Annotated in this window: 104 protein-coding genes, 1 tRNA gene, 1 pseudogene and 1 riboswitch (2 of these 107 running past the window's edge); of the genes and pseudogenes, 31 read left to right on the top strand and 75 right to left on the bottom strand. The window is 59.5% G+C overall.

The window, feature by feature from the left end; translation table 11 throughout:
• Both BLR72_RS15535 and BLR72_RS15530 read right to left on the bottom strand, forming a co-directional pair.
• A protein-coding gene (locus BLR72_RS15535) for an ABC transporter substrate-binding protein (RefSeq protein WP_091950050.1) crosses the window boundary here: on the bottom strand, positions 1-789 show its beginning. The gene continues 825 nt to the left of window position 1, outside the view; the window shows 789 of its 1614 coding nt (coding positions 1-789); it begins with the start codon at positions 787-789; its stop codon lies off the left edge, out of view.
• Between the two features lie 16 nt (positions 790-805).
• On the bottom strand, positions 806-1927 hold the full coding sequence (locus BLR72_RS15530; RefSeq protein WP_244506719.1) for a pyridoxamine--pyruvate transaminase: 1122 nt from the start codon (positions 1925-1927) through the stop codon (positions 806-808).
• A 222-nt stretch (positions 1928-2149) separates the two neighbouring features.
• Between BLR72_RS15530 and BLR72_RS15525 the strand changes: the two genes are divergently transcribed.
• Positions 2150-2782 (top strand): glutathione S-transferase family protein, encoded by a 633-nt coding sequence (locus tag BLR72_RS15525; RefSeq protein WP_091950049.1) that lies wholly within the window; start codon positions 2150-2152, stop codon positions 2780-2782.
• A gap of 12 nt (positions 2783-2794) precedes the next feature.
• Here BLR72_RS15525 and xth read toward each other — a convergent pair whose 3' ends face one another.
• A complete protein-coding gene (gene xth, locus BLR72_RS15520) occupies positions 2795-3568 on the bottom strand; it encodes an exodeoxyribonuclease III (protein WP_091950047.1) in 774 nt (257 codons plus the stop codon).
• 147 nt (positions 3569-3715) lie between these two features.
• Between xth and BLR72_RS15515 the strand changes: the two genes are divergently transcribed.
• The 3 genes from BLR72_RS15515 (at position 3716) to BLR72_RS15505 (ending at position 7162) form a co-directional block, all read left to right on the top strand.
• Positions 3716-4051, top strand: a complete 336-nt coding sequence (locus BLR72_RS15515) for a DUF427 domain-containing protein (protein ID WP_027230018.1) — start codon at positions 3716-3718, stop codon at positions 4049-4051.
• Positions 4052-4120: 69 nt separating this feature from the next.
• Positions 4121-6217, top strand: coding sequence for a catalase (locus tag BLR72_RS15510; RefSeq protein WP_091950045.1), 2097 nt, complete (start codon positions 4121-4123; stop codon positions 6215-6217).
• A gap of 237 nt (positions 6218-6454) precedes the next feature.
• On the top strand, positions 6455-7162 hold the full coding sequence (locus tag BLR72_RS15505; RefSeq protein WP_091950043.1) for an MgtC/SapB family protein: 708 nt from the start codon (positions 6455-6457) through the stop codon (positions 7160-7162).
• A gap of 3 nt (positions 7163-7165) precedes the next feature.
• On the opposite strand, the gene BLR72_RS15500 is transcribed toward BLR72_RS15505, so the two are convergent.
• The 3 genes from BLR72_RS15500 to BLR72_RS15490 form a co-directional block, all read right to left on the bottom strand.
• Entirely contained in the window at positions 7166-8047 is an 882-nt protein-coding gene (locus BLR72_RS15500) for a transglutaminase family protein (protein WP_091950041.1), read from the bottom strand.
• A gap of 8 nt (positions 8048-8055) precedes the next feature.
• Complete coding sequence (locus tag BLR72_RS15495) at positions 8056-10452, bottom strand: circularly permuted type 2 ATP-grasp protein (protein ID WP_091950039.1); 2397 nt, start codon at positions 10450-10452, stop codon at positions 8056-8058.
• Between the two features lie 91 nt (positions 10453-10543).
• Positions 10544-13882: a transglutaminase family protein gene (locus tag BLR72_RS15490; protein WP_091950038.1), complete on the bottom strand. Its 3339-nt coding sequence runs from the start codon at positions 13880-13882 to the stop codon at positions 10544-10546.
• 154 nt (positions 13883-14036) lie between these two features.
• Positions 14037-14251: riboswitch (cobalamin riboswitch) on the top strand.
• Between the two features lie 285 nt (positions 14252-14536).
• On the opposite strand from BLR72_RS15490, the gene BLR72_RS15485 reads away from it, so the two are divergent.
• The 3 genes from BLR72_RS15485 (at position 14537) to BLR72_RS15470 (ending at position 17572) form a co-directional block, all read left to right on the top strand.
• Positions 14537-15340: an ABC transporter ATP-binding protein gene (locus tag BLR72_RS15485; RefSeq protein WP_091950036.1), complete on the top strand. Its 804-nt coding sequence runs from the start codon at positions 14537-14539 to the stop codon at positions 15338-15340.
• The gene (locus BLR72_RS15480; RefSeq protein ID WP_091950034.1) at positions 15337-16284 is read left to right on the top strand and encodes an ABC transporter substrate-binding protein; all 948 of its coding nucleotides are present in this window, start codon (positions 15337-15339) and stop codon (positions 16282-16284) included. The genes BLR72_RS15485 and BLR72_RS15480 overlap by 4 nt, the downstream gene beginning before the upstream one ends.
• A 268-nt stretch (positions 16285-16552) precedes the next feature.
• A complete protein-coding gene (locus tag BLR72_RS15470) occupies positions 16553-17572 on the top strand; it encodes a FecCD family ABC transporter permease (protein ID WP_244506718.1) in 1020 nt (339 codons plus the stop codon).
• Here the strand turns inward: BLR72_RS15470 and cysQ are convergent.
• The 3 genes from cysQ to cysD all read right to left on the bottom strand — a co-directional run bounded on the left by cysQ (position 17569) and on the right by cysD (position 21392).
• Positions 17569-18363 carry a 3'(2'),5'-bisphosphate nucleotidase CysQ gene (gene cysQ, locus BLR72_RS15465; RefSeq protein WP_091950031.1) on the bottom strand — a complete coding sequence of 265 codons (795 nt, stop codon included), beginning with the start codon at positions 18361-18363 and terminating at the stop codon, positions 17569-17571. The two genes, BLR72_RS15470 and cysQ, sit on opposite strands and share 4 nt — an antisense overlap.
• 174 nt (positions 18364-18537) lie before the next feature.
• Positions 18538-20487 carry a bifunctional sulfate adenylyltransferase/adenylyl-sulfate kinase NodQ gene (cysN, locus tag BLR72_RS15455; RefSeq protein ID WP_091950027.1) on the bottom strand — a complete coding sequence of 650 codons (1950 nt, stop codon included), beginning with the start codon at positions 20485-20487 and terminating at the stop codon, positions 18538-18540.
• Entirely contained in the window at positions 20487-21392 is a 906-nt protein-coding gene (cysD, locus tag BLR72_RS15450) for a sulfate adenylyltransferase subunit CysD (RefSeq protein ID WP_091950025.1), read from the bottom strand. The genes cysN and cysD overlap by 1 nt, the downstream gene beginning before the upstream one ends.
• Between cysD and BLR72_RS22290 the strand changes: the two genes are divergently transcribed.
• A complete protein-coding gene (locus BLR72_RS22290; protein ID WP_139202537.1) occupies positions 21372-21623 on the top strand; it encodes a hypothetical protein in 252 nt (83 codons plus the stop codon). The two genes, cysD and BLR72_RS22290, sit on opposite strands and share 21 nt — an antisense overlap.
• A 21-nt stretch (positions 21624-21644) precedes the next feature.
• Here BLR72_RS22290 and rbsK read toward each other — a convergent pair whose 3' ends face one another.
• The 6 genes from rbsK to BLR72_RS15420 all read right to left on the bottom strand — a co-directional run bounded on the left by rbsK (position 21645) and on the right by BLR72_RS15420 (position 27688).
• Complete coding sequence (gene rbsK / locus BLR72_RS15445; RefSeq protein WP_091950023.1) at positions 21645-22586, bottom strand: ribokinase; 942 nt, start codon at positions 22584-22586, stop codon at positions 21645-21647.
• A gap of 73 nt (positions 22587-22659) precedes the next feature.
• Entirely contained in the window at positions 22660-23655 is a 996-nt protein-coding gene (locus tag BLR72_RS15440; protein ID WP_091950021.1) for an ABC transporter permease, read from the bottom strand.
• 8 nt (positions 23656-23663) lie between these two features.
• Positions 23664-24641, bottom strand: a complete 978-nt coding sequence (locus tag BLR72_RS15435) for an ABC transporter permease (RefSeq protein ID WP_027230032.1) — start codon at positions 24639-24641, stop codon at positions 23664-23666.
• Positions 24638-26137: a sugar ABC transporter ATP-binding protein gene (locus BLR72_RS15430; protein ID WP_091950019.1), complete on the bottom strand. Its 1500-nt coding sequence runs from the start codon at positions 26135-26137 to the stop codon at positions 24638-24640. The genes BLR72_RS15435 and BLR72_RS15430 overlap by 4 nt, the downstream gene beginning before the upstream one ends.
• 65 nt (positions 26138-26202) lie before the next feature.
• On the bottom strand, positions 26203-27246 hold the full coding sequence (locus tag BLR72_RS15425) for an autoinducer 2 ABC transporter substrate-binding protein (protein ID WP_027230034.1): 1044 nt from the start codon (positions 27244-27246) through the stop codon (positions 26203-26205).
• Positions 27247-27613: 367 nt separating this feature from the next.
• Positions 27614-27688, bottom strand: a tRNA-Gln gene (locus BLR72_RS15420).
• 170 nt (positions 27689-27858) lie between these two features.
• On the opposite strand from BLR72_RS15420, the gene BLR72_RS15415 reads away from it, so the two are divergent.
• Positions 27859-28869, top strand: a complete 1011-nt coding sequence (locus BLR72_RS15415; protein ID WP_175492373.1) for an MraY family glycosyltransferase — start codon at positions 27859-27861, stop codon at positions 28867-28869.
• On the opposite strand, the gene BLR72_RS15410 is transcribed toward BLR72_RS15415, so the two are convergent.
• Entirely contained in the window at positions 28866-30734 is a 1869-nt protein-coding gene (locus BLR72_RS15410) for a polysaccharide biosynthesis protein (RefSeq protein ID WP_027230036.1), read from the bottom strand. The genes BLR72_RS15415 and BLR72_RS15410 overlap by 4 nt on opposite strands.
• 256 nt (positions 30735-30990) lie before the next feature.
• Here BLR72_RS15410 and BLR72_RS15405 point away from each other — a divergent pair, with 256 nt between their 5' ends.
• Complete coding sequence (locus BLR72_RS15405) at positions 30991-32193, top strand: DUF2793 domain-containing protein (RefSeq protein WP_175492372.1); 1203 nt, start codon at positions 30991-30993, stop codon at positions 32191-32193.
• Here the strand turns inward: BLR72_RS15405 and uraH are convergent, their stop codons facing one another.
• The 7 genes from uraH to BLR72_RS15370 form a co-directional block, all read right to left on the bottom strand.
• Positions 32194-32547 (bottom strand): hydroxyisourate hydrolase, encoded by a 354-nt coding sequence (gene uraH, locus BLR72_RS15400; protein ID WP_091950013.1) that lies wholly within the window; start codon positions 32545-32547, stop codon positions 32194-32196.
• Positions 32548-32556: 9 nt separating this feature from the next.
• Positions 32557-33060 carry a 2-oxo-4-hydroxy-4-carboxy-5-ureidoimidazoline decarboxylase gene (gene uraD, locus BLR72_RS15395; protein ID WP_027230038.1) on the bottom strand — a complete coding sequence of 168 codons (504 nt, stop codon included), beginning with the start codon at positions 33058-33060 and terminating at the stop codon, positions 32557-32559.
• Between the two features lie 12 nt (positions 33061-33072).
• Positions 33073-35391 (bottom strand): xanthine dehydrogenase molybdopterin binding subunit, encoded by a 2319-nt coding sequence (gene xdhB, locus BLR72_RS15390; protein ID WP_091950011.1) that lies wholly within the window; start codon positions 35389-35391, stop codon positions 33073-33075.
• On the bottom strand, positions 35388-36815 hold the full coding sequence (gene xdhA, locus BLR72_RS15385; RefSeq protein ID WP_091950009.1) for a xanthine dehydrogenase small subunit: 1428 nt from the start codon (positions 36813-36815) through the stop codon (positions 35388-35390). The genes xdhB and xdhA overlap by 4 nt, the downstream gene beginning before the upstream one ends.
• 67 nt (positions 36816-36882) lie before the next feature.
• On the bottom strand, positions 36883-37383 hold the full coding sequence (locus BLR72_RS15380; RefSeq protein WP_091950007.1) for an ureidoglycolate lyase: 501 nt from the start codon (positions 37381-37383) through the stop codon (positions 36883-36885).
• A 1-nt stretch (position 37384) separates the two neighbouring features.
• Positions 37385-38302, bottom strand: coding sequence for an allantoinase PuuE (puuE, locus tag BLR72_RS15375; RefSeq protein ID WP_091950005.1), 918 nt, complete (start codon positions 38300-38302; stop codon positions 37385-37387).
• A gap of 126 nt (positions 38303-38428) precedes the next feature.
• Positions 38429-39016 carry a biotin transporter BioY gene (locus BLR72_RS15370; RefSeq protein WP_091950003.1) on the bottom strand — a complete coding sequence of 196 codons (588 nt, stop codon included), beginning with the start codon at positions 39014-39016 and terminating at the stop codon, positions 38429-38431.
• Between the two features lie 122 nt (positions 39017-39138).
• Between BLR72_RS15370 and BLR72_RS15365 the strand changes: the two genes are divergently transcribed.
• The gene (locus BLR72_RS15365; protein ID WP_091950285.1) at positions 39139-40038 is read left to right on the top strand and encodes an MBL fold metallo-hydrolase; all 900 of its coding nucleotides are present in this window, start codon (positions 39139-39141) and stop codon (positions 40036-40038) included.
• A gap of 7 nt (positions 40039-40045) precedes the next feature.
• On the opposite strand, the gene BLR72_RS15360 is transcribed toward BLR72_RS15365, so the two are convergent.
• The 4 genes from BLR72_RS15360 to BLR72_RS15345 form a co-directional block, all read right to left on the bottom strand.
• Positions 40046-40846, bottom strand: a complete 801-nt coding sequence (locus tag BLR72_RS15360) for a DUF1499 domain-containing protein (RefSeq protein ID WP_091950001.1) — start codon at positions 40844-40846, stop codon at positions 40046-40048.
• A 189-nt stretch (positions 40847-41035) separates the two neighbouring features.
• Positions 41036-43306 carry a phosphocholine-specific phospholipase C gene (locus BLR72_RS15355; RefSeq protein WP_091949999.1) on the bottom strand — a complete coding sequence of 757 codons (2271 nt, stop codon included), beginning with the start codon at positions 43304-43306 and terminating at the stop codon, positions 41036-41038.
• 95 nt (positions 43307-43401) lie between these two features.
• On the bottom strand, positions 43402-45741 hold the full coding sequence (locus BLR72_RS15350; protein ID WP_091949997.1) for an alkaline phosphatase family protein: 2340 nt from the start codon (positions 45739-45741) through the stop codon (positions 43402-43404).
• Positions 45742-45798: 57 nt separating this feature from the next.
• The gene (locus BLR72_RS15345; protein WP_091949995.1) at positions 45799-47046 is read right to left on the bottom strand and encodes a coiled-coil domain-containing protein; all 1248 of its coding nucleotides are present in this window, start codon (positions 47044-47046) and stop codon (positions 45799-45801) included.
• A 365-nt stretch (positions 47047-47411) separates the two neighbouring features.
• On the opposite strand from BLR72_RS15345, the gene BLR72_RS15340 reads away from it, so the two are divergent.
• Both BLR72_RS15340 and BLR72_RS15335 read left to right on the top strand, forming a co-directional pair.
• The gene (locus BLR72_RS15340) at positions 47412-47753 is read left to right on the top strand and encodes a hypothetical protein (RefSeq protein WP_091949992.1); all 342 of its coding nucleotides are present in this window, start codon (positions 47412-47414) and stop codon (positions 47751-47753) included.
• Positions 47754-47834: 81 nt separating this feature from the next.
• Positions 47835-49232: an aminotransferase gene (locus BLR72_RS15335; protein ID WP_091949990.1), complete on the top strand. Its 1398-nt coding sequence runs from the start codon at positions 47835-47837 to the stop codon at positions 49230-49232.
• 48 nt (positions 49233-49280) lie between these two features.
• Here the strand turns inward: BLR72_RS15335 and BLR72_RS15330 are convergent.
• The 9 genes and pseudogenes from BLR72_RS15330 to BLR72_RS15290 form a co-directional block, all read right to left on the bottom strand.
• Positions 49281-49571: pseudogene (locus tag BLR72_RS15330) on the bottom strand (type II toxin-antitoxin system RelE/ParE family toxin).
• 9 nt (positions 49572-49580) lie between these two features.
• Positions 49581-49811 (bottom strand): CopG family ribbon-helix-helix protein, encoded by a 231-nt coding sequence (locus BLR72_RS15325; protein WP_091949988.1) that lies wholly within the window; start codon positions 49809-49811, stop codon positions 49581-49583.
• A gap of 61 nt (positions 49812-49872) precedes the next feature.
• Positions 49873-50574, bottom strand: coding sequence for a polysaccharide deacetylase family protein (locus BLR72_RS15320; protein ID WP_091950283.1), 702 nt, complete (start codon positions 50572-50574; stop codon positions 49873-49875).
• Positions 50575-50696: 122 nt separating this feature from the next.
• Positions 50697-53363, bottom strand: a complete 2667-nt coding sequence (gene ppdK / locus BLR72_RS15315) for a pyruvate, phosphate dikinase (RefSeq protein ID WP_091949986.1) — start codon at positions 53361-53363, stop codon at positions 50697-50699.
• Between the two features lie 146 nt (positions 53364-53509).
• Positions 53510-56968, bottom strand: coding sequence for a chromosome segregation SMC family protein (locus BLR72_RS15310; RefSeq protein ID WP_091949984.1), 3459 nt, complete (start codon positions 56966-56968; stop codon positions 53510-53512).
• 81 nt (positions 56969-57049) lie between these two features.
• Complete coding sequence (locus tag BLR72_RS15305) at positions 57050-57745, bottom strand: DsbA family protein (RefSeq protein ID WP_091949982.1); 696 nt, start codon at positions 57743-57745, stop codon at positions 57050-57052.
• Between the two features lie 128 nt (positions 57746-57873).
• The gene (locus tag BLR72_RS15300) at positions 57874-58374 is read right to left on the bottom strand and encodes a DUF721 domain-containing protein (protein ID WP_091949980.1); all 501 of its coding nucleotides are present in this window, start codon (positions 58372-58374) and stop codon (positions 57874-57876) included.
• 18 nt (positions 58375-58392) lie between these two features.
• The gene (locus tag BLR72_RS15295; RefSeq protein ID WP_091949978.1) at positions 58393-59367 is read right to left on the bottom strand and encodes an SDR family NAD(P)-dependent oxidoreductase; all 975 of its coding nucleotides are present in this window, start codon (positions 59365-59367) and stop codon (positions 58393-58395) included.
• A gap of 34 nt (positions 59368-59401) precedes the next feature.
• Positions 59402-60718: an O-antigen ligase family protein gene (locus BLR72_RS15290; RefSeq protein WP_091949976.1), complete on the bottom strand. Its 1317-nt coding sequence runs from the start codon at positions 60716-60718 to the stop codon at positions 59402-59404.
• Between the two features lie 82 nt (positions 60719-60800).
• Between BLR72_RS15290 and mutY the strand changes: the two genes are divergently transcribed.
• Entirely contained in the window at positions 60801-61880 is a 1080-nt protein-coding gene (mutY, locus tag BLR72_RS15285; protein ID WP_091949974.1) for an A/G-specific adenine glycosylase, read from the top strand.
• On the top strand, positions 61877-62488 hold the full coding sequence (locus tag BLR72_RS15280) for an HAD family hydrolase (protein ID WP_091949972.1): 612 nt from the start codon (positions 61877-61879) through the stop codon (positions 62486-62488). Before mutY ends, BLR72_RS15280 begins: the two co-directional genes overlap by 4 nt.
• 82 nt (positions 62489-62570) lie before the next feature.
• Here BLR72_RS15280 and BLR72_RS15275 read toward each other — a convergent pair whose 3' ends face one another.
• Positions 62571-63704: a site-specific DNA-methyltransferase gene (locus BLR72_RS15275; RefSeq protein ID WP_091949970.1), complete on the bottom strand. Its 1134-nt coding sequence runs from the start codon at positions 63702-63704 to the stop codon at positions 62571-62573.
• A gap of 280 nt (positions 63705-63984) precedes the next feature.
• On the opposite strand from BLR72_RS15275, the gene BLR72_RS15270 reads away from it, so the two are divergent.
• Positions 63985-64671, top strand: a complete 687-nt coding sequence (locus tag BLR72_RS15270) for an HAD family hydrolase (RefSeq protein ID WP_027230058.1) — start codon at positions 63985-63987, stop codon at positions 64669-64671.
• 59 nt (positions 64672-64730) lie between these two features.
• Here the strand turns inward: BLR72_RS15270 and BLR72_RS15265 are convergent, their stop codons facing one another.
• Entirely contained in the window at positions 64731-65237 is a 507-nt protein-coding gene (locus BLR72_RS15265; RefSeq protein ID WP_051614805.1) for a hypothetical protein, read from the bottom strand.
• Positions 65238-65480: 243 nt separating this feature from the next.
• Here BLR72_RS15265 and thrC point away from each other — a divergent pair, with 243 nt between their 5' ends.
• The 4 genes from thrC (at position 65481) to BLR72_RS15245 (ending at position 71704) form a co-directional block, all read left to right on the top strand.
• Entirely contained in the window at positions 65481-66878 is a 1398-nt protein-coding gene (gene thrC / locus BLR72_RS15260; RefSeq protein WP_091949966.1) for a threonine synthase, read from the top strand.
• A 10-nt stretch (positions 66879-66888) separates the two neighbouring features.
• Entirely contained in the window at positions 66889-68184 is a 1296-nt protein-coding gene (locus tag BLR72_RS15255; protein WP_027230061.1) for a M16 family metallopeptidase, read from the top strand.
• 18 nt (positions 68185-68202) lie between these two features.
• The gene (locus BLR72_RS15250; RefSeq protein ID WP_027230062.1) at positions 68203-68790 is read left to right on the top strand and encodes a GNAT family N-acetyltransferase; all 588 of its coding nucleotides are present in this window, start codon (positions 68203-68205) and stop codon (positions 68788-68790) included.
• 70 nt (positions 68791-68860) lie between these two features.
• Positions 68861-71704 (top strand): EAL domain-containing protein, encoded by a 2844-nt coding sequence (locus tag BLR72_RS15245; protein ID WP_244506730.1) that lies wholly within the window; start codon positions 68861-68863, stop codon positions 71702-71704.
• Between the two features lie 383 nt (positions 71705-72087).
• On the opposite strand, the gene BLR72_RS15240 is transcribed toward BLR72_RS15245, so the two are convergent.
• Positions 72088-72690 (bottom strand): YqgE/AlgH family protein, encoded by a 603-nt coding sequence (locus BLR72_RS15240; RefSeq protein ID WP_027230064.1) that lies wholly within the window; start codon positions 72688-72690, stop codon positions 72088-72090.
• Between the two features lie 175 nt (positions 72691-72865).
• Here BLR72_RS15240 and BLR72_RS15235 point away from each other — a divergent pair, with 175 nt between their 5' ends.
• Positions 72866-73663 carry a protein-disulfide reductase DsbD domain-containing protein gene (locus BLR72_RS15235; RefSeq protein ID WP_091949962.1) on the top strand — a complete coding sequence of 266 codons (798 nt, stop codon included), beginning with the start codon at positions 72866-72868 and terminating at the stop codon, positions 73661-73663.
• A 66-nt stretch (positions 73664-73729) separates the two neighbouring features.
• Positions 73730-74215: a peroxiredoxin gene (locus BLR72_RS15230; protein WP_027230066.1), complete on the top strand. Its 486-nt coding sequence runs from the start codon at positions 73730-73732 to the stop codon at positions 74213-74215.
• A gap of 19 nt (positions 74216-74234) precedes the next feature.
• Here BLR72_RS15230 and rnhA read toward each other — a convergent pair whose 3' ends face one another.
• The 11 genes from rnhA to coxB form a co-directional block, all read right to left on the bottom strand.
• Positions 74235-74702, bottom strand: a complete 468-nt coding sequence (rnhA, locus tag BLR72_RS15225; RefSeq protein ID WP_091949960.1) for a ribonuclease HI — start codon at positions 74700-74702, stop codon at positions 74235-74237.
• Positions 74699-75679 (bottom strand): homoserine kinase, encoded by a 981-nt coding sequence (locus BLR72_RS15220; protein ID WP_091949958.1) that lies wholly within the window; start codon positions 75677-75679, stop codon positions 74699-74701. Before BLR72_RS15220 ends, rnhA begins: the two co-directional genes overlap by 4 nt.
• Before the next feature lie 2 nt (positions 75680-75681).
• Positions 75682-76683 carry a 4-hydroxy-3-methylbut-2-enyl diphosphate reductase gene (gene ispH / locus BLR72_RS15215; protein ID WP_091949956.1) on the bottom strand — a complete coding sequence of 334 codons (1002 nt, stop codon included), beginning with the start codon at positions 76681-76683 and terminating at the stop codon, positions 75682-75684.
• A gap of 51 nt (positions 76684-76734) precedes the next feature.
• Positions 76735-77535 carry an SURF1 family protein gene (locus tag BLR72_RS15210; protein WP_091949954.1) on the bottom strand — a complete coding sequence of 267 codons (801 nt, stop codon included), beginning with the start codon at positions 77533-77535 and terminating at the stop codon, positions 76735-76737.
• Positions 77528-77923 carry a DUF983 domain-containing protein gene (locus tag BLR72_RS15205; RefSeq protein ID WP_091949952.1) on the bottom strand — a complete coding sequence of 132 codons (396 nt, stop codon included), beginning with the start codon at positions 77921-77923 and terminating at the stop codon, positions 77528-77530. Before BLR72_RS15205 ends, BLR72_RS15210 begins: the two co-directional genes overlap by 8 nt.
• 183 nt (positions 77924-78106) lie before the next feature.
• Positions 78107-78985, bottom strand: coding sequence for a cytochrome c oxidase subunit 3 (locus BLR72_RS15200; RefSeq protein WP_091949950.1), 879 nt, complete (start codon positions 78983-78985; stop codon positions 78107-78109).
• 56 nt (positions 78986-79041) lie between these two features.
• Positions 79042-79671 (bottom strand): cytochrome c oxidase assembly protein, encoded by a 630-nt coding sequence (locus BLR72_RS15195; protein WP_027230072.1) that lies wholly within the window; start codon positions 79669-79671, stop codon positions 79042-79044.
• An 11-nt stretch (positions 79672-79682) separates the two neighbouring features.
• The gene (locus tag BLR72_RS22510; RefSeq protein ID WP_027230073.1) at positions 79683-79838 is read right to left on the bottom strand and encodes a hypothetical protein; all 156 of its coding nucleotides are present in this window, start codon (positions 79836-79838) and stop codon (positions 79683-79685) included.
• A gap of 1 nt (position 79839) precedes the next feature.
• A complete protein-coding gene (cyoE, locus tag BLR72_RS15185) occupies positions 79840-80784 on the bottom strand; it encodes a heme o synthase (RefSeq protein WP_091949947.1) in 945 nt (314 codons plus the stop codon).
• An 82-nt stretch (positions 80785-80866) separates the two neighbouring features.
• On the bottom strand, positions 80867-82519 hold the full coding sequence (gene ctaD / locus BLR72_RS15180) for a cytochrome c oxidase subunit I (protein ID WP_027230075.1): 1653 nt from the start codon (positions 82517-82519) through the stop codon (positions 80867-80869).
• A 38-nt stretch (positions 82520-82557) separates the two neighbouring features.
• Complete coding sequence (coxB, locus tag BLR72_RS15175) at positions 82558-83406, bottom strand: cytochrome c oxidase subunit II (RefSeq protein WP_036813808.1); 849 nt, start codon at positions 83404-83406, stop codon at positions 82558-82560.
• Between the two features lie 382 nt (positions 83407-83788).
• Between coxB and BLR72_RS15170 the strand changes: the two genes are divergently transcribed.
• On the top strand, positions 83789-84307 hold the full coding sequence (locus BLR72_RS15170) for an invasion associated locus B family protein (protein WP_027230076.1): 519 nt from the start codon (positions 83789-83791) through the stop codon (positions 84305-84307).
• A gap of 95 nt (positions 84308-84402) precedes the next feature.
• Positions 84403-85815: a metalloprotease TldD gene (gene tldD / locus BLR72_RS15165; RefSeq protein ID WP_091949945.1), complete on the top strand. Its 1413-nt coding sequence runs from the start codon at positions 84403-84405 to the stop codon at positions 85813-85815.
• A gap of 82 nt (positions 85816-85897) precedes the next feature.
• On the opposite strand, the gene BLR72_RS15160 is transcribed toward tldD, so the two are convergent.
• The 6 genes from BLR72_RS15160 to BLR72_RS15135 all read right to left on the bottom strand — a co-directional run bounded on the left by BLR72_RS15160 (position 85898) and on the right by BLR72_RS15135 (position 92053).
• Positions 85898-87127: a class I SAM-dependent RNA methyltransferase gene (locus BLR72_RS15160; protein WP_091949943.1), complete on the bottom strand. Its 1230-nt coding sequence runs from the start codon at positions 87125-87127 to the stop codon at positions 85898-85900.
• Positions 87127-87864 carry a TlyA family RNA methyltransferase gene (locus tag BLR72_RS15155; protein WP_091949941.1) on the bottom strand — a complete coding sequence of 246 codons (738 nt, stop codon included), beginning with the start codon at positions 87862-87864 and terminating at the stop codon, positions 87127-87129. The genes BLR72_RS15160 and BLR72_RS15155 overlap by 1 nt, the downstream gene beginning before the upstream one ends.
• A gap of 2 nt (positions 87865-87866) precedes the next feature.
• Entirely contained in the window at positions 87867-89786 is a 1920-nt protein-coding gene (gene dxs / locus BLR72_RS15150; protein WP_091949939.1) for a 1-deoxy-D-xylulose-5-phosphate synthase, read from the bottom strand.
• Between the two features lie 77 nt (positions 89787-89863).
• Complete coding sequence (locus BLR72_RS15145) at positions 89864-90787, bottom strand: pirin family protein (RefSeq protein ID WP_091949937.1); 924 nt, start codon at positions 90785-90787, stop codon at positions 89864-89866.
• An 82-nt stretch (positions 90788-90869) separates the two neighbouring features.
• Positions 90870-91124, bottom strand: a complete 255-nt coding sequence (locus BLR72_RS15140; RefSeq protein ID WP_027230082.1) for an exodeoxyribonuclease VII small subunit — start codon at positions 91122-91124, stop codon at positions 90870-90872.
• A 2-nt stretch (positions 91125-91126) separates the two neighbouring features.
• Positions 91127-92053: a histone deacetylase family protein gene (locus BLR72_RS15135; RefSeq protein ID WP_091949935.1), complete on the bottom strand. Its 927-nt coding sequence runs from the start codon at positions 92051-92053 to the stop codon at positions 91127-91129.
• A gap of 177 nt (positions 92054-92230) precedes the next feature.
• On the opposite strand from BLR72_RS15135, the gene BLR72_RS15130 reads away from it, so the two are divergent.
• A complete protein-coding gene (locus BLR72_RS15130) occupies positions 92231-92878 on the top strand; it encodes a hypothetical protein (RefSeq protein ID WP_091949933.1) in 648 nt (215 codons plus the stop codon).
• On the opposite strand, the gene BLR72_RS15125 is transcribed toward BLR72_RS15130, so the two are convergent.
• Entirely contained in the window at positions 92875-93057 is a 183-nt protein-coding gene (locus BLR72_RS15125; protein ID WP_280140134.1) for a PLP-dependent transferase, read from the bottom strand. The two genes, BLR72_RS15130 and BLR72_RS15125, sit on opposite strands and share 4 nt — an antisense overlap.
• 116 nt (positions 93058-93173) lie before the next feature.
• On the opposite strand from BLR72_RS15125, the gene BLR72_RS15120 reads away from it, so the two are divergent.
• On the top strand, positions 93174-94130 hold the full coding sequence (locus tag BLR72_RS15120) for a hypothetical protein (RefSeq protein ID WP_091949931.1): 957 nt from the start codon (positions 93174-93176) through the stop codon (positions 94128-94130).
• 69 nt (positions 94131-94199) lie between these two features.
• The gene (locus BLR72_RS15115; RefSeq protein ID WP_091949929.1) at positions 94200-94847 is read left to right on the top strand and encodes a hypothetical protein; all 648 of its coding nucleotides are present in this window, start codon (positions 94200-94202) and stop codon (positions 94845-94847) included.
• Here BLR72_RS15115 and BLR72_RS15110 read toward each other — a convergent pair.
• The 8 genes from BLR72_RS15110 to BLR72_RS15075 all read right to left on the bottom strand — a co-directional run bounded on the left by BLR72_RS15110 (position 94844) and on the right by BLR72_RS15075 (position 101632).
• Positions 94844-96127 (bottom strand): cystathionine gamma-synthase family protein, encoded by a 1284-nt coding sequence (locus tag BLR72_RS15110; RefSeq protein WP_091949927.1) that lies wholly within the window; start codon positions 96125-96127, stop codon positions 94844-94846. The genes BLR72_RS15115 and BLR72_RS15110 overlap by 4 nt on opposite strands.
• Positions 96128-96223: 96 nt before the next feature.
• Entirely contained in the window at positions 96224-97327 is a 1104-nt protein-coding gene (ribB, locus tag BLR72_RS15105; RefSeq protein ID WP_027230086.1) for a 3,4-dihydroxy-2-butanone-4-phosphate synthase, read from the bottom strand.
• 13 nt (positions 97328-97340) lie between these two features.
• Complete coding sequence (gene aroC / locus BLR72_RS15100) at positions 97341-98435, bottom strand: chorismate synthase (RefSeq protein ID WP_091949925.1); 1095 nt, start codon at positions 98433-98435, stop codon at positions 97341-97343.
• 156 nt (positions 98436-98591) lie between these two features.
• Positions 98592-99566 (bottom strand): Bug family tripartite tricarboxylate transporter substrate binding protein, encoded by a 975-nt coding sequence (locus tag BLR72_RS15095; RefSeq protein ID WP_162737262.1) that lies wholly within the window; start codon positions 99564-99566, stop codon positions 98592-98594.
• A gap of 259 nt (positions 99567-99825) precedes the next feature.
• Positions 99826-100353, bottom strand: a complete 528-nt coding sequence (locus tag BLR72_RS15090; protein WP_091949921.1) for a DUF4142 domain-containing protein — start codon at positions 100351-100353, stop codon at positions 99826-99828.
• A gap of 220 nt (positions 100354-100573) precedes the next feature.
• Positions 100574-100804, bottom strand: a complete 231-nt coding sequence (locus tag BLR72_RS15085) for a hypothetical protein (protein WP_091949919.1) — start codon at positions 100802-100804, stop codon at positions 100574-100576.
• Positions 100805-101078: 274 nt separating this feature from the next.
• A complete protein-coding gene (locus BLR72_RS15080; RefSeq protein ID WP_091949917.1) occupies positions 101079-101387 on the bottom strand; it encodes a BrnA antitoxin family protein in 309 nt (102 codons plus the stop codon).
• Positions 101387-101632, bottom strand: coding sequence for a BrnT family toxin (locus tag BLR72_RS15075; protein WP_091949916.1), 246 nt, complete (start codon positions 101630-101632; stop codon positions 101387-101389). The genes BLR72_RS15080 and BLR72_RS15075 overlap by 1 nt, the downstream gene beginning before the upstream one ends.
• A gap of 381 nt (positions 101633-102013) precedes the next feature.
• Between BLR72_RS15075 and BLR72_RS15070 the strand changes: the two genes are divergently transcribed.
• Positions 102014-102268 carry a DUF1344 domain-containing protein gene (locus BLR72_RS15070; protein WP_027230091.1) on the top strand — a complete coding sequence of 85 codons (255 nt, stop codon included), beginning with the start codon at positions 102014-102016 and terminating at the stop codon, positions 102266-102268.
• Positions 102269-102274: 6 nt separating this feature from the next.
• Here BLR72_RS15070 and BLR72_RS15065 read toward each other — a convergent pair whose 3' ends face one another.
• From BLR72_RS15065 to BLR72_RS15045, 5 genes are all read right to left on the bottom strand, one after another.
• Complete coding sequence (locus tag BLR72_RS15065; RefSeq protein ID WP_244506729.1) at positions 102275-102877, bottom strand: histidine phosphatase family protein; 603 nt, start codon at positions 102875-102877, stop codon at positions 102275-102277.
• 2 nt (positions 102878-102879) lie between these two features.
• On the bottom strand, positions 102880-103698 hold the full coding sequence (gene fabI, locus BLR72_RS15060; protein WP_027230093.1) for an enoyl-ACP reductase FabI: 819 nt from the start codon (positions 103696-103698) through the stop codon (positions 102880-102882).
• A 91-nt stretch (positions 103699-103789) separates the two neighbouring features.
• Entirely contained in the window at positions 103790-104725 is a 936-nt protein-coding gene (locus BLR72_RS15055; RefSeq protein ID WP_027230094.1) for a DnaJ C-terminal domain-containing protein, read from the bottom strand.
• Positions 104726-104849: 124 nt separating this feature from the next.
• On the bottom strand, positions 104850-105320 hold the full coding sequence (locus tag BLR72_RS15050; RefSeq protein ID WP_348271826.1) for an RT0821/Lpp0805 family surface protein: 471 nt from the start codon (positions 105318-105320) through the stop codon (positions 104850-104852).
• Between the two features lie 260 nt (positions 105321-105580).
• Complete coding sequence (locus tag BLR72_RS15045) at positions 105581-106654, bottom strand: glycosyltransferase family 2 protein (protein WP_139202536.1); 1074 nt, start codon at positions 106652-106654, stop codon at positions 105581-105583.
• Between the two features lie 326 nt (positions 106655-106980).
• Between BLR72_RS15045 and pdxH the strand changes: the two genes are divergently transcribed.
• On the top strand, positions 106981-107589 hold the full coding sequence (gene pdxH / locus BLR72_RS15040) for a pyridoxamine 5'-phosphate oxidase (protein ID WP_091949912.1): 609 nt from the start codon (positions 106981-106983) through the stop codon (positions 107587-107589).
• A 20-nt stretch (positions 107590-107609) separates the two neighbouring features.
• On the opposite strand, the gene BLR72_RS15035 is transcribed toward pdxH, so the two are convergent.
• Positions 107610-108362 (bottom strand): crotonase/enoyl-CoA hydratase family protein, encoded by a 753-nt coding sequence (locus BLR72_RS15035; protein WP_091949910.1) that lies wholly within the window; start codon positions 108360-108362, stop codon positions 107610-107612.
• 11 nt (positions 108363-108373) lie between these two features.
• On the bottom strand, positions 108374-110146 hold the full coding sequence (locus BLR72_RS15030) for an acyl-CoA dehydrogenase (protein WP_091949908.1): 1773 nt from the start codon (positions 110144-110146) through the stop codon (positions 108374-108376).
• 221 nt (positions 110147-110367) lie between these two features.
• Here BLR72_RS15030 and BLR72_RS15025 point away from each other — a divergent pair, with 221 nt between their 5' ends.
• Positions 110368-111639: a glycoside hydrolase family 25 protein gene (locus BLR72_RS15025; RefSeq protein ID WP_244506717.1), complete on the top strand. Its 1272-nt coding sequence runs from the start codon at positions 110368-110370 to the stop codon at positions 111637-111639.
• Here the strand turns inward: BLR72_RS15025 and purD are convergent.
• Complete coding sequence (gene purD / locus BLR72_RS15020) at positions 111634-112920, bottom strand: phosphoribosylamine--glycine ligase (RefSeq protein WP_091950281.1); 1287 nt, start codon at positions 112918-112920, stop codon at positions 111634-111636. The two genes, BLR72_RS15025 and purD, sit on opposite strands and share 6 nt — an antisense overlap.
• A 138-nt stretch (positions 112921-113058) precedes the next feature.
• Here purD and ubiA point away from each other — a divergent pair, with 138 nt between their 5' ends.
• Positions 113059-114054 carry a 4-hydroxybenzoate octaprenyltransferase gene (gene ubiA, locus BLR72_RS15015; RefSeq protein ID WP_091949906.1) on the top strand — a complete coding sequence of 332 codons (996 nt, stop codon included), beginning with the start codon at positions 113059-113061 and terminating at the stop codon, positions 114052-114054.
• 16 nt (positions 114055-114070) lie between these two features.
• Here the strand turns inward: ubiA and BLR72_RS15010 are convergent, their stop codons facing one another.
• Both BLR72_RS15010 and BLR72_RS15005 read right to left on the bottom strand, forming a co-directional pair.
• Positions 114071-114643 carry a DUF6101 family protein gene (locus BLR72_RS15010; RefSeq protein ID WP_027230101.1) on the bottom strand — a complete coding sequence of 191 codons (573 nt, stop codon included), beginning with the start codon at positions 114641-114643 and terminating at the stop codon, positions 114071-114073.
• Positions 114644-114992: 349 nt separating this feature from the next.
• Positions 114993-115343, bottom strand: partial view of an FAD-binding oxidoreductase gene (locus BLR72_RS15005; RefSeq protein ID WP_091949904.1) — the 3' end only. It continues 1065 nt past the right edge of the window; the window shows 351 of its 1416 coding nt (coding positions 1066-1416); its start codon lies off the right edge, out of view — the gene reads right to left on this strand; the stop codon is at positions 114993-114995.

Here is a 115343-nt window from a genome sequence, read left to right as displayed (position 1 = left end):
AAGCGGAACCGCGGAAAAAGCTGCAAGCTGAATCTGTTCGGCCTCGAGCGCATTGCCGGCAGCAGCGCGATCGGGAAGGAATTGATAGACGATTTCGTCGAGCAGCGGCTCGTCCTTCTGCCAATAGGCGTCGTTGCGCTTGAGGAGATAATACTCGCCCGGCTTGTACTCGCCGAACTTGAACGGTCCCGTGCCGACCAATTGCTGATTGGCGGGATTCTTGGCGATGTCAGTGCCTTCATAAATGTGCTTCGGCACCACGGAGGTCACGACCGGCAGGGCATTGCGAATGAGCTGGAACGGTGTCGGCTGCGAAAACTTCAATATCGCCGTGTGGTCATCAGGCGTATCGACGCTGTCGAGGTTCTTGAACACCACGCGGCCGAGATTCTGCAATTTCTTCCAGACTTCGAGCGCGGAGAATGCGACATCGGCGGAGGTAAACGGCTTGCCATCATGCCAGGTCACTCCCTCGCGCAGTTTGAATGTCGCCGACAATCCGTCGGGTGACCCCTCCCAGGACGTCGCAAGGCGCGGCGAAAGCCCGTCTTTGCCCTCGTAGGATTGCTCGGCGAGCGGCTCGATGACCTTGCTGGCCACGAAGAACACGCCGTTCGATGCAACTATAGCCGGGTTGAGATTGGCCGGTTCGCTATCACCGGCGACGATCAGACGGCCGCCCTTGACCGGCTGCTCCGCCGCCCAGCCCCTGCCGCCAAGAGCGGCGATTGCACCGGCACTGGCGGTCGCAGCAAGAAATGCGCGTCGATTGAGGATGATACGGGACATTGGTAACCTCTCGGGCTCAAGTGGAAGTTCGATTGGACAGGATTTCTTCGAGGGCCTTGACGGCGGCGCGGGCAAAAGAAGGTTCGGCGGAGGCACCCATATGGCCGACGCGCAGCACCTTGCCGGCGGTTTCGCCGCGGCCGAGCGAAACTAGAATACCGTGATCATCGAGCAGCCGGTCGCGCAGGGCGGCATCGCTCCAGCCCTCGGGCACGCAAAATGCGGTCGTCGTCGGCGCGCACCATTCCTCGCGCTTCGGCCAAAGCTGGACACCGATTTGCCTTAAGCCATCGCGCATAATCGCCGCCGTTTGTGCGTGGCGGGCCCAGACATTTTCGGCGCCTTCACTGAAATAGCGATCGAGCGCGGCGTCGAGCCCATATATCTCCGAGATCGACGGCGTTACGGGGAAGCTTCGTCCAGGCTCCGAGGCGTCCTTCCATCCAAGGAGACTGAGGAACGAGCCGCGCGGCGCGTCCCCGTTCGCTTCGATCTTTTGCCAGGCACGCTCGCTTACTGAAATGAGACTGAGGCCCGGCGAAGCGCCAAGACACTTCGACGGCGAGGTGATGAAAATATCCGCATGTACGGCGTCGGGATGGATATCAAGGCCGGCAAAGGAAGAAACGGCATCGACGATGAGGTAAGCCCCGTGTTCAGCGACGACCTTGCCGATCTCGGCCAAGGGATTGAGCGTACCGGATGGCGTATCGTGGTGACAGACCGAAACGACCGCAATCTCCGGCCGGCGCCGCAGGAGCTGGCGAACCGCCTCGACATCGATCACTTCGTCAAATGGAACGGTAAGCTCGACGACCTCCTTGCCATAACGCCCCGCCCAGGCGGCAAAGCCTTTGCCGTAGACGCCGGATACGAGGTTGAGGACGATGTCGCTCTTTCCGATCAGCGCCGCGGCGGCCGCCTCGATACCGAGGATCGCCTCGCCCTGCATGATGACTGGCGCGAGCCGGGACCGCATGGCCCTGCGCAGTTTATCGATGACATCCGCATAGTAGGTCTGGAATGCGGGGTGATAATCGTAAATTACCGGCCGACCCATTGCCTGGAGCACCTCGGGGTAAACCGGGACAGGCCCGGTCGTCAGCATCATTGGCGGAATGGGAAGCCTGGATTGCACTGCCGAACTTGTCCCGTCCTCATCGATGCTCTGTCGCCGACGCAGACCATATTCTGCCGAATGCCGGAAACCAAGGAAAACTCTTTCAAACCTTGGCCGTTCGGCAATGCGAATATTTCGAAGCTTCGAACCCGGGCCTCGGCTCTCAAGGAACTTTCTGGCGCAGGCTTCATTTGTTCGCCATAGTAAATCCCTGGCCCAGGCAAGAAACAGGACGGCATCATGAGCAAATATGTCTTGATCGGTTCGGAAGGATGTGGATCGGTGATCGTCGAACTCGCCATGCGCGAAGCCCAGGCAGAGTTCGAACTCGAAGAAATCCCCTACCTCGAACCCGGACCGGACCGGGACCGTCTGCTCGAACTCAACCCGCTTGGTCAGGTTCCGACGCTTATCATGCCAGATGGCAGCGTGATGACCGAGAGCGCGGCGATCATCCTCCACCTCGCGGATGCCTTCCCCGACCAGCGCTTCGTGCCCTCATCCAGCGATCCCCAGCGTCCGGCGTTCCTCCGCTGGCTGCTTTATATCAACAGCGAGATTTATCCGACGACAACGTTCGCCGACGATCCCGACCGCTGGAAAATATCCGAGACAAAAAGCCAGCCATACAAGGATGCCATCGATCAATACCGGATGGAGTTGTGGGCAAATGTCGAGCAGGTCGCCGACGACCCCTATTTCCTCGGCGAAAGGCTTTCGGCGATCGACTTCTACATTGCGGTGATGCGCCATTGGCGGCCGGGCAAGATAGCCTTCGCCAAGGCGTTGCCCAAGCTCAACACCATTGCCGACAATGTCTCCCGCCTTCCCCAGTTCGAATCGATCCTGAAGCGGAATTTCCCTGATTCGTGACAAGGAAAAGCTTCAATCCTCGAATTCGGCCCAGGTAGGCGCGTGGTCGCTTGCATTGGCCAAGCTCCGCGCGTCGCGGTTGACGCCCGCATCCGTCACCCGTTCATAGGCCGCGGGTGATGCCATCAGCATATCCAGCCGCAGACCCGCATCGCGATCCCATGCATTGCGCATATAGTGCCAGAATGAATACATTGGCTCGTCCGGATAAAGCGTGCGCACGACGTCGACCCACCCTTGCGCCGACAGCTTGGCGAATGCCTCCCTGCTCTCCGGTTGCAGCAAGGCATTGTCCATCCACGAGCGCGTATTATAGATATCGAAATCGGTCGGTACCACGTTGAAGTCACCCGCGAGGATGACGGGTATATCCATTTCGAGAAGTTCCGCCGCGTATTGATGCAGCCGCTTGAACCAGGCGAGCTTGTACTGAAATTTCGGTCCGGGTTGCGGGTTGCCGTTCGGCAAATAGATCGACGCGATCAGGACGCCGTTCACCGCTGCCTCGATGTAGCGGCTTTGCACATCCTCGGGGTCACCCGGCAGCCGGTCACGCGTGAGGATCGGCTTGGCGCCGCGCGCAAGGATCGCAACGCCGTTCCATGATTTCTGGCCTTTCCAGACCGCTTCATATCCGGCATCGCGCAGCGCCTCTGCCGGAAAGCTCGCGTCCTCGCACTTCAACTCCTGCAGGCAGACGACATCCGGCGCGGACGTTTCCAACCAACGCAGAAGATTCGACAGTCGCTTTTTGATATTGTTGATATTGTATGTGGCGATCTTCACTGGCGATCCTGGTTGCCCGCTCCCATATGATTTCTACATCATTTCGGAGCGCCGCCAAGCGTTCTTGCCAAGCGTATGCGGAACCTTCGGCGCAGCTTTTTGCTTTTGCATTGAAAGACGTGGTCGAAATCAACCGAGGAGCAGGATATGAATCGCGGCATCACCATCAATCCGCATCCGGAGCCCGTAACGGTCCGGTTCCACGATGTCGTGATCGCGTCGAGCGATCGCGCAGTCGAACTGCACGAGCCCGGACATGAGCCGGTCCTCTATTTCCCCTTCGACGACATCTATTTCGTCCATCTCGAAAAGACCGAAACGCACACGGAGTGCCCATGGAAAGGCACCGCTTCCTATTGGCGTGTGCTGGGTCAGGGCGAGGCCTCGGACGATGCTATGTGGTCCTATGAGGAGCCGAAGCCGGAGGTCGCGGCCATCCGCGGTTATGGCGCGTTCGACCAGAGGAAAGTCAGGTTCGAATAGGACGCCGTTTGGAACCTTGGCGCCTACCCTTCGTTAGGAAGTATTCCCACTGAAAACGAGGATGGTACCATGGCCACGGAAAACAATTTCGTCACCGACCGGGGTAATGGCGGTGAAACCCATCAGCACGTGCCCGAAAAAGGCCCGCATCGAGCCGAGGGGCACCTCACCACCAACCAGGGCATTCACGTCAGCGACAACCAGAACAGCTTGCGATCCGGGGAACGCGGACCGACGCTGCTTGAAGACTTCGTCCTACGCGAGAAGATTTTCCACTTCGACCACGAGCGCATCCCCGAGCGCATCGTACACGCGCGCGGATCAGCGGCCCATGGCTATTTCGAGCTCTACGAATCCCTTGCCGACATCACCAAGGCCGACCTCTTTCAGCGCAAGGGCGAGAAGACGCCGGTTTTTACCCGTTTCTCCACCGTGGCTGGAGGTGCGGGATCAGTCGATACACCGCGTGACGTGCGCGGGTTCGCGGTCAAGTTCTATACCAAGGAAGGCAACTGGGACCTCGTTGGCAACAACATCCCGATCTTCTTCATCCAGGACGCGATCAAGTTTCCGGACCTCGTTCACGCGGTGAAGATGGAAGCCGATCGCGCGTTCCCGCAAGCGGGCAGCGCCCATGATACGTTCTGGGACTGGGCCTCGCTCATGCCCGAAACGACGCACATGCTGATGTGGGCCATGTCTGACCGGACAATTCCCCGGTCCTTCCGCACCATCGAAGGCTTCGGCATCCACACCTTCCGTCTCGTCAATGCCAAGGGCGAATCCACCTTTGTCAAATTCCATTGGAAGCCCAAGCTCGGTCTGCAATCGACCGTCTGGGACGAGGCACTTAAGCTGCAAGCGGCGGACAATGATTATCACCGGCGCGATCTGTGGGAAGCAATCGAATCCGGAAATTTCCCCGAATGGGAGCTTGGCCTCCAGCTTTTCGATGAGAAGTTTGCCGATGCCCAGCCCTACGATGTGCTTGACCCCACCAAGATCATTCCTGAAGAGGTCATTCCGGTGCGCAGGGTCGGACGGCTCGTCCTCGATCGCAACCCTGACAACTTCTTCGCCGAGACCGAACAGGTCGCCTATTGCCCGGCGAATATTGTCCCGGGTGTCGATTTTACCAACGATCCGCTGCTTCAGGGCAGGCTCTTCAGCTATCTCGACACGCAGAAATCACGGCTTGGCACAGCCAACTTCCATCAGCTTCCGATCAATGCGCCGAAATGCCCGGTGATGAATTTCCAGCGCGACGGCCAGATGCAGATGAATGTTCCGAAAGGACGCGCCAACTACGAACCCAACAGCCTTGCCGCGCATGGCGAGGACGGCGGGCCGCGCGAATGTCCGGTCACCGGGTTCACGACTACTGAAGGCCGGACCGATCAAGCGGAAACCGGCGGCAAATTGCGGATACGTGCTGAACTGTTCGCCGATCACTACAGCCAGGCAAGATTGTTCTGGCGCTCGCAGCAGCCTTCCGAACAGGCCCACATTGCCTCGTCCTTCGTGTTCGAGCTCTCGAAAGTCACCCTTGCGCAGGTGCCTCCCCGCATGGTCGCAAACTTGCGCAACGTTGACGAGGATCTCGCCAAGCGCGTGGCAAACGGGCTTGGCATCGAATTGCCGGAAAAGTCGGAGGCCGCGCGCGCGCCGCTCGACATGGAGCCCTCGCCTGCTCTCAGCATCCACGGAAACATGAAACCCACGCTTGATGGACGTTCGGTCGGTATCCTGATCGATGACGGCACCGATGCCGCGGCGCTCGGCGCGCTAACCAATGCAGTCAAGCAGGCAGGCGCCAAACCTGTCATCGTCGCGCCAAAAATCGGCGGCGCCAAACTGGCCAATGGCGATACAATGAAAGCCGATGGTCAATTACTCGGTACGCCGTCGCAATTGTTCGACGCCGTCGCCGTCATCGTCTCCGCCGATGCTGCCGGCAGGCTGGCGAATGAGGGAGCGGCAAAACAGTGGGTGATGGACGCCTTCGGCCATCTCAAGGCGATCGGTTATGCGGCCTCGTCCAGGGCTTTGCTCGACGCCGCCGGTATCAAGGACGATGCAGGCGTCATGCCGGTTGAAAAAGGCTTCACCGATGCCGCGACCAAGCGTTATTGGGACCGGGAGCCGAAACTGAGGATGCTCGCCTAGGCGAAAGCCAGTGGAGACGGAAGCGCATTGACAATTTGTTTCCCCTCTGCACGATCCGCTCCACCGTCATGCTCGGGCTAGGTCCCGGATAGATTACCCGTGCACGCTCATTGGTTGTGCATGCCACACCTGCCTGTGGGTCAATCGGGACACAGGCCGAGAATGACGGTGGGTGGATAGGGCCATGGCGCTGATGTCCCCCTATCCGTGGCGAGGAACAAGCCTGAAAGTGCAACGGTGGACCTTTATCTAACTTGGGAAGACATCGCCATTCGCCTCGGCCTGACCGTCGTGGCGGGTGCGATCATCGGGTTCAACCGGGAGGCGAGCGGCCACGCTGCCGGCCTGCGGACCACGCTCCTTGTCGGCCTTGCCGCCTGCATGGCGATGATCCAGGCCAACCTGCTTCTGACAACAGTCGGCAAACCGCCTGATTCCTTTGTCAATATCGACGTGATGCGCTTGCCGCTCGGGATACTCACCGGCGTCGGCTTCATCGGCGGCGGCGCGATCTTCAAGCGCGGCGACCTCGTCAGCGGGGTGACGACGGCGGCGACGTTGTGGATCATGACGGCGATCGGGCTCGCTTTCGGCAGCGGTCTCATCGAACTGGCATGCGTTGCGACTGCCCTCGTCTATTTGATCCTTTGGGCGATGAAACTTATCGATATCCGGATTTCCCGTGAGCGAAAGGCGTTTCTTACGATCGTGCGCGAGGACAGCGAAACGTCGCGCGCATTCGAGCAGGAACTCGCATCCATCGGCTATCGGACGCGCTTCATGAAACAATATCGCCGGCCTGACAGTAACCACGTGACGGTTACCTATGAGGTGCGCTGGCATAGGCCGGAGATAGCCGGGCCGCCGCTCGATCTGATCGAGTTCGTCGAGAAAAAGTACACGATCGAACTGTTCGACACGATCCTCGACTCCGATCGCGGCTGAGCGCTAGGGCTCAAGCGGGATGACATCGACGGACTGCTTGCCTTCCTGCGAACCGCTTGTCTTCAAGATGCCAACGATCGGCGACACATCGGCGTAGTCGCGACCATAGCCGATGGTGATGTGGTCATTGCCGGCAACCATGTTGTTGGTCGGGTCGAACTCCTGCCAGCCGGCTTCGCGGCCGCACCAGGCCCGTACCCAAGCGTGCATCGCGTCGGCGCCCTCGAGCCGCTCCTCGCCCGGTGCCGGTATCGTGCGCAAGAAACCGCTGACATAGCCGGCCGGGATGCCGAGTCCGCGCAATCCGGCGATCATCACATGGCTGAAATCCTGGCAGACCCCAGCCTTGAGATCGAATGCCTGCCGCGCCGACGTGCGCACGTCTGTCGCCTCGCCGTCATAGGTGAAGTCCTTGTAAATGCGGTGGTTGAGGCTGTTCACGACCTCCATGACCGTGCGCGCCTCGGCAAGGCTCTCCGCCGCATAGGCGGTGATCTGCGGATCGATTGCGGCATAATCGGTGGAGTTCAGAAAGTGATGCGGTGCGTCCGCTGCTATCGACCGAACACTGCGTATTTCCTTCTGAAGGCCAGCCATGTCCGGCGATACATCGAGCATTGTCGGCGGACGCGTGACATTTACCCGCGCCGTCATCGTCACATCGAGCGTCTCGTGCGGATTGCGGTAAGCTATCGATGTTACGGTGTTGGCGAAGAAATCGGTAAACTCGGATCGCTCGGCTGCAGACGGGTCGAAGGACAGGCTTGAGGCGATCACCCGCTGGATGCCCGGCATCGTCTGCGGCATGACGCGAATATGATGACGTCCACCGGCGGCGGAGCGCTCATAATCATAGTGGAGATGCAGGCGGATATTGTAGAGCATCGGTCGCCTCAGGCGAAATAGGTGTCGGAGATCGTATCGGAGAGCACTCCGATTTCATAGGCAAGTCCATGGAGCTTGTCCGGCGTGAGCTCCGACGCTTCCATAATGGCAAGGTCGGTGTGGAGCCGAAGCACCTTCTTCATAAGTACCGGCATCTCGGTGCTCGAATCGCGCGCCGGCAGAAGCCCGAACTCCGTCTTCAGGGCCTCCAGCTGGAAAAGAATGGAGCGCGGGTTGAGCGGATCGAGCGCCAGAAGATCGAGCACGCTGAGGCGCCCGGAATAAACGCTGTATTGGCGCCGGTGGGTCATGACGCTGTCGCCGATCTCCAGCAGCATTTCGAGCGCCCCATCTGCTGCGTCTGGACGCGATAGCGTTGCAAGGATGCGCGCCATTCCGATGCTGCGCTCGATGCGGCGTCCGATTTCAAGGAAGCGCCAGCCAGTGAACCGGTACATGTTTTCGTGCACGAGGCCGGAAAAGCCCGCAAGCTTGCGAAGAACGATGGTCATTGCCCGGGTTGTGTCGTCGCCCGCAGCCACCACATCATGAAAACGGTGGATCGTCTTTGAAAGATCCCGCAACGCAAGCCAGCCATCCGGTGAAAAGCGATCGCGAATACGGCTGGCGCTGAGCATTGCGCCGTCGATCGAGCGCGAGAGGCCCTTGGGAATGGCGCTGTCGAGATCGACGCCGAGAGGCTTCAGATAGGCGCGCATTTCCGCGAGCAGCGGCAGTTCCCTGTTGGCCGCCTCCGCATGACGCGCGTGGCAGGCCCGGAGGATGCGCGCGGTTCCTTCCGCCCGCTCGATATAGCGTCCCATCCACATGAGGTTTTCAGCAGCACGGCTCGGGAGCGTTCCCGGCACGTTGCGCCGGAAAGCGTCATCCTCGCGCGGCAGCAGCGTGTCCTTGCCGACCGGTCCGCTGCTCGTGATCCACACGTCGGCCGCCTGCCCGCCACGCTGCATGGCGATAGCGGCAGTGTCGAGGGTAAGGCCCACGCGCGCAAAACCGCCGGGTAGAAAGCTCCAGCCATGCTTGGTCCGCGCGGCGAAGACCCGCAATACGAAGGGGCGCGGTTCCAGCTTGCCGTCGACATAGACCGGCGTCGTCGAAAGCTTGACCGCCTCCTGCCCGACAAGGCTGCGCCCGTCATCCTTCAGCCGTAAAAGCAGTTCGCTACGTGCGCCCTCGTCAAGGCCGGCGCCGAGCGCGGTCGCGCCCATATCCTCGAACGGCAATTGTCTCGACATCGCCGGCCCGACCATCATCTGGTCAAGGTGGTCCATGACGTGCCGGCGCTCCTTGTCCTGGCCGCACCACCATGTGGCGATGCTCGGCAGAGCAAGGTCGCGCCCATGCATCGCGTTGGAAATGGCCGGGAGAAACGCCAATAGAGCGCGCGTCTCCAGAATGCCGGAGCCTAGTGCGTTGACGAGCGAGACAGAACGTTGCCGGAGAGCCCCCACCATGCCGGGGGTGCCAATCCAGGAATCTGCCTTGAGTTCAAGCGGATCCATATAGGCGGCGTCCATGCGTCGCCACAACACATCCACGGGCTTCAAGCCCGAAACGGTGCGCACCATGACCTTGCCCTTGCTGACGGTGAGATCATCACCCTCCAGCAGCATGAAGCCGAGATAGCGCGCGATATAGGCGTGTTCGAAATAGGTTTCGTTGTTGGGTCCGGGCGTAAGAATTGCCGCACGTCCCTGCGGGTTCTTGACCTGCGCCTGCAGCGAATCGCGAAACTCCTTGAAGAATCCGGCAAGCCTGTGAACGTTCATGGATGCGGAAACATCCGCCAGAGCCCGCGTACTTGCGACGCGGTTCTCAAGGGCAAAACCGGCACCCGACGGCGCCTGCGTGCGGTCGCCGAGAACCCACCACCTGCCGTTGGGCGCCCGGCCGAGTTCGAAGGCGCAAAAATGCAGGAAATGCCCGCTCGCCGGTTTCACGCCTGCCACTGCATGCAAATATTCGGAATTCGAAGCAATCAGATCGGGGGGAAGCAGGCCCTCGCCGATCAGCCGGTTCTCGCCATAAATGTCGGCGACGATGTCTTCCAGGAGATCCGCGCGCTCGGCAAGACCGCGCGTGATAGACTGCCAGTCATGCTCGTCAATCAGAAGCGGGATATGCGCCAGCGGCCATTCTCGTTCCTGTGTGCCGGTTTCGTCGTAGACCCGGTAATAAACGCCCGCATCGTGCAGATATTGGCTGGCCTTGGCAAAGCGGGTCGCGAGCTTTTCAGGACCGATCTGATCGAGTTTGCGAAGGAGGGATTCCCAACCCGGACGCACTGCGCCGGAGGGGTCGATCATCTCGTCGGCAACATTGGGCAGCGGTTGATAACCCGAGAGCAGCCCTGACACATTTGGCGCTCTCACGGGCGATGGCATGGTTGCACACCCCCCGGGCCGTGGTGGCGGGGCATCTGGCTAGACAGAGCCGGGGTAAAACTCAGACCCATCCGATCTCGCATTCGTCGCATCAACTTGGCCGTGGCCGCCTGAGGTCGAGGGTCATCGGAAACTCGCCGGAAGGCTGCTCCTTCCTGAGTTCATAGGCCCCCGCCGTGTGTCCCCGTCCTTCGAACCTGGCAAGGCGGCGCGCCTCCGCTTCGTTCGAATTCACGGGAAACGTATCATAGCTGCGCCCACCCGGATGTGCGACATGATAGACGCAGCCGCCGATCGCCCTGCCCGACCATTGATCGTAAATATCGAAGACAAGCGGCGTATTGACCGGGATCATCGGATGGAGCCCGCTGCGCGGCTGCCACGCCTTGTAGCGCACGCCTGCGACGGCTGTACCCTGGGTATCGGTCATCCGCAGCGGGACTTCGCGCCCGTTGCAGGCAACGCTGTGGCGCGCAGGATTGAAGTTCTCCATCTTCACTTGCAATCGCTCGACCGAACTGTCGACGAAGCGCACCGTCCCGCCGATTGCGCCCTGCTCGCCCATGACATGCCACGGTTCCAGTGCTTGGCGCAGTTCCAACTTGACGCCCTCGCGTTCGATCTCGCCGCAGAACGGAAAGCGGAATTCGAGCTGTGCCTCGAACCATTCCGGCCGGAACTCGAAGCCGTTCTCGCGCAGATCGGCGAGAACATCGAGAAAATCGGCCCAGACAAAGGCGGGCAGCATGAAGCGATCGTGGAGGGACGTGCCCCAGCGGACGAACCCGCCCTCGATGGGCTTGTTCCAGAAGCGTGCGATCAGCGCCCGAACCAGCAATTGCTGTGCGAGGCTCATGCGGGCATTGGGCGGCATTTCAAAGCCGCGGAACTCGACGAGGCCAAGCCGTCCCGTTGGTCCGTCAGGCGAGAACAGCTTGTCTATACAGATTTCCGCCCGGTGGGTGTTTCCAGTGACGTCGATCAAAAGGTTGCGGAAAAGCCGGTCGACCAGCCAGGGCAGAGGCGGTGCACCTCGACCCGGCATCGGCACCTGCGCCATGGCGATTTCGAGCTCGTAGAGACTGTCATGGCGCGCCTCGTCGATGCGCGGGGCCTGGCTTGTCGGACCGATAAAGAGGCCGGAAAACAGGTAGGACAAGGATGGATGCCGCTGCCAGTGAAGGACAAGGCTCTTCAAGAGATCCGGCCGCCGCAGGAACGGGCTGTCATTTGGCGTTTCGCCGCCGACAACGACATGATTGCCGCCGCCCGTGCCGGTGTGCCTGCCGTCGACCATGAATTTGTCGGCGCCGAGGCGCGACTGGCGCGCTTCCTCATAGATCGCCGTCGTCGTTTCGACGCACTCGCGCCAGTTGGCGGCAGGATGGACGTTGACCTCGATGACACCTGGGTCCGGCGCTACGCGAATGACGTTGATGCGCGGGTCCTGCGGCGGACTGTAGCCCTCGATATGAACCGGCAGTCCGAGCTTCGCCGCGGCAGCCTCGGCGGCGCCGACAAGTTCGAGATAGTCCTCCAGCGCTTCAACCGGCGGCATGAATACGCTGAGGCGGCCCTCGCGCGGCTCAACCGAGATCGCGGTGCGCACGGCACCGCCGATATCGCCGAGTTCCTGTTCGACCCGCTCCTGCTGGCCCCCTTCGGCGGCTGTGAATGACGCGACAGCCTGCGGCGTGTCCCGGCCGGCCGGATCTGCCTGAGCAATCGAGTCGGCAAGCGGTCCGCGTTCCACGGAGGGGTCCACGGGCACGATATAGGGATATTCCGAAGGCGGGACATGCGGCAGCGCTCCGAGCGGCAGCCGGTATCCGACCGGCGAATCCCCCGGCACCAGAAAGAGCCTGCCGCGGCGCGTCGTCCACTTTTCGCTGCGCCAGCGCGGGCCGGCAACAGCCTGGCTGTTCCAGCGCTGTACCGGAAGCACATAACCCGTCGGTTCAGTCAGGCCACGTTCGAAGACGCGGGACATGCGGCTGCGCTCTTCCGGGTCTTTGAGTTTCGAATTGGAGGGATCGACATTGGCCGGCAGGTTGCCTTCCTTGACCAGCCACTCGGCCGGATCCTCATAGGCCGGCGCGACCATCTCCGTTTCGACGCCCAGAACATTCGCCATGCCGGTCAAGAGCTTTTCCGCGTCCGCCGGCTTGATCTCGCCCTTGCTGTTTTCGGCAGCGATGAGGTTCGGATCGACCCAGATCGGCTTGCCGTCCTTGCGCCAGTAGAGCGAGAACGTCCAGCGCGGCAGGCTTTCGCCCGGATACCATTTGCCCTGCCCATAATGCAGGAAGCCGCCGGGCGCAAAGCGATCGCGCAGTCGGCGGATCAGCATGTCGGCCTTTTCGCGCTTGGTCGGGCCGACCGCATCGGTGTTCCATTCGCCGGATTCGAAATCGTCGATCGACACGAAGGTGGGCTCACCGCCCATGGTCAGCCGCACGTCGCGCTGCTGCAGCATCGCATCGACCTTGTCGCCCAAGGCATCGAGCGCTGCCCAGGATTCGTCCGAGAACGGTTTGGTTATGCGCGGGTGTTCGGAGACGCGTGTCACATGCATGTCGAAATTGAACTCGACATTGGCGGGTTCGGCCATGCCGGAAATCGGGGCGGCATTCCTGTAGTGCGGCGTTGCGGCGAGCGGAACATGGCTTTCGCCGGTCAGAAGGCCCGAGGTCGGATCAAGTCCGATCCAGCCCGCGCCCGGCAGATAAACCTCGCACCACGCGTGAAGGTCGGTGAAATCCTTGTTCGTCCCCGCCGGGCCATCAAGGGCGACGAGATCGGGTTTCAACTGGATCAGATAGCCGGAGACGAACCGGGCCGCGATGCCGAGATGGCGCAGGACCTGTACGAGCAGCCAGCTGGAATCGCGGCAGGAACCGGTCGCGACGCCGAGCGTCGTATCGGGCTCCTGAACGCCGGTTTCCATGCGGATGACATAGCCTACCTCACGCTGGATACGCGCATTGAGGTCGACGACGAAATTCACCGTATTGGTCGGGTTGCGGTCGATCGTTGCAAGAAACGCGCTCAGCAGCGGACCCGTTGGCTCCGGCTTCAGATAGATCGAGAGGTCGTCCCGGATATCCTCAGGATAGGCGAAGGGCCACGTCTCCGCGATCGGCTCGACGAAGAAATCGAAGGGATTGTAGACCGTCATGTCCGCGACGAGGTCGACCTCGATCTTCAGTTCGGTGACAGGCTCGGGAAACACAAAGCGGGCAAGAAAATTTCCGTAGGGATCCTGCTGCAGGTTGACGAAGTGATTGGAAGGACTGACTTTCAGGGAGTGGCTGAGAACCTTCGTACGCGAATGCGGCGCAGGCTGCAGGCGAATGACCTGAGGTCCGAGCATGATCGGACGGTCATATTTATAGTGCGTCAGATGGTAGACCGCAGCGTGAATTGCCATATCGCCTCAAATAACTAGCCGCGCATCGCGCGAAACAAACTGAAACCTAAACTACTCTCTTTCATAGGGCACGTCTTAAAATGTCCCATTGCCAATTATTTTAGCACTTGAGAATTTTGCCGTATAAACGTGCTTGCCAGCGGAGAAATCCCCGCATAGCATCCGCGCCGATGGTTTCTCCGGGATGACAACACCGGAGGTGAAAAGGGAACACGGTGAGGCGTACCCAACAGGGACCGAGACCGTGGCTGCCCCCGCAACTGTAAGCGGCGAGCGTTGCCTGACGATGCCACTGATCGAACGACCGGGAAGGCCGGGCAAAGCTGAGACCCGCGAGCCAGGAGACCTGCCATCAAGCAAATGATTCGAAACCGGACGGGGTGTGCCGGGAGCGATGCGATGTTGCCGTTTACGGATGACCTTGAGCAACTGCTGAGGCGTCCCGTGATTGGAATATCCACGTTCCCTGTTCCTGTCCTCATGAAGGACAGGTATGCACATCGACCCTCATCATCATCATCGCCTGTGCCCGCACCCTGGCTGGATCCTGCCGGTTGACATTGCTTCGCGTTTGCTATCATACGATATAACATTACATCAGTTGATCGAAGTTTCCTGGGTGCGAAAATTTTCGATTGCCGGAAAACGCCAGCCATGAATTCCATCCTTCTCACCGCTGACACGGTCAGCTATCGAATCGGCGGCAAGTGCCTGGTTGAGGCTGCATCGCTGCAAATTTCACGCGGATCGCGGCTCGCCATTATCGGTCCGAACGGCGCCGGCAAATCCACGCTGCTGCGGATGCTGGCGGGGCTTGCGGCGCCGACAAGCGGGGCCATTCACATTGAAGGCGAGAATATTAACCGCTTGACCCCGCTGGATCGGGCACGCCGCTTCGCCCTCGTCGGCCAGACGGATACGCCGGACCGCCAGTTGCGCGCCATCGACTACGTGGCGCTTGGCCGTATCCCGCATGGCGGGCGCTACAGCGCCGGGACGGATCGCGAGATCGTTGGGGAAGCCATGGACCGTGCCGGCGTCGCGTCGTTTGCGGCGCGGACGGTTGGTTCGCTGTCCGGCGGCGAGCGGCAGAGGCTGCAGCTGGCGCGCGCTCTCGCCCAGCAACCGGCGATCCTGTTTCTCGACGAGCCGACCAATCACCTCGATCCGAAGGCACGCAGCGCCCTGCTTTCGCTCGTTTCCGGGCTCGGCATCACCACCGTCGCCGTCCTGCACGACCTGCCGCTCGTCGCGCCGTTCGCCAGCCATGTCGCCGTCATGCATGCCGGCAAGATCGTCGCCGCCGGCACGCCCAACGAGACATTGACCCCGCGCATTGTCAGCCAGGTGTTCGACCTCGACGTCCTGCGCCTGCGCCACCCGCATCAGGACCGCGAACTCATGGTGTTCGACGTTCCCGGCCCCGTTCAATCTGATAAGTCACGGAGACTCCCATGAAAAAAGCCCTCATCGCGCTCGCGCTCACGCTGCTATCCGCGCCGGCATATGCCTTTCCGGTCACTGTCGACAATTGCGGCACGCCGCTGACTTTCGACGCAGCGCCGAATCGCGCCGTCATCCAGGATATCAACATGAGCGAGATGGCTTTTGCGCTCGGCCTCCAGCCCTCGATTGTCGGCGTGACCGGCATCACCGGCTGGTACAAGCTAGATGAGGCGTTCAAGAAACAGCAAGGATCGATCCCCGAGCTTGCGCCGAAATATCCGACCATCGAGAACCTCGTCGCCGCCAATCCCGATTTCTTCTTTGCCGGCTGGTACTACGGCATGAAGCCGGGCGGCGACGTTACGCCGGACACGCTCGCCCCCTACGGCATCAAGACGCTCGTCCTGACCGAGAGCTGCGTTCATCTCGACAAGAACCGTCCCGCCGCCTCGATGGACCTGCTCTATGGCGATATTGAAAAGCTCGGCAAGATTTTCGGCAGGGAAGCCGAGGCCGACAAGCTGGTCTCTGGCTGGAAGGCCGAGCTTGCCGCGATCAAGGGCAAGATCGGCGGGAACGGCGACACCCGCGTCTTCCTCTATGACTCCGGTGAGGACAAGCCGTTCACGGCCGGCAAGTTCGCCATGCCGTCGGCATTGATCCGCGAAGCCGGCGGCGTCAACATCATGGATGACATGGAGACGAGCTGGGGCACGACGTCATGGGAAACGGTCGCCGCGCGCAACCCGCAATTCCTCGTCCTTCTCGATTATCAGGATGATGCCGGTTATCAGAAGCTTTTGAATTTCCTGAAATCACACCCGGCGATGAAGGAGACGGATGCGGTGAAGAACGAACGCTTCGTCGCCCTGCGCTACGCCGAGATCACGCCCGGACCTGCCAATATCGAAGCCATCGGCAAGATCGCTCGTGCGATGCACCCGGAAGCGTTTTGAGGGGTGACCAGCAACGCCCCTCCCGGCTGCTGCGCAGCCACCCTCCCCACAAGGGGGAGGGAAAAGGCGGCGCCATGCATACGAAAGTCATTGACGAAATGATCCACTCACCCCCCTTGGCCCTGCCGGGCATCTCCCCCACAAGGGGGGAGACCGATTGGCTTCCGGCGATTAGTCCAACCACCACCGGCGGGGTATTGCGCCGAGATGACTGCAGGCTTTTCTCCCCCCTTGTGGGGGGCATTGGCGGCAGCCCAGAGGGGGGTAAATGAGCTTCGCCGCCGCACAACGACGCATGCTTATCGGCGCAAGTGTGGCGATGCTCGCCCTTGCCCTTGCCTCGATTGCCTATGGCTCGACACTGATCCCGCTCGGCGACATCATGCGTGCACTTGCCCATGCCGCCGGTCTCAGCGACACGTCCGTCGCCGCGCCGGTGCAACGCATCATCATCGACCTTCGCCTGCCCCGCGTCGTCCTTGCGCTCTGCGTCGGTGCAGGCCTTGGCGTCATCGGCGCGATGCTGCAGACCGTTACGCGCAACGATCTCGCCGACCCATTCCTCTTCGGCCTCTCCTCGGGCGCGGCCGCCGGTGCCGTCTCGGTGATCAGCATCTTCGGCGATCGCTTCGGCATCTGGACCTTGCCGATTGCCGCGTTTTCGGGCGGCATGCTCGCGGCCCTGCTGGTGCTGGTGCTCGTTCGGCGCATCGAAGGCCAGGGACCCGAACGGCTGATCCTCGCGGGTCTTGCCGTCTCGTTCCTTTTTGCCGCACTCACCAACTATATCGTCTTCCTCGGCGACCAGCGCGCCGCCCACTCCGTGCTGTTCTGGACACTCGGCGGTCTCGGCCTGGCACGGTGGGATAATCTGCCGCTGGCGATCACCGGCCTTGCCGCGATCCTCGCGTTTGCGCTCTTCAACCACCGCCGGCTCGATGCGTTTCTCGCCGGGGAAAACACCGCCGAAAGCCTCGGCGTGCGTGTAGCGCGCACGCGCAGTATCGTTTTTATCGTATGCGCCTTTTCGACCGCGATTTTCGTCTCGGTTGCCGGCGTCATCGGATTTGTCGGCTTGATGATCCCGCATATGGCCCGCCGCTTCGCCGGCCAGCTTCACGCCGGACTGATCGTTGCCAGCGCCATTTTCGGCGCCACCCTGATCCTGCTCAGCGACCTTGCCGCGCGCCTGCTGCTCGCGCCGCAAGAGTTGCCGATTGGAATCGTGACGAGTTCGGTCGGGGCGTTCTTCGTGGTAACGATGCTCTTGCGAAAACCGCGAGGCTAAAGCCGGCCCCGAGCCACGAAATGCGGGTTGGCGAAATCCGCATCATGCGCCTGGTTGCGCCGCCCGTAAGTCAGCGGCCGGCCGTCGAGCGTCAAGGTGATGCCGCCGGCGGCGCGCAGTACGGCATCGCCCGCCGCCGTATCCCACTCCATGGTGCGGCTCAGCCGAGGATAGATGTCGGCCTCGCCGCGCGCGAGCAGGCCGAATTTCAGCGATGAACCAACCGAAACGCAATCGGCGATGGCGAATTGGTCGAGATAGGCGTCGGTTTCCGGCGTCCGGTGCGAGCGGCTCGCAACCGCGACCAGAACGTCGGGAGCCGAACGGCAGGCAATGGCCTGACGTTCGATCACGCTGCCGTTGCGATCGATCGTCACTTGTTGCGCCCTCTCGGGACCGCCGGTGAAGAGGAGGCCGCGCACGGGAGCGTAGACGAGGCCGAGCACTGGTACGCCGTTTTCGATGAGTGCGATGTTGACGGTGAAGTCGCCATTGCGGCTGACGAACTCCCGGGTACCATCGAGTGGGTCCACCAGATAAAAGCGGGTGCCAAGATCGCCGGGGATATGGCCGCCTGCGATCTCTTCCTCGGCAACAATGGGTATGCCCGGTGTCGCACCCCGCAACGCCTGAAGGATGATCGCCTCGGCGGCGTGGTCGGCTGCAGTCACGGGTGATTTGTCGTCCTTGAGTTCGACAGCGCAGCCTTCCTCGAAGATACGCAGGATCTCCTGACCGGCAACAATCGCGGTTTCTTCGAAGAGGGTGAGCAGATCAGAGTGGAATGTCATGCGGTGCTCTCTGGTCTCCTGGGAATTTCCCTTCCAAGGGGGGGACCAATGCGAAGGTTCTGTCACGTTCAACGACATTCGAAGTGCCGGCGGACATGCCTATGCGATCTCCCCCGTTGTGGGGGAGATGGGCGGCAACCCAGAGGGGCGTGAGCGCGAATTGCATGACTTGCTCTAGATGGACCACGAACTCTGGTCGTAATTGAAGATGATGCCACGCTCAGCAAGCAGGTTTTCGACCTCGGAGGCAAGCTCTTCCGTCGTTCGCCCGACGGTTTTCAGATGAAGTTCCGGGGCCTTTGGCGCTTCATAGGGCGAATCCACGCCGGTGAAGTTCTTGATCTCACCGCGCAGCGCCTTGGCGTAAAGTCCCTTCGGATCGCGGCGGGCGCATTCCTCGAAGGGCGTATCGACGAAGATCTCCATGAATTCGCCGTCGCCAAGCAATTCACGCGCCATGCGCCGCTCGGAGCGGAAGGGCGAAATGAAGGAGACCAGCACGATCAGCCCCGCATCCACCATGAGCTTTGCCACCTCGCCGACGCGTCGGATATTCTCCACGCGATCTTCCTCGGTGAAACCGAGATCGCGATTGAGGCCGTGGCGGACATTGTCGCCGTCAAGGATATAGGTGTGCTTGCCCAGTGATGAGAGACGCTTTTCGACAAGGTTCGCAACCGTGGATTTGCCCGAACCGGAGAGCCCGGTGAACCACAGCACGGCCGGCTTTTGATCCTTCAGTGCCGCACGCGATGCCTTATCGACGTCGAGCGCCTGCCAGTGGACGTTCGATGCGCGGCGAAGCGCAAAATCGATCATGCCGGCGCCAACCGTGGCATTGGTCAGACGATCGATGAGGATAAACGACCCGGTCGAACGGTTCGACTTGTAGGAATCAAAGGCGATCGGTTCCTGCGTCGAAATATTGCAGACCCCGACCTCATTCAAATCGAGCGATTTGGCAGCAACTTCAGCGAAGCTGTTGATATCGATTCGATGTTTGAGATCGGTGATCGTGGCGGTGACCTGATCGGTCTCGGTGCGCAGGATATAGGAACGGCCCGGAATGAGCGCATGCTCGGCGAACCAGACAAGATGGGCCGCGAACTGGTCCGCGACTTCAGGGCGCGCGCCCGGCGCAACCAGCATGTTGCCGCGCGAAACCTCGACCTCATCTTCCAGCACGATGGTAACCGCCTCGCCCTCGCCGGCGCGATCGAGATCGCCATCCCAGGTGACGATGCGCTTGACGCGCGATGTCTTGCCGGACTTCGCCACGACGACCTCGTCGCCGGGCGCTACGGAACCCGAGGCAATAGTTCCGGCGAACCCGCGAAAATCGAGATTGGGGCGATTGACGAATTGGACCGGAAACCGGAAAGGGCGTTCTTCGGCGGTGCGATCAAGCGGCACGGTTTCGAGATGTTCGAGCAGCGAGGGACCCTTATACCAGGGCAACTTATCGGATGCGCCGATGACATTGTCGCCATAGCGAGCCGAAAGCGGGATCGACTGTATCGAATTGAATCCAAGCTTGCCCGCAAACGCCTGATATTCCTCGACGATCCTGTCGAAAATCTCCTCAGAGTAGTCGACGAGATCGATCTTGTTGACGGCCAGAACGATATTGCGGATGCCAAGAAGGGAGGCGATGAAGCTGTGACGCCGCGTCTGCTGCAGCACGCCTTGCCGCGCATCGACGAGCACAATGGCGAGATCCGCCGTCGAAGCGCCGGTCGCCATGTTGCGGGTATATTGCTCGTGCCCGGGCGTATCTGCGACGATGAACTTGCGTTTCGGTGTCGAGAAGAAGCGATAAGCCACATCGATGGTGATGCCCTGCTCGCGCTCAGCCTCAAGGCCATCGACAAGCAAGGCGAAGTCAATATCGTCTCCATTCGTTCCGTGCTTGCGGCTGTCATTGGTCAGGGCGGCAAGCTGATCCTCGAAGATCAGCTTTGTGTCGTAGAGCAGCCGGCCGATCAGCGTCGACTTGCCGTCATCGACGGAGCCGCAGGTCAGGAAGCGCAAGAGCGACTTCTTTTCCTGTTCGGCCATATAGGCGTTGATTTCCTCGGCGGCTGCTTCGGCTGCGGACAACTCGATCTGGGCTAGTTTACTCATCAGAAATAGCCCTCACGCTTTTTCTTTTCCATGGAGCCGGCTTCGTCCTTGTCGATCATGCGGCCCTGCCGCTCCGACGTGCGCGAAACCAACATTTCGCCTACGATCTGCGGAAGCGTCGTGGCGCTCGATTCAACAGCGCCGGTCAGCGGGTAGCAGCCAAGGGTCCTGAACCGAACCATCTTGTCCTGCAGCACCTCGCCCGGCAGCATCTGCATCCGTTCGTCATCGCGCATGATCAGCATGCCATCGCGCTCCACGATAGGCCGCTTGGCGGCGAAATACAGGGGAACGATCGGAATCTCCTCCTGCATAATGTACTGCCAGATGTCGAGTTCGGTCCAATTGGAAATTGGAAAGACGCGGATCGATTCACCCTTGGCGACGCGGGTATTGTAGATCTTCCACATTTCCGGACGCTGGTTCTTCGGGTCCCAGGAATGCTGGGCATTGCGGAAGGAAAAGATGCGTTCCTTGGCGCGTGACTTCTCTTCGTCGCGGCGCGCGCCGCCAAAGGCAGCATCGAAGCCATATTTGTCGAGTGCCTGGCGCAGAGCCACCGTCTTCATGATGTGGGTATGCGTGTTCGAACCATGAACGAAGGGGCTGATGCCCTGCTCGATGCCTTCCTGGTTGCTGTGGACAAGAAGATCGAACCCAAGCCGCTTAGCTTCTGAATCACGAAACGCGATCATCTCCTTGAATTTCCACGTGCTGTCGACATGGAGAAACGGGAATGGCGGTTTTGCCGGATAGAACGCCTTCATCGCCAGATGCAGCATGACGGACGAATCCTTGCCGATGGAATAGAGCATCACCGGCTTGGCGAAGGTTGCCGCAACTTCACGGAAAATGTGGATTGCCTCGGCTTCAAGACGCTGAAGATGCGTCAGGTTCTTGGTCATCAAAATCACTATCCACTTGTGCCGGTCGCGTTATTGGCGCCAGCAAAAATCATCCAGGACACCGGCGTCCTTCGACTGCCGGAACGTGCCGCAAACATAGTGGAACAGCAGCGGTTTAGAAAAGGATGGTTTCACGCCTCGCGCAAAATCGACGCCAATTTATTGCCGTTGCAGGCGAAATCTAAGAACGCCATGCTCCTGTCGAGTGGCGTCCAACCACAACCGTTTTAAAAACCTTCTATCGTGGAAAATTCATCCGGCCTTGCGATCGCCAAGACCAGCGATGAATTTATCGAACGCCTTCGCATCGGCATAGGACTTCTGCGTGCCTTCGCGGGTGATCGAATCGGCGGCATAGAGCGCAGCCCTGCGCAGCGAGGCTTCGACGTCGCGGCCTTCCACGTAGAACCGGGCAAAGCTGCCGATGAAGGCGTCGCCAGCTCCCGTCGTATCCTTGGGCTGGACCTTCAGCGGCTCGATCAGCGTCGCCTTGTCAGCAGTGATCAGCCGCGCGCCACGCGAGCCAAGGGTGACGATGACGGTGCGAATGCCCTTGGCGATCAATGAGCGGGCCGCAGTCTCGATTTCGGCATCGGTACCGGTCGGCATGCCGGTCAGCAATGCGAGCTCCGTTTCGTTCGGCACGAGAAACGTCGCTTTGGTGACCTTCCCGGCATCGAGGTCCGGCGCGGCAGGCGCCGGATTGAGAATGGTCTCGATGCCATGCTGGTCGGCAAAGGCGATCGTGTAGTAGACCGTCTCCAGTGGAACTTCCAGCTGCATGAGAATGAGATCGCACCGCTTCAGGTCTTCAGCGGCGGCATCGATATCCGCCGGCTTCAACTCGTTGTTGGCGCCCTTGATGATCAGGATGGAATTTTCGCCATGCTCGTCGACGAAGATCGGCGCAACGCCGCTTGACTGGCCGGCAGCCGTATCGACATGGGTGATGTCGATGCCATTGTCCTGCAAATTGCGGATCGTACTCTGGCCGAAGACATCGTCGCCCACCCTGGTCACCATCATGACGTCGGCGCCGAGTTTTGCGGCCGCGACCGCCTGATTGGCGCCCTTGCCGCCGAACCCCATCGCGAACGCCGGCGCTTCGACTGTCTCGCCGGGTGCGGGCATGCGGACGATCGAAGTAACCAGATCCGTCATGTTGCTGCCGACAACGGCGATACGGTGGGGCATGTGCGTATTCCTTGTGTAGTCCAGTCGTTTGGAATTTTTCTATATCAGCGATCTTGCGGAAAGAAACGGTGCCTTATCGATCGGTGTTGCGAAATGCGTTGAGAGCAATGACCAAAAGCAGGAAGCCTCCCCAGATGAAATCGATGAGGTGATTGGAGAAGCGCAGGATCTGGAAGCCGGATGAGAGTAGCATCAGCGCAACCAGCGCGATGGACACGCCAAGCACCCTGCCCTTGCCGCCAGCCGGGTTTGTGCCGCCAAGCACAGCGATCAGGATGGCTTGCAAGAGGTAGGATGCGCCATAATCCGATTTCGCGGCATTGGTGCGCCCCGAAAGAATGATGCCGGCAATGGCGGCGAGAAACCCGGTCAGCATATAGGAATAGAAGATCATCCGATCCTTGCGCAGGCCGGCAAAGACGGCGGCGCGCGGGTTGGTGCCGATGAGCATGAGATTGACACCGAGTGTGGTGCGCGTGAGCAGAACGGCGACCGCACCGGCAACGACGACGAACAGGATGAACGGCGTTGCGAGGCCCAGGATCTTGCCGTTGCCGATATAGTTCCAGCCATCCGGGAATCCGACGATCGCCGGGCCGCCAGTGAGGACGACAGCGAGGCCGGTGAAGATCTGGCCGGTGCCGAGCGTCGCAAGGATCGGCGTAATGCGCAGTTTGGCGATGAGAAAGCCGTTGAGGACACCCGCCAAGAGACCGATCGCCAGCGCCATCAATATGCCGATGCCCGTATAAAGCATGATCATGCCGGTGGACTGGTCAGTTCCGGTGATGACATGGTGGAAGAACACGCCGGCGAGAATTCCGGCGAGGTTGGCGATGCCAACGACCGAAAGATCGATACCGCCGGTCAGCATCGCGATCATCATGGCGATCGCGAGAATGCCGAGTTCCGGCATGATGTAAGTGATTGATTCGAAGTTGTAGTAGCGCAGGAACTTGTCGGGGTTGAGATAGGACATCAGCGCGAAGACCAGCACGGTGATCACGAGAAGCAGCAGGATATTGCGGTCCTGCCCGAAAATGCGCTTGGCGATAGAGCTGTTCTGCATGTCCTGTCTCACACCAGTTTCTTGCGATCGCGCCAGGCGGTGAGCGCCGTGGCGATGATGATGATGAGGCCCACGACCACCCGCTGCCAGGTGGTATCGACCTTCATGATGATGAGGCTGTTCTTGACCATAACCAGCATGAACACCCCAAGCAGCGTGCCGATGACGCTGCCGCGTCCGCCGAAGATGGACGCGCCGCCGAGGACCACGGCTGCGATGACATCAAGCTCGAGGCCGACGAAATCGCGGGGATTGGCAAGCCAGATCATCGAACCATGCAATAGACCGGCAAACCCGGCCAGCGCACCGGCGAAACAGTAGACGACGAACAGCGTGTTGCGGGTATTGAAGCCGACCCGGCTTGCGGCCTCCGGCGCACCGCCGAGAGCGAACACCGAGCGCCCCATCATGGTGTAGCGTAGGAACAGATGTGTGAGGAGCGCGAGGCCGAAATAGATGAGGATCATCGCGGTCAGGCCGAAATTGGTGCCGCTTGCAGAAGTCAGGCTGATGAGGTCCGTCTTGGCGAAGGCGATCAACTGCTGAGGCATCTTGTCGATGTTGATCATGCTGGTGCCAACGAGGCCAAGCAGCAGGCCGCGCACGACGCTGCCCGTACCGAGGGTGACGATCAGCGGAATCATGCGGAAGCTATGGATGAAGAAGGCGTTGAAAGCCCCGAGAAAAGTGCCGATCAGCGTTGCGGCGACGAAGGGCAGGAGCACACCGCCATAGCCATAATAGATCATGACCTTGATCGTAAGGTACATGGCGGCGACGGCAAAAGCTGTGAAGGAAACATCGATGCCGCCAGAAATCATCACAACAAGGACGCCAAGCGCCAGGATGCCGATGATCACGTTGGCCCGCAATAGTCCGAACAGGTTGTCAAGCGACCAAAAGGCCGGGTTGATCAGTCCGATGATGATCATCGCAGCAACAAGAATGCAGGCGATGATGAATTCCGATCGACGAAACAGAGTCATTTCAAGGCCTTCAGCCGGTCGTTTAAAGCGTCTTCATGCAAGGAATCAGGTCCGATTTCATCGACGAAACGCCCTCGGTGCATGATGATGATGCGGTTGCAGTTCTGGACAAGTTCCGGCACGTCGTCGGAAATCATCAACACGGCCAGACCGTTCTCGACGGCCAGTTCCCGAATCTTGCGATGGATCTGCGCCTTGGAGCCAACGTCGACGCCGACAGTCGGGCCATTGAGAATGAGCACCCTTGCGCCCGTCAGCAGCCAGCGCGCCAGCACGACGCGCTGCTGATTGCCGCCGGACAGATGGTTGACCGGCGTTTGCGGACCAGGCGCAGCAATCTGCATCGCACCGAACATGCCCGACGTTGCCGCAGCCGTTCGCTTGCGATCAATGAAGATGCCGCGCACGAAATTGTTGAGCGATGTCGCCAGCATGTTGCGTTCGATCGATTGCGGCAAAAACAGACCCTCGCTGAGCCGATCCTCCGGAACGTAGGCGATGCCGGATCCGATGGCATCCTGCACTGTCGCCGGATGCACTTCCCTGCCGTCGACCTTCACTGTCCCGGTAAATTTTGGGTTCATGCCGAAGAGCGCCAACGCAAGCTCGGTGCGGCCGGCGCCGATCAATCCCGACAGGCCGACGATCTCGCCGGCATGGAGCGTCAGGTTGATATCCTCGATACTTCCCGGCACAGAGAGATTGCGGACCTCTAGCCGCGGCGGGCTGTCTCCAACGGCAGGCTCCCAAACGTAGCTCTGATCGGTGAGATCATGCCCGGTCATGGCGCGGGTGATCTTCGGCTCGTTGAAATCGGTAATCGGGCCTTCGGCCACCTTCTTGCCGTTGCGCAAGACGGTCAGCCGTTCGCTGATTTCGAGCATCTCGCGCATCTTGTGGCTGACGAACAGGACGGCGATGCCCTGCGCCTGGATATCGCGCACGATACGGAAGAGCGCATCGACCTCTGGCCGCGTCAGCGCCGTCGTCGGCTCGTCCATGATGATGAGCCGGGCATTGACCATGACGGCGCGGGCAATTGCGATGATCTGCTTGCCGGACGTCGGTAAGGTTTCGACATCGGCGTCAAGGTCCATCGTAACGCCGAGACGTGCGAGTGCCTGTTCGGCAAGGTTGCGGGCACGCGTCCAGTCGACGATGCGGCGTTTTTCGAGAAGCATCGTATTGAGCGCGAGGTTTTCGAGAACGCTGAGGTTCCCGAAGAGAGAAAAATCCTGATAGATGACCTGAATGCCATGCTGTACCGATTGAGCGGGCGTCATGCCGGTTACCGGGACGCCGTCGATGCGTATTTCGCCTTCGGTCGGCTGATAGACGCCAGCCATGATCTTGATGATCGTGGATTTGCCGGAACCGTTCTCACCGGCAAGGCAGTGAATTTCACCGGGCTTGATCGCCAGCGAAACCGCGTCCAGCGCCACGAGGCCGCCGAAACGTTTGCTGATATTATTCAGCTCCAGAAGATACTCGCTCATGCTTGCTCCGGCCATTCGAAATGTCCGGGCGACAACGCTGCCGCCGCCCGGACAAAAAGGCAAAATCAGAAGTTATAAGGGGCCATGTTATCGACCGTGACGCCAACCCAACCAGCGCCGTAGAGCAGGTTTGGCTTGGAAGCGTCGGGCGCTGTGAGGCTCGTATAGCCGGGAAGGCCGAGGTCGAGGCCTGGCTTGATCTCGGCGTTCTTCTTTTCGAGCGCCATGACGGCAAGCTCGTTCATGGCATAGCCGGCAACGGCGGGATCCCAGAACTGGATATACTGGATGTCGCCATTCTTCAGGTATTCACCGGCAACCGAAACCAGACCTGTTCCCGCGAAGAAGACCTTGCCCTTCAGACCGCCCTCTGCGATCAGGCGCCCTGCGCCAGCCGAAGTCGGCATCGGCGCGCCAAGAATACCGGTAACGTCCGGATAGGTGGTCATCGCCTCTTTCAGCTTGTTGTAGTCCTGATTGGCGTCGTCATAGGTTTCGAGGCGTTCGGTCGCCAGCGACATTTCAGGAAAGTTCTTCTTCTGATATTCGATGGCGCCGTCGATCCAGTCCATCTGCGACTTCGAGGTCAGGCTACCGACCGTCGCAAGATACTTGCCCTTGCCGCCCATGTTCTTGGCAAGCACTTCCATGAGCTTGGCGCCATAGGCCTTGTTGTCGAAGGCTTCGAGCTCGTAATCGACATTGACGATGTTGGAGGCTTCATGGGCGATGACGACGATCCCGCGGTCGCGGGCCTTCTTCAGCACCGGCTCCACCGCCTCGACCGAGAACGGCACGATGCAGATGGCATCGACGCCCTGTGCAATCAGGTTTTCAACGATCTGGACCTGCGCAGCAGCGTCGGCCTGGCTCGGCCCGACCATCCAGGTATCCATCCCGGTATCCGATTTGAACTGTTCAACGCCGGCGCGCATGCGGTCGAACCAGGCAATGCCGTCGACCTTGACCACGGTGGCGATGGAATAGGTCTTGCCGCTAGCCGACGTGACATATTCCTTTTTGACTTTGGATGTATCGATCGGCCCTTCGGCCTTTGCCGGCGCGACAAGAGCCGCGACAATGGCGAGTGATGCGAGCAGTTTCTTCACAGGCATATCCTCCTTGGTTGTTGCCCAAACCGTGCGGAATGGCATGGCCACCCGCCGACCTTTCGAAGTGTCAGGAAGAAAACTGGAGGCAAACGATCAAACGCACGCGGCAGTGCGCCGCGACCTTGGTATGCCTTGCCGATCTTCGCGCCGGACCGCTCCCGTCCAGATGCGAATGCTTACTCCCTGCGATTCATACTTACGTGATGAAACGTTTCATTCAACATTCAAGATGATGCGGCGCTTGTCAATATGGAAGCGACGCATGGAACAAATGTTATTTGAAATGTTAAAGTGTATGCAATTCAGGGGTGCAGAACGGTCGATATTTCGAGTGCCCAGGCCAAGATTTCCGTGATTTCCGAGTTGGCTGGGGCGCCTGGATTCGAACCAGGGAATGGCGGTACCAAAAACCGCTGCCTTACCACTTGGCTACGCCCCAAAATCTTGCTGTCTATCCAGGCGAAGCGCCCGACCGCGCGGCCTTATAACCTCTGGCTCGGGGTTGCGCAACGTGAATGATCGGCCATTTGTCGCTCTTCGCAATTGTTTCCATATAATTTTCGTGACAAGGGTGACTTTGAATTCACGCCGTTCCGAACGAGGCCCGGATTGCCCTTTGCTGTATTGCTTGCGCCATTCATCGCCACTGCCATCGGCGCTGCCATACTGCTTGCGGCCATCATAAGGCTCCTGCCGAGCAATTTCCTCGGCGCTACCATTACGGAGCGGTCCAACCATACGCAGCCGGCGCGCCAGCTTGGCGGCCTTGCCATTATCCCGGCAGTCCTCCTGGCGCTGTGGATATTCGGCCCGGCAGCCGGTCTCGACTGGCGATTTCTTGCCTCGAGCAGCGCCGCCGCGCTTATCCTGTGGGTCACGGGGTTTTTCGACGACCGCCATCATCTGCCCGAAAGTGTCCGGCTGATCGCACAATTTCTCGCGGCCGGAATAGCCGTCTATGGCCTCGGCAGTGAATTCCGGCTGCTGCCCGACCTCCTGCCGTTCGCCGTCGAGAGGCTGCTCCTTGCCTTTGCGCTCGTCTATTTCATCAACCTCACCAACTTCATGGACGGTCTCGACCTGATGGTCGTCGCCGGGCTTGGCATACCGCTGGCGCTGGCTGCGGTTCTCGCGGCGATCGGCCTCGTGGCTTCGGGTACGGGCGTGCTTGCCGCCTGCCTCGCAGGAGGCCTCTTGGGATTTGCTCTGTTTAACCGCCCGAAAGCGCTGGTTTTTCTCGGCGATTCCGGCAGCCTGCCGATCGGGCTTTTGAGCGGGCTTGCCTTCTTCCTGGTTGCCCGCGACCTTTCAATCGCCGCAGGCCTGCTTTTGCCGCTGTTCTTTATCGCCGACGCCACATCGACGCTGTTGATGCGGCTTGCGGCACGCGAGAACATTCTCGCTGCCCACTCCAAGCATGCCTATCAGATCGCCAAGCGGTCGGGCTGGTCGGTCTGGCAAATCGTTACCTGCGTCGGCGCACTGAATTTCATCCTCGGCATCTGCGCCTTCCTGACATTCGATGGCGGGCTTGTTGCGGCCGGCGCAATTTGCGCCGGACTGCTGGCAGTGACGTTGCTGCTGTCACGCTTTCGCAGCGCTGGACAACGAAGTCTTTAAGACGTTGCGCGCTCGTAGAGCAGCTTGCGGACGCCTTCAGTATCGCGCCGCTCGATCAGAAGCTGGAGTTCTGCCACAGCATCCGGCAGGCGGTCGGCGGCGTTGGACCGGCGTTGGGCGCGCAGGATTTTTGTATGGCTCGTCGACCCGACGCCGGTGGGATCATAGAACAGTTCCTCATGCAGCTTTTCACCGTCGCGAATGCCCACCGTGACGATCTCGATGTCGCCATCGGGGTTGCTGCTGTCCTTCACCGACAGTCCGGCGAGCAGGATCATGTTTTCGGCAAGATCGCGGATACGCACCGGTTCGCCCATTTCCAGCAGCAATATGTCGCCGCCCTCGGAAAGCGCGCCGGCCTGGATGATGAGCTCGGCAGCTTCGCGCACGGACATGAAATAGCGGGTCATGTCGTCATGGGTAACCGTCAGCGGCCCGCCCTGCGCGATCTGCTCGCGAAAGAGCGGCACCACCGACCCGCTTGAACCGATGACATTGCCGAAACGGACCGAAGCAAATATCTGCCCGGTCCCCTGCTCCCTGGCGATATCGCCCTGATGCCGTACGATAAGTTCCGCCCAGCGCTTGGTCGCCCCCATGACATTGGAGGGCCGAACGGCCTTGTCGGACGAGATCAGCACGAAGTTCCGCACCCCCGCCTGCTGTGACATTGCGGCCAGCACGTCGGTGCCGATGACATTGTTGCGCGCGCCCTCGACGACGTTCTCTTCGACAAGCGGCACATGCTTGTACGCGGCGCAATGATAAACATTTTCAACCTTGTGCTCGGCGAGCAGCGCGCGGATCAGCGAAGCATCGCTGATCGAACCAAGCGCCGGAACGATCACGCAATCGGTCATGCCCGCCAGCTCGCGCTGGAGCTGGTAGATGCTGTGCTCGTTGACATCGAAGACAATGAGCTTGGCGGGCGCAAGCTTGACGATGGTGCGGCAAAGCTCCGAGCCGATCGAGCCGCCGGCGCCGGTAACAAGGATTACCCGGCCTTCCACGGTCTTGTCGAGCAAGGTCGGGTCGGCCGGAACGGGCGAGCGGCCGAGCAGGTCGTCAATGTCGATATCACGCAGGTGGCTGACCAGATACTTGCCGGCCGTGAGGTCGGAGATGGCCGGGAGAATACGAACCTTGACGTCCAGAGCCTTCAATCGACCGATCAGCCGGCGACGCTCGATGCCGCTCAGCGATGATGTCGTGACGATCAGTTCGCTGATACCGAAATTATCGATCAGCGTCTCAAGGTGCTGCGTGGGGTAGACGCGGATACCGAGGATATCCATGCCGTGCAGGCTCCGGTCGTCGTCGATGAAACCGGCAACGGATACCTCGTTCTGGCTGCGCAGCGCATTGGCAAGCTGGCGTCCCGCATCGCCCGCACCGAAAATCAGACATTGCCGCGCCATGAGCTTGTCGCGCAGTGCACTCCACAGCAGCCATTTGGCGCCGAAGCGGCTGCCGCAGATGATGCCAATGCTCAGCACCCAATAGAGGAAGGGAATAGCGCGCGGCACGCCCTCTGCGCCGGTCATGAGCGTGAGGAACGCCAGGCAGACCCAGAGAATGACAGAGATGGTTACCGCCTGGATCATCGTCCAGATGGCCTTGTCCGGCAGGTAGCGGATGACGGCGCGATAGAGTCCGAAGCGGATGAACACCGGCAGCCCGATCAGCGGCGCGGCAACCATCAAAAGTGCCTGTTCGCTGTTCGGAATAAAGAATGTGCCAAATCGCAGCAGATAGCTGAGCCAAACGGCAAAGGTCAGCGCGATCACGTCGAATACGACCAGGATCAGTTGCTTGTAACGACGCGGCATCATCGAGACGCCCTGCCGAAAATTTTCCAGTGTCATTGATCCTCGATGTTCACGGCATGCAGACGGGCTTGATAAGGGACGTTCAAAAGCACCTTTGCGCAAGGGATGAGCCGGGCAGGCGTCTCGCCCTACAACGGAACCCCAAACGGACGCAAGACCAGTAACATAGGGCTACATAAATGCAATGACCGGCAGCTCGTCAATCAATCACCATGTGCATCGCCGGTTTATCCAACACAATCACAACGGCTGTACTGTCCCGGCAATGGCGAAGCGCGGAAAGGACAGCCACATGGATCAAACGTCGAACCTCAAATTGCCCTACATCGCCCCCTCGCAGGCGCAAAAGCATGTAACGCACAACGAGGCGATACGCGCGCTCGATGCTCTGGTGCAATTATCGGTGTTGAATAGCAATGCGCAGGCGGCGCCATCCAATCCCGCTGAAGGCGACCGCTACATTATCGGATCCGGGGCAAGCGGGGCCTGGGCCGGCAAGGATCAGCAGGTCGCCGCCTTTCAGGATGGTGCATGGGCGTTCTTTCAGCCCCTTGAGGGCTGGTCCGCATGGGTAGCCAAGACCGCGAACTTCCTTGTGTTTACGAATGGCGCGTGGAAGGCCGCTGCAAGCGGTGGTACCAATCCCGTGAATGCGGTCGGCATCCAGACTGTCGCGGATGATACGAACCGCCTCGCCGTGAAAAGTCCGGCATCACTGTTTGACCACGCGGGCACGAGCCATCAAATCAAGATCAACAAGTCCGACGACAACCAGGCAGCGTCGCTCCTCTTCCAGTCGAACTATCAGGGCCGCGCCGAAATGGGCACGATATGGGGCCGCGACTTCCGTATCAAGACCAGTGCGGACGGCAGTAGCTGGCGCGATGTCATGATCGCCGACAATGCGACCGGCGTCGTGCGTTTCCCCAATGGCATTGCCAGCGCTGCCACCGGTAAACGCCTTTCCGGGCTTGTCTTTTTGCCGGCCGGGCCCGATGCGACGATCTATCAAATGCCGGGCAGCGCCACGTCGGCCGCCGCCAAGGTCGCCTCGATCGCCGCCGACATCATCACGCTCGCTGCCAATAGCGCCGTGAGCTTGTTTGGAACGGCCATGCGCGACGTCGCGATGGTCCGGCTCTGGAATGTCACCAAATCGCCAGCCCAGTCGGCCTGGGTCAAATGGGACACCGCCCTCAACGGACTTCAGGTCGTAAACGCCGATCATATCAAGCAATGGGCCTCCGGCGATGCGCTGCAGATCGTCGATCCGGTCAAAAAGACAATCGCTATCGATATCTCGCCGCTGATGCAAAAGCGGCTCGGCGGCGTGTTCGCACAGGACGGTGTGCTGCTGACGATCGTCAATTCGGGCAATTCCGTCGGCAGCCTCGTCCTGCCAAGTTCCGATCTGTCACCCCAGTCCGGAGCGAACCTCGTCTATTTCCGCGGCGATGAGACGCGCGTGTTCAACATTGCCGGTGTTTATGGCTGATCAACTGCCCCGATAGGTCGAATAGGACCAGGGAGTGACCAGAAGCGGCACGTGATAATTTGCGTTCGTGTCGGCAATCGCGAAGCGTATCGGCACATCGTCGAGAAAGGCCGGGGTGTCGAGCGCAACGAGCTTGTGCTTGAAATATTCCTCGACGAAAAACGTCAGCTCGTAGCGGCCGACCGCCATCTCGTCGGCTGCAAGGAGCGGCTTGTCGGTCCGGCCATCCGCGTTGGTAACGGCGGTTTTGAGAAGGACAGGCCCGCCCTCCTCGATACGATGGAGTGTCAGGGCCATCCCGTCCGCGGGCTTTCCGGCGGAATTATCGAGAACATGCGTGGATAACTTTCCCATGTGAGGTCCTTAAGTGATCAAATCGTGCAAGCGAAACCGCGCAATCAGCGCGATCTGCCGTAAAGCTTCGGCGACTTCCTCGCCGGCATTGTGATCGAGGCGCTGGCGAAACGCCGCCATGATCGAGTGCTTGTTATGGCCGCGCACGGCAAGGATAAATGGAAAACCGAAACGGCTCTGATACGCGTTGTTGAGACGATGGAACTCCTCGAATTCCTCGTCGGTCAGCCGGTCTAGGCCAGCCCCGCGCTGTTCGCTGGTTGATTCGACGGTAAGACTGCCCTGGCGCGCCGCCTTCCCTGCCAAATCCGGATGCGCACGGATCAAGCCCAATTGTGCCGCCTGACCGGCCTTTTCGACGGCGACGACCATGGCGCCGTGCAGGATCTCGACGCTGGTGAACGGTCGCTGGCCGGCGACCGCCTCGGCGACCCACGGCGAATGTTCGAAGACACCGCCGAGCGCGCCAACGAATTCCTCCGTGCTGGCACTGTTCAGTTGTTCAAGCCTCATGTCCCCTCCCTCTCAAGCTGTTCGGTTGGCTTTGGCCTCCCCTACTGACCGTAGAACATTTTCGGGCGTTGCCGGAGAATCGAGATGCGGAACGCCAGCGTGGATCGAGGCGATAGCGTCGCGGATCGCCAGCCAGACCGAAATGCCGAGCATTAATGGTGGTTCGCCAATCGCCTTGGAGCGAAATACCGTCTCCTCGTGGTTCGGCATATTATCGAGAATGCGGACGTTGAATTCGGGCGGAACGTCGCGCGATCCCGGTATCTTGTAGGTCGAAGGTCCGACGGTGCGCAATTTGCCGGCCTTGTCCCACCATAGTTCCTCGCAGGTAACCCAGCCCATGCCCTGCACAAAGGCGCCCTCGATCTGGCCAAGGTCGATGGCGGGATTGAGCGGCGAGCCGACGTCCTGAAGGATATCGGCCCTGAGGCAACGGGTCTCGCCGGTCAGCGTGTCGATCGCAACTTCAGCAACCGCTGCTCCGTAGCTGAAATAGAAGAACGGGCGGCCCTTCATCGTTTTGCCGTCCCAATGGATCTTGGGCGTCGCATAATGGCCGGCCTCGGAAAGCTGAACGCGCTTGGCCCAGGACATTTTTGCAAGTTCGCCGAACGAAATCGATTCATTGCCGGCATGAACTCGCCCCTCGCGGTAGACGATCACGTCTTCCTCGACGTCGAAATGTTCGGCGGCCACGCGCGTCATGCGCGCCTTAATCGCGGTCGCCGCCTTGAAGGCTGCCATGCCGTTGAGGTCTGAGCCGGTCGAAGCGGCCGTCGCGCTGGTGTTCGGCACCTTGCCGGTCGCAGTGGAGGATATCCGCACCATGTCGAGCTCGACTTGGAACACTTCGGCGACAACTTGCGCGACTTTGACGAACAGCCCCTGCCCCATCTCGGTGCCGCCGTGATTGAGGAAGATCGAGCCGTCGAGATAGACATGGACGAGCGCGCCGGCCTGATTGAGCGAGGTCAAATTGAAGGAAATGCCGAATTTGATCGGCATCATGGCGAGGCCGCGCCTTATGACAGGATTCGTCGCATTATGCGCATCGATCTCGGCACGACGGCGGCTCCAGTCGGCTGAGGCAAGCACGGCTTCGGTGACCTCGACCAGGCGGTTGTCTTCTACCTTCTGGCCATACGGCGTCATATCGCCGGTTTCGTCGCCATAATAATTGATGGCGCGGACGTTGTTGGGCTCGAGCTTCAGCTCGCGTGCGATCGTATCGATGATGCACTCGATGGCGATAATGCCCTGGGGCCCGCCAAAGCCGCGAAATGCGGTGTTCGAAACGGTATTCGTCTTGCAGGCATGACCGACAAAGCGGGCATGGGGGATGAAATAGGAATTGTCTGAATGGGTCAGGGTGCGCGTGATCACCGGCCCCGTGAGGTCGGGGAGATTGCCGGCCCGGGCCAGATACTCGATGTCGAGCCCAAATATGCGCCCCCTGCTGTCGACGCCCGCCTTCCAGTTGACGACATAATCATGCCGCTTGCCGGTGGCGACCATGTCGTCGCGTCGCTTCAGGCGCATCTTGCACGGCTTGCCCGTCTGGGCCGCGATCAGCGCCACCGCGCAGGCGATGATGGTCGGCTGGCTCTCCTTGCCGCCGAAACCGCCGCCCATGCGCCTCACCTGGCATTCGACCGCATTGGCATGAACGCCAAGGACGAGCGCCACATGGTGCTGGACTTCGGTCGGATGCTGGGTCGAAGAATGGACCAGCATTTCCCCGTTCTCGCCGGGAATGGCATAGGCGATATGGGTTTCAAGGTAGAAATGATCCTGTCCGCCCATGCGCAACTTGCCGGAGATGACATGGGGCGCGCCGGAGAGCGCCCTGTCTACATCCCCTTCGACGACCTGCTGCGCAGGAAGAACATAGCTCTTCTTGTTATGGGCCTCCTCGATGTCCAAAACTGGTTCGAGCTTTTCGATGTTCAGTTTGACACGTTTGGCGGCGCGATAGGCTGTCTCGAAATCCGACGCGGCAACTGCGGCGACCACCCGCCCCTCGTAATCGACGATATCTTCGGCAAACAGCGTTTCGCCATGGAGGATAGGGCCAACTTCGTTGTGACCGGGTATGTCCTTCGCCGACCAGATGCCGGCGACGCCCGGCATCGCCAACGCTTCCGAAGCGTCGATACCAAGAAGCCTGCCGTGCGCCACCGGCGAAAGAACGAAGGCCGCATGCAATGTCCCAGGCAGTTCCGGCATATCGTCGATATAGGCGGCTTCGCCAGCGACGTGCCTTGCCGCAGAGTCATGTGCGATGCCCTTGCCGACGATACTGCGGTGAACGATCTTGGCATCGATATTCATAGCGCCATCACCTCCACCGTCTCGCCTGCCACATCGCGCCAGAAGCGCTCGGCAAGGTTTGCAGCGACCTCTAGGCGATAATCGGCGCTGCCCCGCCAATCGGTCAACGGCTTGAATTCGGTTGCAATCGCTGCGGCGCAGGCTGCAACTGCCTTTCTGTCAAAACTGGTTCCGACGAGCGCGCGTTCAGCTTCAGGAGAGCGGCGCGGGGTTGCCGCCATGCCGCCAAAAGCGATGCGGGCGCTGCGAACCTGACCTTCCTCCCGCACGATCGAAAACGCAGCGCAGACGGTGGATATATCCTGGTCATAGCGCTTCGATATCTTGTAGACGCGAAAATCCTGGCCTTCCCTGGGCTTGGGGATCGAGACAGAAGCGATCACCTCATCGGGACGCAGTTCCGTCTTGCGGTAATCGAGGAAGAAATCTTCAAGCGACAGGAAACGGTGGCCGCTCTGGGAGGCAAGCTCGATTTCGGCGCCGAGGGCAATCAGCGCGGGCGGTCCATCACCGATGGGGCTCGCGGTGCCGATATTGCCGCCAATCGTGCCCATGGACCGGATTTGCGTCGAACCGAAGCGCCGGATCAGCGTAGCGAAGGATGGATAAATCGGCGTGACCGCAGCCAGCACTTCCTCCCACGTCACCGCCGCGCCGAAACTCAGATGATTGTCGGTCTGGCGAATCGCCCGCAATTCGCTGACCCGAGCCAGCGAAATCACATCGTCCCAATCGCTGTGATAATCGGCCAATGCCACGCCGAGGTCGGTGCCGCCGCCAAGTAAAATCGCCTGCGGTCTCTCCTTGCGCAGTTGCAGAAGCGCATTGAGCGTCGCTGGCTGATCGAACGACGCACCGCCGGCCGAAACCGATCGGCGCGGCTCAATCTTCGCAAAAGCCGTAACTGCGGGGCCGCTGATGCCGGCGCCGCCGGCGCCGATCACCTTGCGTGCTGCCTCGACAATTGGCCTGTAGCCGGTGCACCGGCAAAGATTGCCAGCAAGGGCATCGTGAATGTCCTGTTCGCCGGATTCCGGCTTGGCCGCGGCAAGACCCGCGATCGAAATGACGATGCCGGGCGTGCAGAACCCGCATTGGGACGAGCCGTTTTCCGCCATCGCAAGCTGGACCGGGTGCAGGTGTTCACCCTTGAGGCCCTCGACGGTAACCAGCGCACGGCCGTCGATCTGGCCCATCGCAAGGATACAGCTGTTGGCGGCGTGATAGTGCACGCGAGGTTCGGCGCCCTCTTCTGAAGGATCGCCGACGAGGACAGAGCACGCCCCGCAATCGCCTTCCGCACACCCTTCCTTGGTACCTGTCAGGCGCGCCGGACCGCGCAACCAATCCAGCACCGTCACATCGGGTCGAACTGCAGCTTCCTGCAATTGACCATTGAGAAAAAACCGTATCGTCGTAGCCATGTGAGCAGCTTCGACCGGCTGGACGTGGGCGTCAAGTGGCGAGATTGCGCAATGGCCCTGGGGCCGATCAGATGGAGCCAATCCTGTAAAGACGGTCTTCAAAGAAGAATTCTTCGAGATTGTTGCCCTCGCCGCCGCGGTCGACGACCACGAAGTCCGATTCGGCCTCGAGCGATATCAGCGGATGATGCCAGGCGTTGCGGGCATAGTTGACGCCCTGGTTGCCCTGGCACAGGAACGCGACCGGCGATCCCGGCCGCCCGCTTTCATCTTCGGCCACAACCGCAAGGTAGGGCCGGTCCTGCAGCGGCATGAAAGCCTGGCTGCCGAAGGGATGACGTTCGAGCATCTTGATCTCGATCGGCGGCGCGAAACTCTGGCCGCGAAATATGTTGACCAGCACGCGCGCTCCCGGCCCCGTCACATCGACCTTTGCAAGGTCGTGGAAGCGCTGCGTCGTGCCGCCGTTGATAAGGCGCATCTGCGCGCCTGCGGTTTCGATGACGTCGCCATAGGGTGCGAATGCCGCCCGCGTCAGCGGCGTGACATTGAGGCTGAGGATTTCCATCTTAGTTTTCGTCTGCCGGGCGGTGATGTTCATGCCAATGATTGGCGATATCGATGCGCCGCGTGATCCATGCGCCTTCCTGATGCTGGACATAATCGAGGAAGCGCTCCAGCGCCGCCGCGCGTCCCGGGCGCCCGACCAGCCGGCAATGCAGGCCGATCGACATCATCTTCGGCGCGCCTTCCCTGCCCTCGGCGTAAAGCACGTCGAACGTATCCTTGAGATAGGTATAGAACTGGTCGCCTGAGTTGAACCCTTGCGGCGTCGCAAAGCGCATGTCGTTTGCATCGAGCGTGTAGGGCACGATCAGATGCGGACCCTTTGGACCCTTGACCCAGTAGGGGAGCTCGTCGGCGTAGCTGTCGGCGGAATAGACGAAGCCGCCCTCCTCCATGACGATCTTCAGCGTATTATCCGACGGTTTACCCTGGTAGATCCCGAGCGGCCGCGACCCGGTAATCTCGGTATGCAGGCGTACCGCTTCAAGAATGTGCTGTCGCTCAGTGTCCTCGGGACAGTCCTTGTATTCGAGCCAACGCAGGCCGTGGCTCGCAATTTCCCAATCGGCCTCCTTCATGGCGGCGACAGCTTCGGGGTTGCGCGCCATGGCAAGGGTAACCCCATAGACCGTGACCGGCATCTTGCGCCGGGTAAACATGCGCCACAGCCGCCAGAAACCGGCCCGTGCGCCATACTCATAGATCGATTCCATGTTGAGGTTGCGCTGGCCCGGCCAGGGCTGCGCGCCGACGATCTCCGACAGAAGGCACTCCGATGCCGGATCATTATCGAGGATCGAGCTCTCGCCGCCTTCCTCGTAGTTGACAACGAACTGCACGGCGATGCGTGCGCCGCCCGGCCATTTCGGGTCGGGCGTGTTTCGGCCATAGCCGATCAAATCCCGCGGATAATCTGACAAGACGTGCCTCTTATTTTTGAACGAGTATCATGAGAAACTGCGAAGGCCGCATCGCAAAGTCAATGGCCGGCGCAAAAACAAAGGCCGCGGACGATGCCGCGGCCCAACGATGGTTGCGGCAAGTTCTTAACGGCGCTTGAGCAACGAGCCAATGGCCGGAACGATGGCAGCCGCCAGAGCGAGCTTTAAAATGTCAGCGACAATGAATGGACCAACGCCGAAGGTGAACGCCTTCTCGAAGCCGAAGAGATAGGCCATCCACAGGAAGCCGAGGCCGAGAATCGCAACCTCTGCCGCTAGCATCGCCGCGCCGAGAACGATCGGGTTGCGGGCATAACCCTTGTCGGCGGCGGTGCCGACGATCCATGCAGCAACGAGATAGGAGGCGAGGTAGCCGCCCGTCGGTCCAACCATATAGGCAAGGCCGATGCCTTTTTCTGGCGTGCCGGTGAAAATTGGCATGCCAAGCGCGCCTTCAAGCAGATAGAGCGCCATGGTAGCGACGGCAAGCCGCGAGCCGTATGCGGCGGAGATGGCGAATACGGCAAAAGTCTGCATCGTTACGTTGACGAAGACCATGTCTACCTTGGTCTTGGCGGCAAGTGTCATCAGCGCGGTGCCGATCAGGGCGAGCGTGACATACCAGACCGCTTTGGCGAGTTGACCTTCAGGCTGGAATTCTTGGGCAAGGGAACGGGTTTGCGCAGCGATCATGTCGATATCCTCTGTGTAGCCTTCGCCGTGGGGCGGTATTTCACCGTTTGTGAAAACGGTATATTGGGGATTATGCCGCGCCGCAATATGTCGAAAAGGCTTTGAAGGGTCCGCTTGCGTTCATGTCTCTAGTTTTCGACACCAGTTTTGCGCCGCGCTACGGTGAAGCGGTCGACATTGCCCCGAAGGTTCAGCGGATAACCGTCAATAATCCAAGCCCGTTCACCTTTCACGGCACGAACTCCTATCTCGTCGGCCACGATACGCTGGCGTTGATCGATCCTGGACCGCTGGATGACGCCCATCACGCAGCGCTCATCCGCGCCATCGCCGGGCGCCCGGTCAGCCACATCTTCGTCAGCCATACCCACCGCGACCACTCACCGCTCGCCGCGCGCTTGCGCGATGAACTCGGCGCCGTCGTCGTCGCCGAAGGGCGGCATCGGCCGGCGCGGCCGCTGCATGTCGGTGAAGTCAATCTCCTCGACGCCAGCGGCGATACGGACTTCGTTCCTGATCTCGTGGCCAGTGACGGGTCGGTGATCGAGGGCGACGGCTGGGCGTTGCGTTCAATCCATACGCCCGGTCACACCGCCAATCATATGGTGTTTGCACTTGAGGAGATCGGCGTGCTGTTTTCCGCCGACCACGTGATGGCCTGGGCGACATCGATCGTAGCGCCGCCGGATGGCGCAATGTCAGACTATATGCGCTCACTCGACCTGCTGCTTCACCGCCATGACCGCATCTATTTCCCCGGGCACGGCGGACCTGTCACCAAGCCAAAGACCTTTGTGCGCGGCCTGAAGGCGCACCGCAAAATTCGCGAACGCGCCATCCTCGAGCGCGTGCGGGCCGGCGACCGCACGATTCCTGCCATGGTTGTCGTCATTTACCGGGAAACCGATCCACGCCTGCATGGCGCCGCCGGCCTTTCGGTTCTTGCCCATCTCGAAGATCTCGTCGCGCGCGGCGTCGTCCACACCGACGGCAATCCCGCCATCGACGGCGTCTACTGGTAGTGATCGGCTAGGGCTGCTCCGGCTGCGTGGTTTCCTCGTCGGGCTGGGTGCCCTGCACCTCCAAGTCGAGCGCCGTCATGAACGCCGTGATGCGGTCGGCATTCTCGCCAAGATCATGAATGCCGTAGCGGGAGACGGAGCGCATATCGACGTAGGTGGTCTCGCCTTCGTCGGTGAGGCGGATAACGACGTCGCTGGTAAAGCCGAGCAGCCAGGTGCGGGCCACGACTTCGAGAAGGATTTCTTCGTCGTCGCCGGGTTCCCCCTTCTGGCTCAGCACCGTCCATCCATTGTTGGAGACAACGGTATTCACCGCCGTCAGGATCCGATCAGGCGAACCGTCATAGCGCCGGCCGGTGACCTGCGGATAGGCGCTCGATTGGAGTCCGCGGCTTTCCTCATCATTGACGAGCGGGTTCATCCGCTCGCTACGCTGGCCGGCAGCGAAAAGCTCAGGCGGATCGGCTATATCGGTGGAAACGTCGTAGAGTGTAGGCAGCGTCAGTGCCTGGTAGAGGGTCATTGCGAAGGGAGCCAGAACGATGAGCGCGATGATCCCACCCCAGAATGCACTCGGTCCGCCGCGGTCTCCCCGGCGCCAAAGGCTGGTGAACCCCTTGAAGCTCAAAAGCAATGCAAGCAGCGCCAGCCCGGCGACGACCGCAAGCAGCCAGAGAAATTCCGGCGTCTCGATGCGCTCGAAGCGATGCCCGAGCCCGGACAGAACGAAGAGGATCGCGGCCAGAAAAGCCACGCGCACCGACCACTTGGCTGAAATCGACTGACGGCGGCGAAAATGATGGCGCATGGAATCCCGGCGATGCACAAAACGTCTCGCCAAGAGCTAATCGCATAATCGACACGAGGCAAGCGCGCGTGACAAATCACGTGCTTTAGTTTCCGGCACCATCCATCCATCCATTCACTTGCCGTTCCTGAACTCTCCCGCCCCGGCACGAGAGCCGGCACGGAAGAGTTTTACTTATTCTCGATCAGCTTAGACGGCGTAATCCTTGTAGACGCGCGTAGCCTCGTCATACTGCATGCCGATGGCCGGATCGCTCTTGCCGATCCTGCCATTTTCCAGCCGGCCCGCGTAACGACGCAGATAAGTGCCGTCATCGAAGAAAGCCACGTCGTACCAGCCGTCCGCCGTTGCAGTTTCCAAAGCGGTAGTTCCCTCGGCGATGGACTTGGTCTCACCCGTATAGGCATTTACCATGGTGAGCTTGCCGTTCGGGTTCCACTTGCCGAAGCTGAACTCGATCTTCGCGGCATCGGCTTTCGACTTGATATCGACGATTTCGGCGACCAGCTGTTGCGTCGCAGTCTGGAAATTACCGCGCAGTTCAAGAAGATAGCCATTCGGGCCATGGATGGCATAGGAATACAGACCATCCGCACTCGTGGGTGTCAGGACATCCGAAAGCTCGCTTCGCAAGCCGTCTTTCTTTGCGCCTTCAACGCTATAGAGTTTTACCTTGTCCTTGGTGGTATAGGGAATAACGGTAAAAGCCGTACCGAGGGGCCCCGGATTCCTGAATGTCAGCCGCACGGATTTCGATTCGACCGCTGTGATTACGTGGAAGTCATAAGCGATGGGCAATTTTTCGCAGCGTGCGCGGTCTTGTTTGAGCGCGGTTTTAGTGTGAAGGGGATCAGCCTTCATATCACCCACCTCAGCCGCAGCTCCTTTAAACAGCCCAACGGGCACGACTTTGATTTCTTCGCTGGACATGATCCGGGCTTGAGTAGCTACCGGAACAATCTGCTCGAGGGTGGTCGCTTCCGCGCGGTGGAAATCGAGCGTGCTGGTAAGGTCACCTGCGATCGCCAGCCGCCACGGCGACAGATTTTTGAAGGCCGGGGCGTCCGGCTTTTGGAGGCCGCGAGCGACAAGCCATTTATCAAGAAAGCGGATGGCCGAGGTGTGATCGAAAACTTCCGAATTGACGCGGCCGCCCGTGCTCCAGGGCGAAATGATCAACGCGGGAACGCGAGCCCCCATTCCAATGGGGTTTTTGGATGCGATCGAGGTTTCAGATTTGACAGTCCCCGGGACATCGAACGTTATGCCGGGCGTTGTCTTCCCGTTGACGGGGTCGATGGGTGGGACCGGCTGCACGACATGGTCAAAGAACCCGCCGTTCTCATCATAATTGATGATGAACAGCGTTTTCTTCCACACTTCCCTGTTGGTCGTAAAGGCACGCAGGATCTCGTGCACGTAATATTCGCCGAAATGTGGCGGGAAGTGCGGGTGTTCGGTGAACGCCTCGGGCGCGACAATCCACGAAACAGCCGGAAGCTTGTTATCCCTTACGTCCTGTTCAAATTGCGACGGCACGTCGACACTGGTTCGCAGAACCGGATTGACTGTCTGATTCTTCTTGTAGATCGCTGTGGTCTTGTCCTGGAATTGCTTAAAGGCGTCCAGAACATTGTCACCGTAATTGCCGGTGAACGTATCTCCGTCCAGGCCCTCCTGGTAGAATTTCCAGCTTACACCCAGTTCCTCAAGTTTCTCGGGATAGCTTGCCCAGTTCAGCTTGTCCCGATCTTCGGGGTTGGCATGGCTGAAATAGTCGTTCTCCGTCCGGCCCAAGCAGGTTCCGGTAAAGAATATGCTCCGGTTGGCGTCGGTGCCGCCATTATGCGCACAATGGTACGCATCGCAAAGCGTGAAGGCTCGTGCCAGTTTGAAGTACAGCGGAATATCCGTTTCAGTGTAATGGGACATGGTGACGATCTTTTTGTTTTCGATCCACTTGTCCATAAGACCACCGTTCCAGGCGCCAAGGCTGTCGCCAAACCTGTGCGACGGATCCTCGATGTAGGTACCACCGGCGCTTGAGGGGTCTACCGGCTCCAGCAGCTTTGGTACGGCGCGGGTTTCTTTGAACATGCGATAAGGCGTCGAATCCGGTATGATACCCGTGACGGGGTCGGGCTTTCTTGGCCAGGCCGCCGATTGCTGCCAGACCGATTTGCCGTTCCTCAATTTCATTGGACGCGGGTCGCCAAAGCCGCGAACACCGCGCAGCGTGCCGAAATAGTGATCGAAGGACCGGTTTTCCTGCATCAGGAAAACGACGTGCTCAATATCGGCGAGCGAACCTTCCTTGCACTCACCTTCCACCGTCAGCAATTCATCAATGGTTGAAGCCGACTGTGCGAGTGCCTCCGCCATGTAGGCCGAGCATGCCGCATAGGCGGCGGCGCTGGTGCCGGCAAGGCCGAGCAACTTGATAAAATCACGTCGTTGCATAAAAAGTCCTCTTAAATGAATTCATTAATCCAGTGACCGGACGACGAAATCGTCATCCGGCATCAAAATAGTAAGTCGGTGCGGGCTAAATCCGATCAGGCGACGAGCGGCTTGTAGACCCTTTCCTTTTCGTCATATTGCAGGCCGATAGCGGGATCGCTTTTGCCGATCTTGCCGTTCTCCAGATGTCCGGCATAGCGGCGCAGATAACGCGACGGCGCATTTACCGCGTCCACGAACGAGACATCGTACCAACCATCGGACGTCGGAATATCGACCGTGGTGGTACCGGCTTCAACCAGTACGATATTGCCGGTATAGGCGTTGGTAACCTTCAGGCGGCCGTTGACGCCGGGCCATTTCAGCGTGAAGCGGATGGTTTTTGCCTCGTCGATGGAAACAGCGTCGGTAATGTCGGCGAGTTGCAATTCCGTCGGATTGGCGCCCGGCGCCCCCATGAACTCAAAGAGATAGCCATTGGGGCCATGCACGGCATAGGAGTAATTTTTGGTGGTCGCGTTTTTCGCGCCGAAGTTTGCATAGGCCTGGTCCTTCACCGTAACCGGCGTTCCCTTCGAGCCTTCGACGGAAAAGTACCACGGACCGTCGCCCGGCCACGTGCCCGGCCTGTCATAGGGGATGACATAGAATGAGGCGGCGAGCTTGCCGCGATTGGTAATCGGATATTTTACGTCGTTGGCGGTAACGGTGGCGCCAACAAAGAAATCATAGTCGAGCGGCATGATCTCGCAACGCGTCCGATCCTGCTTCAGGAGCGTCGGCTTGGCGATGTCGGGATCGCTCTTGTAGACGGTCAGGTCAGGGTTGAGGCCCGGCGTCTTCCTGGCATTGCTTTGTTGCGCGGCGGTAAAGACGACGCCCAGCTTGGTCGTATCGGCCACAGCTTCCGGTTTGGTAAGCACCTTGCGCTTGAAATCGAGCGCACTCGTAAAATCGCCGGCGATGGCCCGGCGCCAGGACGAAATGGGATAGAAGTCGTCCTTAAGTTTCTTGCCTTTTGCCATGAGCCAGGCGTCGACGAACTGGATGGCCGATGTATGATCGAAGACCTCCGAGCACACCCTTCCGCCGACGCTCCATGGAGAAATCACGAGCGTCGGGACCCGTACACCCATGCCCATCATATTCATAAGCTTTGAGTTGCTTGTTACGGCTGCTTCTGAATCAATATCGCGCTGCGGAGTGCTGGTGGCGGTAATCAGGCCCGTCACCTTGATACCGGGCGAGGCTTCGCCGTAGGTGCTGCTAAATGGAGGGGTCGGCGCGGGAACATGGTCGAAAAAGCCGCCATTTTCATCATAGGTGATGATGAATACAGTTTTTTTCCACACTTCGACGTTGGCTGTAAATGCGCGAAGAATTTCGTGGACGTAGTACTCACCAAGATGCGGAGACCATTTCGGATGCTCGCAGAAGGCTTCAGGCGCGGCGATCCAGGAAACAGCCGGCAGCTTGTCGTCGATGATGTCTTGCTCGAACTGCGAAGGCTTGTTGGGATCGGTTCGCAGGATCGAATTTACCGTCTGGTTCTTCTTGTAGATCGGCGTGGTGTTATCGCGGTATTGCTGGAAATATTCGAGCGTGTTGTCGCCGTAGTTGCCCGCAAAGGGATCGCTCGTCCAGGTAAGGCCGTCCTGGTAGAATTTCCAGTCCACGCCGATTTCTTCCAGCCGCTCGGGGTAACTCTTCCAATTCGGCCTTGCGCCGTCCTTGGAGCCGCTGAACGAATCGTTGCCGATCTTTCCATTGCTGTGCCCGGTGTAGAAATAGCTGCGGTTGGGATCGGTGTAGCCGTGCACGGAGCAAAAATACGCATCGCACAAGGTAAATGCCTTGGCCAACTTGAAATAGAGTGGAATGTCCGCTTCCACATAATGCGCCATGGTGACGATCTGCTTCTTCGGGATCCAGTTGTCCATGCGCCCGTAGTTCCACGCGCCGACACCGGTGCCGTAACCATGGTCAGGGTCCGTAATGAACACCCCGCCCACGGTTCCTTCCGGGCTTGTATCGTCCGAAGGCTTGTTGGCGGCAACATTCGGCATGCGATACGGCTTGATCCGCTGCGCATCGGGTGCGGGTGGTTCCTTTGTGGGATCGAATCCGGCCTGCAATTGCTCCCACACGGGACGTCCGTCACGCATGCGCAGCGGACGCGGATCACCGAAACCGCGCACGCCGCGCAGCGTGCCGAAATAGTGGTCGAACGACCGGTTTTCCTGCATCAGGAATACGACGTGCTCGATATCGTTCAGCGAGCCGTTGTTGATGCAGTCGTTCGATGCGACCAGCAGATCTTCGATGGTGGCGGGCGCGTCGGCAAGAGCCTCCATCATGTAACTAGAGCACGCCGCGTAGGCTGCTGCGCTGGTTCCGGCAAGACCCAGCATTTTGATAAAATCGCGTCTATCCATGGATAAACTCCCTGAAAACCAGTTCGTTAATGAAAAATCAAAACGGCATGAAAAAACTTACTGGCAAACGCTCTTGGCGATCTTCAGAAGCTTGTCATTGGAAGCATCACGTTCCTTGATGGCCTTGTCCTTGGCGGCAAACGCTGCATCACGCTCGGTCTGCGCGGCCTTGATATCCGCTTCCTTCTTGGCGATTTCGGTCTTCTGGCTGTCGATCTGCACTTGCGCCTGATCGCTTTGCTTTTGCAGGTCGTCCCGCTTGGTGGTCATGGCGGTCAGATCCTTAGCGGACTGCTCAAGCTGTTTGGTCAGATCGCCTTTGTCGGTCGTCGCCTGATCGAAGCTCTTTTGCAGTTCGTCGCGCTTAGCGGCCATCGTCGCCAGATCCGAGCTGGCTGTCTCGAGCTGCTTGGCAAGCGCGGCTTCTTCGGTCGTCGCCTGATCGAAGCTCTTTTGCAGATCGTCGCGCTTGGCCGTCATCGCGGTCAGGTCCTTGCCGGACTGCTCAAGCTGTTTGGCTAGCTCGGCCTTGCCGGCAGTTGCCTCATCGAAGCTCTTTTGCAGTTCGTTGCGCTTGGCGGTCATCGCCGTCAGATCCGAGCTGGCCGTCTCAAGCTGCTTGGCAAGAGCGGCCTTGTCGGTCGTCGCCTGATCGAAGCTCTTCTGCAGATCGTCCCGCTTGGCAGTCATGGAAGCCAGATCCGCACCAGCCGTCTCAAGCTTCTTGGTCAGACTGGCCTTCTCCGCCGTCGCCGTGTCTACGCTCTTTTGCAGATCGTCGCGCTTGGCGGTTATTGCAGCGAGATCCTTGCCGGACTGCTCGAGCTTTTTGGTCAGGTCCGCTTTGTCACCGGTAGTCGTGGCAAGCTGGGTTTTGAGCGCCGTGAGTTCCGTGGTTTTCTCCACGACGGATTTGTCGAGTACGGCAATCTTCGCCAGATTGGCCTCAATCTCCGTGAGCTTCTGGTCGCGTTCGGCGGCGATCTTGTCCTTGTCGGCAACCATCTGCGACAGTTGCGTGGAAATGCTTTCCTTCTCAGCCGAGACTTGTTTCAGCTCGGCAGCAAGCTTGTCCTTGTCGGCCGCAACAGTTTGGAATGTGGTTGTGATAGAAGCTTTTTCGCTACTGACCGCTTCGATCGTCTTCTTGAGTTCCGCGTTCTCCTTCTTGGCGCTTTCCAGTTCTACGGACTGGGCGTCGAACGTCGATTGCGCCACGGAATTGGGCGCCGGTTGCGACGAGTCCGAACCATCGCAGGCAGAAATCAGGACGAGCGGAATGAGAGCGAGAAGATTGTTCTTCAAAATAATTTCTCCAAATAAATAGCCGGCCAATTAACTGGCGGGTCGCTGCGAAAATTGATTTCTTAAAAATATGGCGCACAACCTCTTACATGAGAAAATGCGCGTCAAAAACCAGAATTGGGGTAAGCGAATACGGGGCAAATGTAAAAGCTGGATGACAGTCTCCGACATTCCCAAACCTGCATCATCTTGCCGCAGGATCGATCACACGTTTAGCGCGTTTACATTTCGTGAGTGGATGGCTCGACGCTCTGCTGACATCATCGCAGTGGTGATTTGGGCTGCATACACGTCGCGGAAAAAGCGGCAGCCGGCGGCCCAGTTAAGTAATAAAAATAAATAGATAGAGAATGTGAGGCTGGGGCATGATGCCAGACGTTGAAAAGCCGGTGTCACTAGAGGTTGTGGAGATCGAGCTTGCGCTGGGTGCGCAGGATATCGTGGCCGACGGATTCGAAGGCGCGCTGAAAAAGGCCGCGGAACTCGTCAATGGTGAGGTGGTCTTCAACATCCGGGCTCCTGAGGACAGCGACGAGCAACGCATTGGTGCCATCTCGATTTCCGACGGCACCACCGACCAGATCGTCTTTATCATGCTCGGCAAGGACGGCACCACTCTCAGCGTCACGCCCGAACAGGATCAGACGACGCTTTTTGACAAGCTCGGGCCGGATTTCGCCGCTGTCATGAAAGGCCTGCGGCGCTAGCGCCTTTTCACGCGCCTCGCCTTTCGCTTGCCGACAACACTCGCTAAGATTGAGGCTTCCTCTTCAAGCCGGAGTTCTGAAATGGCGAACAGCCGTCCCCTCACCAATGTCCAGCAGCGCGACGTCAACGCAATCCTTCATCCCTATACCCCGATCCACAAGCTCCTGGAGATGGGGCCGCTCGTCATGGGCCATGGCAAGGGCGTCTATCTCTACGATACGCAGGGCAAGGAATATATCGAGGGCATGTCGGGGCTTTGGTGCGCTGGGCTCGGCTTCGGCGACGAGGAAATGATCGAGGCGGCAACCGAGCAGATGCGCACGCTGCCCTATTATCACCTCTTCGGCGGCAAGGGCATGGAGCCCGCCATCGAGCTTGCCGAAAAACTCAAGGAACTGGCGCCCGTGCCGATCTCGAAGGTGTTTTATACATCGTCGGGTTCGGAGGCCAACGATACGCAGGTCAAGCTTGCCTGGTATTATAACAATGCGCTAGGCCGGCCGAACAAAAAGAAGATCATCTCGCGCGTCAAAGCCTATCACGGCGTCACAGTCATGTCGGCTTCGCTTACCGGACTTCCGGGCAACCACAAGGGTTGGGACCTGCCGGTTCCCGGCATCCTGCACACCGATTGCCCGCATTATTATCGTTTCGGGCTTGAAGGCGAGAGCGAAGCGGAGTTCGTCGCGCGCCTCGCACAATCGTTGAAGGACATGATCGAGCGCGAAGGTCCGGAGACGATTGCCGCGTTCATCGCCGAGCCGGTCATGGGCGCGGGCGGGGTCATCGTGCCGCCGGCGAACTACTTCGCGGCGATTGAACCCGTCCTGCGCGAGCACGACATCCTCATCATCTCCGACGAGGTGATCAACGGTTTCGGTCGCACCGGCAACTGGTGGGGGAGCCAGAGCGTCGGCATGACGCCGACCACGATCTCGGCTGCCAAGCAGCTTACTGCCGCCTATTCGCCGCTCGGCGCCGTGCTCGTGCCCGAAGACGTCTACCAGGCTTATGTCGATCACAGCGCCCAGCTCGGCACGTTTGGCCATGGCTTCACCTATGGCGGTCATCCTGTCGGTTGCGCGCTCGGCATCAAGGCGATCGAGATTTACCAGCGCCGCAATATCGTCGAGGAGGTCCGCCGCCTGACGCCGACCTTCGAGGCGCGGCTTGCCAGGGTGAAGGATCATCCGCTCGTCGGCGATGTACGCAATTGCGGGCTGATGGGCGCGGTCGAACTTGTGGCTGACAAGGCCACCAAGCGCTCGTTCGATCCGGCGCATGGGGTTGCGGCGCAGCTCGCCCGCTTCCTCGAAGGCCACGGCGCCGTCCTGCGCGCCATCGGCGATTCCATCGCATTCTGCCCGCCGATGATTATCACCGAGGCCGAGCTCAACGAGCTCTTCAATCGCTTTGAGCTCGCGCTCGCGGATACGGAAGCGCATGTGTCCAGCAACAGCCTGCGCGCTGCTGCCTGATCCCGAAGTTTATTGAATGAAAATGGCCGCCTTGCGCGGCCGTTTTTTTCAGAGCTTTCCCGGCCGCCGTTGTGCCGTATGCAAGATGGTCAGAATCTCGATGTTATCGCCCACCCGGTATGCGATGATGTAGGGAATGTCGCTGAGTATGACTTCCCGAGTCCCGCTTATGCCGCCCAGCACGTCCCATGGCGGGATGCTCGACAAGCTTTTCCACTGCCGAAACAATTCGCCCGACGACACGCTTAGCCGCTGCGGGGTTTTCCGAGGCTATATATCTGCCTATTTCATCGAGCGTCGCAGCGCCCGAAGGGTCCAGCGAATTCTTCTTTGGCTCATCTCAACGGATTACTTTACGTATTTGGCAAGTGTTGCGGCAATGTCCTCGTCGCTCGCGAATTCGCCGCGATCCGCCTCGGCCAGGCCGGATTCTATCTCCGCCAGCTGCCATGTTTCGCGCGCCACGTAGTCTTCAATGGCCTGTGCGGCCATGTACGATCTGGATCGATCAAGCTTTTCCGCGAGCTGATCGAGCTTCGCCGCTGTTTCGTCTGGCACGCGCACCGTGAAAGCCGTCATTTCAAGTGATCCTTGTGGTTCACAATAATTCTTTGTGAACCAGCGCGGCTCGTCAAGCGTTCTAGACGCCTGACTGCACCGGCTTTTCGCTCTCCTTCACGTCCTCGAGACGAACGAAATGGAAGCCTTTTTGCTTGAGGGCAAGGACGCCCTTGACAACGCCAGCACCGGCAACGCGCGACGGCTGGTTGATGTGAGCGATGATGACATCGCCATCCTTGGCTCCGGCGATACGCTTTTCAACCTGGGCCGACATCAACGATGCACCCATATCGGCGTTGAGCGAATAGCCGGCGACGCGATAGCCCATCGAATGGACCAGTGCGATCGCGTCGTCGCTGTAGCGGGCCGTTGCATCGCGATACCATACGGGCTTCACCTTGGCCGATGCCTCCATGGCGAGCGCTCCGCCGGCAATCTCGGCCTGGATCGCTTCCTGCGAGCCTGCTGTCTTCAGCCCGAACATCTCCGGCTGGTTGTCGATCGCGGGTACGTGGTTGAGGCCATGGTTTTCGAGTTCGAACAGATCGCGATGTGCCTGCAGGATTGCGACGGCTTCCGGATTGCGCTTGAGCCAACGACCGGTAACGAAGATCGTCGCCGGAATGCGATTGTCCACAAGGGCATTAAGGATGCGCATGTCGGTTTGGCCGGCGCAGGCATCTAAAGTCAGGGCGACTTGCGGCCCGGCGTGCCCGCCCTTCGCAATGTAGAGTTTTGGCTCAACGAAATGCGGCTTATCGCCAGCCACGGCATTCGCCATGGGCAGCGCCAGCAGGAGGGCGGTGAAGGCTGGCAAGGCTTTGCGCACGATATTCGCCGTTCTTGGAGGAATCTCGCGCGCAGATAGGCCAAGCAAACCGAGCGGATTTAAGGCAGAACCGCTCAGCCTTTCTTTGGCTTCGCCGATGCCTGCGCCGCTGCGAGCCGAGCGATGGGCACACGGAACGGCGAACAGGACACATAGTCGAGCCCGGTTTCGTCGCAGAACTTGATCGAGGCCGGATCGCCGCCATGTTCGCCGCAAATGCCGAGCTTGATACCCGGGCGTGTCGCCCTGCCCTTTTCCACGGCGATGCGGACGAGTTCGCCGACCCCGTCGACGTCGATCGAGACGAACGGATCCTGCTCGATAATGCCCTTCGCCTGGTACGTCGTCAGGAAGGAGGACGCGTCATCGCGCGAGATGCCGAACGTGGTCTGCGTCAAATCATTGGTACCGAAGGAGAAGAACTCGGCGACCTCGGCGATCGAATGCGCCCGCACGGCGGCGCGCGGCAATTCGATCATGGTGCCGACGAGGTAATTGATCTTGATATCGGCTTCCTTCATCACATCGGCAGCAACCGCATCGATGCGCGCCTTCACGAAATCGAGTTCCGCCCGAAGCCCGACCAGCGGCACCATGATTTCCGGCTCAACCGGCGCACCGGTCGACTTGGCCGCGGCAACGGCTGCCTCGAAAATGGCACGCGCCTGCATTTCCGCGATCTCCGGATAGGAGATTGCGAGGCGGCAACCACGGTGGCCGAGCATAGGGTTGAATTCGTGCAAACTGTCAGTGCGCTCGCGCAACTTGTCGGCGCTGACATTCATCGCAGCGGCAACCTCGGCGATTTCTTCCTCGGTCTTCGGCAGGAATTCATGCAAGGGCGGGTCGAGCAGACGGATCGTGACCGGCAGACCGTTCATGATCTCGAACAATTCGACGAAATCCGATCGCTGCATCGGCAGCAGCTTCTCAAGCGCGATCCTGCGGCCCTTTTCGTTGTCGGCGAGGATCATCTCGCGCATGGCGACGATGCGCTCGCCCTCGAAGAACATGTGTTCAGTGCGGCAAAGGCCGATGCCCTCGGCGCCGAACGAGCGCGCCGTGCGCGCATCGGTCGGGGTTTCGGCATTGGCGCGCACCTTCATGCGCCGCGTCTTGTCGGCCCATTCCATGATCTGGCCGAAATCGCCCGAAAGCTCCGGCTGCAGCATGGGCACCGAGCCCTTCAGCACCTGGCCCGTGCCGCCATCGACGGTGATGATGTCGCCTTTCTTCAGAACGACACCCATGGCGAGCAGCGTCTCATTGCGGTAGTCGACCCGCAATGAACCAGCGCCGGAGACGCAAGGCTTGCCCATGCCGCGCGCAACCACCGCCGCGTGGCTGGTCATGCCGCCGCGCGTCGTCAGGATGCCTTCTGCCGCATGCATGCCATGGATGTCTTCCGGGCTCGTCTCGATACGCACGAGAATGACCTTGCGGCCTTCGGCCTTCGCCTGTTCGGCATCTTCGGAAGAGAAGACAAGTTCACCGGTGGCAGCGCCCGGAGATGCAGGCAGGCCGGTCCCGATCACGTCGCGCTTGGCTTTCGGATCGATGGTCGGATGCAGCAACTGGTCGAGCGAGGCCGGATCGATGCGCAACACGGCTTCCTCGCGGGTAATCAGCCCCTCGTTGGCCATATCGACGGCAATCCTCAGCGCAGCCTTGGCCGTGCGCTTGCCGGCCCGCGTCTGCAGCATCCACAATTTGCCGTCCTCGATGGTGAATTCGAGATCCTGCATGTCGGTATAATGCTTCTCAAGCCGGTCCGAGACGGCGCAGAACTCGGCAAAAGCCTGGGGCATGACTTTCTCGAGCGACGGCTTGTCGGACCCGGCGGCGATCCGCGCATCTTCGGTGATGTTCTGCGGCGTGCGAATGCCGGCAACGACATCCTCGCCCTGGGCATTAACCAGGAACTCACCGTAAAGCTTCTTTTCGCCGGTTGATGGATTGCGCGTGAAGGCGACGCCTGTCGCCGAGCGATCGCCCATATTGCCGAAGACCATCGCCTGGATGTTGACGGCCGTGCCCCAGTTTTCCGGAATGCCGTGCAGACGGCGATAGGTAATCGCACGCGTGTTCATCCAGCTCGAAAATACAGCGCCGATCGCGCCCCAAAGTTGCTCCTCGGGATCCTGCGGGAATGGTTTTTCCAGCTCTTCCTCGATTTTTTCCTTGTAGAGCTCGATGATGTTTTTCCAATCGTCGGCGCTGAGTGCCGTATCGACCTCGTGGCCGAGATTGGCCTTGGTGTCTTCGAGGATTTCCTCGAAAACCGAGTGGTCGAGGCCCATGACGACATCGGAATACATCTGGATGAAGCGGCGATAGCTATCATAGGCGAAACGGGGATCGCCCGATTCCTCGGCGATTGCTTCCACGGTTTCGTCATTCAGGCCGAGATTGAGGACCGTATCCATCATCCCGGGCATCGATGCTCGTGAACCCGAGCGCACCGAAACGAGAAGCGGCTTTGCCTTGTCACCGAAGGTTCGGCCGGTCACTGCAGCAATATGCTCCAGCGACTTCTTGACGTCGGCTGCGAGCGCTTCAGGGTATTTGCGGCCGTTCTCGTAAAACCAGCTGCACACATCGGTGGTAATCGTAAAGCCCGGAGGGACTGGCAGGCCCAGCGCGCACATCTCGGCGAGATTGGCACCTTTGCCTCCCAGGAGATTTCGATCATTGGCAGAACCCTCTGCCTTGCCGTCACCGAACGTGTAGACCCATTTCATTCTAGCAGCCTCCCTTGGCACAAGAGAGGTCTACGCGATCGATCCGTCAAGCACCACCGAAAAATGCTGCATTGCACCATTCAAATCGATTAGCACAGTAAAACAGCATTAAGCTTTGAAAAGCTTTGTCATTTCAGCGGATGAAGTCAGCTTGCTTCGCGCAATTGCTCCGCGGTCTGGAGATCAACGGAAACAAGCTGGCTTACACCCTGCTCGCCCATGGTGACGCCGAACAGTCGGTTCATCCGCGCCATGGTAATGGGGTTGTGGGTAATGACCACGAACCGCGTATCCGTGGAGGAAGCCATCTCGTCCATCAAATTGCAGAAGCGCTCGACATTGTGATCGTCGAGCGGCGCATCGACTTCGTCGAGCACGCAGATCGGTGCCGGATTGGTGAGGAACACGGCGAAGATCAGCGCCATCGCCGTCAGCGCCTGTTCGCCGCCGGAGAGCAGCGTCATGGTCTGTGGTTTCTTGCCCGGCGGCCGCGCAAGGATTTCGAGCCCTGCCTCCAGCGGATCGTCGGATTCGATCAGTTGCAGTTCCGCCGTGCCACCGCCGAAGAGATGGGTGAATAGGCGCTGGAACTGAACGTTCACCACCTCGAACGCCGCAAGCAAACGCTCGCGACCTTCGCGGTTGAGGCTCTGGATGGCCTGGCGCAGCTTTTTGACAGCCTCGATGATGTCCTCGCGCTCGCTGACGATGGCTTCGAGGCGGGCGGAAAGTTCCTCCTGCTCTTCCTCGGCGCGCAGGTTGACTGCACCGAGCCGTTCGCGCTCGATTTTCAACCGCTCAAGATTTCGTTCGGTCGCGTCCACATCCGGCAGCGGATCATTGGGTCCGAGACCTGTCAGCTTCAAGGTCTCGTGCGGTGCGCAGTGAAGGGCCTCAGTGATGCGCGCTTCGGTATCCTTGCGCCGCTCCTGCGCTGCCGCGAGGCGTTCTTCAGCGCGCGCCCTGCCCTCACGCGCTGTCGCCAGCGCCTGAATGGCTTCGGTTGCGGCCCGGTCGAGTTCATGCTGGCGGTTTTCGGCCACGGCAAGCCGGTCTGCGGCATCGCGGCGAAGTAGGTCGGCCTCCGAAAGCTGCGACAGCAAAGTACGGTTGCGATCCTCTATTTCTTCCGGCGCATCCGCCAGTTGCTCGGATTCGCGCTCGGTTTCGAGCCGCCGTTCGATCAGCGATTTGATCTGGCGGTCGGCGTTGTCGGCGCGCGCGATCCAGCTCTTGCGCTCAAATGCAATGGCTTCGAGCCGGCGCATGCGATTGTCCGCCTCGCGGCGCAGCCCGTCATGAATGGAGCGCGCTTCCGACAGTCCGGCGCGGTCCTGCGTGACCTCGCTCGTCAGATGGGCGAGACGCAAATCGAGGTCCTGCAGGTCGATCGCATGGGCCAGCCTCGTTTCGGCGTCCACATACTGTTCGTGCGCTTCTTCGAGCGTTTCGGCGAGCCGTGTCTTGCCCTCTTCGAGCGCTGCTCGGCGGCTCGACAGTTGGCCCGCCGCCCGCTCGGCCGCTGCCAGCGCTTCGCGTGCGTCGCTCACTGCGCGTTGCGTGCCGCGGACCCGCTCGCGCGCACCACGTTCGGCATCGACCAATTGACGGACACTGGCTTCGGCGCCGGCAATCGCGGCTTCCGCCTCGCGCAACCGCTTCGTTGCCGCCACAACTTCGAGATCGAGTTCTGCCAGCCGGTTCTTCTGGGCAAGCCGCTGCGCCGCCGGCGTCGGTGCATCCGCTCTTGCGGTATAGCCATCCCAGCGCCATAGCGCACCGGAGCGGCTGACCAGGCGCTGCCCGGCCTGCAGCGACGATTGCAGCTGGGCGCCGTCGGCTTCATCGACGACGCCAATCTGCGCCAGACTGCGTGCCAATTGCCGTGGGGCGCGGACAAACTCCGAGAGCGACCGGACGCCGGACGGAAGATCCGGATCACCGCCCGCATTGTCGACGTCGCTCCAGAATACGGGCGCACCATGATCGGTCGGTGCGTCGAGATCTTCGCCGAGTGCGGCTCCGAGCGCAACTTCGTACCCCTTGTCCACCTTGATCGATTCGACAACCGGCGGGAAAAGGTCCGTGCCTCCGGCGTTGATCATCCTGGCAAGCGTGTGCGCCTCGGTTTCGATACGGCCAAGCTCAGCACGCGTCACCTGCAAGGGTTGCCGCAGTTCCGCTTCTCGCTGGCGCGCATCTTCGACGGCAGCTTCGGCAATGATCGCGGACTCTTCGGCCTGCGCCAACTCGGCTTCGGCGGCTTCAACCAATCCCTGCTTTTCGACCGGGTCCGCCAAGGACGAGATCTCGCCGATCACACTGGCGAGATCGCGTTCGACATCGCCAAGCTGGCGTACCAACCGGTCGCGGCGCTCCGCGCTATCGCGCATATTGCGCTCGATCTGCGCCCGTTCGGCGGAAGCTTCGGCGCGTTCTGCCGTAAGCTTGGTAAGCGCAGCCTCACTTTCCTTCAGCTTCGCATCGGCGCGTTCGAATTCGGCCCGCGTCGCAATCTCGCGTTCGCCGGCGCCGGCATTTTCTTCGTGAAGCGCCTGTTCCTCTGCCTCGAGCCGGGAGAGAACGTCGGCATTGTCACGGACCATCTGCTCTTCACGCGCAATGTCTGCCGTAAACTGCACAAGTCTCTTTTCAAGTTCACCCTGGCGGGCGCTGATGCGCTCTGCCTCTTCGTTGAGTTGTGCGCGGGCGATGGTGAGGCGCTGCAGGACCGCGGCGGCTTTGGCCTCCGCCTCACGCAGGTCCGGCAGCTTGTGCGCGCCGATGGCCTGTTCCTTGGCGGCATTCATCTGCAGTTGAGCCTGCTCGCCGACGCCCGATGTCGCCACCGACAGCGCCGACTGCGCTTCGCCCTCATGCGCCTTGGCGACCGCCCACTTCAGATGCAACAGGATCGCTTCGGAACGGCGGATATCGGCGGAAAGGCTCTTGAAGCGGTTTGCCTGACGCGATTGCCGGCGCAGGCTTTCGATCTGGGTTTCGAGTTCGCCGACAACGTCTTCAAGCCGCTCGAGATTCTGCTCGGCCGCGCGCAGTCTCAGTTCCGCCTCATGCCGGCGCGTGTGCAGGCCGGAAATGCCCGCAGCTTCTTCGAGCAATGCACGGCGCGCTTGGGGCTTTGCCTGTATAAGTTCGCCGATGCGGCCCTGTCCGACCATGGAGGGAGAGCGTGCGCCTGTGGACTGGTCGGCAAACAGCAGTTGCACATCCTTGGCGCGGGCATCCTTGCCGTTAATGCGGTAGACGGACCCTGCCTCGCGTTCGATGCGGCGCGATACCTGCAGTTCATCGGCATTGTTGAATGCAGACGGAGCAGTGCGATCCTGATTGTCGAGAAAGAGCGTTACTTCGGCCGTATTGCGCGACGGGCGCGTTCCCGACCCGGAAAATATCACGTCATCCATGCCGGATGCGCGCATGTTCTTGTAGGAATTCTCGCCCATCACCCAACGTAGCGCTTCGACAAGGTTGGACTTGCCGCAGCCATTGGGGCCGACAACGCCAGTCAGCCCGCCTTCGATGACGAATTCAGCAGGCTCGACAAAGGATTTGAAGCCGAGGAGGCGGAGTTTGGTGAAGCGCATCAGCAGCCCTTCCCGTCACCCGGCGCCCGAATGCAAACGGCGGACGCACCGAAGCGCCCGCCGAAAACTGAACCGGAGGTACTAGAGCAGGCCGTCGATGATCGCCGACATTTCGTCAACCGAAAGGGCTCCCGAGTATTTCGAGCCATTGATAAAGAAAGTCGGAGTTGCATTTACTCCGAATTCATTGGCTCCGCGGTCACGCGCAGCATTCACATCATCCAGAAGTTTTTGGTTCGTCAAGCAAGCGTTGAACGACTCCTGTGTAAAACCGGCCAATTTGGAGATTTGCAGCAAAGGTTCTACTGAATTTGCCACGCCCGCCCATTGTTGCTGCTGTGCGAAGAGGACTTCGACCATCGGATAATAGCGATCCTCCGGCGCGCAGCGGGCAAGCATGAAGGCGGCCGTAGCACGCGGATCAAACGGGAATTCGCGAAGGATGAGCTTCGCTTTGCCGGTGTCGATGTATTTTTCCTTGATCGTCGGCAGGGTCGTCGTGGCGAAATGCGCGCAGTGCGGGCAGGTCATCGACGCATATTCGACGATGGTGACAGGCGCCTCGGCCTTGCCCATGACGATGTCCTTCAAGATCCCCGGCGCCATGAGCTTGGCTTCGTCGATCTTGCCCGCCGGCTCGGGGGCCTTCACCGGCGCTGTGCCATCCGCAGGCTTTGCTGCTTCCTGGGCCCATGCCTGGCCGGATGCAAGAGCAATTGCGGCCGTCGAGGCGGCGGCAAGCGCCAGTACGTTTCTGCGGGTGAAGAATTCAGTCATAAGTTCACCTGTCTCCGGTGTTGATCTGTCTACTGACTCGTTAGAGCCTCATGCCAGTTTCTTTAAGGCAGAGACAGCGATCTGTCTTTGAATTTTTCGTGAAGGATCAAGGGTCGGTCCGTGGCAACTCAGCGCCCCTTGCGCTCCGCATGGATGCTGTTTCCGAGCCGCTCGAGCGCCTCGCGCAATCCGTCATCCTCAATAGGCTCGACCGCATGGCTGATCTTCCGTGAGGTCTCTGCGTCAACGGGCGGCAAGGAACGCTTTTTCGCGACGGGCAACGCGACCGGCTTTTGCTCGATCTTGATGCGTCCGACCGCAGCAAAGCCCAGGAAGGCATTGACACGGCTAATGATTTCGCCGGTCTCATGCTGTACGCGCATTGCAGTGAATCCTTGGCAAGCAATGACCAAGGTGGCCGGTTGAAACGGATCATCCTCGCGGGCGCGCCGGGGCCAGATGAGTTTCAAGGGGCGGGACAATTCGCCAAGACTCGAGCCGACGACTTCGTCCCATGCCTGCACGAGTTCGATCGTGATCCCGGCCCGTTTGCGCAACACGGGATCGAGGATGCCCGCGGCGGGATCGGCCAAGGGCCGGAATCCTTTCCGCTGTTGGCTATCGTTCATCGGATCGTCGCCATCATGTCAGCGGCCATTGTAGCCGCGGAACCACTTTACGAACAAAGGTATGCCTTCTTCCAAGGAAGTCGAGGGAGAAAATCCGAGATCGCGTGCGGCAAGGTCGATATCGGCATAGGTGCGCGGCACATCGGCGGCCGGCATGGGCGCAAATTCCTTGGTCGCTTCGCGGCCGCATGCCTTTTCGATAATCTCGATAAAGCGCATCAGGGCGACGGGCTTGTTGTTGCCGAGATTATAGACCGGGGCCGTTGCTTCCGGATTGGTCAGGATGCGGTTCATTGCGCCAAGGACGCCATTGACGATATCGTCGATGAAGGTAAAATCCCGTTCCATCTTGCCGTGATTGTAAACCTTTATCGGCTCCCCTTTGAGGATCGCATCCGTAAACAACCAAGGCGCCATGTCAGGGCGGCCGTAGGGGCCGTAAACGGTGAAGAAACGCAGTCCCGTGGACGCAATCTTGTGCACATGCCGGTAAGAATGGGCCAGGAGCTCGCCGGAACGTTTGGTCGCCGCATAGACGGATACCGGATTATCGACGGGATCGCTCTCGGAAAACGGCACTTTGCTGTTGGTCCCGTAAACCGAAGACGAACTCGCATAGACGATGGGCGGGCGCTTTTTCATCCGCAATGCCTGTTCGAAGACCGTGACCTGGCCATGGACGTTCGCGTCGACATAGGCAGCGGGATTTTCGACCGAATAGCGAACCCCCGCCTGGGCGGCCAGGTGAATGATGACATCGGCATCGGTATCCTCGCCGATCGCAGCGGCGAGTTCGCCGGCATTGGCAACGTTGGCGCGCACGAAGCGGATGCCGGCATGACCATCAAGAGCCGAAAGCCGCGTTTCCTTGAGCGCAACCGGATAGTAGTCATTGACATTGTCGATCGCGACAATCTCGACGCCTTCGGTTGCGAGCCTTCTTGCAACGTGGAAGCCGATAAAGCCGGCGGCTCCTGTGACAATGGCCTTCATCGTTCTCCCGTTTCCCTTTGCGACCTGCCCAAGTTCATGCCCTTGCACTCAGCGCCGCAACGTCAGCCTCGGCGTGTTGGGCAACCTGGGGGATCGAAAGAAATGGTGCATTGCCCGGCATCCAGCAGATCAAGATGGTCAGATAGATGAACACGGCGTCCGTGGCGTCGTGGCCGAACATGATTCCCAACATGCCGGTTATGATGTAGCTCGACAGCAAGAGCAACGCGATTGCCGTCGCAAGATCACGGCCAGGCCCCGGCTCCTTCTGGCGCGCGCCAATGATAGGGGTAGCAAGGAGCGCCAGGACACCGAGGACGCCGAGAATGCCGCCGTCAACCGCAGCGTTCAAAAGTCCGTTGTGAACATGGGTAAAGGTCATCTGCTTTTCAGGCGGCAGATTCAACACCGCGTTGACCGAGGACATTCTGTTCTGCGGACCCTCGCCGAGAAGCGGCGACTGCAGGAATACCTGCGCGCCGGCCGACCAGAGCATAAGACGGGCCTTCAGCGAGTTGATGTTCTCCTGCGGCTGGTCAAGGTGGGTGATATCACTCTCGAGCGCATGGTAGCGCTCGGTTACCTTGATCGACGCGACGGAAATGACCGCCACGATCAAGACGGTTCCCACAACCTTCGCCGCGTTGGTAAGCGACGGCAAGGACTGGCCGCGCAAATACCAATAGAGGATCGCAAAGTGTATCGGCATGACTAGCCAGGCCGATCTCGTCCCCGAAAGAAAAGCGCAAGCCATTCCACAGGCAAAGCCCAGGATCGCAATCAGACGCTCTGTTTTGCTATTTGAGTGGGCGTTGAGGAGCGCGATACTGCCGAAGAGCACGGCGAACAGGCCAAAGACGGCAGCATTGCCGGCGCCGGCTTCAGCGCGCGTGGCAAAGAAAGCTATCTGGACAAGGCTGTAGGCGAGCGCTCCGATCATGCCGATGCCCGCACCGGTGATCAGGAAGGGCACAAGGCGGCCGGAAACGCCGGCATGAAGCCGCGGAAGTACCGCCCAAACGGCGAGGAACGGGATCATTTTAAGAATGTAAGTGAGGCCGGCTTTCGCATTGGGATGGATGACGACCGACACGACCGTAACGACGATATAGAAAGTGAAGCACCAGGCGACGCGTTTTTCAGTCGGTGTCAGTTTGAAGGGGAAGCGCTTGAACGCGAGCGAGATAACTGCCCATATGAAGGCAAGGACAAGCGTAACTGACGTCCCACTTGCCAAAAGGCCTGGGAAAAGCGCGAAGAGAAATGTGAAAATGCGATTATTGCGATCGATTCCAATAAAGTGTCCCCTGGCGGGGAGCATCAAGGGCTTGGTCAAATGATCTGGAAACATTCATGGTTCCGAATATTTTTGTTCTTGTACTCGCAGCGGTTCTGTATGAACCGTTGGCCCCGTGTAGCGCAGTTTGAGATTGATGCAACCAATAACCGCCAACCTGCTCGATTGGTATGATTCTCACCACCGGATTCTACCATGGCGCATTTCGCCGCGCGAGCAGAAGGCCGGGAAAGCTGTGGAACCCTACCGCATCTGGCTGTCCGAGATCATGTTGCAGCAGACGACGGTCGAGGCCGTGAAGCCGTATTTCAACGCCTTTGTCGAAAAGTGGCCGTCCGTGAAGGACCTTGCCGCTGCCAGTCAGGATGCCGTCCTGCGCGCCTGGGCGGGGCTTGGCTACTATTCGCGGGCGCGCAATCTGAAGAAGTGCGCCGATGCCGTGTGCGCCGATCACGGCGGATCGTTCCCTTCTGATATCAACGGGTTGAAGTCATTGCCGGGGATCGGCGACTATACAGCCGCGGCGATTGCTTCGATCGCGTTCAACAGGCCTGTCGCGGTCGTCGATGGCAATGTGGAGCGTGTTATCAGCCGCCTTTACGCAATCGACACCCCTCTTCCCGCCGCCAAGTCTGAAATCCGCGCCCGCATGCAGGCGCTCACCCCTGACGAACGTCCCGGCGATTTCGCGCAGGCCATGATGGATCTCGGTGCGACAATTTGCACGCCGAAGCGGCCGGCCTGTTTTGTCTGCCCCGTGAAAGAGGGCTGCGAAGCGCTGCAAACGAGCGATCCGGAACTTTATCCCGTCAAGGCGGCCAAGAAGGAAAGGCCGATCCGCCTTGGGGCGGCGTTTGTTGCCGTCTCTGCGAACAACGAAGTTTTGCTGCGCAGCCGCACTGAAACCGGTTTGCTTGGCGGGATGGCCGAGGTGCCGACCACAGCCTGGACAGCGCGGCAGGACGGCGCGACGGATATCGCCAGCGCGCCATTTGCGGCCGACTGGATTGCTGCAGGCAACATCACGCACATCTTCACACATTTCGAGTTGCGGCTTGCCGTCTTCAAGGCAGGCAATATCCGTGCAACGCAAAACCTTGACGGTTGGTGGGTAAAAATCGAAAAACTTTCAGCCGAGGCGTTGCCTACGGTCATGAAAAAAGTCATTGCAGCAGCCATCCCCCACGCTTTTGCAAAAAGAGGTAAGGACGTATGACACCCGTCAAGCATATCGTTTTCGACATTGGCCAGGTTCTCATCCACTACGAGCCCGATGCCGCTTTTCGGGAACTCATTCCGGACGCCGCCGAGCGGAAATGGTTCTTTGACAATATCTGCACGCATGAATGGAACATCGAACAGGACCGCGGCCGCAAATGGGCCGATGCCGAGGCGCTGCTGATTGCAGATTTCCCCGATCGGGAAGATCACATCCGCTCCTTTCGCAAGAACTGGCACATGATGATCACCCATTCGATCAATGGCAGCGTCACGATCCTGCGCCAGCTCATCGCCGACGGCCATGATGTCACCATGCTGACCAACTTCGCGTCCGATACGTTGCGCGAGGCCTGGGAGCGCTTTCCGTTCTTGACCGAGAGCCGCGGCGTAACCGTTTCAGGTGATATCGGACTGATCAAGCCGGACAAGGCCATCTACGATCACCATGTCGCGGCCTTCAACCTTGATCCAGCTGCAACACTCTTCATCGACGACAGCGCCAGGAACGTCGCGGGCGCACAGCAAGCTGGCTGGCAGTCTGTGCAATTCACCAGTCCAGAGGCGCTGAAGGCGGATCTCAATAATCTCGGCATTCGCATCTGATAGCCAAAGACGAAACGCCCAGGCATGAGGCCTGAGCGTTTCGGATCAGAACGGCACTGGAGGTCCGCGTCCGATCGGAACGTCAGCCTCCGGCTGTCGTCATTCCGCTTCGCACCTGCTTGCGCAAGTCGTCGATCGGCTTGAGAACGCCTGCATCTTCATAGTGCCAGAAAGTCCAGCCGTTGCAGGCATCGAGGCCTTGCGCCTTTGCGCCCATCCGGTGGATGGAGCCGGCATCGCCACCTGCCGTGACCGTGCCGTCGGCCCTGATGATGGCCGCGTGACGGCGCCGCGCATCGCTGAGGATGGCGCCGGGTTTCAACAGGCCGGACTCGACGATGCTGCCAAAGGCGACGCGCGGCTCGGCGCGCTTGCCGGTCATGACCGTGAGTTCAGCCCCAGCCAGCGGCTCCACGGCAGCGATGCGAGCCGTCGCAGCATCGATATATTTCTGCTCGCGCTCGATGCCGACGAAATGTCGCCCGAGGCGCTTTGCCACCGCGCCCGTGGTTCCCGAACCGAAGAAGGGATCAAGAATGACGTCGCCGGGTTTTGACGATGCCATGAGAATGCGGGCAAGCAGGGCTTCTGGTTTCTGGGTTGGGTGGATCTTGTCGCCATTCTCATCTTTCAGACGCTCCGCACCCGTGCAAATGGGAAAGAGCCAGTCCGACCGCATCTGCAGGTCGTCATTGGCAGCCTTCATCGCCTCATAGTTGAATGTGTAGCCCTTGGACTTCTGGTCGCGCGATGCCCAGATCATGGTCTCATGCGCATTCTGGAAGCGGCGGCCGCGGAAGTTCGGCATGGGATTGTTTTTGCGCCAGATAATGTCGTTGAGCATCCAGAAGCCCAGATCCTGCATCATCGAGCCAACACGGAAGATATTGTGATAGGACCCGATGACCCAAATCGTGCCGTTGGGCTTGAGAACGCGTCGGCACGCCAGCAGCCAGGCACGGGTGAAGGCATCATAGGCCTGAAAGCTTTCGAACTGATCCCAGTGGTCATCGACCGCATCGACCTTCGACTGGTCGGGACGATGCAGGTCACCGTCGAGCTGCAAATTGTAGGGCGGGTCGGCGAAGATGATATCGACGGAATGATCCGGCAGCCGGTTGAGGGCGGCCACGCAGTCGCCCTTTAAAATTGTATCGAGCCAGGAGGATTGCGGCGCTGCCTGGGGCAGTTCATTCACGAGACGAACAACGGACATGGGGTACTCGACTACTGGGGACGCATTACAGAGCCTCATGGTTACCGGACGCGGTAAATTTCGCGTTAAGAGCCGGCGTTATGCGGGAAACTGTTCGTGGTGCACAGCGCCCCAACCGCTTCCAGGCGAATGGAGGGGCAAGTTCAACGCCGCCCACATCGCCACAGCCCGCTTTTCTTTGACGCCCGGCCAATTAGCGTGTAGTCGATGCCGGTAAATCCCCCAAGCGACCGAAATGCTGCACGATGGCAGCGCTATTTTCACGAACAGGTATGATTTAATGGAACCACAGCTCATTATCTTCGACTGCGATGGCGTGCTCGTCGATTCCGAATTCCTTGCCGCACAGGTCGAGTCCAAGCTCCTGACCGATGCAGGCTATCCGATCGAACCCGAAGACATTGCCGAGCGCTTTGCCGGCCTGACCTGGACCGACATCCTGCTTCAGGTCGAGAAGGAAGCAGGAATTCCAATTTCCGCGCAGTTGATCGAAGAATCCGCCAAGCAGATGGATTATAAGCTGCGCAACGAGCTCAACGTCATCGATGGCGTCGAGCAGGTCGTTGCCGCGCTGAAATATCCGAAATGCATCGCCTCGAACTCTATCAGTTCCTCGCTCAAGATGATGCTGGAGCAGAGCACGCTCTACGATCTGTTTGCCCCGCACATCTTTTCGGCGCGTGAGGTCGGATCGCAGAAGCCGAAGCCGGCGCCGGATGTCTATCTCTTTGCGGCGCGGCATTTCAACGTAGATCCAGCGCGGGCGATCGTAATCGAAGACTCGACACATGGGGTTCACGCGGCCCGGGCAGCGGGCATGCGGGTTATCGGCTTTACCGGCGGCGCCCACACCTATCCGGGTCATGCAGACAAATTAACGGATGCCGGCGCTGAAACAGTCATCAGCCGCCACCGCGATCTGCCGGCCGTGATCGAAGCCATGTCGGTGTGGTCGGAAGCCGTTTGATCCAGCTTCAGTCAAAAAGAAGACGGCCGGTATTTCCACCGGCCGTCTTTGTTGACGATCTAGTTCTTTTTCTTTGTTTTTGCCTTGGCGCTATCGTCCGGACCTTCGTCAAAGCCGACGAACACCTGAACGTTGCGGCTCGCCGGTTTGGGGAAGCTCACGTTCGGATCGTTGAAGATGAACTGGGTGGCCGCGCCACTGTCATTGACCGCAACCGCCTGCCTGCTCAGCTTGGAGTAGACAACATCGGAGCCCTGGATGACGGCAACACGGATTGGCACCGTTACCGTACCGGGCGTGAACTTCGCCCCGGGAACGATCTTGCCCGAAACGGCGACAGTCATGGTCATCGTGGTGTCGTCCGAATTGCAAGAGCGGGTTTCGTCCGACATGGATGCCTGATAAATCAGGTTCGCCGGGTTCTTGTCGGTGGTCTTCCCGTAATTGTTGATGACCGAGGTTCCCTCGCGGATCGTGACGGGCGGGCAGAAGGCGCGCAGTTGCGAGGCGGTGAGGCGCTTGTCGGCCTCGGCGGTGGCCTGGGCCTTGGGGGAGTTCGTGTCCACGGTCCCGCCGCTCGTCGAACACGCCGCAAGCCCCGCAGCAAAGACCAATGCACAAATTGGGGCGCAAAGTTGATAGAAGGGCAGAGTTTTTTGTGTTTCTGACTTCATGAACTGAACTTTCCTCGTAGAACGAACCTTGACGAACGAACGTGTTCTATATCAACGGTTCGATGAGAATGCGACGGGGCTGCGCAAGCTTTTTGCCAGGGCTGCGCGTGCATCCAAAGGCAAGGGATATTTGAGATGAAATACGTTAGTACACGCGGCGAAGCGCCGGTTTTAGGATTTTCCGATGCCCTTCTCGCCGGCCTTGCGCGCGATGGCGGGCTCTATCTGCCCAAGGAATTTCCACAATTTTCTGCAGACGAGATCCGTTCGCTGCGGGGCAAGACCTACGCCGAGATCGCGATTCACGTGCTGACGCCATTCATTGCCGGCGACATCGACCAGGCCGATTTCGAGGCCATGGTACACGAAGCCTACGCCACCTTTCGCCACGAGGCGGTCTGCCCCTTGGTCCAGACCGGACATAATGAATTCGTGCTTGAGCTTTTTCATGGTCCGACGCTCGCATTCAAGGATGTGGCGATGCAACTTCTGGCGCGGCTGATGGACTACAGTCTTGCCAGGCGGGGCGAGCGGGCGACCATCGTCGGTGCAACGTCCGGCGACACGGGCGGCGCGGCTATCGAGGCCTTTGCCAACCGCGACCGGACCGACATCTTCATTCTGTTTCCGCACAACCGCGTCTCGCCGGTGCAGCAGCGGCAAATGACGACGTCGGCAGCGTCAAATGTTCATGCGCTCGCCATCGATGGCAATTTCGACGATTGCCAATCGCTCGTTAAAGGCATGTTCAACGATCTCAACTTTCGCGACGCGCTCTCGCTCTCCGGCGTCAATTCGATCAACTGGGCGCGCATCATGCCGCAGATCGTCTATTACTTCACGTCGGCACTCAGCCTCGGCGCTCCCGACAGGCCGGTTTCGTTCACTGTGCCAACCGGCAATTTCGGTGATATTTTCGCAGGTTACGTTGCAAAGCGCATGGGACTTCCGATCGAGCGCCTCGCCATTGCCACCAACGACAACGATATACTTGCCCGGACGCTGGAGACCGGCAATTACGAAACGCGCGGCGTGGTACATACGACCTCGCCGTCGATGGACATCCAGGTTTCGTCCAACTTCGAACGCTTGCTCTTTGAAGCGCACGGCCGTGACGCGGCCTCGGTGCGGCGCCTCATGGACGGCCTCAAACAATCCGGAAGCTTCTCGATCGCCGAAAAGGCACTCGGCTTCATCCTCTCCGAATTCGATGCCGGCCGCTCCAGCAAGGCGGAGACAACCGGGATCATCGCGAGCGTCCTGAAGCAGTCCGGCTACCTGCTCGATCCGCATTCGGCCATCGGCCTGAAGGTAGCACGCGAAGTTCTGCGGTCGACGGCGCCAAGCGTTGTCCTTGCCACGGCTCATCCGGCCAAGTTCCCGGATGCCGTGAAGGAGGCAAGCGGCGTCCATCCAGACCTGCCGCTCTGGCTGGGTGATCTCATGCAACGAAAAGAACAGTACACGGTACTTCCCAACGACCTTAAAAATGTGGAAGAGTATGTGAGCCGGCATTCAAGAGCGGCAAAGTAAGGAGCATTGCATGGGCGTTGAAATCAGTCGCCTCTCCAACGGTTTGACGATTGCGACAGAAACAATGCCGCATGTGGAGAGCGTAGCCCTTGGCATTTGGGTCAAGGCAGGGTCACGGAACGAGGCAAGCAACCAGCACGGTATAGCCCATCTTCTCGAACACATGGCCTTCAAGGGCACCGAGAACCGCTCCGCCTGGAAGATCGCCGCCGATATCGAGGATGTGGGCGGTGAAATCAATGCCGCGACCAGCGTCGAGACCACTTCGTATTATTCACGCGTCCTGCGCGATGACATGCCGCTCGCGATCGACATTCTCGCCGACATCATGACGAGTTCGAAATTCGACGCCGAGGAACTCGAGCGCGAAAAGAACGTCGTCATGCAGGAGATCGGTGCTGCGCACGATACGCCCGACGATGTGGTTTTCGATCGCTTCACCGAAGCGGCCTTCCAGAACCAGACCATTGGACGTACCATCCTTGGCACGCCGGAGACCGTCCAATCCTTCTCGTCGGCCGACCTTCGCCGCTATATGGACGAGCAATACAGCGCCGAGCGCATGGTCGTCGTCGCCACTGGCGGCGTCAAGCACGACGAATTCGTCCGAGAGGTCGAAAAGCGCCTCGGTTCGTTCCGGCCGAAATCGACGGCCCCGGAACCCGAAATCTCCCACTATGTCGGCGGCGATTTCCGCGAACAGCGCGAATTGATGGACGCCCAGGTGGTGATCGGTTTTGAGGGCCGCGCCTATCATGTGCGCGATTTCTATGCCTCGCAGCTTTTGGCGATGATCCTCGGTGGCGGCATGTCTTCGCGCCTCTTCCAGGAAGTGCGGGAAAAGCGGGGCCTGTGCTACTCGGTCTATGCGTTCCATTGGGGGTTCTCCGAGACCGGCGTTTTCGGGGTCCATGCTGCAACCGGGCGCAATCATTTGAAAAAGCTCGTACCCGTAATCATAGACGAGCTGCACGCGGCTGCCCGCAATATCAGCCAGGAGGAATTGAACCGGGCACGGGCGCAATATCGGGCGAGCCTGCTGATGTCGCATGAAAGCGCAGCAAGCCGCGCCGGACAGATCGCACGCCAGATGCTTCTCTACGGCAATCCGATATCGACCGACGAACTGGTCGAGCGTCTCTCGAAGATCACTGTTGAACGTTTGACCGACCTTGCCGGACGCCTGTTCCTCGACACGACGCCTACAGTCGCTGCGGTCGGCCCGATCGGTTCCCTGATGAAGTTCGCCGATATCCGTCATGGACTGACTGCCCCAGCGTCGAGCCCGAGAAAGATAGCGGTCTGACGGCGATCCGGAGCGGCAATGATCGCCCTGCCCTTTCTCAAAAGCGTAGCCCCGCCCTTGCAGGGCAAGCGCATTTACCTGCGTCCGCCGACGCTTTCCGACTATCGCGCCTGGGCATCGCTGCGCGCGGAAAGCCGCGAATTTCTCGCGCCATGGGAACCGCTGTGGGCGGTCGATGATCTGGAACGCGGCGCATTCCGCCATCGCATTCGCCATTATGACGACGAGGCGGCGGCAGGCACGGCCCATCCGTTCTTTCTCTTCCGCAATACCGACCAGCGCTTGCTCGGCGGCATCACACTTGGCAACATCCGCCGCGGTGTCGGCCAGAATGGCATGATCGGCTACTGGATCGGCGCACCCTTCGCCGGACAGGGGTTCATGCACGAAGCATTGAGCTTGCTCATCCCCTATGCTTTCACCAAGGTGAGGTTGCACCGCCTGGAAGCTGCCTGTATTCCAAGCAATGAAAGATCGATCCGCCTTCTCGAAAAAGCCGGATTTCAGAGAGAAGGACTGCTCCGGTCTTACCTAAAGATAAACGGAATGTGGCAAGATCATCTTCTCTTCGCGCTGATTGAGGATGATGCAAGGGCTGGCAAATGAAAAAGTATCGGTGGCTTTGTTGGGACGACAGATGCTGAAAGGCTTATCGCGGGCTCTGGTCCTCATATTCATGCTGCTAGCGGCCCATACCGCCGCCAATGCCTTCGAAACCATCAAGATCACCAAGGAAAGCACGGCGCTCGACCTGTCGAAGGCCGTCGAGGTCTATCGCAATCAGGGTGAGACGTTCCAGATTTCAACCGCTCCCGGTACGGACGGCATCGTTCGGCGTATCGAGGTGCAGGCAAACGACAAGCGTTCGACCGGCGACTGGGCGGCCTTTTCGCTCGCCAATCCGACCGACGAACAGATCGACCGGCTGATCGTCGCTCCGCATTTCCGTCTTGTCGGATCGCGCTTCATCTGGCCCGACCTCGGTTCGACACGCATCACGTCGATTACCCCCAGCGAAGGCTTCGCCCTCGACCGGCAGGCGAGCGACGACGCGGATATTTTCCTGATCACGCTCAACCCGGGTTCGGTCATCACCCTTGTCGCGGAGCTTGCTTCTCCCAACCTGCCACAGGTTTATGTGTGGGAGCCGAATGCCTATAAGGATACGGTCAATTCCTATACGCTCTACCGCGGCATTCTGCTTGGTATTGCCGGCTTGCTCGCGCTGTTCCTGACGATCCTTTTCGTCGTCAAGGGTACCTCGCTGTTCCCGGCGACGGCAGCCCTCGCCTGGGCGGTTCTTGCCTATATCTGCGTCGATTTCGGCTTCTGGAGCAAGCTTATCGAAATCGCGCCCGGCAACGAACAAATGTGGCGGGCGGGCACCGAAGTAGCGCTGGCCGCGACGCTCGTGATCTTCCTTTTCACCTATCTCAACCTCAATCGCTGGCACGATAATTTCAGCTATGGCGCGCTGACCTGGATTCTCGGTCTCGGCATCGTCTCCGGCGTCGCGATCTTCGACCCGCCGATTGCAGCCGGCATCGCCCGCTTTTCCTTCGCGCTGACCATCATAGCCGGCACGATCCTGATCGGATTCTTCTCGTTCCGGAGCTATGACCGGGCGATCATGCTGATCCCGACGTGGATCCTGCTCCTTGTCTGGTTGATGGGCAGCTGGCTTACCGTTGCCGGCATTCTTGCCAACGACATCATCCAGCCAGCCCTCGCAGGCGGCCTTGTCCTCATCGTTCTCCTGATCGGCTTTACTGTCATGCAGCACGCTTTTTCCGGAGGCGCGTTGCAGCAGGGGCTCTTCTCCGACGTCGAGCGGCAGGCGCTCGCCATCATCGGTTCGGGCGATATCGTCTGGGATTGGGACGTGCCGCGTGACCGCGTTGTCACGACGCCTGACCTGACCAATTTCCTCGGAGCGTCGGCAAGTTCCTTGCACGGGGCCGTGCGCAACTGGCTGCCGATGCTGCATTCCGACGACCGCGACCGTTTCCGGACTACGCTCGACGTCATTCTCGAGAACCGTCGCGGTCGCATCTCCCAGACCTTCCGCCTGCGCGCCAATGACGGTCATTATTACTGGTATTCCTTGAAGGCGCGCCCGGTCATCGGTTCGGATGGTGAGATCGTACGCTGCGTCGGCACCCTGATTGACGTTACCGAACAGAAGAAGGCGGAGGAGCGGCTGCTCCACGATGCCGTCCACGATAATCTGACCGGCCTTCCCAACCGCGAACTGTTCCTGGATCGCCTCGGCTCAGTGATCACCATGGCGCAAACGGAAAGCAAAATCCGCCCGACTGTGTTCATCATCGACATCGACCGCTTCAAGCAGGTCAATGACGGCCTCGGCCTCTCCGCCGGCGACACCTTCCTGCTGACCATATCGCGCCGCCTGCACCGCCTGCTGCGCCCGCAGGATACGTTGAGCCGTCTCTCGGCTGACCAGTTCGGCCTGATCCTCGTATCGGAAAGCGAGCCCGCCAAGATTGCCGCCTTCGCCGATGCGGTGAAGCAGGCGATCCGCGCGCCCATCGCCTTTGCCAAGCGCGAGATTGTTCTTACCGCATCGCTCGGCCTGATCACCTGGACGAGCGGCAGCGCCGCCTCGCCGGAGGATCTGGTAAAGGACGCCGAGCTGGCGATGTACCAGGCGAAACGTTTCGGCGGCGACCGCATCGAGCCCTTCCGTCCGGCTTTCCGTGCGGTTGGCAGCGATCGCCTTCAGCTTGAATCGGACCTGCGGCGCGCGCTGGAACGCCGTGAAATCCATATGGCCTATCAGCCGATCGTGCGCCTCGATGACAACAGTATCGCCGGCTTTGAAGCGCTCATGCGCTGGGATCATCCGCGCCGCGGATCGATCCCGCCGTCAGAGTTCATTCCCGTCGCCGAAAGTTCCGGCCTCATCGTCCAGCTCGGCCTCTTTGCGATGCAAAAAGCCTCCGAAGATCTCGTGAATTGGCGCCGCACCCTCGGAGCGACACCGCTCTTCGTCTCGGTCAACATTTCGAGCAGCCAGTTGATCCGCCAGGATCTCATCGATGACGTCCGCTCGGTCCTGCTGCAGACGCAGATCGAGCCGAGCAGCCTGAAGCTCGAGCTCACAGAATCTCTGATGATGGAAAATCCGGAGCGCTCCGGCTATGTGCTTTCCAGCATCAAGGCAATGGGCGTTGGTGTCTCGCTCGACGATTTCGGCACCGGCTATTCCTCGCTTTCCTATCTCACGTCCTTCCCGTTCGATATGATCAAGATCGACCGTTCGTTCCTCAAGGCCGATCAGCCGCAAAAGGTGACGTTGCTGCGCTCGATGATCAGCATGGCGCATGACCTTGGCCTTGCCGTCGTTTCGGAAGGCATCGAAAATGAAAGCGACGCGCTGCAATTGCGCCAGATGGGCTGCGAATACGCGCAGAGCTTCATGTTCAGCCCGCCTTTGACGCTCGACGTCGCCACCAAGCTTCTGCGCGAACAGTTCCAGCAGTCGAAGGCCGCATCGTAAGACTAAATGCGGGCTTGGAATTGGCGAAGAGACTGCTATTATTCGTAACTGGAGCGTGGGGCGAGCTTTCGGCCGCCCCACCTTTACCTTAGGTAATCAATCGAACCCGGATGCAGACTTGCCAGCCCGTCCGGGTTCTTTTGATTTCAAAGGTAATAGTCAGTGGCAAAAACCACATGCCTATTCTCCGAGTTTGAGAGCAAGGCCGTTGCCACGGTCGGGAGGCCCATCGTCCCGATGCACCAGCTGGCTTGATGCTGCTACTTGGCTCTCGCTTTCATTGATTGCTTGGATTTGGATTGCCAACAAGAAATGCAGGGTTGAATTCTTGCTGTATCGCGTTGCAGCGCGACGGGACCACACATCAAAACCGGTAGGTGAATTTAAGCGTGGCCGGCGACCGTGGCGAGGCGCGACGGATCGATACCCATATAGGCGAGCAGCCGATCATAGGTGCTGTCAATGTTCGGATCGAAGAGCAGATCGTGCGGCGCCTGGCAAGTAAGCCAGCCATTATTGGCGATCTCGTTTTCGAGCTGGCCGGAGGCCCATCCCGAATAACCCAAGGTCATCAATGCCTTGCGGGGACCACGTCCGCCTGAGATGGCGCGCAGGATGTCGACCGTTCCCGTCAAGCAGAGTTCCTCGGCAACGGGCATTGTGGAATCCGTAAGATAGTCGTCGGAATGGAGGACGAAGCCGCGGCGCACTTCGACGGGCCCGCCGTTGCGGACGAGGAAATCGCGCGTTCTGTCCGGCATCATGATGACTTGCTGCTCATCGAGCACGCCAAGCTGCACCAAAATTTCCGCAAATTCCATTTCCTGGGCGCGATTGATGATGAGACCCATCGCGCCATTTTCCGAGTGGGCGCAGATGTAGATAACCGAGCGCGCAAAACGGCTGTCTTCCATCCCCGGCATGGCGAGAAGGAATTGTCCATTCAGAAAACCGGCTTCGTTGGTCGCGTCTCTCAAGTTTCCCATAAGAATAAGGGTACCAAGGATTCTATAAATGACAACGCCCAATGGTAACGAATTGTAAACGACAGCGGTTACTGGGAAGAAAAGTTTGGCTGAACACGACTTCGTCACACAGATATGATGGGCAAATCCCCTCATCTCCTTGATCGCAACGAAAAGCATTGTAATTGTCGCCGCCATGAAAACAAAATTCCTTTACCTCGTTGTCTCATTGCTCTTCGCTTTTCCGGCGGCCGCTGCCAGTTCAGACTGGACCAGCACGCCCGGCGGCAAGGTCCGCGTTATCGTCGACAATCCAACGGACGGGAACCCTGAGGTGCGCGGCGCCATCCAAATCAATCTCGATCCGGGCTGGAAAACCTATTGGAAGGAACCGGGTGACGCAGGCGTGCCCCCGGAACTTGATCTCACCGCGAGCAGCAACATCAAAGCCTATGCGCTTGCCTTCCCGACGCCGCACCGTTTCGCCGATGGAGGCACGCAGTGGGCCGGGTACAAGAAGCCCGTGTCACTCCCGTTCACGCTGACGCTGGAAGACCCAGCCAAGCCGGCCCATCTCAAGGGGCACGCCTTCCTCGGCATATGCGAAACAATCTGCATTCCCGTCACGGCCGAGTTCGATATTGCCATCGACGGTACGCCGAGCGACCCGCTGACCAAGGCGCAGATATCGACCGCATTTGATCAATTGCCGGCACCAGCATCGGCGGAATTCGGCGTTCGAGCCGTCACGCGCGACAATGACCATCTTGATTTCACGGCTGATCTTGCGGCGGGCAGCGAAGAGATCGATTTATTCGTGGCTGCGGAAGGCGGGGCCAATTTCGGCATGTCGAAATTGAAGAGCCGCGACGACAAAAGCGCCGTCTTTGCCGTGCCGCTCGTTTCGGGCGCACAGGCAAAGCCTGGCCTCCTCTACTATACGCTGGTGCAGGGCGACAAGTCGGTATCCGGAACAATTCCCTTCAAGGAATAGCTCGACTTTTCACCATCCGCACCCTATCTGCGATAGGCCTTTGCGCAATCTCAAGAGGAGCGATTCATGACTATCAAGGTAGGCGAACGTTTGCCCGATGCCACATTCAAGACCAAGACCGATGAGGGCGTCAGCGAAGTACGCTCCGACAGCCTGTTCAAGGGCAAGAAGGTCGTTCTCTTTGCCGTTCCAGGTGCCTTCACGCCCACATGCAGCATGAACCACCTCCCCGGTTATCTCGAAAACCGCGACGCTATTCTCGCGAAGGGCGTCGATAGCATCGTCGTCGTCGCCGTGAACGATCCGCACGTCATGGGCGCCTGGGCCAAAGCGACCAACGGCGAAGGCAAGATCCAGTATCTGTCGGATGGAAATGCGACCTTCACCAAGGCCGTCGGCCTCGATATCGATCTTGCCGCCGGCAATATGGGCGTGCGCTCGAAGCGCTATTCCATGCTCGTCGAGGACGGCGTCGTCAAGGAACTCAACATCGAGGAAGCGCCTGGACAGGCCGTTACATCGAGCGCTGCAACCCTGCTCGGGCAGCTCTGATCTTATGGCTGCGAGGGCTTTACCGGCCCTCGCCTCCTTGAACCACCGGCTTGCGCTTGAACGGAGCCATGCCTGCCCGCGCAAGTTCATCGGCGCGCTCGTTTTCCGGGTGGCCGGCGTGCCCCTTTACCCAATGCCACACGACCTTATGCCGCTTGCGCGCTTCATCAAGCTGCTGCCAAAGCTCGGCGTTCTTAACCGGCTTCTTGGCCGCCGTCTTCCAGCCATTGCGCTTCCAGCCTTCGATCCAGCCCGAAATACCGTCGCGCACATAGACGGAATCCGTATAGAGATGGACGTGGCAAGGCTCCTTCAGCGCGCTCAGCGCCGCAATTGCCGCCATGAGTTCCATGCGGTTGTTGGTTGTGTCCGCCTCGCCGCCGGATAGTTCTTTTTCGTTGCCATTCCAGCGCAGGACAGCGCCCCAGCCACCCGGGCCAGGATTGCCGGAACAAGCGCCGTCGGTGAACGCTTCGATATCCTTCATGCGCGTTGTCCTTCGAGGACCAGCCCATATTCCTCAGCAGACTTGATCTGGCGATGAAACCGCATGCGGCGCAGATACTCCATCGGGTCCTTCTTCACAACGAGGCTGCCCTCAGGCGTGTTCAGCCAGTCATAGAGACGGGTCAGCATGAAGCGAAGGGCCGAGCCACGCGCAAGGATCGGCAGGCTTGCCGCCTCGTCGGCCGAAAGCGGCCGGATGGAATTATAGCCGCGCAGCAGCGCAGTACCCTTGGTGAGGTTGAACGCATTGTCCTTTTCGAAGCACCAGGCGTTGAGACACACGGCAACGTCGTAGGCGAGTAGGTCGGTGCAGGCGAAATAAAAGTCGATGAGGCCGGAAAGCTTGTTGCCGAGGAAGAAGACATTATCCGGAAAAAGATCGGCGTGGATGACGCCGTGCGGAAGGTGCGATGGCCAGTTCGCCTCGAAGAACGCGAGATCGGCTTCGGTTTCGCTGGCAAGGCCGGGTTCCACACCATCCGCGCCTGCCCTGGAATTCTCCCAGAGCGGCCGCCAGCCCTCGACCGAGAGCGCGTTCTTCCGCCGCATGGGGAAATCCTCGCCCGCAATGTGCATCCGCGCTAGCGCCTCGCCAAGCGCGAAGCAATGCTGCACCGTCGGGCGGCGCATCCACATGCCTTCAAGGAAGGTCACGATCGCAGCGGGGCGGCCGGCAAGCTCGCCGATGCTGGAACCGGATTTCTGGTTCACGGGCAATGGACAACTGATCCCCTTGCCCGCGAGATGGCGCATGAGACCGAGAAAGAACGGCAGGTCGTTGCTGTTCACCCGCTTCTCGTAAAGCGTCAGAATGAACGAGCCTGCACTTGTGTGCAGGAGATAGTTCGAATTCTCGACGCCTTCGGCAATGCCCTTATAGGAGAGCAGCTCGCCAATTTCGTAGTCCTTGAGGAAATGCGCCAGGTCGATTTCGTTGATGTCGGTGTAAACAGCCATGATCAGCGGCTTCCGTTGACGAAGGCCATGTCGAGGCTTGTCAGTTCCACGTCACGCAGATCGCGCATGACGTGGAAGTTTTCGGTCTCGATGGTCGTTTCAGCAAGTTCGATGGACACGGTGTAGCGTTCCGAAAAGAATTGAATGATTTCGTCGACGATGATTTCCGGAGCCGAGGCGCCGGCGGAAAGTCCAACCACGGATATGTCGCCGACCTGGTCCCACTCGATATCGGACGCGCGCTGCACCAGCATCGAGTGGCTTGCGCCCGAACGCTCCGCGACTTCGACGAGCCGCTTCGAATTGGATGAATTCGGCGCGCCGACAACAAGGAAGAGGTCGCATCCCGGCGCCGCCGCCTTCACCGCGTCCTGGCGGTTGGTGGTTGCATAGCAGATGGACTCGGCGGCCGGTGCCATCAAGGCCGGAAAACGCTGCTGCAGGGTAGCAATAATTCCGGCGGTATCGTCCACCGAAAGCGTTGTCTGCGTCACGAAGCCGAGATTGTCCGGATCGACGGGCATGTAGACTTCGGCGTCCTCGATTGTTTCGATCAGAGTGACGGCGCCTTCCGGCAGTTGACCCATCGTACCGATAACTTCCGGATGGCCGGAATGACCGACCAGGATCACGTGCCGGCCAAGGCGCTGGTGCCGCATCGCCTGCTTGTGCACCTTGGAGACCAGTGGACAGGTGGCGTCGAGATAGAAGAGGTTCTTGTTCTGCGCATCGGCGGGAACAGATTTCGGTACGCCGTGGGCGGAAAACACGACGGGCTGGTCGCGATGTTCCGCGGGGATTTCGTCGAGTTCCTCGACGAATACGGCACCCCGGGCCTGCAGGCCCTCGACCACATAGCGGTTGTGCACGATTTCGTGGCGGACATAGACCGGCGCGCCGTATTTTTTCAGAGCCAGAACCACGATCTGGATCGCCCTGTCCACCCCGGCGCAAAATCCGCGCGGTCCGCAAAGGCGGATTGTCAGCGGTCTCTTCTCAGGCATCTTTATCGTCTCGCGGAACCGGTTGAAATGCTACTTGGACTTGGGCGGCAATCAGCGGGAAGTCAAGTCGGAAGACGATGCTGCATCGACGGCCGTCTTGTTTTCCGCTGGGAGTTTATAGCGTCGCCGCAGCGAGATTGCCAAAATTACGACCAGGGTTGCCGCAAGGCCATACCAGGTGACGGCATATTGCAAGTGGCTGTTGGGCAGATCGATGATCGTGACCCCGCCGACCGGCGCACCACCCGGGTTGGGCGTCTTGTCGGCGTCGATGAAGAAGGGCACGAGCTTTTCCTTTTCGATCCCCGACTGCGAGGCCATAGTCGCGAGGTCTTTCCAGTAATAGATATTGGCGGAAAGATCATTGTCCGGAACAAGCGAGGACGGCTTGGCATCCAGCGGGTTGCGGGCAAGGCCGGTTATCGTCACCCGACCCTCGACCTCGCCCGCTGGGCGCGTTGCCGGTTCCTTCCGGTCGTAGGGCACGAAGCCGCGATTGACGAAAACCGTGCGGCCGTCATCAAGCAGCAGCGGCGTATAAACGTAAAAGCCGGAATAACCCTCGTAGGTCGCGAAGAAATGCCGCTCCTTGTCGTTCAGCAGCCGGCCGGCAACCTTGACGGTGCGGTAATCGACATCCTGACCTTCGTTCCAGACCTTTTCGATTTCGGCGAGCGGAACTGGTGCGGCATGGGTCCGCGCTTCGATCTCCGCAAGGAGACCTTCCTTCCAGTAGAGCCGTTCGACCTGCCACGTGCCGAGCGCCACGAGAATTGCGAAGAGCACTGCGCCTAGGATAAGCGTGATCCAGGGAAATCTTGGGCGGTCCGCCGCTACGTATGTATTACTCATGAGCGGTCGGGCGATCGAGCCGTCCCTCTGCGGCCTTGTGCTTGTACTGGAGGGCGATGAGAATGCCCTTCATCCAGCGGAGCGTGGCGAGACAAAGCACGAGTGCGAGCGGTATCCATAGGATGAAATGGACCCAGAGCGGCGGGTCAATATTGACCTCCATCCACAGGGCAAGGCCAACCACGATGAAGCCGATCAGCAGCATGACCAGGACGGCTGGCCCCTCGCCCGTATCGATGAACGAATAGTCGAGACCGCAATTGGTGCATCGCGGCGCGGGCTTCACAAATCCATCGAACAATCTGCCCTGGCCGCAGCGCGGGCATTTGGCCTTGATGCCGGCCACGATCGGATCGACGGGCGGGTAAAGGGCTGTGTCTTCGTTCATTGAAATCTGCGCTCGAAGGATTGTTTCAGTTGGCGTTGTGATCGGGACAAGCGTCCAGATTAAGGCCACGGGCGATTAGTGACGCCGTTTGGTTGATCTGTCCAGCAGCCAAGTTGAAGCACATCCCAAAGAAAAGGGCGGGCCATGTCTCCATGCCCGCCCTTCACGTCTCGATAGATGCAGCTATTCGACGGCCATCGGTGCGCCCCAACCGGCCCATACATAGATGGAGAAGAAGAGGAACAGCCAGACGACGTCAACGAAGTGCCAATACCAGGCTGCAGCTTCGAAGCCGAAATGCTTCTGCGGGGTGAAGTCGCCGCGGATCGAGCGCAACAGGCAGACGGCCAGGAAGATGGTGCCGATGATCACGTGGAAACCATGGAAGCCGGTCGCCATGAAGAAGGTCGCGCCGTAGATCGAATCCTTGAAGGCGAACGGTGCGTGCACATACTCGTAGCCCTGCACGAAGGTGAACAGCATGCCGAGCAGAACTGTCAGGGTGAGGCCCGTGATGAGGCCCTTGCGGTCATTGTGGATGAGCGCATGGTGCGCCCAGGTAACGGTCGTTCCCGAGAGCAGCAGGATGATCGTGTTGTAGAGCGGCAGATGCAGCGGATCGATCACCTCGATGCCCTTGGGCGGCCAGATGCCACCGGTAAAGGCGGTACGGGCAACCTGCTCGACCTCGCCCGGGAACAGGCTTGCGTCGAAGAAAGCCCAGAACCAGGCAACGAAGAACATCACCTCCGAAGCGATGAACATGATCATGCCGTAGCGCAGGTGCAGCTGGACAACGCGGGTATGATGGCCCTGCTTGCTCTCCTTGATCGTGTCCGACCACCAGCCGTACATCGTGTAAAGGATGATCACGAGACCGATGAGGAAAATCCATGGGCTCGTCAGGTTGGCCCTGAACAGCACGAGTTCACCGCCGGCGTGGTAGCGCATGAATGCGATACCGCCGAGGGCCAGGACGAAGGCACCGACCGATCCGAGGAACGGCCACGGACTTGGATCGATGATGTGGTAGTCGTGATGTTTCTGGTGTGCTTCGGCCATTCTAACCCCCGCAATTTCTGTTCATCTGTAAGACACCGGCCAGAGCCGGCGCAAGTTCAAAGCTGTCCTGACCCGTTCTCTTTCTTGACATCGGTGTTGGCGGCAAGCGGGGCCGGCATTGCGATGGGGAAGAACGTGTAGGACAGGGTGATGGTATTGACGCCCTTCAGTTCGGGCGCGTTGACAATGTCCGGATCGACAAAGAAGACGACCGGCATTTCAAGGTCTTCGCCAGGTTTGAGCACCGTATCGGTGAAGCAGAAGCACTCGACCTTGTTGAAATAGGCGCCGGCGGCCTGCGGCGTAACGTTGAAGGCCGCGCGTCCCGCTGTCGGTTTGTCGGCGATACTCTTTGCCTCGTACTTGATCAACGAGGTCTCACCGATCTTCATCGTGACTTCGCGCTGCACGGGCTCGAATTTCCACGGCAGTGCGCCGGAGGTGTTCGCATCGAAGCGGACCGTGATCGTCTTGTCGAGAATCGTGTCGGACATCTGTTCGACTCGTTGCGTCGTCCCGCCATATCCGGTCACCTGGCAGAACATCGCGTAGAGCGGAACCGCCGCAAAGGCCATGCCAACCATGCCGAAAAAGAAAGCAAGGCACGAAATCGCAATCGTGCGATCCGAAACCTTCCGCTTCCGCCCGGATGGCGCATTTGCGCTCTTTACGGTTTCCTCAGACATTGAACCACTCATTACATCGGCCGGATCAGGATGTTGGCGCCGAGCTTCGCCCAGGTGCCGACATAGACGATGATGACAAAAGCAGCGAGCGCCAGCGCAAGTGCGATAGAACGGCTGCGCTGCGCCTTCTTCTGCTTGTCGGTTAGGGTCACGCGATCATTGCTCATATCAGGCACCTGCCAATAGTAGTGCTTTGCGCACGAGAATTTCGCCGAGAAGGACAGCGTAGATTCCGAAGAGGTAGAGGATGGAGAAGGCGAACATCTTCTTTGCCGGCTTGATCATGTCCTTGCCCACCGGCGCCCGCCAAACCCGCCAGGCATAGACGATGAAAGCGACGCCCATGGCTGCGGCGAAAAGGCCGTAGGCCGGGCCGGCGAAGCCCATGATCCATGGCAGAACCGCAACGGGCGCCACAAGGAGCGTATAGAGGAAAATCTGGAACTTGGTCGATGCCGGACCCATCACATTCGGCATCATCGGGATCTTCGCCTTTTCATAGTCGTCCGACATGAACAGCGACAGCGCCCAGAAATGCGGCGGCGTCCACAGAAAGATGATCATGAACAGCACGATGCTTTCCATGCTCACCGAATTGGTAACGCAAGCCCAGCCTATCATGGGCGGGAATGAACCGGCGGCTCCGCCGATGACGATGTTCTGCGGCGTCGAACGCTTCAGCCACATCGTATAGACGACCGCATAGAAGAATATCGTGAAGGCCAGCAGGAATGCCGAAAGCACATTGACGAAAAGGCCGAGCGTGACGACCGAAAACGCCGAGAGCAACAGGCCGAAGGTCAGCACTTCCTCGCGGCTGATACGCCCGGCGGGAATCGGCCGCTTGGCCGTGCGCTTCATCACGGCATCGATATCGGCGTCGTACCACATGTTGAGCGCGCCCGAGGCGCCTGCCCCGACGGCGATACAAAGAATGGCTATGCCCGCAAGGACCGGATTGATATGTCCCGGCGCCGCCAGCAAGCCGACAAGCGCGGTGAAGACCACGAGCGACATAACCCGCGGCTTGAGCAGCACGACATAATCCGACGCACTGGCCTCCGAAAGGCCGATGCTCGTATCCATGCTCGCGTTTTTCTCAACCAATGCCATTTGTTCGTTCTTGCTGCAGTCCGATAGATTGTCGTCAGGGCCATCCGGACCACTACCATGAATGGTCCGGACAGCCATTGTCTTACTTGATACGCGGGAGCTGTTCCCACTGATGGAACGGCGGCGGCGAAGAAAGCTGCCATTCCAGCGTGGTCGCACCGACGCCCCATGGGTTTGCCCCTGCCTCACGCTTCTTGGCAAAAGCCTCGAAGACACCGAAGAGGAAGATCAGCACGGCAACACCGGAAATGTACGAACCGATCGACGATACTTCGTTCCAGCCGGCAAAGGCGACTGGATAGTCGATGTAGCGGCGCGGCATGCCGGCAAGGCCGAGGAAGTGCTGCGGGAAGAACACGAGGTTCACGCCGATGAACATCACCCAGAAGTGCGTGTTGGCGATCGCGTGGTTGTACATGTAGCCCGTCATCTTCGGGAACCAGTAGTACCAGCCGGCGAAGATACCGAACACTGCGCCGAGCGAAAGCACGTAGTGGAAGTGTGCGATCACGTAATAGGTGTCGTGCATGGCGCGGTCGAGACCGGCATTGGCGAGCTGGACGCCCGTCACGCCGCCAATGGTGAAGAGGAAGATGAACCCGATCGCCCAGATCATCGGCGGCTTGAATTCGATCGAGCCGCCCCACATCGTTGCGATCCACGAGAAGATCTTAACACCCGTCGGCACGGCGATGACCATCGTCGCGAAGACGAAGTAACGCTGGGTCTCGAGCGAGAGACCGACGGTGTACATGTGGTGCGCCCAGACGATGAAGCCGACGACGCCGATGGCAACCATTGCATAGGCCATGCCGAGGTAGCCGAAGATAGGCTTCTTCGAGAAGGTCGAGACAATGTGGCTGATTATGCCGAAGGCCGGCAGGATCATGATGTAAACTTCCGGATGACCGAAGAACCAGAACAGATGCTGGAACAGCAGCGGATCGCCGCCGCCTTCAGGCGAGAAGAAGGTCGTGCCGAAATTGCGGTCGGTCAGAAGCATGGTGATGCCGCCAGCCAGAACCGGCAGAGCCAGGAGCAGCAGGAAGGCGGTAATCAGCACCGACCATGCAAAGAGCGGCATCTTGTGCAACGTCATGCCCGGAGCGCGCATGTTGAAGATCGTGGTGATGAAATTGATCGCGCCGAGGATCGACGACGCACCGGCGATATGCAGCGAAAGGATCGCGAAATCCATCGCCGGCCCGGGCTGTCCCGTGGTCGAATAGGGCGGATAGATCGTCCAGCCGCCACCGGTGCCGTAGCCGCCGGCAGGACCCGGAACGAACATCGACAGGATGAGGAGCAGGAGCGCTGGCGGGAGCAGCCAGAACGAGATGTTGTTCATGCGCGGGAACGCCATGTCCGGCGCACCGATCATGATCGGCACCATCCAGTTGGCAAAGCCGCCGATGAGCGCCGGCATGACCATGAAGAAGATCATGATAAGGCCGTGCGCCGTCGAGAAGACGTTGTACATCTGCTTGGCGCCATCGATGGCGGCGTCGCCTTCATAGCCATAGACCATGGACGCAAGGCCATGGAAAATCTGGATGCCGGGCTGTTGCAGCTCGGCGCGCATGGCGATCGAAAGAGAACCGCCAATGAGACCGGCCACGATCGCGAAGATCAGATACAGCGTACCGATATCCTTGTGGTTGGTCGAATAAACCCAACGCGTCCAGCCTGTCGGCTTGTGAGCGTCGTGGGCTTCGTGAGCTGCAGAACCTGCCATCAAAGTGCTCCCGTTCCTAATCTAGTGCGTCAGTCAGCTCAGTTGCCGGCGACGTTCACGTTCTTGTCTGCGTCGATTTTCGCGGTCAACGCCTTGTATGCGCCCGGAAGATCCTTTCCGGCGGCGGCGAACCACGTATCGTATTGTTGCTGCGAGACCACATGGATCGCAATCGGCATGTAGGCATGGTCCTTGCCGCAGATCTGCGAGCACTGACCGTAGTAGAGGCCTTCCTTTTCCGCCTTGAACCAGGTCTCGTTGCTGCGGCCGGTGACGGCATCCATCTTCACGCCGAAGGCCGGCATGGAGAAGGAATGGATCACGTCGGCGCCGGTGACGAGAAGGCGGACCGTGGTATTGACCGGCACGACCATCTCGTTGTCGACGGCGAGGAGATATGGGAAAGCCTCGCGATCTTCCTTGCCGAGGGTGGGGCGGTCGGCATCCTTCAGAAGCACCGAATCGAACGAAACCGGCGCCTCACCGGCCTGATATTCATAGCCCCAATACCACTGGTAGCCGGTCGCCTTGATCGTCAGCTTCGGCTCTTCGGGGGAATATTGGGCTGTCAGGAGCTGGAAGGAGGGAATTGCCAGGAAAAGCAGGATGACGACCGGTCCAACCGTCCACACGATCTCGACGGCCGTGTTGTGGCTGGTCTTCGAGGGAACCGGATTGGCGCTCGCACGATAGCGAATCATGACCCAGGCCAGAAGCACCATCACGAACAGCGTAATCGGGACGATAAACCATAAAGTATAGCGCTCGAACCAGACGATCTGCTCCATGATGCCGGTAGCAGCGGGTTGGAACGTCATCTGCCAGGGCTCGGGCTTTGCTGCATGAGCAGCTGTTCCAGCACCGAGCAGGCCACCCAGGACACCCATCAGCGTGACAAAATTCTTCTTCACCTAGAAATCTCCCGAATGAAGCTTTGATTCCATACGATAACACCGGGCGCAGGAAGGCCCGGTCATATGCCGCGTTCAAACCACACATTAGCTTACATCGCAAGGAAGGCGAACGTGATCTCATGCGGCATTTTTGCGCGCAGCTTTCCATTGCGGAGGCACACGGCGGCTTGAACGGGCATGTTTTTTCGCATCCGCCGCGTTTTTGCTGCCCAAGGCATAAAAGGGCTCACAATCCGGCCATTATTGCATTACACGACACATTGATGGCCGCTCTATGCTGGGGAGTGTTGGTGCGGCATTCTTTTCATCTTCGACGGGTAGGTTTAACGTCTGGATGATTCGTTTTGGAGCCTATATGTCGTTTTTTCCGCTACGCAGCATCGCCATCGGCCTGCTTACCCTGTCGTTGACCGCCCTTGCGGGCACTGCCATGGCAGCGCAGCAGAGCGGTACGGTCAAATCCACGCATGGAGCATGGTCGATCCTTTGCGATACGCCCGCAGGCGCCAAATCCGAACAGTGCGCTCTCATACAGAATGTCGTCGCCGCCGACCGGCCCGAAATGGGCCTCTCCGTCGTCGTGCTGAAGACTGCGGACAACAAGGCTAAAATCCTGCGGGTGCTCGCGCCCCTCGGCGTCCTCTTGCCCAACGGGCTCGGCCTCAATGTCGATGGCAAGGACATCGGCCGCGCCTATTTCGTGCGCTGCTTCGAAGATGGCTGTTATGCGGAAGTCATACTCGAAGACCAACTGGTCCAGACATTGAAGACCGGCAAGGCCGCAACCTTCATTGTATTCCAGACGCCCGAGGAAGGCATCGGCATTCCCGTCGAGCTCAACGGGTTTGGCGAAGGCTTCGACGCCCTTCCATAGACGGCTCATATCAACAAACACGCGCGTCTTGTACTTGTCGTGGGCCGATGAATGGCCTACATGCCGTTCATGTTTTTTGAAACGGACGTTTTATTATGAAAAGCCTTATCGACAGTTTTGATATGCCCCGTGAAAAAGTCCTTGAAACGGTCAAGAAAAGCCTTGCCGGCGCCGACGATGGCGAACTGTTTCTCGAGTACAGAGAATCGGAGGGCCTTGTCTTCGACAATGGCCGCCTGAAGAACGGGTCTTTCAATCAGGATCAGGGCTTTGGCCTGCGCGCCGTTGCTGGTGAAGGCGTCGGCTATGCTCACGCGGGCGAGTTGTCGCTTGGTGCCCTGAAGCGCGCCGCGGATGCCGCTTCCGCCATCCGTACCGGTCATGCCGGCACCTATACCGCTGCCCCGCCCGGAACCAATCGCAGCCTCTACAGCGACGAAAATCCGCTCGGGTCGCCGACATTCGAGGCGAAAGTCAAGTTGCTTCAGGAGATCGACGCCTACCTTCGCGACAAGGATCCCAAGGTTCGACAGGTCTCGGTCTCGCTCGCTGGGTCGTGGCAGCAGGTCGAGATTTTGCGCGCCGACGGCCATTTCGTGCGCGACATACGCCCGATGGTCCGCCTCAACGTCAGTGTCGTCGTCGGTGAAGGTGACCGCCAGGAAAGCGGATCGTTCGGCACCGGCGGCCGCAAAGGTTTTGGCGAGTTCATCGCGACCGACAAATGGCATCACGCCGCGGACGAAGCACTGCGACAGGCGCTCGTTAATCTCGAAGCCATCCCCGCCCCCGCCGGCACCATGGATATCGTGCTTTCGAGTGGTTGGCCCGGCGTCATGCTGCATGAAGCTGTCGGCCATGGCCTTGAAGGCGATTTCAATCGCAAGAAGACGTCCGCCTTTGCGGGGCTGCTCGGACAGCGGGTCGCCTCCAAGGGCGTCACCGTGGTCGATGACGGGACCATTGCGGAACGGCGCGGATCGTTGACGATCGACGACGAGGGCATGCCGACCAACAAGACGGTGCTGATCGAAGACGGCATTCTCGTCGGCTACATGCAGGACCGGCAGAACGCCCGTCTCATGGGCATGCAACCGACCGGCAATGGCCGGCGCGAATCCTACGCGCACGTGCCGATGCCACGCATGACCAACACCTATATGCTCGACGGCGACAAGACGCCCGAGGAAATCATCGCTTCGGTCAAGAAGGGTATCTACGCCGTCTCGTTCGGCGGCGGTCAGGTCGATATCACCTCCGGCAAGTTCGTCTTTGGCTGCACCGAGGCATATCTGATCGAGAACGGCAAGGTCGGTGCGCCGATCAAGGGCGCCATGCTGATCGGCAACGGACCGGACGCGATGCAGCGCATCTCGATGATCGGCAATGACCTGCAGCTTGATACCGGAATGGGCATGTGCGGCAAGGCGGGGCAGTCGGTCCCCGTCGGCGTCGGCCAACCGCATCTGCGCATGGACCAGATGACGGTCGGCGGCACATCGGTTTAACCGGCCTTTATCGCCTGGGTGTAGACAGGCAAGATTCACCCTCTGTCCGGCAGGACAGAGGCGGTACCTTAAATTCAAGCCTCTATTTCTTGCTCAACAGCGCCACGGCCTCCACATGGGGCGACCAAAGAAACTGGTCGATCGGGATCACCCGGTCGATCCGGTAGCCGCCCTTGACGAGAATGCTCAAGTCTCGTGCCAGCGTGACGGGATTGCATGACACCGCCGCGACTTTCGGCACGGTGGATTTGGCAATCTCGATCGATTGCGCTTCGGCGCCGGCACGCGGCGGATCGAAAACAAGTCCGTTGAAGGGCGCGAGTTCACGCGCAAGAAACGGCCGGCGGAAGAGATCGCGGCGTTCGGCGGTCACCGGCTTCAGGCCCTGTACCTGGCGCACGCTGCGGTCAAGCGCGGCCACCGCCGCTGCATCGCCCTCCACCGCGTGCACCGCGGATTTCTCGGCAATGCGCAAGGCGAACGTGCCGGCCCCCGCAAAAAGGTCGAGCGTCTTCTTGGCCTTGGCAAGATGGGCGGTCACCAGAGCTGCGATGGCGTTTTCTGCATCGACTGTCGCCTGCAGGAAGCTGCCGGCTGGCAAAAACACCGGCACTCTGCCGAATTGAACCATGGGCCTGCGCGGTTCAACGATGATTTCGCCTTCATAGGTCAAGCGGGCAAAGCCCTTTTTCAGCACCAGCGCCGTCAGGGCCTGGCGCTTTGCGGCGTCCGGGGCCTGGCAACCCGAGACCATGATGTCGAGACCCGAGGCCGTTGCCGTCACGGTCAACCGAAACGGCTTCATCCCCCCACCGATAACCGCAACGAGATCGCGTAGGTCATCGAGGCGCGACACGATATCGGGCAGGGTCACCGGGCATTCCGAAATGTCGATGAGATCATGGCTGAGATGGCGATTGAAGCCGAGCACCGCGCCGTGATCGCTCGTGCGAGCCGCAAACACCACGCGCCGGCGGGTCTGCGGCATGCAGGGCACCAGCGGTTCAAGCTCGAAAGCGAGCCCCCTTCCCGCGAGGGCTTCCTGAACCAGCGAGCGCTTCCACACCCGATAGGGTTCATCCTGCCAATGTTGCAGCGCGCAGCCGCCGCATTCTTCGAAGTGGCGGCAGGCAGGAGCGATGCGATCCGGCGAGGCTTCGAGCAAAGCCATGAGCGTGCCCCGGCCATTGTCGAGCGCGATATTGGCGGTCTCGCCCGGAAGTGAGAACGGAACGTAGGCGATCCCGGATGCTGTCGAGGCAATGCCATCGCCGCCCGCTCCCATCTTCTCGATTGTAACGCGTGTACTCATCAAACTTTTCTTTTCAATCCGGCGAGAAGATACTCGCGGTTGCCGTCGCCGCCTTCGATCGGCGAAGGACAAAGTCCGAGCGCGTTCCAGTCCGGCATTGCATCAAGCCATTTCATTAGATCATCCGCCACCCGTTCGCCATCCTTCGGATCGCGCAAAATTCCACCCTTGCCGATGGCCTCGCGCCCGGCTTCGAATTGCGGCTTGACGAGGAGGACGCAGTGCGCCCCGGGTTCCGCCAGATCGAGGGCTGGCGGCAATGCAAGTTTCAGCGAGATGAAACTGACGTCGGAGACGACGAGATCGGCCTTCAGACCGCCAAGATGGTCTCGGGTCAGTTCCCTCGCATTGAGCGATTCAAGGTTGGTTATGCGCCGGTCGCCGCGCAGCCGCTCATGCAACTGTCCGTGCCCGACGTCGACGGCTGTGACATGGGCCGCGCCGCGTTCAAGCAGCACTTGCGTGAAGCCGCCGGTCGAAGCGCCGATATCGAGGGCGGCTCGGCCAGCAACGGGAATGTCGAAATGGTCGAGGCCGGCAATGAGCTTCAAGGCAGCGCGGGAAACGTAGGCGCTGGCGGGGTCGTCAACGAGGATGATGGCAGCTGCGCCAATCACCGCGCCCGGCTTGGTGACGACGGCACCATCCACTTTGACAGTCCCACGCACGATCGCATCGCGGGCGCGCGAACGACTGGCAAAGAAGTCTCGTTCAACCAGAAGCTGGTCAAGCCGCATTGTCACGCGCGTGCTGGCGCAACCAGTTGATCGCGTCCGAGCGCACTGAATACGGCCTGTACAATACCGGCGCTGTCGAGCCCGGCGCGCGCATACATGGCTTCGGGCTTGGCGTGATCCTGGTAGGCGTCCGGCAGGGTAAGCACGCGGATGCGCAGGCCATGGTCAAGAAGCCCGTCGCGGCTGAGGAAATGCAGCACGTGCGAGGCGAAGCCGCCAACCGCGCCTTCCTCGACGGTGACCAGAACCTCGTGTTCGCGCGCGAGGCGGCGAATGAGGTCCTCGTCGAGCGGCTTGGCGAACCGTGCATCGGCGACCGTGGTGGAAAGACCGGCGGCGTCGAGTTCATCGGCGGCAACGAGGCACTCCTGCAAGCGCGTTCCGAACGACAGCAGCGCGACCTTGGCGCCCTCGCGGACAATGCGTCCCTTGCCGATCTCGAGGATCGCTCCACGCTCCGGCAGGTCGACGCCGACGCCATCGCCGCGCGGGTAGCGGAAGGAAATCGGACCTTCATCGTAAGCGGCGGCCGTTCGGACCATATGGCGAAGTTCGGCCTCGTCCGATGCGGCCATGACAACAAAACCCGGCAAGGCAGCAAGAAAGCCGGTGTCGAACGAGCCGGCGTGCGTTGCGCCGTCGGCGCCGACAAGTCCAGCGCGGTCGATCGGAAAGCGTACGGGCAAGTTCTGCAACGACACGTCATGGACGACCTGATCGTAGCCGCGCTGCAGGAAGGTCGAATAGATGGCGGCGAAGGGCTTGTATCCTTCGCTCGCCATGCCGGCCGCAAAAGTTACCGCATGCTGTTCGGCAATGCCGACGTCAAACGTGCGCTGCGGAAATACTTCCCCGAAGAGATCGAGACCGGTTCCGCCCGGCATCGCCGCCGTGACAGCGACGATCCTGTCGTCATGGCGCGCTTCCTCAATAAGGCTCGTCGCGAAGACCTTGGTATAACTCGGTGCGTTTGCAGGCGGTTTTGCCTGCGCGCCGGTGATCACGTCGAACTTGTTGACGCCATGATATTTGTCGGCTGCCGCCTCGGCAGGGGCATAGCCCTTGCCCTTTTGCGTGACGACGTGGATCAAGACGGGACCGTCCATCGTGTCTCGCACGTTCTTCAGAACCGGAAGCAGATGATCGAGCTTATGGCCATCGATCGGGCCGACATAATAGAAGCCGAGCTCCTCGAACATGGTGCCGCCAGTCCAGAATCCGCGCGCATATTCTTCCGAAAGCCGCGCCTTCTCCTGCAGGAATTTCGGCAGTTTCTTTGCCAATTGCTTTGCCGTCTCGCGAAACGTGCGATAGGCCCGGCCGGAAACGAGGCGCGCAAGATAGGCGCTCATTGCGCCGGTCGGCGGCGCAATCGACATGTCGTTGTCGTTGAGAATGACCACGAGCCGCGCATCGAGCGCGCCGGCATTGTTCATCGCCTCGTAGGCCATGCCCGCCGACATGGCGCCATCGCCGATGACGGAGACGACATTGCGCCTCGTTCCGGCGAGGTCGCTGGCGACAGCCATGCCGAGCCCGGCGGAAATCGAGGTGGACGAGTGGGCAGCGCCGAATGGATCGTATTCGCTTTCGCTCCGCCTGGTGAAACCGGAAAGCCCGCCCTCCTGGCGCAAGGTCCGGATGCGGTCGCGCCGACCGGTCAGGATCTTGTGCGGATAGGCCTGATGGCCGACATCCCAGATGATACGGTCGTGCGGCGTGTTGAAGACATGGTGAAGCGCAATGGTGAGCTCGACGACGCCGAGGCCCGCGCCAAGATGACCACCGGTCGTCGACACCGCATCGATAAGCTCGGTGCGCAGCTCAGAAGCCAGTTGCGGCAGGTCCGATTCCGGTAGCGCACGCAGGTCTGAGGGGATCTTGACGCGGTCGAGCAGCGGTGTGTCAAAATTCTTGGCCAAGTTGCGAGGCTCCGTTTAAAAAAGTCAGGCGTTCCTAGAGCAAATCCACCTGTGCGGCAAGGAGCCGGGCCTTCGCCCTACCCCTCCGGCAGGGGAATGAATTCTTCTTCGTCGCCAGGGACGATATCGAAGCGGCCGCTGCGCCACTCTTCCTTGGCCTGTTCGATACGCTCCTTGGACGACGAAACGAAATTCCACCAGATATAGCGCTGTGAGGGCAGAGCTGCGCCGCCAAATAGCATGAAATGCGCGCCTTCCGGTGCGCTGATGATGATTTCGTCGCCGCTGCGAAACGCCAGCAGGCGGTCGGCCGGGAATGTCTCGCCGGCAACCTCCACAGGGCCTTCCAGCGTATAGATCGCCCGCTCTTCGGCCGCTGTCCCCGGTATCTGGATGCGTTTTCCGGGTGCAAGGCGAATATCGACGTAGAGCGTTTCGGCGTGCTGCTTTACCGCTGACCTGGCGCCGTGGAACTTTCCCATGACCACGCGCACGTCGATACCGTTTTCGCTCATCGAAGGAAGCTCGGCAACACCGGTATTGGCAAAAGCCGGGTCGATCTCTTCAAGATGGTCCGGCAAGGCGAGCCAGGTCTGCAGGCCGGAAATCGGCAGCGGCTCCTTGCGCAATTCTTCCGGCGACCGCTCAGAATGGACGATGCCCCGCCCCGCCGTCATCAGGTTCACGTCGCCGGGACGAATGACCATTTCGGTGCCGAGGCTGTCGCGATGGCGTATCTGGCCGTCGAAAAGGTAGGTCACTGTCGAGAGTCCAATATGGGGGTGCGGGCGCACGTCGATCCCCTGGCTCGGACGCAGAATTGCCGGGCCCATGCGGTCGAAAAAAATGAAAGGGCCGACGAGCCGGCGCTTGGCGGTCGGCAGCGCGCGGCGCACTTCAAGGTTGCCGATATCGCTGGTGCGAGGAATGATCAGCGTTTCGATGGCGTCGGCGGCCGTCCTGTCGCCGGGCTCGGGGTCATTGCCAGGGAAAAAGCTCATGGGCGCACTCCTTGGGTCACACCACGACCCGCATTGATACCAACCATAGAGTCCCGGCGCGCCGTTGAACAGCGTCGCTCAATTACTCGGGATCAAGCGGCTCGGTGCCGACCGGCTGTCCGTCGCGGCCGAGGCGAATCTTCTCAACCTTGTCTTCGGCTACTTTCAGCAAGGCATCGCAATGTTTCTTCAGCGCTTCGCCGCGCTCGTAGATGCGAATCGACTGTTCGAGTGGCACGTCACCGCGCTCGAGGTCATCGACGATCTTCTCCAATTGGTCGAGCGCCTGTTCGAAGCTCATGGCAGCGATATCGGTATTGTTCGGGGCGTCGGCCATGGTCAACCTTCCATCAAGCGTTTGATATGCGCGCCCGCAGAGAGCGACATTCCCTTGAGGTCGTAGCCGCCTTCAAGAAGGCTGACAAGGCGATTTCCCGCAAAGCTCCCAGCTCTTTCCATGAGCATTGCGGTTGCCCAGTCGAAATCCTCTTCATCGAGGTTGATTTCGGCGAGCGGATCGCGGCGATGCGCGTCGAAGCCCGCCGAAATGATGATGAGTTCGGGCTGGAAAGTATCGAGCGCGGGCAGAATCCGCGTGGTGAACGCTTCACGGAAATGGTCGCTGCCGGTCATCGGCGCAAGCGGCGCGTTGACGATATTGCCGGCGCCGGTTTCGGATTTCGCACCGGTGCCGGGATAGAGCGGCATCTGGTGCGTCGAACAATAGAGCACCGAGGGATCGTCCCAGAAAATTTCCTGGGTGCCGTTGCCGTGGTGGACGTCCCAATCGACAATCGCGACCCGTTCAACGCCGTGGGCCTTTTGGGCATGGCGTGCGGCAATCGCGGCATTGTTAAAAAGGCAAAAGCCCATAGCCTTGTTGCGCTCGGCGTGATGGCCAGGCGGGCGCGAGGCAACGAAGACATTGTCCGCCCGCTTGGCAAACACGTCGTCGACGGCGGCGGTGGCCGCGCCGATCGCGGTCAAGGCCGCCTCCCAGCTTTTCGGGCTGACTGTCGTATCGGCATCGACGCGCGTCAGCCCCTCATCCGGTATCGTGCCGCGGACGCGCTCGATAAATTCCTGCGGATGCGCATAAAGGATCGTGGCCTCATCGCCCATCGGCGCTTCGGCACGGTCCAGACCGTCAAAAGCGCTGTCCTCCAGCACCTTGGCGAGCGCACGCAGCCGGTCGGGACGCTCGGGGTGGCCCGGGAGCGTCAGGTGTTGGAGATAGATCGGATGCGTATAAAGGCGAGTAACCATGAAAACTTTCTGCGCTGCCAAAAGGGCATGAGCATGACCGATCAGTTGCAGAGCGAATTTGCACCTGTCGGAGCAGCTTGTTCAAGGCGAAAGTGGACGGTTGGTACGAAAGTCGAATTGACGTGGCGTAGCGAACGACCGTCTCATAACAAGGCCCCATCAATTGCGCGTGAGCACATGACCACCATCGCTGAAGTCAAGAATTTGGTGGCGCCCCTGTTGGAGCGCCACCATTATCTCGCGCTCGTCAATCGTAAGCTGATCATCAAGCCGGTACGACATGTCCTGCGGTTCGTGTGCATAGATCGTCGGAGTGACCCGTTCACGTTTGCTGTCGATACAGCCGTGAACCTGTCGTTTTTGAACTTTGGCGGTTGGTCGCTGAGCGGTGGGCGAATGCTCTACATACCAGGACGGCTTTGGGACACGCGCGATCCAGAATCACTGCAGCTTCTGCGCGATATGATCGAGTTCGAGGCGCTGCCTGAGTTGCGCGCCATCAATACGATAGACGATTTTGTTGCACACCGCTCGAATGACCCGGAAAATTCGCGGTATTTTTTCGCAAACCTCAACTGCTTGGCTGTCATCGCCATCGTCAAAGGCGATCTCGACAAGGCGGCATCGATCCTTGAGGCGGGCTTGGCCAGTGGCAAACAGGATTGCGTGCCCAAATATTATCCCCTGCTTCTCGCCCGCGACCGGCAAGGCCTCCTTGATTTCTTCCGCAAGCAGCAACTGAACTCGATCGCAGCGCTCAAGCTTGAAAGCTACTTCGAGCCGGCGCCCTTCCCGGTCGAGTTGCAGGGCGCAACCGCGCGCTAGGCTTCGCTCAAGGCCTGCGCAAGATCTGCGACCAGATCGTCCGGATGCTCGATGCCGATCGACAGGCGGATGGTCGAATCGAGAACGCCGATACGCTGACGCACATCGAAGGGCACGCCCGAATGCGTCATCGTCGCCGGGTGGCTGGCAAGCGAGCATGGACGATCTATTGAGACCAAATTGCACCGGTCAGATCCGCTGGTTCAAGACCAAAATGAACGGGTTGAGACGAAAGTCGAATTGACGCGATGCGGCAGTTATAAGATTATTTTCCTTTTTACAAGGAATATTTTCCATGACGTGGCATACCAATCCTTCCGAATTGCACATGCGGGTTCGTATACAGTCTCAACTTGCGGCTAACAACATGCTGCTTAAGGCAATCCCCTTTGCTTCACGGCCCTTCAACCAGAATCTCGAATACCGACCACGGAAAGAGCAAATCCTTCTGCAGAAGCTCCTCAATTTTGTAGACGCGTTCTATTCTACCAAGGATATACGATACGATCCAAATCAGCCACGTGTGCCTGCAGGTAATTCCACAGGCGGGCAATGGACGAGCGGGGGCGGGTCGATCAGCGGATCGCCTGCGTTAGGTAGTCCTAAGCCGGCAGTGGCGCTATCGAAACCGCTCACAACAGAGGGACCAAGAAATCGCACTGGACAAGGACGAGCGCTGTTTGGTGGCGAGTTACTTCGTCAGTTTGTCGAGACGGACAAACTGCAATCGTCCCATAACGGCGATGCCGATGTATCGATTGATCGTTACAACTGGCTACTTGAAAATGCGCCCGACAGGATCGTTCCGGCGCTTCATTTCATTCCCCACGAATACCAGGAAGAGCAATCCCCAAAGCGCAAAGCGACCGTTGTCCCATTATTGAAAGAGCAAGTCGAGGATGCCTGTCCGTTGTACGGAGCAGTCAAAACCGCAACGAATAATGCCGTGCAGGCGGCGGGTCCCCGCTCCAATTTCGCTTCTGCCGCCGAGTATGGAACGCGCGTACATACGATTTTGAAGGACCTTCTAGTAGCAGACTACGCCGGACGTCTAATAGCCGAACGTTCTTTTCTGAAATACTTTGAGGAGTTGGGTCTTGATGACCGCTACGGTGAGACTGGAGTCGACTATGGCCTTTTGGGTTCACTTCGTCTCGATGTTCTAGAGCGCGTCGCGAACGGTGTTATTTGCGTATACGATATTAAAACTGGCCGGAGCGGGCTGACACCAACGGATGTTAGAAATCGGTAAGTCTGTGGCCAAGAATTTTAAATCGCCAACGCGTATATTCATTATTCCGATCAAGCCGGAGATGGGGACATGACTACCATCGCTGAAGTCAAGAATTTGGTGGCGCCCCTGTTGGAGCGCCACAGTGACCTCGCGCTCGTCAATCGTAAGTTGATCATCAAGCCGGTACGACATGTTCTGCGATTCGTGTGCATAGACCGTCGGAGTGACCCGTTCACATTTGCTGCCGATACAGCCGTGAACTTGTCGTTTTTGAACTTTGGCGGTTGGTCACTGAGCGGTGGGCGAATGCTCTACATACCAGGACGGCTTTGGGATACGCGCGATCCGGAATCGCTCCAGCTTCTTCGCGATATGATCGAGTTCGAGGCGCTGCCTGAGTTGCGCGCCATCAATACGATAGACGATTTCGTTGCACACCGTTCGAATGACCCGGAAAATTCGCGGTACTTTTTTGCCGATCCTGATCTCCTGGCGACGATTGCCATCGTCAAAGGCGATCTCGACAAGGCGGCATCGATCCTTGAGGCGGGCTTGGCCAGTGGCAAACAGGATTGCGTGCCCAAATATTATCCCCTGCTTCTCGCCCGCGACCAACAAGGCCTCCTTGATTTCTTCCGCAAGCAGCAACTGAACTCGATCGCGGCGCTCAAACTCGAAAGCTATTTCGAGCCAGCGCCCTTCCCGATCGAGTTGCAGGGCGCAACCGCGCGCTAGGCTTCGCTCAAGGCCTGCGCAAGATCTGCGACCAGATCGTCCGGATGCTCGATGCCGATCGACAGGCGGATGGTCGAATCGAGAACGCCGATACGCTGGCGCACATCGAAGGGCACGCCCGAATGCGTCATCGTCGCCGGGTGGCTGGCAAGTGATTCCGTGCCGCCAAGGCTCACCGCAAGCTTCAAGATCTGCAGGGCATTCAGGAACTTGAATGCCGCAGGCTGACCGCCGACAATATCGAACGAGAAGGTCGAGCCCGCGCCGGTGCATTGCGCGGCAAAGGTCTTGCCGAGCGGCGATGCCGGGTCATGATAAGGTAGGTAGTGGATTTTCTCGACCTTCGGGTGCTCGCGCAAAAAGTCGGCGATGATGGCCGCGTTGTTATTGGCTTTCTCCATTCTGATCCCAAGGGTTTCGAGCGAGCGGCCGAGCATCCAGCAGGAATGCGGATCGAGCTGGGTGCCGATAGCGCCGCGCAGCGCCTTGACCTGTTTCATGACGGCCTTGGAGCCGAGGGCCGCGCCCGCGATAAGATCCGAATGGCCGCCGACATATTTGGTCAGGGAATAGAGTGAAATATCGGCGCCATGCTCGATGGGGCGCTGGAACACCGGCCCGAGCAATGTGTTGTCGCAGGCGATCACTGGGCGATGGCCTTGCGTTTCGGCAATTGCGTCGGCAACCCGGCGGATCATCGCCACGTCAACCAGGCTGTTCGTCGGATTGGCTGGCGTTTCGATCAAGATCACGGAGACCCGCCCGCGCTTCATCGCGTCCTCGGCGGCAGCTTGAACGGTTGTCTCGTTCACACCGTCGGCAAAGCCGACTGCGGCTACGCCCATATTGAGGAAGGTCTTCGCAAGCAGCGTTTCCGTGCCACCGTAAAGCGGCTGCGAATGAAGGATTGCATCGCCGGGACGGACGAAGGCGAGGAGCGTCGTTGCGATGGCCGACATGCCGGACGAGAACAGGGCACAGCTTTCCGTACGCTCGTAGACGGCAAGCCTGTCCTCGACGATTTCGCTGTTGGGATGGTTGAAGCGCGAATAGACGAGCCCGGCGCCGGTGCCCTCCGGCGGCTCGCGCCGCCCCGAGACAAAATCGAAGAAATCCCGCCCCTCCTCCGCCGACTTGAACACGAAGGTCGAGGTGAGAAATACTGGCGGCTTCACCGCGCCTTCGGACAACTCCGGATCATAACCGTAATTGAGCATCAGGGTTTCAGGATGCAACTCGTGATTGCCGATGCGGGTTTTGGAGGGATGGGGCGCGGTCATAACAGTCTCCTCGCTGGTAGCCTTACCAGCGAGACTATAGCAGATGGGAAGATCGTTCCTTGCGAATTTGCCCGGCTAATCGCAAGAGTTTGAAGGTTAGAGGATGTCCGTCTTCGTGATCTGGATGCCGAAACCTTCGAGGCCGACATAGTGGCGCTCGCGCGAGGATAGAAGCCGGATCGAGGTGATGCCAAGATCTTTAAGGATCTGCGCGCCAAGACCGATCTGCCGCCATTCCTCCTCGCGCACCTTCGCCTCGGCGTGGGCCTCGCGGTCCTGCAGGGTGGCACGATTGCGGTCATCGTCACGGCCGACGCCGACGGAGCCTTCGCGCAGATAAACGATGACGCCGCGCTTTTCTTCGGCAATGCGCTTCATAATACTGTCGAGCGTGTTGCGCGCGCCGAATACATCGCTCAAGACGTCCTCGCGCTGCAGGCGTACCGGCACATCCTCGCCGTCACGAATATCGCCATAGACGATAGCCGCATGGTGCATCGGCTCCCACGGCAAGGCATACGTTATGGCCCTCGCCTTGCCGGCGCAGGTGTCGATATCATATTCGCCGATGCGCTCGATCAAGGTTTCCTTGCGCTGGCGATAGGCGATGAGGTCGGCCACCGTTACCTGGTGCAGATTGTTCGTCTCGGCAAAGGCCGCGACCTGCGGACCGCGCATCACCGAGCCGTCGTCATTGACGAGTTCGCAGATGACGCCGACTGGCGGAAGCCCGGCAAGCTTGCACAGGTCCACGGCAGCTTCAGTATGTCCGGAGCGCATGAGGACGCCGCCTTCGCGCGCGACAAGGGGGAAAATGTGTCCGGGCCGGACAAAATCCGCCGCGCCTGCATTGGGGTTGGCGAGATTGCGGACGGTGAGCGTGCGATCATCGGCGGAAATGCCGGTGGTGGTGCCGTGCTTGTAATCCACCGTCACGGTGAACGCCGTTGCATGCGGCGCGTCGTTCTCGGCGACCATCGGCGCGAGATTGAGACGCCGCGCATGGTCGCGGGGCATAGGCGTACAAACGATGCCCGAGGTGTGGCGGACGATGAACGCCATCTTTTCCGGCGTGCAATGCACGGCCGCAACGATCAGATCCCCCTCATTCTCGCGTCCGTCATCATCCATCACGACGACGATTTCGCCGCGTTCGAAGGCGCGCAGAGCATCGACGACCCGTTTTTGATTGTAAGCCATGAAAGCGCCCCCCCTAGATGCGGCCGGTCTGGCCGCGATGCCTCAAATAATGATCCGCGATGGCGCATGCGACCATCGCTTCGCCGATCGGTACGGCACGGATGCCGACGCAAGGGTCGTGCCTGCCCTTGGTCATCACATCCACCTGCTTTCCATCGGCATCGATGCTGCGGCGCGGGGTCAGGATCGACGAGGTCGGCTTGACGGCAAAGCGGGCAACGACCGGCGCGCCGCTCGAAATTCCGCCCAGTATACCGCCGGCATGATTGGAGAGGAATATGGGTTTGCCGTCATTGCCCATGCGCATCTCATCGGCATTCTCCTCGCCGCTGAGCCTGGCCGACTCGAAACCGTCGCCGATTTCAACGCCCTTCACGGCGTTGATCGACATGAGGTAGCTGGCAATATCCTGATCGAGCTTGGCATAGACCGGCGCGCCAAGACCTGCAGGCACATTCTCAGCGACGACCTCGATAACCGCACCGATCGACGAGCCCGCCTTGCGGATGCCATCGAGATAGGCGGCAAAGGTTTCGACCGAGCCGGCATCGGGCGTAAAGAACGGATTGTTGTCGACCTCGGCCCAGTCCCAGCGAGCACGGTCGATCGAATGGATCCCCATTGCGACCAGCGCGCCGCGCACCAGGAGACCCGGCACGACCTTGCGCGCAATGGCTCCGGCAGCAACGCGCGCGGCGGTCTCGCGGGCCGAGGAGCGCCCCCCGCCGCGATAGTCGCGAATGCCATACTTCACATCGTAGGTATAATCGGCGTGGCCGGGGCGATACTGGCGGGCGATATCGCCATAATCCTTGGAGCGCTGGTCGGTATTCTCGATCATCATCGAGATCGGCGTTCCCGTCGAGATCATGGTGACGCCGTCATCCTGCAACATCACCCCCGAGAGGACCTTGACCTGGTCAGGCTCGCGCCGCTGCGTCGTGTACTTCGACTGGCCGGGCTTGCGCTTGTCGAGGTAGGCCTGGATTTCGGCTTCCGTGAAGGAAATTCCCGGCGGACAGCCGTCGACCACGCAGCCGAGCGCTATGCCGTGGCTTTCGCCCCAGGTGGTGACACGAAAAAGATGACCGAACGTATTGTGCGACATATGGGTTACCCGCCTTTGGGAGGCGTTTTATGAGTGTTTCCTCCCGTGGTCAAACCCGTCGCTGCTAAATTCTCAATGCGGTGCGGATCCTTATGCTCCCGCGATTGCTTTCGCCGGCGACGGTTTCGCCGCCGACGAAAAGATCTTGGAAACAGATCAGTCCAAAGTCACGCCTGTGCTTTTGACGATGGGCTCCCATTTGGCGATTTCCGCCTTCACATGGTCGGCAAGCGCCTCCGGCGTCGATCCGACGATCTGCGCGCTGAAATCATTCATGCGCGTGATCAGTTCGGGATTGGTGAGCGCGGTATTGGCGGCCTTGTTGAGGCTGGCGACAATCTCAGGCGGGGTGCCCGCAGGCGCAAACAGCGCGTTCCAGGTGTAGGTCTCATAGCCAGGCACGGTCTCGGCCACCGTCGGCATATCCGGGAAGGACGGCGCACGCTCCTTCGTCGTGACGCCGAGGCCCTTGAGCGACTTCGCCTTTATATGGGCCGACGAAGAGGGCAGATTGTCGAACATGATCGAAACCTGATTGCCGAGAAGGTCGTTCAAGGCCGGACCTGCGCCCTTATATGGAATATGCTCCATCTTCACGCCGGCCATGCTCTTGAAGAGTTCACCGGACAGATGCAGCGGCGTACCGTTCCCGGATGAAGCATAGGAGTACTTGTCGGGATTGGCCTTCAACAGATCGATGAGTTCCTTGACATTGTTGACCGGCAGCTGCGGATTAACCACGAGCACGTTGGGAACGACGACAAGAAGCGAGACCGGCGCGAAATCCGTCACCGGGTCATAGGGCTTTGTCTTCAGCATGAGCGGATTGAGCGCGTGGGTCGCGACGGTTCCCATCAGGATCGTATAGCCATCGGGATCGGCCTTGGCGACGCGAGCCGCACCGAGATTGCCACCGGCACCGCCGACGTTCTCGACGATCACCTGCTGCCCGAGCGATTTCGACATATTGGCTGCGACGAGGCGGGCAACGAGATCGGTGGATCCGCCGGCGGCAAAAGGCACCACCAATGTAATGGCCCGCTCCGGAAATGTCTCGGCAGCGGCAGGCAATACCGATGCAACTATCGAACCCGCGGCAAGTCCAAGAACAGTGCGTCTGTTAAACCCCATGAATATCTCCTCCATAATCCCGGTTGATTTAATGCATATCGTAATCATCAAAACATAACGGCGCGCAGGGATTACGCAATAAGACTTATGGCGGTATGAAGTAACAAAGCGCGGCGAAGGTGTCTTCTACAAGGCTGTCAAATCGGCCGGCGGCCGTCATAGTGATCAAAATCGCCAAATCATCATCGAGTGTACTCGAAGTACCAATACAATTGCGCCGCCCATGGCGAGCGGCGCTCTCCTGGGTTCCAGTTGTTGCTTACTTATCGAGATCGTGGGCCATCATCAGATGATGTTCCAAGGCCGGCTCTGTCGTAGCGGCCCACGCCTTAAGGTCGGGATTATCGCCGCCCTCGCCGTAGCGCTTGAATAGGTCCACTGCGTCCTTGTGCGCCGAAACCTGATCGGAGTGATACTGCTTGGTGAAATCCTCACCTTGCAGACCGTTGAGCTTATCGAGCGTGCTTTTCTGCGCTGATGTCATTGCCGTCGGGATTGAGGCCTTGACTTTCCCGCTGTCAACCAACTGCTTCAACTCCGCCGACGTCTTCTGATGGTCCGCGATCATCTGCTTCGCGAAAACCTTGGTAGGATCGTCAGCCCGTTCCGCGGCGAGCTTACTGGACTCGATTTCAAACATGTCACTGGTGGCAGCTTCCATAACGAAATCTTCCGTTGTGGGCGCCGCGCCGATCAGAGAGTTGACGCCGGTCTTTTCAGCCGCCGTCTGGGCAAACGTCGGCGTTGACATCATTAACAAGGCAACAGTCACTAAAAGCTTGTTCATCTGGGTTCTCCTTTGCACTGAGCGAACAACGCGGGGTAGGGAACACTGTTCCAAGCACGCAAGCCGATGCCAGCGCGCTCGAGTTGGACAATTCTGCCGTTGTTACGATGGTGCTGGGCGCCTGCCTGATCGGGTTCGCGTCAATAAAAGGCGTAGCGACCGAACCTTATCGCCATGGCGCACGATGGACATGAGGCTCTCCGGGCGATTCTAGGATCGACTAGTTGCCATTCAGAAAACGAACCAAATCGACTAGCGCCATGCTCACGATCGCGGCGGTGGCCACAACGGCGAGTGCCCTTTCGGGGAAAGCAAGTCTGCCAACCGTGCTGACGCGTTTGCCATCCCAATATAAGTGGCCGGTATCCCTGTGAACGCCGATTTTTCCAGAACCATCAATTGTCAGAGGCTCTACGCCGGTCGGCCAATGCGTGGGCATATCGTCGCTCATTCTTTTCTCCTCTTATTCAGGAGTAACCAATCGCGCCCCTGACCGCAAAGCAAGAGGCCCGCTCTCGGGCGTTTGTAGTCAACGCCTTTAGGCCTATCGCTGCGGCTGTGTTGTCGGGGTGGCGACGGTGCTAAGCCGGCCTACCGCAACCAAATCAGCACGGCGACAAGGTGACATTCTGCATGCCGTAGCACGGTGAAGCCGGAGCGCATTACGAGGTTTATCGCAGGCCCCGCCCGTTCTGATCCATCAGTCCCGCCAAGTGCGGGGCTTCCTATATCTTAGCGCGCTTCAGAATATCATTGATCTTGCCCTGCCAGCCTTTGCCGGTGGCCTTGAACTTGGCGATGACTTCTGGCTCCAAACGAAGCGAAATCTGCTGACGAGGGTTGTCGACAGCCGGCCGGCCACGCGAGCGCTTGATACTTTCTGCCAGGTCGGGAAAAGCCTCTGCAAAAGGCTTCGCCTGGGCGAGTTCTTCGTCAGTCGCTTCTGGTGCATCGGGATCGCTGGCGATCTGGCGTTGGATTTCGGCCTCTTCCTCATCAGTCAGAGGCTTCGCATCTTTAAACTTGGTACCCATTACAGGCTCCTTTCTTTCTTACTGGCGTGGCGCATCGAGATAATCGTGAATGCCTCCGAACCAAGCGGACGAAACACGACGGTAATGATCAATGCGCCCTTGAAATAATCGATGGCCATGGAACGCCCCTGCTTGGCGGGGATGATCGTTGAAGCGTAGAAGAACTCGACATCGAGATCGGCGAAATCCAAGCCGTGCTTTTCGATGTTGGTCAGGCGCTTGTGTGGGTCAAAGGTTATTTTCATGGGATTATTTGTATCACATTTAAGAGTGATGGCAAGAATAAAAGTGATACGTTTAATAATTAAAGTGCTACGACAATAGGGGGTGATGGCTCCGTCATCACGTTACGCTGAGCTGACCCCACCTCAAACAACGCAGCGCTGCGAAAGCTGATGTCCTGTTCAAATGCCGGCGGAGACACAAAATGCCCCCAGCATAAGGTTCCTGCGAGCGAGCAGGCCGGGCGGGTGTAGTTCCTTCACGGAATTCCCGAGTATCGCAAGCGTCGGCGCGACGGTTCTAATTTCAACAAATCTACCGCAGATTCGCAATTCTTTTGCCACAAATCATCGCTCTAAGTGTGCGCGTCGCCCGACCACCGATTTGATAAAGAGGATTCGAAAATGCGCTTCTTTGTAGCAACATTCATGTTTATTGCCTCCCTGCTCCCGGTCGGTGCGCTTGCAGACGATGCACAAGGGACAATCACCAAGATCGACGAGGACAATTCGACGATCACGCTCGACGACGGCAAGGTCTATAAATTGCCGGGCGAGTTCGATCTCAGCGTCATCGAGAAGGGCATGAAGGTCACGTTGATGTTCGACGTCGTCAACAAGGAACGCTTCATCACCGATATCGAAGAAACCCAGGAATAATCTGGGCTAAAGCCAGGTAAGCTTGCCGTGCTCAAGGCGCAGGATGTGATCCTGCGTAATGGCGAGGTTGGCCGCGTCGTGGCCATCCAACCCGTTGATCATCTGGAAAATGGTGCGAAGGCAACCGCCATGCGTAACGCACACGGTCGGCCCCTTCACCTCGGACAGCCAGCTCGCCACGCGGATGCCGAGCATCGCATAGCTCTCGGCTGTTGGACCGGGCGGCACGAAGGTCCACTTGTTGCGCGCACGTTCCTCGACCAGTTCCGGCGTCTTCCTGGCGATGTCCTCGATCATATAGCCCTGCCAGTCGCCGAAGCTGACTTCCATCAGGCGCGGATCGGTGTGGTAGGCAGCCGGATCGACACCCATTCGGGTGCGGATGCGTTCCATGGTCTCGCGCGTGCGGCGCAGCGGGCTCGCAACGAAATCGAATCCAGCGCCATCGCCGATGAGCGACTTGATCAGATCGCCGTTGCGGTCGGCCTGAGCGCGGCCGCGCGCATTGATATCGATATCTTCCTGCCCCTGGATTCGCTCCGTCACGTTCCAGTCCGTCTCGCCGTGACGCGAGAAATAAATCAGCGTGTCGGGCGGGATCACTGCGATGCTCAATCTTTCACGACGGAAATGTCAGGTGCGTCAACGGCTTTCATGCCGACGACGTGATAGCCGCTGTCGACGTGATGAACTTCGCCGGTGACCGAGCGCGAAAGGTCGGAAAGGAAATAGAGACCGGCGTCGCCCACTTCCTCGATGCTGACCGTGCGGCGCAGCGGCGCATTGTACTCGTTCCACTTGAGGATATAGCGGAAATCGCCGATGCCTGATGCTGCAAGCGTCTTGATCGGCCCGGCGGAAATGGCATTGACGCGAATATTGTCGGGGCCGAGATCAACCGCGAGATATTTGACGCTCGCCTCGAGCGCGGCCTTGGCAACGCCCATGACGTTATAGTTGGGCATCACTTTTTCGGCGCCGTAATAGGTGAGCGTCAGGATGGAGCCGCCATCTGTCATCAGCTTTTCGGCGCGCTTGGCAACTGCCGTCAACGAATAGACTGAGATCAGCATGGTCTTGCTGAAATTGGCTTCGGACGTGTCGACATAACGGCCGGTCAATTCGTCCTTGTCGGAAAATCCGATGGCGTGCACGAGGAAATCGAGCTTGCCCCATTTCTCTTCGAGAGCTGCAAAACAGGCATCGATGGTCGCTGCGTCGCCGACATCGCAATGGCCGCAGAGGAAAGCGCCGAGTTCCTCCGCGAGCGGCTCGACGCGCTTCTTCAAAGCGTCGCCCTGATATGTGAATGCGAGTTCGGCGCCGGCGTCATGAGCCGCCTTGGCAATGCCCCAGGCGATGGACCTGTTATTGGCCACGCCCATAATCAGGCCCCGTTTACCTTGCATCAAACCGGTTTTGGCGGTCATATACCAACCCTTCATGAGACTTATGATCGATGTGCGGTATCGCACAGCCCGCGCCGGGCTTCAAGCATGCTCTCAATGTCGTTTTGGTTTTTCAGTTGCCGGATTCGCGTAGGAATGCTTCGAGCGCCGGATCGCGATTTTCGGGCAGCATGATGCGAACATGAACGAAGAGATCGCCATGTCCCTCGCCCTTTTTCGGCAAACCCTTGCCCTTCAGCCGCAAAACGCGGTCTGAGCTCGTCCAGGGCGCGACTTTGACCGCCACGCGGCCATTCAACGTATCAACTTCCTGGCGTGATCCGAGAACGGCATCGCGCAGCGATACCGGCAGTTCGACATGGATGTCCCGACCATCGACACGGAACTCAGGGTGCGGCTTGAAACGGATCGTCACCAGAGCGTCGCCCGCGGTGCCGCCCAATACTTCCTCGCCCTGACCCTTGAGCCGAATCGTCTGGCCGTTCTCAACGCCGGTCGGCAATTTGATCGCAAGCCGCTTGCCGTTCGGAAAAATCGCCTCGACCTTCTCGGCACCCGCGGCCTGCTCGAGCGTGATATCGATCGTTGCCTGGAGATCGGCGCCCTTGCGCGGTCCGGCGCGGCGCGCGCCGCCGAAGCCGGCGCCACCCATGCCGGCGCCCTCACCGAAGAGGCTGCTCAATATGTCTTCCGCGCCGAAGCCGGAATTGCCGGCCGTGCTCGAGCGGAATTCGAAACCGCCCGGCCGATGGCGCGCACCGCCGAAACCGGCGAAAGGATCGCCCTCGCCGCCACCAAAACCTTCAAAACCATGGGGAGCGCGCTGCTTGCCTTCCGCGTCAATCTCGCCGCGATCGAACTGGCCCCGGCGCTCCTTGTCGCCGACGATTTCATAAGCCTGGTTGATCTCGGAGAAATTTGCCTGCGCCTTCGGATCATCCTGATTCTGGTCGGGATGGTATTTCTTGGCGAGCTTGCGAAACGCCGATTTTATTTCTTCTGGCTTCGCCGTCTTGGCGACGCCCAACACGCTATAGGGATCGCGCATGTGTCTGCCTTTCCTCGCATGAGCGAGATGTCCTGGGATTCCGCAGCTATATGCTCATGAATAGGAAGAAATTCCAGAGATTTGATGCAAAAAACTACGAAAACAGCTCAAAGCTTGCAACCGCTTACATAGGGGCGAACGATTTCAACGTCCACTGGCCGCCATTTTGCATGCACGTCTCGCCCTTATAGAGCATGACCCCGTCGAACGACTCGCGCGATGTCTGGAATTCGCGGCAAAGTTCTGTCTCGTTCTTCTTTTCGGCAATAGCGGTGATGGTACCCTGACTGCCGGTTTCCGGGTTGGACCACGGCACGGGCTTTTTGCCCCATTGGGTGAAATTGAGGGCGGAGACGATATTGCGGACGGTCGTCTGGTCAGACGATCCTTTCGCATCGACGGCTTGCGCCGGAGCAACCGAACCGGTCACAGCTGTCTGGTCAGGAACCGCCTTCTCAATGCTGAAACCCTTCATGGCACAGCCCTGGAGCAAGCCAAAGACGACAATGATCGCGGGGCCTTTAAAGAGCCCGCCTGCACGCCGCTTATCTGCACGGAATTGCTTGCTACCGGATCGTGGAAACGCCAAAAACATGCCTTTCTCTAACAGGGTCAATTCGAAATGACTATGGGACTATGGATTAAATGAAGTTAACAACGGATTACCCACCCATCGAACGTTATCAAATCGTTAGCTTTCGGGTATCCAAGTCAGCTTTGAAAGACGTGCCGGTTTTCTGTGGAAAGCTCTTTTGGAAAGCTAGAGAGAAGCATCACCTGGACGCGAACCGTGACAGGCGTGCACCAACCTCGGTTGCGAGGAGTAACCCACGAAACGAGGTGTCTGCACGCCCCTCATATTCCATCGAGCAGGAATTGAAACGTGCTGGCGAATCCCATGAAGGCGGCAATGATCATCCACAGCTCTCTCATGAAGCCAAGCCCGATGAGTTGGCCAGGTCCCTCGTACCCGGCAGAGTATTGGACATCATGCAGTTGAAGCTCGGGCGTTTCGGCAAGGACTTTGGCGATAAGCTGATATTCCGCAGCATTGGAGAAGTATTGGCAGTCGTGGATGGCTGTGTCGACTTTCTGCTTAAGATCAGAGAAAAATTTGAAGTGCAGTAGAACACCGTATATCGGGCCGAAATTGCGCTTGAACGGCTTGGGCTTGTGTATTCCGCGAGACAACGAACTCTCACTATCCCAGTAGGTAAGCGGGTATTTTATCAGTTGGTTCGACAAGCCGAACTTCCTGCCTCGTAAACCGCCCTTTATTGACCATCCCGAACTCGCCTGTCCGATAACATACCCGGTTGCATCAAACTGGTTTGCAATCTCCCAAGGCGGAACATCATCGGAAAGGTTCGCGCATGAATGCTCACCCGGATATAAGTCGATCATGGGGGCGGCCATTCTAAAATGTTGCTGGATAGAAAGATGCGTAGCGACGTCAGTGATCGGTCGCTGGTAGCAGTCCTGATAAACAAGATACTCATCTACATCCAGATTGAGGTACCACCGGTTCTGACCATAGTGGTTGAAAATCCATTCCCTCCACAGGATCGAGCGTTGAGCGTCCGCGTATCTAACCGTCGACCGCCAGAGGTCGACGTCATTCTGGGCGGTTAGATATTCGACGGTTCCATCGCAGGATTGGTCGTCAATAACGATAAAACGTGCCACCCCGAGCTTTCTGTAGTGCGCCAGAAACGAACCTAGAAACTTCCTTTCGTTTCTGACCGGCACCACAACTGCAATGTCACTGTCCGTATATTGTGACGTCGCTGTCGCGATCTGATGCATTCCAAGTTGGCTTGACAGGAGAGGAGCAGCCTTTCGCTCTTTAAGCCATGTGCGGACCGCCGCCAGAAAACCACGGTGCCGAAGCCCGATGGAATTGCGCGAAGGATAGCATGTGTTGTTCAACGCGGCGTCCTCAACTCCAGGATGTTGTGCGGACGGTTCACGCAATACTTGCGGCGCCACAATCAATTAATGTAACCGATTCGAAAATGTTTCATAAATGGGCCGAGAAAAATGGGCCACTAAGGTCCCGTCGCAGACCTCAAGCGCGCTCACGTGCCATCTAATTTAGCTGGAAGCCAGGTGCCGCTTGCCATGCAGGGCATGGAGAAGGTAACAAAATTCGAAGACGCCAACCGGAGTTGAGTTATCGGCCATCAAGCGACCTCTGCACCCGTCTTCGAAACCTTATGGAAATCTCAACCAACCATTTGAAATGATCGAGACCCATGACATCAACAGATGACTTCACTGAGAATTCCGAACCATTCGCGCTGTTCGAGGAATGGCTTGGGGATGCCACCAAAACCGAGCCTAATGATCCGAACGCTGTTGCGCTTGCGACAGTCGATTCAGACGGCCTGCCGGACGTGCGCATGGTTCTCTTGAAAGGGTTCGATACACAAGGCTTTGTTTTTTACACGAATTTCGAGAGCCGGAAGGGCGAAGAAATCCTCGGATCGATGAAGGCTGCCATGTGCTTCCACTGGAAGTCACTGCGCCGGCAGGTGCGTGTACGCGGCCCGGTCGAAATCGTCAGCAAGGAAGAGGCCGATGCATATTATGCCACGCGGCCGCGTGGCAGCCGCATCGGCGCATGGGCGTCGAAGCAGTCGCGACCGCTCGAAAGCCGGTTTGCGCTGGAAAAGGCCGTGGCAGAATATACGGCCCGCTACGCGATTGGCGAAATCCCGCGTCCCGACCATTGGTCAGGTTTCCGGATTCGCCCTACATCCATTGAATTCTGGCACGACCGGCCGTTCCGCTTGCACGACCGCGTGGTCTTCAGCCGCGACGAGCCAGCCGGTGACTGGAACAAGACGCGGCTCTATCCCTAAGCTGCGTTCAGGATCTGGGCTTAGCCTTTCTTGCGGCTGAGGAAGGCGATGAACGCCGCCCGCGCCTCGTCCGACTGAAGGCGCTCGGCAAAGAGCTTGGCCTCGAGATGGATGCGGTCGATGGTTTCCTTCCGCGGCATCCGCAGCAGATCGCGGGCAATCTGCATCGCTTGCGGCGGCTTAGCGGCGATTTCGGTCGCCGCCTTCAACACGGACGCCTCGAGTTCGTCTGTCTCCACCAACCGGTAGATCAGCCCGGCTTCCTTCGCCTCGACCGCATTCAGGCCATCACCCATGGCGAGAAAGGCAAAGGCGCGTTGCTGACCCATCAGAGCTGGTCCGAGCAGGCTTGATGCCGCTTCCGGGACGAGGCCGAGATCGACAAACGGCGTCTTGAAATAGGACTGTGGTGTAGCGAAGCTCAAGTCGCAATGAAGCTGCAGCGTCGACCCGACACCAATGGCGAGGCCGTCTACGCCCGCGAGCAGCGGCTTTTTCGCATTGGCGACCGCTACGAGAAAGTCGATGACCTCCGTGCCCATTTGGCCCGTGGTGGCGAAGGCCATGAAGTCCTGCAGGTCGTTACCGGAGGAAAATGCGCCCGGCACGCCGAAAAAGACATTGGCGCGGATGTCTGGATCGCTGTCGCTGTCGGCAATTGCCCTGGACATCGCCGCATACATTGTGCGTGTCAGCGCATTCTTCTTGTCGGGTCGGTTCATGCGAATGACTTGAACCGCGCCGTTGCGCTCGATCTGTATATGCTCAGACATGTGGTCCCCTGTTAGGAAAGCGCCGTGCGCGCGGCGAGCAGGCTGGCGGCGCCATGAATGACACGGTCCTTTAGCGCCGCCGTTTCGGCGAGAAGATTTTCGGCGAAGAATCGTGCAAGTGCCGAGCGCCCGGCGTTGTTGCCGCCGAGGGCTGCCTTGGCGAGATAGGCCGCACCCGCGGCAAGACCGAAGAGCCGCAGGAAAGGCGTCGCCCCCGCAAAGGCGTCGCTGACCCTGCCCTCGGCGATCGCCGCCTGCAGCCAGGTACCCGCTTCGGCAAGATCGTCGAGGCCGCCAGACAGGCGCTTTGCGGTCTCGCCAAACTCGATGCTGTTCGAGGCGTTGACGGCTTCGGCGATTTCTCGAAGCTCGGCGATATAGCCGGCGAAATGCTGCCCGCCGGCAAGCGACAGCTTGCGCTGGACAAGGTCTATGGCCTGAATGCCGTTGGTGCCTTCATAGATCGGCGCAATGCGCGCATCACGCAGCAGCTGTGCGGCGCCCGTCTCCTCGATATAGCCCATGCCGCCATGAACCTGGATACCGATTGACGCAACGTCTACGCCTATATCGGTCGAGAAAGCCTTGGCGACGGGGGTCAAGAGATTGGCCCGATCGGACCAAAACCGCGCCTCATCGCCTTCGCCGGTCTTCGCCATGTCGATGGCATGGGCACAGGCGTAGGCTATTGCGCGCGCGGCACCAGTCAGGCCCTTCATCGTCAATAGATTGCGCTGGACATCGGGGTGCTCGATGATCGGACTCATGCCTTCGCCCTTCCAGCCGGGCGCTCGCATCTGTCGGCGGTCCTCGGCATAGGCGAGCGCTTTCTGATAGGCAGTCTCGGCAACAGCGACCCCCTGTATCCCGACCGCAAGGCGGGCGTTGTTCATCATGGTGAACATGCAGGCGAGACCGCGGTTTTCCTCACCGATCAGCCAGCCGACCGCACCCGGCTCGCGGCCCTTGGCAAATCCGTCCCCGTAGATCATCGTGCAGGTTGGCGAGCCATGGATGCCCATCTTGTGCTCGACGCCTCCACAGAAAACATCATTGCGGGCCCCGAGCGAACCATCCTTGTCGAAGAGGATTTTCGGCACGAGAAACAGCGAGATACCTTTCGTTCCCTGCGGGGCGTCGGGAAGCCGGGCGAGGACGAGATGGACGATGTTGTCGGTCAGGTCGTGCTCGCCATAGGTAATGAAAATCTTGCTGCCGAAAATGCGATAGGTGCCATCCTCGGCGCGTTCGGCGCGCGTGCGCAATGCGCCGACATCGGAGCCGGCCTGCGGCTCCGTAAGGTTCATCGTGCCCATCCATTCGCCGGAAACGAGCTTCGGCAGATAAAGATGCCTAAGATCGTCGGCCGCATGCGCTTCCAGCGCCTCGATGGCGCCAAGGGTCAACGTCGGGCCAATCCCGAATGCCATGGAGCCCGAGTTCCACATCTCGAATGTTGCAATGGCAAGCATCATCGGCAGGCCCTGCCCGCCGAACTCTTCGGGGCCGGTCAAGGCGTTCCAGCCGCCGTCTATCCACTCGCGATAGACTTCCTTCCAGCCGGGCGGGGTCGTCACTTCGCCATCCTTAAGTGGCGTGCCATGCTTGTCGCCGACTTCAAGCAGGGGCGCGACGCGCGTCGACGCAAAACGTCCGGCCTCTTCGACAATGGCATCGACAAGGTCACCCGAAAGGTCGCCGAAGCGGCCCTGTTCCAACGCGGCGTCAAGACCGGCGGTCACTCTGAGCGTGTGGATAATTTCCTCGACGGGCGCGCGGTACATGTCACGTCTCCTTATGCGTGATGGCAGCGGGCGCACATTGCAACCGCATCGGGGCGCAAGCAAGTGTATTTTTACGTAAACGTAAGATACTTGGAGAAGGCGCTTTCGCTTCGTGATGGGCGCAACGGGTGCAAAATCGGTGACTAACCAAATATTAACCGCGATGCGGCGACCATCCTTGGTTAGTATGGGTTTGATCGCACCGTGTGAAGGATTTCCGTTTGACGATCCGCGTGCCCAGATTTGCCATTGCAACGGTCCTCGCGGCCTTGTTTCTCGGCGACCCGGCGCAGGCGGCATCCGAATTCACCACCCCATGGTCGAACAATGCGCGCGCCATCGTCCTCGACGGCTACGAGCACAATTCCTTCAATCTCGTTGAAATCGCCAAGGACCCCAGGATTGCGGCGTTCATCCACAAGGGATCGGACGGCCTGCCGGCAAACTACCAGTGCAAGCGCATTGCCGATGCCATGCAGCAGGAGCTGTGCAAACGCATCTGGCGCAACTATGCAGTCTCACGCGAGCTTTACCAGACACGCCGGATTCTGGCGAAGGCGCTGGGGTTAAAATGGGGCGCTTATCATCTCGCGCGCCCGGGCAATCCCATCGAGCAGGCAAACCATTTCGTCGATTATGCCGAACCGAGCGACGACGAACTCGTCGCCATCGATATCGAAGAGAACGATCCGTCGAAGTTCATGTCGCTGCAGGATGCGGAGATTTTCGCCGAGCACATCAAGTTCAGGATCGGGCGCTATCCGGTCCTTTATACGAATGGCACGACCGCACGTTACATCGCCGACCATCGCCTGGAGCTGCCGATCCTGTCGCGCCTGCAGCTCTGGTACGCGCGCTACGAAAGCGATATCGCGCCGCATTTTCCCAAAGGCAACTGGCGCGATTACGCCCTTTGGCAATTTACCTCGCCGAGCAACTGCAACAAGCAGAAGTGCCCCTATCGCCCGGCCGGAACAAACCGCGACATCGACGTCAACATCACCGATATGACCGTGGCGCAGTTGCGGCGGGCGTGGCCGTTCGGCGAACTGGTCGATGCGATACCACCTGACGACTTGCCGACGCCAGGCAATCGCCCCTCACCGCGCGACGATATATTGATGGCAGCGGCACAGCCGCCGCTTATTGATTACCGGCGCCTGAAGGAAATGACGGTGACATTGCACGCCGCCGCAGCGAACTTCCTTGCCGAAGCCTCGACACTGCTTGAAAGGAATGACCCGCGCACAGACAAGGTCGACCAGTCGATAACAGCTTCGATCTCGCTGAAGTTGGATACCGACGAAAGGCTGAATGGCCTTTCGGCACGCAAGGCGACCGTGGAGCAGTTGTGGACCAGTCTACGCGAAGCCTCCGAGCCGGCGGCGCCCGACCAGCGCGTCGTGGTAACCCATTACTGCTTCAAATACTTCGTGCCGAAGTCCAGGCAAACGGTGGAAGGGCAGCTTGCTGCGCTCGACCCCTTCCTATAGAGCGGCGGTCTTCTCGCGCTCAATGGCGCGCCAGCCGATGTCGCGCCTATAGAAGCCCTCCGGCCAGTCTATCTTGGCAATGGCAGCGTAGGCTGCGGCCTGAGCCTGCGCCACGGTACGGCCGCTTGCGGTGACGTTCAGTACGCGCCCGCCATTGGCGACGAGTTCGCCGTCTTTCTCTGCCGTCCCGGCATGAAATATCTCGACAGAACCGTCGGCGGCAGCCGAATCGAGCCCCCTGATGACGCTGCCCTTTTCAGGCGCTGCCGGATAGCCCCGGGCGGCCATGACGACGGTCAATGCAGGTTCGTCGTTCCAGCGCACCGAAACCTGCTCGAGCATGCCGTCGGCAGCGGCCTTGAGCAGCAGCAGCAGATCGTCCTTCAGGCGTAGCATCAGGACCTGCGTTTCCGGATCGCCAAACCGCGTGTTGTACTCGATCAGCTTCGGCCCGTCCTTCGTGATCATCAGGCCCGCGAAGAGGATACCGCTGAACGGCGCGCCGATTTCCGCCATGCCGCGCATGGTCGGCTCGATTAGTTCGCGCATCGTCCGGTCGATCATCGCCTGCGGCATAACCGGGGCGGGCGAATAAGCGCCCATGCCGCCGGTGTTGACGCCGGTATCGCCTTCGCCGACGCGCTTGTGATCCTGGGCGGTGCCGAATGGAAGCGCGGTCTTTCCATCACAAAGGCAGAAGAAGCTTGCCTCCTCGCCATCGAGATATTCCTCCACCACGACCTCGGCGCCGGCACCGCCAAAGGCTCCGGAAAAACAGGCTTCAACAGCGTCGAGCGCTTCCTGCAGCTCGAATGCCACCACAACGCCCTTGCCGGCGGCGAGACCATCGGCCTTGACGACGATCGGCACACCCTGCTGCCGGACATAAGCCTTGGCGGCATCGGCCTGCGTGAAACGCTGGTAGGCGCCGGTCGGAATATCGAAACTGGCGCAGAGGTCTTTGGTGAAGCCCTTCGAGCCTTCAAGCCGAGCCGCAGCCTTGGACGGACCGAAAACCAGAATGCCGGCGGCGCGAAGTTCGTCGGCTATGCCGGCAACCAAAGGCGCTTCGGGTCCGACCACGACGAAATCAATGGCGTTTTCCTTGCAGAAAGCGACGATCTGCGCATGGTTGGCGGGGTCGAGCGCGACGCACTCCGCGACCTTGGCAATGCCGGGATTGCCCGGTGCGCAATAGAGCCTCGTCAATACGGGCGAGGCCGCGATCTTCCATGCCAGCGCGTGTTCCCGGCCACCGGACCCAATAAGCAGGACTTTCATCGACATCGTGCTCCGCATGTTTACGAGTTGCCGTGTCGGTATGGCCTTGACGCTTGAGGGTCAAGCACCTCGCGCAAATTTGCCCGGAAATACGTCTATAATGCTTGACTGCATCGCTGCCCGCTGCAAGGTCAGGCCATGACTTCAGAGAAAGACACGATCCAGTCGACACAATCGCGCGGCCGCGTATTCGACGCGCCGTCGGGCCATTGGGTCTATCGCACGCTTCCGAACTGGCTGTGGCCCTATGCCCAGCTGGCGCGCTGGGACCGTCCCATCGGATGGTGGCTTCTGCTTTGGCCTTGCTGGTGGGGCGCGGCACTCGCCGCCAGCGCTGGCGCAAAGGTAGGCGACCCGATCTGGTCGGTCCTGCCCTCGCCCTATCACCTTGTTCTGTTCCTCGTCGGCGCCATCGCCATGCGCGGCGCCGGCTGCACTTATAACGACCTTGCCGATGAGGATATCGACAACAAGGTGGCGCGCACGCGCTCGCGGCCGCTGCCATCAGGACAGGTGACGCGCAAGCAGGCCAAGGTCTTCCTCGTTCTGCAAACCCTGGTCGGATTGGCGGTGCTGCTGCAGTTCAATCGCTTCACGATCCTGCTTGCCATCGCATCGCTGGTGATCGTCGCGATTTATCCGTTCATGAAGCGAATCACCAATTGGCCGCAACTCGTGCTCGGGCTTGCCTTTTCCTGGGGCGCGCTTGTCGGCTGGTCGGCGCATTTCGGCGCGCTCGCCTGGCCGGCGGTCCTGCTTTATGCCGGATCGATTCTCTGGGTCATCGGCTATGACACGATCTACGCCCACCAGGACAAGGAAGACGACGCGCTTGTCGGCGTGCGTTCAACCGCCCGCCTTTTCGGCAACCGCACGCGCGAAGCGCTCATGATCCTTTATGGAGGAGCGCTGGCGCTGTTTCTCTGGGCCTTCGCCATGGCGGAAGTGCCGATGCCAGCGGTCGCCGGCCTGCTGGCCGCCGGCGCGCATATGTACCGGCAGATCATGACCCTCGATATCGACAACCCTTCCGAGTGCCTGCGCCTCTTCAAATCGAATAGCGTCGTCGGCTGGCTGATCTTCCTCGGCCTCGTCTTCGGCGGATTGTGGACCGTGGTCAAGCCGATGTTCTGATTGCCGGGGCTCCGGCCTATCTGGAGCCCTGAGCAATCACCTCCTGGCCGCCGATAACCAATCGCAGTCCAAGATCGCCGACCTTGCGCCGGGCGAGGAACCTTGGCCGGCGGCGACGTGGCTCGCGGCCCTGCCGGCGCTCCTTCGGCGCGGAAACGGTCACAGGACCGATGCTCTGTTCGAGCTGCCGCGCAATACCGTCCTCCTCGACCAGCATCATCGGCAGGGCGAACAGCGAGGACCAGGCGCGCCAGTCGGCGGCGATGTCGTTGAGGTCGTGGGCGACCAGCAGAGGTACGGAAAGATGCGGGTCGGTGTGCATGAGTTCGAGCGTGACGGTGATATCGCCGAGTTCGTCTTCGGTTGCCCGCGCGGTAACGCCCAGAAAGGCGCAAGCCGGCAAAGCCAGCGAGACCGGCAAATGACTCGCCGGCAGCAGGCGTTTTACCACCGCGCCGCGCTCATGCAGCGTGAAAGTGACGTCGCCGCGGTCATCGCGCGTGGCATAGGTGACCGTTTGTGGCAGGTGGAATGGATCAAGCCGGAACTCCCGACCTGCCCAAACCGGCTTGGCTCCGGCTTTGTTCATGTGACGCCTTCTGTCGATCCTGAGAGCCGGTATTCCGGTCATCTCGTTTTATTTCCCTGTAGAGCGGACCGTTTTTGGTCTCGTATGGGGAAACAATAGGCGCCGACTCTGCCAATCCCGCTTAATGAACGGGGTTAACTCTTTCTCATCGCGAAGGATGGTTATCGAAAACCAACCGGCTCCAAGATTTTGGTAAGGCGGATGAATGAAAGGTTAGGGATACAGCCATGCACTGGGCGTCTCCCCCTGGGCTGCCGCCCATTCCAAGGGTGAAGATACTTTGAGGCTAAAAGCCAAAGCCCGGTAGGTCCTGCACCGAGGGCGATCCCAGCTTAAATGCGCTGGGAAGCTAAAGCACCTTGCCCGGGTTCATGATTCCGGCCGGATCGAATGCCTTCTTTATGCGGCGCATCAGGTCGAGCGCCACCGGTGATTTCGTCTCGGCGATTTCCTTGCGCTTCAATTGGCCGACGCCGTGCTCGGCGGAAATCGAGCCCCGATAGGCGCGGACAATATCGTGGACCCGTGTGTTCACCTCGACCCAGCGCGCTAGAAACGCCTCCTTGTCCGCACCAACCGGCTGGGAAATATTGTAGTGGAGGTTGCCGTCGCCCATGTGGCCGAAGCAGACGATGCGCGCGCCAGGAACAAGATCGAGCACAGCTGCATCGGCCTCGGCGATGAATTCGGGGATGCGGGC

It is taken from the genome of Phyllobacterium sp. YR620 (assembly GCF_900104165.1).
GTDB lineage: Bacteria > Pseudomonadota > Alphaproteobacteria > Rhizobiales > Rhizobiaceae > Phyllobacterium > Phyllobacterium pellucidum.
Note: the sequence above shows the minus strand (reverse complement) of the source record. Positions and strands in the feature narration are given on the sequence as shown.

Bases quoted from the DNA above. Each gene is read 5' to 3' on its own strand.
- BLR72_RS15525 (WP_091950049.1), top strand. From the start codon at position 2,150: ATGAGCAAATATGTCTTGATCGGTTCGGAAGGATGTGGATCGGTGATC.
- BLR72_RS15515 (WP_027230018.1), top strand. From the start codon at position 3,716: ATGAATCGCGGCATCACCATCAATCCGCATCCGGAGCCCGTAACGGTC.
- BLR72_RS15510 (WP_091950045.1), top strand. From the start codon at position 4,121: ATGGCCACGGAAAACAATTTCGTCACCGACCGGGGTAATGGCGGTGAA.
- BLR72_RS15500 (WP_091950041.1), bottom strand. From the start codon at position 8,047: ATGCTCTACAATATCCGCCTGCATCTCCACTATGATTATGAGCGCTCC.
- BLR72_RS15495 (WP_091950039.1), bottom strand. From the start codon at position 10,452: ATGCCATCGCCCGTGAGAGCGCCAAATGTGTCAGGGCTGCTCTCGGGT.
- BLR72_RS15490 (WP_091950038.1), bottom strand. From the start codon at position 13,882: ATGGCAATTCACGCTGCGGTCTACCATCTGACGCACTATAAATATGAC.
- BLR72_RS15485 (WP_091950036.1), top strand. From the start codon at position 14,537: ATGAATTCCATCCTTCTCACCGCTGACACGGTCAGCTATCGAATCGGC.
- BLR72_RS15480 (WP_091950034.1), top strand. From the start codon at position 15,337: ATGAAAAAAGCCCTCATCGCGCTCGCGCTCACGCTGCTATCCGCGCCG.
- BLR72_RS15470 (WP_244506718.1), top strand. From the start codon at position 16,553: ATGAGCTTCGCCGCCGCACAACGACGCATGCTTATCGGCGCAAGTGTG.
- cysQ (WP_091950031.1), bottom strand. From the start codon at position 18,363: ATGACATTCCACTCTGATCTGCTCACCCTCTTCGAAGAAACCGCGATT.
- cysN (WP_091950027.1), bottom strand. From the start codon at position 20,487: ATGAGTAAACTAGCCCAGATCGAGTTGTCCGCAGCCGAAGCAGCCGCC.
- BLR72_RS22290 (WP_139202537.1), top strand. From the start codon at position 21,372: ATGCGTCAGGTTCTTGGTCATCAAAATCACTATCCACTTGTGCCGGTC.
- cysD (WP_091950025.1), bottom strand. From the start codon at position 21,392: ATGACCAAGAACCTGACGCATCTTCAGCGTCTTGAAGCCGAGGCAATC.
- rbsK (WP_091950023.1), bottom strand. From the start codon at position 22,586: ATGCCCCACCGTATCGCCGTTGTCGGCAGCAACATGACGGATCTGGTT.
- BLR72_RS15440 (WP_091950021.1), bottom strand. From the start codon at position 23,655: ATGCAGAACAGCTCTATCGCCAAGCGCATTTTCGGGCAGGACCGCAAT.
- BLR72_RS15435 (WP_027230032.1), bottom strand. From the start codon at position 24,641: ATGACTCTGTTTCGTCGATCGGAATTCATCATCGCCTGCATTCTTGTT.
- BLR72_RS15430 (WP_091950019.1), bottom strand. From the start codon at position 26,137: ATGAGCGAGTATCTTCTGGAGCTGAATAATATCAGCAAACGTTTCGGC.
- BLR72_RS15410 (WP_027230036.1), bottom strand. From the start codon at position 30,734: ATGACACTGGAAAATTTTCGGCAGGGCGTCTCGATGATGCCGCGTCGT.
- BLR72_RS15405 (WP_175492372.1), top strand. From the start codon at position 30,991: ATGGATCAAACGTCGAACCTCAAATTGCCCTACATCGCCCCCTCGCAG.
- uraH (WP_091950013.1), bottom strand. From the start codon at position 32,547: ATGGGAAAGTTATCCACGCATGTTCTCGATAATTCCGCCGGAAAGCCC.
- uraD (WP_027230038.1), bottom strand. From the start codon at position 33,060: ATGAGGCTTGAACAACTGAACAGTGCCAGCACGGAGGAATTCGTTGGC.
- xdhB (WP_091950011.1), bottom strand. From the start codon at position 35,391: ATGAATATCGATGCCAAGATCGTTCACCGCAGTATCGTCGGCAAGGGC.
- xdhA (WP_091950009.1), bottom strand. From the start codon at position 36,815: ATGGCTACGACGATACGGTTTTTTCTCAATGGTCAATTGCAGGAAGCT.
- BLR72_RS15380 (WP_091950007.1), bottom strand. From the start codon at position 37,383: ATGGAAATCCTCAGCCTCAATGTCACGCCGCTGACGCGGGCGGCATTC.
- BLR72_RS15370 (WP_091950003.1), bottom strand. From the start codon at position 39,016: ATGATCGCTGCGCAAACCCGTTCCCTTGCCCAAGAATTCCAGCCTGAA.
- BLR72_RS15365 (WP_091950285.1), top strand. From the start codon at position 39,139: ATGTCTCTAGTTTTCGACACCAGTTTTGCGCCGCGCTACGGTGAAGCG.
- BLR72_RS15360 (WP_091950001.1), bottom strand. From the start codon at position 40,846: ATGCGCCATCATTTTCGCCGCCGTCAGTCGATTTCAGCCAAGTGGTCG.
- BLR72_RS15355 (WP_091949999.1), bottom strand. From the start codon at position 43,306: ATGCAACGACGTGATTTTATCAAGTTGCTCGGCCTTGCCGGCACCAGC.
- BLR72_RS15350 (WP_091949997.1), bottom strand. From the start codon at position 45,741: ATGGATAGACGCGATTTTATCAAAATGCTGGGTCTTGCCGGAACCAGC.
- BLR72_RS15340 (WP_091949992.1), top strand. From the start codon at position 47,412: ATGATGCCAGACGTTGAAAAGCCGGTGTCACTAGAGGTTGTGGAGATC.
- BLR72_RS15335 (WP_091949990.1), top strand. From the start codon at position 47,835: ATGGCGAACAGCCGTCCCCTCACCAATGTCCAGCAGCGCGACGTCAAC.
- BLR72_RS15325 (WP_091949988.1), bottom strand. From the start codon at position 49,811: ATGACGGCTTTCACGGTGCGCGTGCCAGACGAAACAGCGGCGAAGCTC.
- BLR72_RS15320 (WP_091950283.1), bottom strand. From the start codon at position 50,574: ATGGCGAATGCCGTGGCTGGCGATAAGCCGCATTTCGTTGAGCCAAAA.
- ppdK (WP_091949986.1), bottom strand. From the start codon at position 53,363: ATGAAATGGGTCTACACGTTCGGTGACGGCAAGGCAGAGGGTTCTGCC.
- BLR72_RS15310 (WP_091949984.1), bottom strand. From the start codon at position 56,968: ATGCGCTTCACCAAACTCCGCCTCCTCGGCTTCAAATCCTTTGTCGAG.
- BLR72_RS15305 (WP_091949982.1), bottom strand. From the start codon at position 57,745: ATGACTGAATTCTTCACCCGCAGAAACGTACTGGCGCTTGCCGCCGCC.
- BLR72_RS15300 (WP_091949980.1), bottom strand. From the start codon at position 58,374: ATGAACGATAGCCAACAGCGGAAAGGATTCCGGCCCTTGGCCGATCCC.
- BLR72_RS15295 (WP_091949978.1), bottom strand. From the start codon at position 59,367: ATGAAGGCCATTGTCACAGGAGCCGCCGGCTTTATCGGCTTCCACGTT.
- BLR72_RS15290 (WP_091949976.1), bottom strand. From the start codon at position 60,718: ATGTTTCCAGATCATTTGACCAAGCCCTTGATGCTCCCCGCCAGGGGA.
- mutY (WP_091949974.1), top strand. From the start codon at position 60,801: ATGCAACCAATAACCGCCAACCTGCTCGATTGGTATGATTCTCACCAC.
- BLR72_RS15280 (WP_091949972.1), top strand. From the start codon at position 61,877: ATGACACCCGTCAAGCATATCGTTTTCGACATTGGCCAGGTTCTCATC.
- BLR72_RS15275 (WP_091949970.1), bottom strand. From the start codon at position 63,704: ATGTCCGTTGTTCGTCTCGTGAATGAACTGCCCCAGGCAGCGCCGCAA.
- BLR72_RS15270 (WP_027230058.1), top strand. From the start codon at position 63,985: ATGGAACCACAGCTCATTATCTTCGACTGCGATGGCGTGCTCGTCGAT.
- thrC (WP_091949966.1), top strand. From the start codon at position 65,481: ATGAAATACGTTAGTACACGCGGCGAAGCGCCGGTTTTAGGATTTTCC.
- BLR72_RS15255 (WP_027230061.1), top strand. From the start codon at position 66,889: ATGGGCGTTGAAATCAGTCGCCTCTCCAACGGTTTGACGATTGCGACA.
- BLR72_RS15250 (WP_027230062.1), top strand. From the start codon at position 68,203: ATGATCGCCCTGCCCTTTCTCAAAAGCGTAGCCCCGCCCTTGCAGGGC.
- BLR72_RS15245 (WP_244506730.1), top strand. From the start codon at position 68,861: ATGCTGCTAGCGGCCCATACCGCCGCCAATGCCTTCGAAACCATCAAG.
- BLR72_RS15240 (WP_027230064.1), bottom strand. From the start codon at position 72,690: ATGGGAAACTTGAGAGACGCGACCAACGAAGCCGGTTTTCTGAATGGA.
- BLR72_RS15235 (WP_091949962.1), top strand. From the start codon at position 72,866: ATGAAAACAAAATTCCTTTACCTCGTTGTCTCATTGCTCTTCGCTTTT.
- BLR72_RS15230 (WP_027230066.1), top strand. From the start codon at position 73,730: ATGACTATCAAGGTAGGCGAACGTTTGCCCGATGCCACATTCAAGACC.
- rnhA (WP_091949960.1), bottom strand. From the start codon at position 74,702: ATGAAGGATATCGAAGCGTTCACCGACGGCGCTTGTTCCGGCAATCCT.
- BLR72_RS15220 (WP_091949958.1), bottom strand. From the start codon at position 75,679: ATGGCTGTTTACACCGACATCAACGAAATCGACCTGGCGCATTTCCTC.
- ispH (WP_091949956.1), bottom strand. From the start codon at position 76,683: ATGCCTGAGAAGAGACCGCTGACAATCCGCCTTTGCGGACCGCGCGGA.
- BLR72_RS15210 (WP_091949954.1), bottom strand. From the start codon at position 77,535: ATGAGTAATACATACGTAGCGGCGGACCGCCCAAGATTTCCCTGGATC.
- BLR72_RS15205 (WP_091949952.1), bottom strand. From the start codon at position 77,923: ATGAACGAAGACACAGCCCTTTACCCGCCCGTCGATCCGATCGTGGCC.
- BLR72_RS15200 (WP_091949950.1), bottom strand. From the start codon at position 78,985: ATGGCCGAAGCACACCAGAAACATCACGACTACCACATCATCGATCCA.
- BLR72_RS15195 (WP_027230072.1), bottom strand. From the start codon at position 79,671: ATGTCTGAGGAAACCGTAAAGAGCGCAAATGCGCCATCCGGGCGGAAG.
- BLR72_RS22510 (WP_027230073.1), bottom strand. From the start codon at position 79,838: ATGAGCAATGATCGCGTGACCCTAACCGACAAGCAGAAGAAGGCGCAG.
- cyoE (WP_091949947.1), bottom strand. From the start codon at position 80,784: ATGGCATTGGTTGAGAAAAACGCGAGCATGGATACGAGCATCGGCCTT.
- ctaD (WP_027230075.1), bottom strand. From the start codon at position 82,519: ATGGCAGGTTCTGCAGCTCACGAAGCCCACGACGCTCACAAGCCGACA.
- coxB (WP_036813808.1), bottom strand. From the start codon at position 83,406: ATGGGTGTCCTGGGTGGCCTGCTCGGTGCTGGAACAGCTGCTCATGCA.
- BLR72_RS15170 (WP_027230076.1), top strand. From the start codon at position 83,789: ATGTCGTTTTTTCCGCTACGCAGCATCGCCATCGGCCTGCTTACCCTG.
- tldD (WP_091949945.1), top strand. From the start codon at position 84,403: ATGAAAAGCCTTATCGACAGTTTTGATATGCCCCGTGAAAAAGTCCTT.
- BLR72_RS15160 (WP_091949943.1), bottom strand. From the start codon at position 87,127: ATGAGTACACGCGTTACAATCGAGAAGATGGGAGCGGGCGGCGATGGC.
- BLR72_RS15155 (WP_091949941.1), bottom strand. From the start codon at position 87,864: ATGCGGCTTGACCAGCTTCTGGTTGAACGAGACTTCTTTGCCAGTCGT.
- BLR72_RS15145 (WP_091949937.1), bottom strand. From the start codon at position 90,787: ATGAGCTTTTTCCCTGGCAATGACCCCGAGCCCGGCGACAGGACGGCC.
- BLR72_RS15140 (WP_027230082.1), bottom strand. From the start codon at position 91,124: ATGGCCGACGCCCCGAACAATACCGATATCGCTGCCATGAGCTTCGAA.
- BLR72_RS15135 (WP_091949935.1), bottom strand. From the start codon at position 92,053: ATGGTTACTCGCCTTTATACGCATCCGATCTATCTCCAACACCTGACG.
- BLR72_RS15130 (WP_091949933.1), top strand. From the start codon at position 92,231: ATGACCACCATCGCTGAAGTCAAGAATTTGGTGGCGCCCCTGTTGGAG.
- BLR72_RS15120 (WP_091949931.1), top strand. From the start codon at position 93,174: ATGACGTGGCATACCAATCCTTCCGAATTGCACATGCGGGTTCGTATA.
- BLR72_RS15115 (WP_091949929.1), top strand. From the start codon at position 94,200: ATGACTACCATCGCTGAAGTCAAGAATTTGGTGGCGCCCCTGTTGGAG.
- BLR72_RS15110 (WP_091949927.1), bottom strand. From the start codon at position 96,127: ATGACCGCGCCCCATCCCTCCAAAACCCGCATCGGCAATCACGAGTTG.
- ribB (WP_027230086.1), bottom strand. From the start codon at position 97,327: ATGGCTTACAATCAAAAACGGGTCGTCGATGCTCTGCGCGCCTTCGAA.
- aroC (WP_091949925.1), bottom strand. From the start codon at position 98,435: ATGTCGCACAATACGTTCGGTCATCTTTTTCGTGTCACCACCTGGGGC.
- BLR72_RS15095 (WP_162737262.1), bottom strand. From the start codon at position 99,566: ATGGGGTTTAACAGACGCACTGTTCTTGGACTTGCCGCGGGTTCGATA.
- BLR72_RS15090 (WP_091949921.1), bottom strand. From the start codon at position 100,353: ATGAACAAGCTTTTAGTGACTGTTGCCTTGTTAATGATGTCAACGCCG.
- BLR72_RS15085 (WP_091949919.1), bottom strand. From the start codon at position 100,804: ATGAGCGACGATATGCCCACGCATTGGCCGACCGGCGTAGAGCCTCTG.
- BLR72_RS15080 (WP_091949917.1), bottom strand. From the start codon at position 101,387: ATGGGTACCAAGTTTAAAGATGCGAAGCCTCTGACTGATGAGGAAGAG.
- BLR72_RS15075 (WP_091949916.1), bottom strand. From the start codon at position 101,632: ATGAAAATAACCTTTGACCCACACAAGCGCCTGACCAACATCGAAAAG.
- BLR72_RS15070 (WP_027230091.1), top strand. From the start codon at position 102,014: ATGCGCTTCTTTGTAGCAACATTCATGTTTATTGCCTCCCTGCTCCCG.
- fabI (WP_027230093.1), bottom strand. From the start codon at position 103,698: ATGACCGCCAAAACCGGTTTGATGCAAGGTAAACGGGGCCTGATTATG.
- BLR72_RS15055 (WP_027230094.1), bottom strand. From the start codon at position 104,725: ATGCGCGATCCCTATAGCGTGTTGGGCGTCGCCAAGACGGCGAAGCCA.
- BLR72_RS15050 (WP_348271826.1), bottom strand. From the start codon at position 105,320: ATGTTTTTGGCGTTTCCACGATCCGGTAGCAAGCAATTCCGTGCAGAT.
- pdxH (WP_091949912.1), top strand. From the start codon at position 106,981: ATGACATCAACAGATGACTTCACTGAGAATTCCGAACCATTCGCGCTG.
- BLR72_RS15035 (WP_091949910.1), bottom strand. From the start codon at position 108,362: ATGTCTGAGCATATACAGATCGAGCGCAACGGCGCGGTTCAAGTCATT.
- BLR72_RS15030 (WP_091949908.1), bottom strand. From the start codon at position 110,146: ATGTACCGCGCGCCCGTCGAGGAAATTATCCACACGCTCAGAGTGACC.
- purD (WP_091950281.1), bottom strand. From the start codon at position 112,920: ATGAAAGTCCTGCTTATTGGGTCCGGTGGCCGGGAACACGCGCTGGCA.
- ubiA (WP_091949906.1), top strand. From the start codon at position 113,059: ATGACTTCAGAGAAAGACACGATCCAGTCGACACAATCGCGCGGCCGC.
- BLR72_RS15010 (WP_027230101.1), bottom strand. From the start codon at position 114,643: ATGAACAAAGCCGGAGCCAAGCCGGTTTGGGCAGGTCGGGAGTTCCGG.